Raw genomic sequence first — 115343 nt, 5'->3', positions numbered from 1 at the left:
TCCTCATCATTTGCTGCTCTTCATTAAAACGAAAGTTCATATATTCCGCCTCCATTTGCTATATATCCTTTAAATAATTTGGTAAGACCACTATGTTGTAACAAAGGGGGCATTTATTCGTAAACGTAGAATCCACGACCTGTTTTACGCCCTAACCATCCTGCATTCACATACTTACGTAATAATGGACATGGGCGATATTTACTATCTCCTAATCCTTCATGCAACACTTCCATAATGTATAAACACGTATCTAAACCGATAAAATCAGCGAGTGTCAAAGGCCCCATCGGATGGTTCATACCAAGCTTCATGACTTCATCAATTGCTTCTTTCGTCGCTACACCTTCATATAACGTATAAATTGCTTCGTTAATCATCGGTAGTAAAATGCGGTTTGATACAAAACCTGGGAAATCATTCACTTCAACTGGTACTTTCCCAATTTTTTTCGTAATATCTTCAATTGCTTCATATACCGCATCATCGGTAGCCAAACCACGAATAATCTCAACAAGCTTCATAACTGGAACTGGATTCATAAAGTGCATACCGATTACTTTTTCCGGACGCTTCGTTACCGCTGCAATTTCTGTAATTGGCAGAGATGACGTATTCGTCGCTAAAATTGCGTGTTCTGGAGCAATTTCATCTAGATTCGCAAAGATTTTCTTTTTAATATCCATTTTCTCAACAGCTGCTTCAATAATAAGATCCGCTTCTTTCACACAATCTAAATCAAGCGTTACTGTAAGACGATTTAATGTCGCTTCCTTCTCTTCTTCCTTCATGCGTCCTTTTTCTACTTGGCGCGCTAAGTTTTTCGTAATGATAGCCATTCCTCTATCTAATTGCTCTTGCTTTAAATCTTGTACCTTCACGTCATATCCTGCCATTGCACATACTTGTGCAATTCCTGATCCCATTTGCCCTGCACCAATTACAACAATGTTTTGTACACCCATTTTTTCTTCCCCCTTAATTGTTAATAAATTTTATACCCTCGAACTTTAATTAGTGGACTTCAATCATCACTGCGTCCCCTTGACCGCCACCGCTACAAATCGAAGCAATTCCAATTCCGCCGCCGCGCTGCTTAAGTGCATGGATTAGTGTAACGATAATGCGCGCTCCGCTTGCTCCAATTGGATGTCCCATCGCTACCGCGCCGCCATTTACATTCAATTTTTCCGGATCAATTCCTGCGATTTCTGTACTTGCAATTGCTACCGCTGCAAATGCTTCATTAATCTCGAATAAATCGATGTCTTCAATTTTCTTGCCTGTTTTTTCAAGCAATGCGTTAATTGCATAACCTGGCGTTCTTGGGAAATCTTTAGATTCCACTGCAATTGCTGTATGCGCCAAAATTGTCGCTAATGGCTTTCTTCCTTCTTGCTTCGCTCTGTCTTCGCTCATTAATACAAGTGCGGCACCACCATCATTTAGTCCCGGCGCATTACCAGCTGTCACCGTCGCTGTCTTATCAAATACAGGTTTTAACTTTGCTAACTTTTCAATCGTTGTATCTTCACGTGGCGCCTCATCCTTTGCAACGACAATAGGATCGCCTTTTCTTTGCGGAATCGTTACTGGCACGATTTCCTCTTCAAAACGCCCTTCTTTATGCGCTGAAACCGCACGCTGATGGCTACGATATGCCCATTCATCTTGCGCTTCGCGAGAAATTCCATCTTCTTTCGCAACTTCTCCGCCATAAACGCCCATGTGTGTACCTGAAAATGCACATGTTAAACCGTCAGCAACGTTTAAATCAACAACTTCGTTATTGCCCATTCTGTATCCCCATCTTGCTCCGCGTAAAATGTAAGGACTGTTACTCATCGACTCCATACCGCCAGCTACAATTAGTGATTGATCGCCAGTACGAATAATCTGATCCGCCAACGTAACCGCACGAAGCCCTGATGCACAAACTTTATTCACTGTTTCCGTCTGCACTTCCCATGGGATTCCAGCGGCCCTTGCAGCTTGGCGCGATGGAATTTGCCCCTGTCCACCTTGAATAACCGTTCCAAATATAACTTCTTCAACATCACTAGCCGCAACATTTGCTCTTTCAAGCGCTGCTTTAATTGCAATTCCTCCAAGTTCCGTCGCTTTTACATCTTTTAAAGATCCTCCAAATTTTCCAACTGGTGTTCTTGCAGCACTTAAAATAACTGTTTTACTCATGTTTCTTTCCCCCATTTCATTTTTTAACACTGAGCGCCCGCTCGGTATCCCTACGTTGAGAAGAGGTGCAATCATTGCACCTCTTTCTAAAGTTGTATACATTCTTACAAACTACATCGCTTCTTTTTTCTGTCCGATAACAGATCGTTCTAAAATCTCTGTCACATCAAGAGTTTGAACTTTCTCTTCTACCTCTTTCGCTTTCGTTCCATCACTGATCATCGTTAAGCAATATGGACAACCTGTACCGATAATGGATGGCTGTACAGCTAATGCTTGTTCTGTACGAGCAACGTTAATACGTGAACCTGTTGTTTCTTCCATCCACATTAAGCCACCACCTGCGCCACAGCACATTCCCGTTTCACGGTTACGTGCCATTTCTACAAGATTCACTCCAGGAATCGCTTTCAAAATGTCACGTGGCGCTTCATACACTTCGTTGTATCTTCCTAAATAACAGGAATCATGGTACGTAACTGTTTCTTCAATAGCGTGAACAGGCTTTAAGCGCCCTTCTTTCACCCACTGAGCTAACAATTCTGTATGATGATAGACTTCTGCTTGCAAGCCAAAGTCCGGATACTCATTTTTAAATGTGTTATAAGCATGAGGATCAATCGTAACGATTTTCTTCACTCCTGCCTTTTCAAATTCTTCGATATTCTTTGTCGCCATCTCTTGGAATACAAATTCATTTCCAAGGCGGCGTGGTGTATCTCCAGAATTCTTTTCTTTATTACCGAGAATTGCGAATGAAATGCCTGCTTCGTTCATTAACTTCGCAAACGATATCGCAATCTTCTGACTACGATTGTCGTATGATCCCATTGAACCAACCCAGAATAAATACTCGAATTCCTCCCCAGCTTTTGATTTTTCTTTTACAGTTGGAACTGTTACTTCGTCATCACCTTGGCGCCATGTTTCACGCTCTTTACGGTTCAGCCCCCACGGATTTCCTTGACGCTCGATATTTGTCATCGCGCGTTGTGCTTCCGCGTCCATTTTTCCTTCAGTCAAAACGAGATATCGACGTAAGTCAATAATTTTGTCAACATGCTCATTCATAACTGGGCATTGATCTTCACAGTTACGGCACGTTGTACATGCCCAGATCTCTTCTTCTGTAATAACATCTCCGATTAAACTCGGATCGTAAGCGAGCGTTGTAGACGCTGATTCTTGTTGCCCTTTTCCAGCCGCCATCATCGCTAACTGATTTCCTTGTGTATTATTGAAGGCAACTACTGGAACCCACGGTGCTTTTGATGTTACCGCAGCTCCTTTATCAGTTAAATGATCGCGAAGTTTTAAAATTAAGTCCATCGGTGATAACATTTTTCCTGTTCCTGTTGCCGGACACATATTTGTACAACGGCCACACTCTACACAAGCGTATAAGTCAATAAGTTGATTTTGTCTAAAGTTTTCAATTTTACCAACACCAAATGTTTCTTGCGTTTCATCTTCAAAATCAATCTTTTCAAGCTTCCCTGGGTTTGAAAGACGACCGAAGAATACATTAGCTGGTCCTGCAATTAAATGCGCATGTTTTGATTGTGGAACATACACTAAAAACGTTAACAAAATTAGTAAATGCACCCACCAAGAAAAATAGAACACTGAAATGGCTACGGTTTCATTTATCCCGCTAAAAACGTAAGCGATTGCAGAAGCAATTGGTTCACTCCATGAAAGCTCCTCGCCATGCCATATAAGTCCCATACCGTTACCAAGTAGCACAGAAATCATTAAACCACCGATAAAAATAAGAACAAGACCTGATTTGAAGTTACGTTTTAAACGAACAAGCTTTTCTACATAACGTCTATGAAAAGCCCAAAATACTGCAATTAAAATAACAAGTGTGACAATTTCCTGGAAGAATGTAAATGCAGGGTATAGTGGTCCAAGTGGAAGATGTGATCCTGGTGCGAGTCCTTTCCAAACGAAGTCAATTGCTCCAAATTGGACAAGAATAAATCCGTAAAAGAACATAACGTGAATGATGCCGCTTTTCTTATCTTTCAGCAGCTTTTTCTGACCGAAAACATTGACCTTAAGGAGATCCCAACGCTCTTTAAAACGACGGTCAAACTCAATTTTTTTTCCTAATTGTATGTAGGCCATTCTCGTCCGTATAAGATATACAAACAAATATCCTGCATAAGCAATAACAGCAATGGCAGCCAGCCAATTAATAATCAGTAAGCTATTCATTTTTATGCTACCCCTCTCTTTGTAAGCCCTCTTTCTTTTTGAATCTTCAAAAATATATAATTTTCTGAATTATATCCCCTATCCCCATTATATAATGAGTGAGCATTCAGTCAACAGTTTTTTGTTATAGAACAACACATTTTTTCATAAAGCTGTTTATTTCGGTGAAACTATAAAGTGAAACTTTAATCAGTAGGGGTGGTTCATCCCCCACTGATTATTAGTTGAACCCATCGGGCTTTTACGGGCAGTTGATTTCCTAACTAACTTCTACTTATCCAACATTTTTTGAGGTGAAAGGCTTACTGCCCGTTAAAGCAGGATAAAGTGAAACTTTAATTAGTACAACATCTATCCTCTAAAGAAATTTATAATAACAGCCGTGCTACCCGTATCATTTGTAACATACTGAAGGTGAAAAGAATGCGAAGGAGGGAATTCACTGATGCTCTACTTATCTCTTTTGTTAATATCCGTTGCTCTTTGGATTACAATTGACCTTTCATACGGGAGACTTCTTCATTTAAAACAGGTAAGCTCTCGCACTTTCCCTTTACGTCAAAGTGATTTTCACCTTTATACATATGGGAAAGATTTATATGACGCTTTATTTACTGATATAAAACAAGCACAGCACCACATTCATATTTTATTCTTCATTGTAAAAAACGATAAAATCAGTCGTGAATTTTTAAATTTGCTGATTGATAAGGCTCAGGAAGGAATTGAAGTACGACTTTTACTTGATCGATTTGGCAGCCATTCTTTATCAAACGAAGCTATTCGCTCCCTGCAAAAACATGGTGTATCTTTTTCATTTTGTCATAAGGTAAAATTTCCTCTTCCTTTCTTTTCTGCCAATCAAAGAAATCATAGAAAAATTACAGTGATTGATGGGAAAACCGGCTATATCGGGGGATTTAATATTGGCGAAGAGTATCTAGGGCATAATGAACACTTAGGATTATGGCGAGACTATCATTTACGTCTTACAGGAGAAGGGGTTCAAGATTTACAAAAGCAATTTTTGCATGATTGGTTTGATGATACGAAACAGAATTTATTGGATGCTTCTCTTTATTTTCCAAAACAACAACCAGGTACCATCTTGCATCAATTTATTCCGACTGATGGTGCTTATTTACAGCATACTTTTTTACATTTAATTAACGGAGCAAAAAAAGAAATCTGTATCGGTACGCCATATTTCATTCCTGGAAAAAAAATTATGAATGCCTTATTAAAAGCAACAGAAAGAGGGGTTCAAATCACAATTCTTGTTCCAGAAAAAGCTGATCACCCTCTCGTTCGGGAAGCAAAATTCCCGTACTGCCGAAAATTAATACAGGCTGGTTGCAATATTTATGCATTTCAACAAGGGTTTTTTCACGCCAAAATTATTATAGTGGACGATGATATTTGTGATATCGGAACGGCAAACTTTGATATGAGAAGTTTATATATTAACCATGAAATAAACTGCCTGTTATATAATAAACATTTCATTCAAACAGTAAAAAATAAATTTCATGAAGATCTAGAGAATGCATCCGTACTTTCATATAGCGATGTAAACCCGCCTTCTCTTATCAATAGAGGAAAGGAATGGATTGGAACAATATTTGCTTTCTTTTTATAGGAAAGACAATGAATAAAAGAGGTGTATCTCATATGATTATACGGTTTGGATATGTCTCACATGCAATGGCACTCTGGGACTGTTCTCCTGCCAAAACAATGACGTTTACAAGCTTTAAGAAACTTAGCAAGCAAGAACGAGAAGACAAACTGTACCATGTTATAAAGCAAAATTTAGAGCACACAATACGTATCCTTCATTACAATATAGCGCATGAAATCCCACTATATCGCCTATCGTCTTCCATCGTCCCACTTGCAACACATCCCGAAGTCGAGTTTGACTATATTGGGGTATTCACACCACTTTGGCGTAAAATAGGGGCTTTAATTAAAGAACACAATTTACGAATAAGTTTTCATCCAAATCAATTTACGCTATTTACAAGCGACAAGCCACATATTACTACTAACGCTATTACGGATATGACTTATCATTATAAAATATTGGATGCTATAGGCATTGCAGATTCTTCTTACATTAATATTCATGTAGGTGGAGCCTATGGAAATAAAGAAAAGGCAATTGAGCGCTTCCATGAAAACATAAAAAAACTTCCTACACATATAAAAAAACAAATGACTCTTGAAAATGATGATAAAACCTATACAACCGCTGAAACTTTATCCATTTGCCAAAAAGAAAATATTCCATTTGTATTTGATTATCATCATCATCATATGGCCAATCTTTGCGAGGAACCACTAGAAGAGTTGCTTCCTGCAATTTTTGAAACTTGGTCACATACAAATATCTCTCCTAAAGTTCACATTTCCTCCCCGAGATCGGAAAAAGAATTTAGGGCTCATGCTGAATATATCGATTTAGAGTTTATTAAGCCTTTCTTACACATTGCAAAAAAACACAATCATAATTTCGATATTATGATTGAAAGTAAACAAAAAGACTTAGCACTATTCCAATTAATAGATGAACTTTCTGCTATAAGAGGAATTAAAAGAATAAGTGGTGCAATGTTACAGTGGTAAATTGTAACTTTGCACCATTTTTTCAAAAAAGTAATTTTTATAGTAAAAAACATTCTGTTTTATATGCTATTATTTAAATTAGCATTTTCTCCCCGAGATTCAACTTTATTGAAACGGAGTCATAATATGATTAATCAAAAAAAGTATATACAATCTGTCATAATATACATATTTATATTTGCTCTTTGGATATTCCTTATACCAAATGAGTCGAATATAAAAGAAATCGGGATTCTTTTCTTATTCTGTTTCGCTGCACTTTTTTCTTGCTATTGCTTATGTAAAGCGATTAGAAAAATGACGCATGGTGATAAATTATTTTGGATTTTATTATTATGTACTTGTCTATGCGGGTTAGCTATGGAAATAACTTTATTTCTTCCTTCACTTTCTATTCATAAGCAAGTTATATTCTCATATAAAGCATTACCTTTTTTTATCATACAATATGTTTTACTCTTTGTTGGATTTGCTATAAAGTTTATAAAAATTTACTCTATTAAGGGTCTTGCTCAATTTTCATTCGATAGCATCTTTATTGTTATTATGAACATTTATTTCACTTTAACTTTTATCTTGGACCTTTCAAGCTTCCGTATGTTAACAAAGGAAACTTGGATTTTAATTGGCTATTTTATTGCACAATCATTAGTAATTTACGCCGTTATTAGTCTATATAGAAGAGAACAATATTCTTCTAGTAGAATCGCATTAATTATCGGTTTCACTATTATACTCGTATACGGTTACATTCATCTGTTTCAATTAAATTTTGGGATGAAAACTTCTCCTGAATTTAATTATTTAATACACACTGCTTCTATTTTATTAATTGGACTTTCTTCCATACTATATATCTTGGATAAACCAATGCAACATGAAACAAAAGCAAAATATTATCGATTCGATTATGTACGTTTTATACTACCTTATTTTAGTATAATTATTACTTTTTCCTTTATTATCATTCAACCTTGGGATGATAAATTTATGTTAATTGGTCTCGTATTATCACTTATTTTGTTATTCTTGCGGCAACTTTACATGTGGAAAGATAATCAAGCACTAATCCTTACATATGAACAGTTGACTACACAACTAGAGGATGAAGTTGAAGAAGGTGCATTTGCATTATCAAAAAGTGAACAACGCTATAAGTCTTTATTCGAAGATCATCCCGATGCCGTTTTCTCTTTAAATATGAATGGCATTTTTCAACAATCTAATAAGGCTTGCGAAAGCTTATTTACTGCCTATTATTGCCAAGTGGCAAGCTATTCTCTGGTACACTTCATTGATTCAAAAGACCACGAACTACTAAAGAAGGCTTTACAAATTACAAAGGAAGGTAGGCCACAAACGTTAGAAGTTCGGACAAAAGAACAAGAAGGCTATTATTATTATCTTCATATTACACTTATCCCTACTTTTATAAACAAAGAAGTGGTCGGAATGTTTGGGATAGCACGTGATATTACCACCTTATATGAAAAACAAAAACAAGTAGAACATTTAGCCTTTCACGATGCACTTACTGGATTACCAAATCGCCGAAAGTTCGAAAAAGATTTAAAAGCCATTTTAAATACAGCTCAAACTAACGCAAATGATGTCGCCGTCATATTCCTTGATTTAGATCGATTTAAAAAAATTAACGATAGACTTGGTCATGACGTCGGAGATTTATTATTAATTGAAGTAGCAAAAAGATTACGCGGTTGCTTGCGTTCAAAAGATATCGTCGCTCGTCAAGGTGGAGATGAGTTTACAATTCTATTACCAGAAATGTACTCAGAAAAAAGTGCAATTTTTATAGCTGAACAGATTTTAACTATTTTAAACAAACCATTCTTCATTCAAGGCGAAGAACTCTCTATTACACCAAGTATCGGAATTGCGATGTACCCTGATTATGGAACTGATGTAAATGAGTTAATGAAAAATGCTGATATGGCTATGTATCGTGCGAAAGCAAATGGAAAAAACAGATTTGTTTTCTTCTCAAAAGAAATGAGTATCGCTCAAAATGAAATTCAATTCTTAGAAGGTGAACTTTCAAAAGCATTACAACAAAATGAATTTTTCCTTGAATACCAGCCACAAGTAAGCACAAAAACAAAACAAATTATCGGTTTTGAAGCATTAATACGTTGGAAGCATCCAAAACTCGGTATCGTATCTCCTGCCCAATTTATCCCTCTAGCAGAGGAAACTGGTTTTATTATTGAACTTGGCAATTGGATTTTACGTACTGCCTGTTTAGAAGCAAAAAGATGGCATAATCAAGGTTTTTCTCACTTAAAAGTTGGTGTGAATTTATCTGTTGTTCAATTTAACCATGCAGATTTAATCCCAACTATTTCAAAGGTGTTGGAAGAGACAGAACTGAAACCAGAAGCACTAGATATTGAAATTACGGAAAGCATCGCAATTAATCAAAATCAATCTGTAGTTGCAAAACTAGAACAACTTCAAAATCTCGGTATTCAAATTTCAATCGACGACTTTGGTACTGGTTATAGTTCTTTAGCTTATTTAACAAAATATCCAATCAACACATTAAAAATCGCTCGAGAGTTTATTTGTGGAATTACAACTAGCCCTTTAGAAGAAGCAATTGTCTCTTCCATTATTACACTATCAAAAGAACTAAATTTAAAAGTGATTGCAGAAGGTGTAGAAACAGCAGAAGAATGGGAATTTTTACATAAACAAAATTGTGATCACATTCAAGGATTCTTTATTAGCAAACCTGTTTCTAGTAAAGACGTTTGGATGTTACTCCATAAAAAAACAACCGTCTAAGTAAGACGGTTGTTTTTTAGAACTCAAAAGGTACTTCATTAGCTAATTGTATCTCTTGATTATTATGAGAAATTATTTGGTTTTTCTCTAATGCTGTATCTCCTAATGAAATACCCCATGCCATCGCTAACGTTAGTAAACTACCAATAAGTAGTTTTTTCATATTCCATCACCCGCATTTTTTCTTTAAATATATCATGAAAAATTATCCAGACTTTATGCAATTATGCATATTTGTTCTTTATGTCTTTTTTATTTCTTCATTTTTTTTATAAGTGATTCTTTTAATTCATGGTTTCCTAATATATCAAAAAAGAAGCATGCTTTTTCGTAAGCATCTTCAATTTCTGCTCTATCACACCCAAGTTTTGCTAGGCATTCACCTTTTCGAAAGTATAACTGCCCAATCAATGTCATACTGTTAATTCGACACGATAGGTCAATGGCTTTATTTGCGTGACAAAGCGCTTCTTCGTATTGATTGTCTATGTATAATGCTTTTGCATGATTATGTCTCACCTTCACATCAAACTCTTTATTATCATGCAATGCCTCTAATTGTTTTAATATATTTTCAAACAAATCAATACCCTGCTTCAAATAGCCGTTTTCAGCATAAATGTTTGCAATTGCGTTTTCAATATAAAGGTTCTGATATACATCTATTCCTACCAGTTGTTGATTGAGCAATTTCTTTAATTCTAAAATGCAATATTCGTAATCGATTTTTTTCAATACGTAAGCAGCTACATAATATTGCCATTGAAGAAATTGCTGAAGCTCGGGATGATATTCTTCCTTTTTCAATTCATTGCATACTCTATTATAAATTTCTTTATATTTTTTTTGCTTACAAAGCAGAATAATTTGATCTTTTAACTGCTTATTCCTCTCAATATCAGAATAAATAAGTACCTCATAAAAATGAATGATGGGAACTTGTAATTTTGCTGCAATACCTTGCAATATATCCATACTTGGGTATACCGCGCCCGATTCAATTCGACTTACTTCCGATTGATGACATATGTTCTCGGATAACTGTTTTTGTGTTAATCCTCTCATCACCCTAATTTTCTTAATTTCACTTCCTAATTTTTCTGCGTGCATACTTACTCACCATCCCATTATAACAATCTAGTTTTTTAAGTTGTCATACCACTACAATAATGTGAATTCGACAATTTTTGATATGAAATAATGCATAATATATATATAATTCGGCAAATTTTTCATACAATTCATCTCACATACAATAATAGATTAGGAGTGTTATAGATGAATTATAGAAAACTTGCTAGTGCTTTCGTTACATTCGGTCTTCTTTGCCCTTTATCAACAGAAGCTATTCATGCTCAAGAGTTAGACAAAAGTGCAGTCAAAGTTGAAATTGCTCAGCCTGGTTTAACAATCGGGAAATTAACACAACCTCAAAATGATACGAAAGAAAATATTGCTAAAAAGTATTTAAAAGGTGAGGTAAATGGGGCGAAAGCTCAACAAGAACAAGTCACTACTGAAAAAAATGTAGATTTCCAACCTACAAATAAAGAAACTAAAGAAAATCAAACCGAAGTTCGCCTTGCACAAACATATAAAAACTATAAAGTATATGGCCAAGATCTCATTGTAAAAGTAGATAAAAATGGAGTGATCACAACTGTTAGTGGTAAAGTTGTTCAGAATTTAAATCAACAACCTAATCTTACTATAACAAATTTTTTGTCGAAAAATGAAGTAAAATCTAAATTACGCGATATAGTTCAAATTCCAAGTGATGCAGTTGAGACAGAATTCTCTAGCGAAACCGTTGTTTATAAGAAAAAAGATGGCTATTATACATTCGCAACTGTTATTACATTTACTTATGAAAACAATGAACAAATTATAAACGGCAATGCTATCGTTGATCTAAAAACTGGCGAAGTACTTTTCCAAGAAAAGTTCATTAAAAACAAAGAGAATAAGACTATAAATCAAGTAACATCACCTAGATTATCCCCTGCAAGTGAGCAAGGAACTGGGAAAAATGCACTTCAAGAAAACATCTCTTTCAATATTGCCAAAGGAACTGATGGGAAATTTTATTTAGCGGATTTATCACGCGGAAATGGTATTTATATTTATAATGCAAACTACGCCGATTCCCTCGGAGGATATAGTCAAGCTGGTTATCCAGGGACACTAATTTCAAGTAGCAATCCTAATTTTGCAGATAAAGAAGCCGCGGGCGCTATGAAGAATATGAGTGATATTTACGATTACTTTAAGAAAGAACATAATCTAAAAAGTTACGACAATAAAGATTCAAAAGTTGTTGCTAGTGTACACGGTTTTGATTCTACTGAAGTTAGTGATGGTGTAAAAGAAGACTATGTAAATGCATTTTGGCATCCCGCTTGGAACCAAATGGTATTTGGTGATGGTCTAGACGGAAAACTAACATCCGCTCTTGATGTAACAGCTCATGAATTTGGACATGCTGTATTTAGTGGCACGACGAAAAATAAAGTCGTGAGATATCCAAGCGCTGAAACATCTGCACTAAACGAGGGATTAGCGGATTTCTGGGGTACACAAATCGAATATTACGTAAAGAAAGATAAAGGAAACTGGATTATGGGCGATACATTAGGCGGCCTAACAATTCGTGATATCCCAAAGGAAATTGGTGACGGCGGTCATAAATTATATACAAATTTACAAGATTTCTATAACGATGGTAATAATCAAGAATCACACGTAAATTCTGGTATTATCAGTCACGTATTATATCAATTAGCTGAAGGTAAAACATATAACGGTGTTGCTGTTCAAAAGCAAGGAAATGAAAAAGTAAGTAAAGTTGTTATGCGTACATTGCAAAATTATGCAACTTCCGCTGAAGACTTTGAATCACTTCAATCTCATATTGTACAAGCTGCAAAAGATTTATATGGCACTGCCGTATCAAATGAATTTGCAAAGGCATTTGAAGCACACGGTTACAAACCGTTACAAAAAATAAATAAAGTAATAGCGGTACAATAATAAAAAAGAAGTTTACCAATCATAGGTAAACTTCTTTTCATATCCATCCCTTTTCTTCCGCAATTGTAATTGCTTCAATTCTATTTTTCGCATCAAGCTTCGCTAATACTTCAGAAATATAATTACGTACTGTACCCGGCGAAAGATAAAGTGCCTTCGCAATTTCGTTTGCCGTCTTTCCTTCTTTCGCAAGCAACAATACTTCCTTTTCGCGATCTGACAACGGATTTTGCTCCTGCCATAAGCCAAACATTAAATCTTGGGAGACCTCTCGTTTCCCCTTCATTACATTACGAATTGCTGCCGCTAAATCTTCACTTGGGCTATCCTTTAATAAATAGCCGTGCACACCAGCTTTCATTGCTCTTTCAAAATATCCCGGCCGTGCAAATGTTGTTAAAATCATTACTTTGCATGATGATTTTTCTTTCTTTAACGCTTCAGCAACATCTAATCCACTTTGAATCGGCATTTCAATATCCATGATACTTATATCCGGTTTTAACGATTCAATTAATTTTAGCGCCTCTTCCCCGTTTGCCGCTTGTCCAATTACTTCGATATCATCTTCTAGATCAAGCAGAGCCCCTAACGCACCACGAAGCATCCGCTGATCTTCTGCAATAATAATTCGGATCATGCCCTCACCTCATCTTTTCCTGTTCTAATAACAACTGGAACTTTTACTGTTAACAACGTCCCTGGATTGATTGTACCTAGTTCAACAAATCCATCAATAAGAGCAATTCGTTCTTTCATGCCGCGAATACCATTTCCATCATGATTTTGATCTGTTAAACCGATTCCGTTATCTTCTACTTTCAAAATCAGTTCACCTTGTGATTCTAATACAGAAACTGCGCACCGCGTCGCCTTACTATGTTTTACAACATTTGTAACAGCCTCACGTAAACACATCCCGACAATATTTTGTTCAATTGGTGATAACGAGCTCGATCTTGCTTCTTGCCTCACTTCTAATTCAATATTAGCTGCTTGTAAGATCGCTTTTATTTGCTCTAGCTCTTCTTCTACCGTAATCATACGCATATCAGAAATTAATTCTCTCAGCTGTTTTAAGGCTGTACGAGAAGTTTGTGTAATTTCCTTCGCTTCCGCACTTGCACGCTCTGGATTTTTCACAATTAACTTCTCTACAAGCTGGCTTTTTAAAGTAATAAGAGATAACGTATGCCCTAATGTGTCATGAAGATCTCTTGCAATCCGCTGCCGTTCTTCACGTTTTACTAAGTCTTTAATTTGCTCGTTCGCCTCATCTAATTGATTTCTTAACATCTTTTTCTGATTAAAATTACGCATACCAAATGGCGTAAGAAGCATTAAAATAAACATCGGAACGATATTTACTAAACTTGTAGTTGTTATTTGATTCATATTTACAAATAAAAATGCTCCAAGCATTATAACTAACGAGCATAACAGCACTCGAAATACTTTCTTATTTGGCGCAAATCCCATCGCACTTGCTGTGAAAAAGCCAAAAAATATCATAAAAGGATTATAAAATAAAGCAAATAAAAAGATGAGTATCATTTGAATGCATGCCCATAAAATAAACGTCTTCTGAACAAAATATAGCTGACGGTATGTGATAATAAAAAGTATCAACATACCGCTTCCTAGCACAAGCTTCCACCCTGATGCTTGTGCTAAATGGTAAATTGGAAATAATAAATACACAAGCCACATGTACGGAAAAAATCCCATATGTTTTGGAAAAATCTCAATCCTCTTCTTCTCTATCATTTATACCGCTTCCTGTCTTTTTCTTATATATATTGATACTACAACAAATATAAGGAAATAACCTCCTAATACCGCGATATTTTCCCATCCAATTGATTTTCCAGCTACAATATCCCACGCACCACTTCCAAAATGGTATGTTGGTGTCCATTCACCAATCGTTCTTAAGATTTTTGGGAATACTTCAATCGGCATCCATAACCCGCCAACTATAGCTAAACTCATATTTAAAATATTTGCTAAGCCAGCAGCTGCGTCCGCCTTCTTAATGGAACCTATTACTGTTCCTAACGCCAAAAATGGTGTTACCCCTAATAATAACCATAACCCCGCACCAATCCATTGCCCTACCGTTAACTCAACATGATTAATTAGTATCCCTGCAATAAAAATAACTAATATTGAAAAAGCATTTACTACTGTTTGAGCGATAATTTTTGCTGTTAAATATGCTCCCTCTGGAAGCGGTGTAATTTTTAAAAGATGTGTCCATCCTTGCCCTTTTTCCTGAGAAAGTCTCACACCGAAACTAAAGAGTGCAGTCCCTACAATACTGAAAGTTGCCATCGAAATTAAATAATGTGCTTTCCACGCATCTCCGTTTTGTGGTACTTGAACAACATTTGTAAAAATGTAGTAAAACATAACGGGCATTAATAATGAGAAAAAGATAAATAATTTATTGCGGAATGTACGTAAAATTTCTATTTTGCACTGCATCCATAACGCTCTCATGCGATTTCCTCCTTCTGATTTGCGACAAACTGTTCAAATGCCTCATCAAGGCTTCCACGTTCAACTGAAACATCTGTTACAGGTAAACTCCTTTGATAAATGGCTTTTAAAGTTGCATCCGTATCCTCCGTTGTTAAAATGAAGCGTCCTTCGTTTGACTTTACTTCTGTTACATTTGGTAATTCCTTTAGTAATTTTGTAGGAATGCTTTCCTTTGAGTAAAATGTAATTGTTTTTCTCGAAATCGTTGCTTTCATTTCGTCTGGTGTAACATCTGCGATAATCTTTCCGTTCGCAAATAATAAGATACGATTTGCTAAAGCATCTGCTTCTTCTAAATAATGCGTCGTTAAAATAATCGTTTTCCCTTCACTTGCTAACTTTCGAATCGTTTCCCAAAACGTTCTTCGAGACGTAATATCCATTCCGACTGTCGGCTCATCTAAAAATAACAAATCCGGATTTCCCGCAAGTGCAAGCGCAAAGTTTAACCTTCTTTTTTGCCCACCTGATAATTTCTCACATCTTTGCTTTCGCTCTGATTCTAAATTTGATAACTGCAGTAACGTCTCTTTCTCTATAGGATTCGTATAATAACTACGGAATAACTCAATTGCCTCTTCCACCGTAATACTATCAATGACACTTACTTCTTGCAGCATCGCACCGAGGCTATTACGAACATCTCTATGCTTTGGACTCTTTCCAAATATAGAGACCTTACCTTCCGTTGGTTCCTTTAACCCAAGCATCATCGACATCGTCGTTGTTTTCCCAGCACCATTCGGACCAAGCAACGCTACTATTTCCCCTTTATTTACATGAAATGAAACATTATTTACTGCGTTTTTATGTTTAAATGTTTTAGAAACATCATTTACTTCAATAATCTTTTCCATCTCTCCACCCCCGCTGTTTCTTATATTTACATTGTATTCCTTGGAAAACTTAGGAAACAGTATGATGCGTCATGACATCGATATGACAATTGTCATGTATTCTTTATGAGAGGAATCAACCCGCATACCGCAAGCGAGTAGCAGGACGAAAATAAACATGATACAATCGGATAAGATATATATTCGAGGAAGGACAGTGGTTTTCATGATTATTCGTAATGAACAAGATTTAGAAGGCTTACGAAAAATCGGCCGCATCGTTGCGCTTGCACGTGAAGAAATGAAAAAACAAGCGAAGCCAGGTATGACAACGAAAGAGCTTGATTTGATCGGTAAAAAAGTATTAGATGAGCATGGTGCTATTTCTGCACCTGAAAAAGAATATGATTTTCCAGGTGTAACTTGCATTAGTGTAAATGAAGAAGTTGCTCATGGTATTCCAGGAGATCGTGTATTAAAAGAAGGCGACTTAGTAAACGTCGATGTATCTGCTGCACTTGATGGCTATTATGCAGATACAGGCATTTCATTTGTTCTTGGAGAAGACGAGGCAAAAGAAAAACTTTGCCAAGCAGCGGTTGATGCATTTTGGGCAGCAATGAAAAAGGTTAGAGCTGGCTCAAAACAAAATCAAATTGGTCGTGCTGTTTCAAACTTCGCACATAAAAGTGGATACAATGTTATTCAAAACTTAACTGGTCACGGCATTGGTCTTAGCTTACATGAAGCACCAAATCACATTTTAAGTTACTATGACCCAATGGATAATGCACTTCTAAAAGACGGTCTTGTTATCGCTGTAGAACCTTTCATCTCTATGAAAGCTGATCATATTATTGAACGTGGTGACGACGGTTGGACATTCGTTACACCTGATAAAAGTCTTGTTGCACAATGTGAACATACCGTTGTCGTAACACGCGGTGAACCAATAATCTTAACAGAAATCTAATACCAAAAACGGCTGTTTTGTAGATTTATTCCACATAAAACAGCCGTTTTTTATTTTTGGGAAAATATGTGAACTAGTGTTGAACTCTTTATCATTTAAGTATATAATCTTTAGCGGAGGTTACTTAAGCTTATCTTTACTAAAAAGATATTGTAACTAAGGAGTAAAACACCTTCTTTCTTATTGTTTAAACAGGCTCAAAAATGACCGTAGTAACGTGTTAGTCGAATATTCTGTAATCCTTATATTTCTCTAACAATGTAAGAAACTATCACCTTTCAACTTCGGTCCACTAATCGCACGACTCTCTTTAGACAAAATAAATGACTATTTTCAAAGTACATATTGTCTTCATTCTGACCAAAACCAACCCTATCTAGATTTTTATTTCCACATAACTTTAAGGCAAAAATAAGCCTTCACAAAGGGATACACTACATTGGTTAGTATGTATCGTAAAACTTACCTTTATAACCATTCTTTTTTACTAGATATACATGAAAACTATCTCACATATAAAGGTCTGATATCATTATTTATATCAGTATTTTTTTCGACATTTTTTGTCGAATTGTGTATATTTCCATAGAACTGTGTAAATATACATTTTGTTTTACGTTAAATAATATTGCTTTGAACATAATTCTGTTTGTCTGAGAACGCGTATAGAAACGGAGGGATAACAAAAATAAATAGCTTATAACAAATACTTTTAATATTCCATTTGTTCATGTGGAATAAGTCCCCAATGGACAAATGAATGTTCAGAGGAGGAAAAATGAAAAAACTTTTTAATGTATGTTTAATTGTATTCGTACTATTTTCGCAACTTGCTAGTTTTCCATACAATCAAGTAAGAGCGGAAACCTTAACAGGAGATTCCTTATTTGACACTGTTGAAATGAAAGTGCGCCCATAAGGGCCTTGTAAACTCTGATTTAGTAAATCAGCGGGTGAAGTGAAACAAGATAACAACCCGACACCGGTAGCCTTATCCGTAATCGAAAGTGAGCGGGGAGTGTAGCATGGCTGCAACGGGATAAGTCACTCTAATGTCATGAGTGCGACTGAATTTCTAGGTGTACCGTGGTAAACAAGGTTGAATGCTAAACTGCGTGAAGGATAAATCAAGGGGTCTTATCGACGACCATATCGAAATAGACATTGAAACGATATGTCTCTAGTTCAGCTCATCTATTTTTTGTGGAGAGAGGTGTGTTTCACACTAGAGAACCAACTAAAGTACATTAGTAAAGATTGAAAGTCCCAACCGACATTACTACAAACTATTTACAAGGTACTAAATGGGGATTACCTAAGTGGAAGCGCCATTTATGGCTATAGAGGATGATTTCAAGGTAAAAACCAAGAAATGTGGCTCTTGAATATTCCATATGGTAACGGAGCCTTCGTAGTAGTCAGAGATAGGGAAAGCCTATCACACTAACGTATGACAAATTACGTTAGGTCATGGTTGTGAAATCAGGATGGCGAAGGAAGGTAGTCAATTAGTTCATGATGATAATAAACAGGAAGGAAGCGAGATGCTGATGAGAAATCCAGTTTATGTATTGAACACCTTGTCGAAGAATACTATTAAAGAAAACTATAAGTTCAAAAGATTATATAGAAATCTTTATAATCCAGAATTCTACTATAAAGGTTATCAAGAAATATATGCCAATCCAGGTAATATGACCAGAGGAACCATAAATAAAACTGTTGATGGCTTCTCAAAAAATAGAGTATCTAAAATCATCAACAACATTAAAAATGGTAACTATAAACCTACTCCTGTTAAGCGAGTATATATTGATAAAAAAGGGAGTAAGAAAAAACGTCCTCTTGGGGTACCGACATTTGACGATAAACTTGTCCAATTAGTAATAAAGTATATCTTAGAAGCAATTTATGAACCAAACTTCTCTGAGAACTCACATGGATTCAGGAAAAATAGGGGTTGTCATACAGCTTTGAAACAAATTAAAAAGAGTGGTAATGGAACTAAATGGTTTATTGAAGGTGATATTCAAGGTTTCTTTGACAATATCGACCACCATATCCTAATTAACCTACTAAGAAAACGTATCAATGACGAAACACTCATCGGATTAATATGGAAGTTCCTAAGAGCTGGGTACATGGAGGATTGGCAATTCCACAAAACATTCAGTGGAACACCACAAGGAGGGATTCTCAGTCCTCTTCTTGCCAACATATATCTAAACGAACTAGATATATACATGGAAAAATACGCTGAAAAGTTCGGAAAAGGTCAACCAAAAGACAGAGAAGTTGATAAAAGATATCAATACTTACACCTCAAAATAAAAAGAGGGCGTAAGAAAGCAGACTTACTAAGAGAACAAGGTAAACACAATGAAGCTCAGGAATTAATCGAGCAAGTCAACGAATGGGTTAAGGAAAGGGGACAACGTCCCTACTACAATCCAATGTCGGATAAATTTAAGTCACTAAAATATGTTAGATATGCTGATGACTTTATTGTAATGATAATCGGCAGTAAAGATGATGCCAAAGCCATTAAATCTGATATAGCTCAATTTCTCAATGAAGAATTAAAATTAACTTTATCAGAAGAAAAAACACTTATCACCCACTCTAGCAAGAAAGCAACATTTCTTGGGTACAACGTCAATATCACTAGAAACGAGTTATTTACCAAATACTCGGTGAAAGGTGCAAAAAGAAGACATCACAATCTAAAAGTAAGACTTGAAATCCCCCATGAAACATGGCGAAATAAATTACTTGCCCTGAATGTTTTAGAAATGAAGTATGTGAATGGGAAAGAAACTTGGAAACCAAAGCATAGACCGGAAATGGCACACCTAGATGATTTGGAAATACTACATAATTATGTATTACAGATCAGAGGGATGTACAACTACTACAAATATGCAGTTAATTCAACGGTACTCCAAAAATTCAGTTACGTTCTAGAATACAGCATGTATAAAACATTCGCCAATAAATATAAAAGCTCAATCGGAAAAATTAAGGGGAAATATTGCAAAAACGGTGTATTCATAGTCAATTACAAAGATAAAAAAGGCAAACAACACTCTCATTCTTTCTACAGGGAAGGATTTAGAACGGTTGATATAACTAAGATGAAAACACAAGAAAATAACATCGACAACTTGTTAGCCTCAAGAGTTCATATGTCAACAACTAGTCTTATGGATAGGTTGTCAGCCAACAAATGTGAACATTGTGGTAAAACCGATTCTAACTTAGTAATGCACCATGTCCGAAAAATGAAAGATGTTGAGAAAGGCAAAGCCAAATGGCAAAAATTAATGATTGCCCGTAGACGCAAAACATTAGCCGTATGTGAGGATTGCCATAATGAAATTCACTATGATATGAGAGTAGAACTTATAGCGAAAAACAGAAAAAAATAACTTTGACAAGCAATTGATGGAGAGCCGTATACTCTGAGAGGAGTACGTACGGTTCGGTGAGGGGTTTTGAGAAACCTATCATAGCAATATGACAAGGCGCTCGCTTCCTACTCTACGATGCGACGAATCATATTATTGACGAATCAAAAAATCCTAACAATTTAATAAAGATAGGATCAACCATTCAAGTAGAATACGCTTGGTCAATAAAGGATCAACAAGTTGCACACGCAAATGATACAGCAGTAGTTCAAATACCACTTGCATTAAAAGTATCTAAAGATTTGCAAGGGGATTTAGTAACAGATCAAAAAAATATTGGTCAATATTTTATAACAGCTAAAGATAATAAATTAAAATTAATATTTAATGATCAAGTAGAAAATTTGAAAGACGCTAAAGGAAAAATTAAAGTTGATACCGTGTTTAACCCAACTTTAAAACCTGGGGAAAAATCAGTTCAAATCGCTTTTCCTTTAGGAACAATGGTTCAGCCTATATCAGTTCCTGTTCAAGTAGAAAACTATAAAGAAGATGGCACCAAACAGGATACTAATAAACAAGCGCAAGATCCAGTAGCTAAACCTGTTACTGACAATCCGGAGCAAGATCCAGCAACTAAAACTGTTACTGATAATCCGGAACAAAACCCAGCAACTAAAACTGTTACCGATAATCCGGAACAAAACCCAGCAGCTAAAACTGCCACTGATAATCCGGAACAAAACCCAGCAGCTAAAATTGCTACTGACAATCCAGAACAAAAGCTATCAAGCGACCCTGCTGAGAATACAAATTCAGGTCCAAAGCAAATAACAACAAACATTTTAACCGGTGTAAAGTTGACGGATAAAGACGGAAAACCATTTATAGAGGATAACCGTCCAAGTACAGATTCCCCTGCCAATATTGAGTTTACATGGGAACTTTTAAAATCAATGAATGTGAAAAATGGAGATTACTATATTTTTGATCTTCCTAAACATTTTAAGATTTACAATACAATTAACAGTCCTTTATATGATAGTGAAAACCATCAAATTGGTAATTTTACTGTTACAAAAGATGGAAAAGTCACGATGACATTCAACGATTATGTTGAAGAGCATCCAGATGTTGCTGGTAACCTACAATTAAAGACAGAATTTAATAAAGCTGAAATTAAAGGTACAACAACACAAGAAATTCCTTTCCCGATTAAAGATAAGGATGTTTCTATTACAGTTGACTTTAAGCCTAATGTACAAACAGCTACGAATAAAAAGGGTTTACCTGATAGACCAATTAATACAAATGAAATTAATTGGAAAGTAGAGATGAACAAAACGAAAGACACCCTTAAAAACGCTGTTTTTAAAGATAACATTCCACAAGGTACAAGCTTAAATAAAGATTCTATTAAAGTTTATTATTTAGAAGTTGATGTTAATGGGAATGTAACGCGTGGTGCAGAAGCCGAGCCAACAGATTACAATATTATTTCATCAGATGGCTCAAAATTGGAGATTGCTTTCAAAGATTCTATCAATAAAGCATATCAAATCGAATATGCCACAAAAATTACTGATGAAAATATTAAAAGTTTCCGAAATAACGTTACGATAACGAGTGATAATCAAAAGCAACAAAACGCAAGCTCTACTGTAACGGTTTCTCGTGGTACACACTTAAATAAAACAAGTAAATATGATCCAAAGACGCAAACAATTGAGTGGACAATTACTTACAATGGTGATCAAAGAGAGATCAAAAAAGCAGATGCGATTTTAAAAGATATTTTTGACGATACACACGAACTAGATGCAAATTCTATTGTTGTAAAAAACGCTTCATATAATGAAAAAGGAACGCTTGTAACAGGAGACGCTGTTAATAATTACACTGTAAGTAACAAGAAGAATGGATTCGATTTACAGTTTAATGATGATATTAATAGTGCTTATGTGATTACCTATAAAACCAAGCCAACTAATAAAGTTATAGAAGATGGAAAAGTAAAAAATAAAGTTACAGCTGATAATGATTCAAGTAAAGAAAATGAAGTTAGCTTCAAGCAGCAAAATATTATTAAATCTAATAATAAAGCTGAAACAAATTATAAAGACAAAACAACAACTTGGACAATTATAGTAAATAATAACAACTATCCATTAAACAACGCGATTATTACGGACACCTTTGATCATGGTGGATTACAATTAAAAGATAAGAAACTAGAAATTAAAGACGGAAATTATACCCTTCAAGCTGGGACTGACTATGTTTTAGATGTAACAGATAAAGGCTTCAAAATTACTCTTATAGGTACGTATCAGTCTAATATGACAAAGACATTAGTCGTAAAATATACGACAGACTTTGATTATACAAAGCTAGAAAGTGGTAAAACTTCATTTAAAAATACAGGTAACCTTTCTTGGATAGATACGGATTCTAATCCACAATCAAATAAAGTTGAAGCTAATTTCGATCCTGATACTTTCACAAAGGCAAATGGTTATAAATACGGTTCTTATAACGCCCAAACGAAGGAAATTACTTGGATAATAGGCTTTAACTATAATAATGTTGAGATTAAAGATCCTTATGTTATAGACGTCATACAAGATAAACAAAAGTTAGTGCCTGGATCCATTGAAGTGCGCGATATGATTTTAAATGGAAATCCTGATAATGCACAACCTGGTAATGCTGTACCAACTGAGAAATATGAACTTGAAGAACCTACAGAGAACAATAAAAACACCCTAAAGGTTCATTTCAAACAATCAATTAATTCACCTTACTATATTATCTTTAAAACAAGCCTTGATGGTGAACTTATCCAAGGCACCTACAAAAACGAGGCAGATTTAAAAGATGGCTCTAAAATCGTAAACACCCTTACAGGTGACACTCAAGTAAATAAAGGTGGCAGCTTCGTTACTAAAAAAGCTGTGCAAGACGACAACTATATTAATTGGAGTATCGCAATTAACGAAAGCCAATCAACCATTGCAGATGCCGTTGTAACAGATGACCCAACCGAAAATCAGGTAATTGTGGAAGATTCATTCCACTTATATCCTACAACTGTTGATCCATATGGAAATTTAACAAAAGATACAGTAAACGAATTAAAAGAAGGAACAGACTATAAACTCAAAATAACAACAGACAATAATACCGGAAAACAACATTTCGAAATTGCCTTCTTGAAAAAAATTGATCGAGCTTATATTTTAGAATATCGCTCACTTATTAATGCAGACGATAAAGAAAAAGTAAGTAATAAAGCGAAAATCACAGGCAATAAGTTGACAGTTAAAAACACAGAAACTACTGAAACGATTGAAGTGAGAATGTCTTCTGGTTCAGGCGGAGGATCTGCTACTAAAGGCCGTGGAAACCTTGAAATTATAAAGGTAGATAACGACAATAAAAACGCACTATTAGCTGGGGCAGAATTTACTTTATACGATCGTACAGGTAAAACTGTTATCCGTAAAATTACAACAGACAAAGACGGTATCGCTAAATTTAATAATTTAAAACGCGATAAGTATTTATTAAAAGAAACAAAGGCTCCTGAAGGCTATGTAATTAGCTGGGATTTAAAACAAGGGAAAATTGTTGAACTTGGTACACAAGAGACTACAACATATAAACTTGCAAATAAGAAGTTTGTCGGTAAAGTAGTTTTAACAAAGTCTGATGACCTGAATAAAAACGTCACACTGCAAGGTGCCGTTTTCACACTACTTGATAAAGACCAAAAAATAATTTCAGAACACGAAAAATTAACAACAAATGATAAAGGACAAATTACTGTAGATAATTTAAAACCAGGAACATACTACTTAAAAGAAATAAAGGCTCCTGAGCATTATCAATTAGATGATCGACTTATTGAATTTACAATCGAGGAAGATCAAACAACAGTAATTAATAAAACGGCCCAAAACAGCTTAATTAGAGGCTCAGCTATCCTAACAAAAGTTGATAAAGAGGGTAATACTTTAGAAGGTGCTGTATTTAGTGTACGGGACCAAAATAACAAAAGAATTCCTGGTTATACCAAATTAACGACAAATGGTAACGGACAAATCGAAGCGAAAAATTTACTTCCTGGAGAGTACCAATTTGTTGAAGAGAAAGCACCTGAAAATTATGAAATAGATAAAAAACCGCTTAAATTTACAATTGATAAAAGCCAACAGAAAGCACTTACTGTTACCGCGACAAATCACCTCATTAAAGGTGGTGTCACTTTAACGAAAGTCGATGATGTCGATGGCACTGCCCTTGAAGGTGCTGTATTTAAAATTGTCGATGCGAATGACGAGAAACAAGTAATTCGTGAAAATATAAAAACAGGTTCAGATGGAAAAGTTACCGTTAAAGATCTAGAGCCTGGTGTTTATAAATTTATCGAAACAGAAGCTCCTAAGGATTATACGTTAAGTACAAACCCTATCGAGTTTACAATTGATAAAAGCCAACAAGCTCTTGCTACTGTTACGGCAAATAACAGCTTAAAAACGGGCGAAGTTGAATTATTAAAAGTTGATGAGTTTGGTGAGAAAAAACCACTTGAAGGTGCAGTATTCAAGCTTGTCGATACAAATAATAATGACGTTTCCCCTTACACTAACTTAACTACTGATAAAAACGGTAAAGTTAAAGTTAGTAACCTACGTCCTGGTACGTATAAATTTATTGAAATAGCTGCTCCTGAACATTACGTTTTACGAGCAGAACCTATTAAATTTACAATCGATAGAAGTCAGAAAGAAACTCTACTTGTGAAAGCTGAAAATGCTTTAAAACCAGGAGATGTTGAATTAACAAAAGTTGATGATATCGATGGTACAGCTCTTGAAGGTGCTGTATTTAAAATTGTTGATGCTAATGATGAAAAGAAAGTCATTCGCGAAAATGTAAAAACTGGTGCGGATGGTAAAGCTATCGCTACTGGCTTACGCCCTGGCGATTATAAATTTATCGAAGTAACAGCACCGAAGTATTACGACAAAAATACAAAACCAATTAAATTTACGATTACAGAAAGTCAAACAACTCAGGCTACTGTTACCGCTAAAAACAGCTTAACAAAAGGCGGTATTGAATTAACAAAAGTGAATGCTGCAGATGAAAAGGAAACACTTGAAGGTGCAGTATTTAAAATCGTTAATAGAGATACTAATGAAGATGTTCGTACGGACCTTGTTACGAATAGTAAAGGAATGCTAGTTGTAGATGACTTACGTCCTGGTAACTATGAACTTATCGAAACAAAGGCTCCAACTTATTACGATGTAAATGTAGAACCAATTGAATTTACAATCGAAAAAGGACAACAAAAACTCCTTCCACTTACATTTAAAAATAGTTTAACGAAAGGAAAAGTTAAACTTATTAAAGAAGATGATGTGGAAAGTAGTAAAGCTCTTGCCGGCGCTGTATTCACATTGCAAGACGCAACTGGCAAAGAAATTATGAAAGATTTAACAACAGATGATCACGGAGTATTAGTTATTCCTGATTTAGCACCAGGGGATTATCAATTTATCGAAACAAAAGCCCCTGAACATTATAAATTAGACAAAACACCTATTAAGTTCACAATTAAAAAAGGTAGTAAGGAAGATCTTCCTATCCCTGTTACTGTAAAAAATAGTTTACTTACAGGTGGCGTCACTTTAACAAAAGTTGATGATGTTGATGGCACTACTCTTGAAGGTGCAGAATTTATAATCGTTGACGCTCATGATACTAAAAAGGTAATTCGAAAAGGTTTAACGACTGATAAAAACGGTAAAATTACTGCTTCTGATTTACGTCCTGGAGACTATCAATTTATTGAAGTAAAAGCTCCAAAAGACTATACCTTAAGCAAAGACCCTATTCCGTTCACTATCGAAAAAAGTCAAAAAGAGAATATTACTGTTACCGCTACTAACGGTTTAAAGAAAGGTGCAGTAACATTAACAAAAATTGATGACATCGATCGTACGATGCTCGAAGGTGCAATCTTTAAGATTGTGGATATGAATGGTAAGGAAGTTCATACGAATCTTGTTACAGATAAAAACGGAAAAATTTCTGTTTCTGATTTACGCCCTGGAGACTATCAGTTCATTGAAACAAAAGCTCCTGAGCACTATGTATTAGATGAAACAACGATTCCATTTACAATTGAAAGAAGTCAAACGAAAGAGATCAATGTTACAGGCAAAAATGCTTTGAAAAAAGGTAGCGTTGAACTAACAAAGATTGACGATATTGATATAAATACAAAACTTTCTAACGCCGTATTTAATTTATTAGATGCAGACGGTGAGCTAGTTGAAGAAGGCTTAAAAACAAATGCTGAAGGTAAAATTGTTGTTGAAAATCTACGTCCTGGTACGTATCAATTCGTTGAAACAATTGCTCCTGAACATTACGATTTAGATAAAAAACCTATCGTATTTACAATTAAAAAGAGCCAAACTGAAACTCTTCATATCACTGCTACAAATGCTCTAACAAAGGGTGCAGTTAAACTTTCTAAAGTAGACGATATTGATGGCACTGTTCTTAAAGATGCAGTATTTAAAATTGTTAATATGAACGGTGATGTAGTTCATAAAGACCTTGTTACAAATGAACAAGGAATAATCGAAATTAACGACCTACGTCCTGGTGATTACCAATTCATCGAAACGAAAGCTCCTAAGCATTACGTTTTAGATGAAACACCAATCAAATTCACTATTGAAAAAGGACAGAAGAAAGTTATTTCTTTAACTGCTACAAATAGCTTAAAACAAGGTAGTATCGAATTACTTAAAGTTGATGATTTAAACACTCAAACAAAACTTGCCGATGCGGTATTTAATTTACTAGATCAAGATGGCAAAGTACTTAAAACAGATTTAAAAACAAACAGTGAAGGTAAAATCGTTATCGAAAATTTACGTCCTGGTACGTATCAATTCGTTGAAATAACGGCTCCTGAACACTATGATTTAGACAAAAAACCAATTATATTTACAATTGAAAAAAGCCAAAAAGATATTGCTACCGTTACTATGAAAAATAGTTTAACAAAAGGCGGCGTGGAACTTTCTAAAGTGGATGACGTCGATGGCACTACTCTTGAAGGCGCAGTATTTAAAATTGTGGATATGAATGGCACTGTAATTCGCAAAGATCTTGTTACGAATCAACAAGGTAAAATTAGCGTTTCTGACCTACGTCCTGGTGATTATCAATTCATCGAGACAACGGCTCCGAAACACTATGATTTAAACAAAGAGCCAATTCCATTCACAATCACAAAGAGCCAATTCCATTCACAATCACAAAGAGCCAAGCTGATCCTATCTCCGTTACAGCTACAAATAGCTTAACGAAAGGCACTGTGGAACTTTCTAAAGTAGATGATGTAGATGGTACTGCTCTTAAAGGTGCGATATTTAAAATTACTGATATGAATGGTAACGACATTGGCACTGAGCTTACAACAGATGTACATGGAAAAATTTCTGTTTCTGATTTACGTCCTGGGGACTATCAGTTTATTGAAACGAAAGCTCCTGAACACTATAAATTAGATAGTACACCTATTAAGTTTACAATTAAGAAAAGCCAAAAAGAAAAGCTCCAAGTTACTGCTACAAATAGCTTAACTGAGGGTGCTGTAGAATTAATAAAAGTGGATGATATAAATCCAGATACAAAACTTTCTGATGCAGTGTTTAACATCATCGATGCGAAAGGTAAAATTGTTCGCACTGATTTAACTACTGATAAAGATGGGAAGATTTCAGTTTCTGATTTACGTCCGGGAGATTATCAGTTCATTGAAACGAAAGCTCCAACTGGCTATGATTTAAACGTTAAACCAATTCCTTTCACAATTACGAAAGGACAATCTCAGGTTACCTCTGTTACAGCCTTAAATAGTTTAACAACAGGTTCAATTGAGTTAACTAAAGTTGATATTGATCACCATGGAACACTTGAAGGTGCCATTTTCAATATTTTAGACCAAGATGGAAAAGTCATCCGAGAAGGTTTAAAAACAGATCAACACGGAAAAGTAATCGTAAATGATTTGAAACCTGGTAATTATCAATTAGTAGAAACAAAGGCTCCTAAAGGCTATCAATTAGATGCATCACCAATAAACTTTACAATTGATAAAGCCCAAGCTAAGCCACTACAAATTACAGTTTCAAATAAAAAAATTGAATCTTCTTCAGGTGGAGATGACAAGCCAATTACTCCTCCAAATAAAGAAGATAACAAAGGCAATGAAACATCTGAGAAACACGAAAACGGAACTTCCGAAGAAACATCGAATAAAACAGATAACAAACAGCAAGATGATCGAAATACGGATAAGCACCTTCCAAATACAGGTCATAAAGAAGACCCTACACAAACAGTAGGTATTGTTCTTCTACTAGCTGGATTATTAAGTATTTTAGCTACAAAACGCAAAAAAAATTATTAATAATTTTTTCACATCCAATCAATCTCTCAATTGATTGGATGTTTTTTTATACAAAAAGGACGATACATAAAGTATCGTCCTTTTAACGGGGTGAGGCTGCCCAAAAGTACGGAAAACCTTTGAACAGCCTCTTATTTTCATATGGATGCCTTACATATATCACTGATAATAATTATGAAATGCGGAAACATAATTACCATCAACTGATTCAAACATGAGAAATGAAACCCTACAGTGGTTCCATTCCTCTACATAATCTAAAGTTTGGGTACACTAGATTCATGCAATGTAGGAGCTTTCAGAGTAGAAAGCGAACCTTCGTTTAAAATGATAGCATACATATCTCCCTCAAAAATATGCAAATATGCATATATCGTTTTTTTATTTATCAATGTCAGAATATTGAAAAATAAAAGGTGTGAAGGTAAAATAAAGTCATTATCCGTCTTCTTTTGTCAGTCAGAGAGAATAGAAGAATAGGAGAGGAAAAAATGAGAAAATTATTGAAACAAAAAATAGTAAGCTCTTTGCTTGCTGTATCACTTGCTGTTAGCTTAGCTCCAATTGGGCAAGCAAAAGCGGATTCCACGTCAGAGGTTACACAAACTCCATCTATTACAAAACAGATTGATCCAAACCGCGCGATTGAACATGTTCGTTTCTTATCTGAAACAATTGGTCCTCGCCCCGGTGGAACAAAATCCGAAGAATGGGCTTCTCGTTACATTGGTATGCAGCTTAAATCAATGGGCTATGACGTAGAATATCAACCATTTCAGGTGCCCGATCAATACGTTGGATTCATTGAATCACCCCTATCAACAAAACGTAATTGGCAAGCTGGTGCCGCTCCTAATGCACTAATTTCTACAGAAGCTGTTACAGCTCCCCTTATCTTTGTTCAAGGTGGGACAAAATTAGAAGATATTCCAAATGAAGTAAACGGTAAAATTGTTTTATTTGAAAGAGGAACGACAGTTACCGACTATAATAAACAAGTTGAAAATGCTGTTAGCAAAGGTGCAAAAGGTGTTCTTTTATACAGTTTAATTGGCGGACGCGGAAATTATGGACAAACCTTCAATCCCCACCTAATGAAAAAGCAATCTATCCCTGTCTTTGGTCTTGCTTATGCGCAAGGAAATGCATTTAAAGAAGAAATCGCTAAAAAGGGGACAACAATTCTTTCCCTAAAAGCGAGACATGAATCTAAATTAACATCTCTAAATGTTATCGCCAAAAAGAAACCAAAAAAGAGTACAGGTAATGAAAAAGCAGTCGTTGTAAGCTCGCACTATGATAGTGTTGTCGGAGCACCTGGCGCAAATGATAATGCTTCTGGAACTGGATTAGTATTAGAACTAGCTCGTGCTTTTCAAAATGTAGAAACTGATAAAGAAATTCGCTTTATTACCTTTGGTTCTGAAGAAACTGGATTACTTGGTTCGGATTATTACGTGAATAGTCTATCCCAAAAAGAACGCGACCGTATTTTAGGTGTCTTTAACGCCGACATGGTTGCAACAAATTATGATAAAGCAAAGAATTTATATGCTATGACATCTGATGGCTCTACAAACTTTGTAACAGACGCTGCCTTGCAAGCAGGTAAACAACTAAATAATAACCTCATCCTACAAGGTAAATTCGGTTCTAGTGATCATGTTCCATTTGCTGAAGCTGGTATTCCTGCTGCTCTATTCATTTGGATGGGTGTCGATAGTTGGAATCCATTAATCTATCATATTGAGAAGGTATACCATACACCTCAAGATAACGTATTAGAAAACATTTCACCTGAACGAATGAGAATGGCATTAGACGTTATCGGAACAGGAGTTTATAACTCGCTTCAAAAACCTGTTCCTCAAACTGAACAGAAAGCTGCTTAATCATTTAAAAGACCACTGATTTTATCGGTGGTCTTTTATTGAGAAAAAATATATATGCATAAAAGCATATTTTATCCTACCCATTATCGTATACAATATTAATTGTAACAAAACTGATTACAACTAATAAGGAGGCTTTTTCTATTATGAAAAAAATGATTTTAGCAGGTGCATTAACTTTAGCAGGAATTACTGGAGCTACTGCGTTTATTCCTGAAACAAAAGTCGCTGCTGCCGCTCAAGAACAAAGCTTTACAAAATTTTATTCTTTGCAAACTGGAGGTAGTTCTGAACAAGAACCTATTTTCCTTCAAAAAGGACAAGAACTAACAATTCATCCTAACAGCAAAACTCCTAGTTACAGTGTTTATGACTCAAATCATAACCTAATTGGACGTTATTCTGATGGTTACGGCCGAATTTTCACTGCAAAAACAGATGGAAATATGTATGTTCAATTTCATGCACCTTACGTTTACTATAGTCCTGTTAGTTTTTCTGTTACTTATACTATTCAATAAAAAAGAGGTCCTTTATAGGGCCCCTTTTATTTCTCTTGCCAATTCACTTTTACAAATCCATCTTTTACTGTTAATCCGCTTATATTCAATACATATTCTTCATTTGCTTTTAAAGTAACTGTAAAAGTACCTTTTTTCGATTCACAAATTTCCTTTAACTCTTTTATACCTTCTCCTTGTCTTTCATACACACTAAAACATAAGTTTCCTCGTTTTGCATCTGTCTCATAAGAAAATGTCACTTCTGTATCCTTTTCATACTGAAATTCAATATCCTTACTGGCAATATCCCATGATGAGAATTTTGCCTCATAACTTGTTTTCCCTTGCTTCTCATTTGCTAAATATATATCCCCGGCTCTCCATGCATCATCTAACGTTTGTGCAAAAGTAAAAGCACTAAGTAATACAAACATTGTGCTTGCCAATATCGCAACTAATGTTACTTTCTGTTTTTTAACAAAATTCACCTTACATTCTCCTTCAACCTTCTTTTTACTTCTTCTTACCATATATAATAAAAACCCAATAAAGAATGGCAATATAACTGCTAAAATACTCCATCCTTTGCTCATTTGATGTGCTTTAGCATCTGTATATACCCATGATGCAACACATATTAAAAGTGCTATAAAAGCTAAAAACATCGTCACTCCAGCTACTTCAAATAGTACAAACGGATTAGCGAACTCTTTCATGTAATCTATACTCCTTCTTTAAAAATGACTGTATTACAACATATATCGGAATGTATACATGCATCATAATCACAATGGCTATCAACATAGGAATTTTATAATCCAAATGTGTGACAAATTGTTCTATAACAATTGTTAACAAAACAATCCAAATGGTGTGAATACAAATCATCCATTTCCTCTCTAACTTCTGAGCCTTTCGCACGCCCTGCTTCGTGTTATTTATTAGCTCTTCGCTTGGAGTTATCTCTTCTGCTAAGCTACTCTTTACCTTCTGTTCAAATTTATCTTCTGTCATAAACGAACCCCTCCAAATGTTCTCGCATTTGCTTCTTCGCATAATTAAGGCGATATTTCACTGTACCAATCGGTATATTTAATATTTCGCTCATTTCTTTATAAGAGTATTGTTCATAATAGTAGAGTACGAGCACGGTTTTATATTTTTCATTCAATAGCTGTATAACTTCCCGTATCATTTCCGCTTCCACTTTTTGAATAAATTCTTCTGATATATTCACATCATCTGCGAAATCTATTTCTCCACCATCTTCTTTATGAAATAAATCTAAGACGCGATCTTTCCATCTTTTCTTCTTGCGGTAAAAGTCATAAAATGTACGAACGCAAATTGTAGTAATCCACTTTTTATAATTATCCACATAAAAAAGTTGGTGCCTTGATGAAAAAACCTTTATCCACGTCTCTTGAAAAATATCTTCCGCATCTTCTTTCGTTTTCGCTAACTTATAGCATAAGGAATATATTTGCTGCTTATATATATCAATTAATTCTTCTATCTTTTCTTCCATCATAAGCCTCCTGTCATTTATATAAGACGACGCAAATTCCCCTTTTGTTTGATAAATTTTTTTTATTATCTCCACATAAAAAGGCAATCACAACATCGTGTGATTGCCTTTTATTTAAAAACGAAAGTCCGCTTCCGCTTTTCTTTATGTCCAGCTCTGCCTCCTAGCCCCTTCTGTCTAAGAACCTTCCCCACGAGAAGATAAAATGCATCTTCTGTGGGAAAGAACCTTAGCCTTCGGGACTAAACAGTCGGCTCCGCTTTTCTTTATTGTCCAGTTCCAGCGGCTAGAATACTCGGTGGCTTCGCGCCTTCCTCCGAGGCAAAGTACACCTCTCTGTCAGGAGCTCCATCCCCCTCCTATTCTAAACGAGCCGCTTCCGCTTTTCTTCATTACATTTTTTCTGGTGCAGATACTCCTACGATTGCTAATGCATTTTGAAGTGTAGTGCGTACTGCTTTCATTAACTCATAACGAGCTTTACTTAATTCTAAGTTATCTTGGTTTAATACTTTTTCTGCATTGTAGAAGCTGTGTAATGTTGCTGCTAATTCAAATGCATAGTTTGTAATACGGTGTGGTAGACGTTTTTGTGCTGCATCCGCAACTACCGCTGGGAATTCACCAAGTTTTTTCAGTAACTCTACTTCTTTCTCAGAAGTAACAAGTTTATAGTTCACATCTCCATCTACAGCTAATCCTAATTCTTCGCCTTGACGAAGGATACTGCATACGCGAGCATGAGCATATTGTGCATAGTATACTGGGTTTTCATTAGATTTTGATACAGCTAAGTCCATATCGAAGTCTAAATGAGAATCACCGCTACGCATTGCGAAGAAGTAACGCATTGCGTCCACGCCTACTTCTTCCATAAGCTCACGAAGTGTAACTGCTTTACCCGTACGCTTACTCATCTTCATTTTTTCACCATTTTGGTATAGTTGTACCATTTGGATGATTTCTACTTCAAGCGTGTCTTTATCGTAACCAAGTGCTTGAATAGCAGCCTTCATACGAGGAATGTAACCGTGGTGGTCAGCACCCCAAATGTTGATTAACTTATCAAAACCACGCTCTAATTTATCACGGTGATACGCGATATCTGGCGTTAAGTATGTGTAAGAACCGTCGTTTTTAATTAATACACGATTTTTGTCATCGCCGTAAGTCATTGAACGGAACCAAGTTGCGCCGTCTTCTTCAAAGATCTCTTCACGCTCTTTTAATACAGCAAGAGCTTGATCGATTTTTCCGTTTTTGTATAGTGATGTTTCTGAGAACCATACATCAAATTTAACGCGGAAGCTTTCTAAGTCTTTTTGAAGTTTTGCTAATTCATATTTTAAACCGTACTCACGGTAGAATTCATAGCTTTCTTTTTCATCAGCTTTCGCATAACGATCGCCGAATTCTTCTGCTAAACGTTTACCAATTCCAATGATATCCGCACCATGGTAACCGTCTTCTGGCATTTCTTTATCTAAGCCTAAAGCTTGCATGTAACGAGCTTCAACAGAAAGAGCTAAGTTATGAATTTGGTTACCAGCATCATTAATGTAGTACTCACGAGATACATCGTAGCCTGCTTTTGCTAATAGGTTACATAAAGTGTCACCTACTGCCGCACCACGTGCATGTCCTAAGTGAAGGTCACCTGTTGGATTAGCAGATACGAACTCAACTTGTACTTTTTCACCTTTACCAGTATTCGTTTCACCGTAAGCTTCACCAGCGTTTACGATTGTTGGAATTAAATCTGTTAAGTAGCTATTATCCATATAGAAGTTAATAAAACCAGGACCAGCGATTTCGATTTTTTCAATAGAAGCTTTTGCTTTATCGAAGTTTGCAACTAGTTCTTCTGCAATCATACGAGGTGCTTTTTTCGCAACGCGTGCAAGTTGCATTGCCATATTTGTAGAGAAGTCACCATTTGTTTTATCTTTTGGAGATTCTAATACAACGTTTGGAATCTGTTCTTCTGTCGCTAATTCTGCCTTTAATACAGCAGCCTGAATTTCTTCTTTAATCAATCCTTTTACTTGTTCTAAGGAATTCATTATTTTGCCTCCTTCAAATTAATTGTAATAGTATATCTGCCAGCTTCTTGTTCACTTAGAAGCAATGCGTAAGTTAAGAAGAGTTGTCCTTTTTTCTTTTCATCCGACCATTTAAAAAGAACGTTATCAGTCTTTGTTTGCAATGCAAACGTACCAAGTTCACTCGTATACGTACCAGTTGTCCATTCACCTTTCACATGCGTCTGACGCATAGAAACAGCACCTGAACGCATAATGAGAACTTGTTCATCTTGAATTTTAATAATTGTTTTCACTTCGCCTTGTTCGTTCGGCTCCTGGAATGTTACATATGTACCTTGACCTTTTACATAGTATTGACCATTTGCTTCAAAAGCAACGGTTTCCTTCCTCGCCCCTTCACGGATTTCTGTTACGAAATGAACGTGTACCGGCAAGCCTGCAAGTTGTTTCTCCACGTCTTGCACACCTTTCAAATGTTATAGATATTAAATACTACTTATAATAAATCACTTTTCCTATCATATCAAAAAAAGACTCTGTCTGTCTGCTGAAAAATCAGGAAAACTCCATTTCAAAAAATAATTCACTTCTACTTTATTTCATACGATAAAATATTTTTTAAATCTAAATATTCTTTCAATTAAAGAGGTGAATATAGTGATACCAACAAAGTTAAAAAAGGGTGATGAAATACGAGTGATTTCACCATCGTGTAGTTTAAGTATTGTTTCAAATGAAAATAGAAAACTTGCTATAAAGAGATTAACCGACATGGGCTTTCAAGTTACATTCTCAAAATATGCCGATGAGATAGATCGATTTGCTTCCTCTTCTATTTCTTCCCGCATTCAAGACCTCCATAAAGCATTTGGAGACCCTAATGTAAAAGCTATTTTGACGACACTTGGCGGATACAACTCCAATGGTTTATTGAAACATCTCGATTATGATCTAATTCATAAAAACCCGAAATTTTTCTGTGGTTATTCAGATATTACTGCTTTAAATAATGCAATTTACGCAAAAACAGGTCTCGTTACATATTCAGGACCCCATTTCTCTTCCTTTGGAATGGAGAAAGGGCTCGAGTATACAACCGATTACTTTTTAAAGTGCTTAACTTCTAATGAGCCTATTGAAGTCCTGCCATCTGAAACATGGAGCGATGATTCTTGGTATATAGATCAGGAAAATCGAGAATTTATTAAAAATGAAGGATACGTTTCAATTCAGGAAGGAGAAGCTACGGGAGATATTATCGGTGGCAATATGAGCACATTTAACTTACTGCAAGGCACACCATATATGCCAAATTTAAAGGACAAAATTTTATTTATTGAAGAAGATAGTTTAACTGGAACATCTACTCTTAAAACTTTTGATCGTTATTTACATTCCCTTATGCAGCAGCAAGATTTTGAATACATAAAGGGAATCATTATAGGAAAGATGCAAAAAGGTGCAGAATGTACGATAGAAGACATTCAAGAAATGATTGCTTCAAAACCTGAACTTGCACATATTCCTATCATTGCAAACGCAAGTTTCGGGCATACAACCCCGATTTTCACTTTCCCAATTGGTGGACGTGCAAAAATTATTTCTAACAAGGAAAAAACATCTATCACTATTTTAACGCACTAAAAAGGAGCGAATGAGTCGCTCCTTTTATGGTTTTTCTATTTTTTCCAACGCTTTTTGTGGAATAGATTCTTTCGGGATTTCAGCCCATCCTTTTCCTTGCATACCTTTTGCATAAATTTTTATAAACGCCCCCGTATGCAATTCACGGTTCATCATTCTTTTAATGATCTGTAACTTTCCGTCTTCTGTATACCCTTTAAAAGTATACAAGTATTCTCCGTCTTTTTTCTCACCTTTATCTATAACCGCATAATAATCTTGTATTTCTTTATTTGAAAAGAAGTTGTCTACAAAAGCATGTACACCTTCTGTTTTTGTGTTCAAATAATACGCTGTTCCACCTAGAATAATGGCGAATATAGCTAAAACTTTAATTACCAATTTCATACATGAACCTCCTGTTTGCACTTCTTTCTCACTAGTATTATATCTATACTTGTATTATACGGAAAAGAGCATACTATACTCTATCTAAAAGTCTTACACTTTCCTTACATTATTGTAAGGGATTTTTTCTTACAGCAAGTTCCCAAGAAAAAATTTTTCCGTTTCATACACTTTTATATTATTATTGAATGATACGAATTTTTATTACAAAAATCAAAGGAGACAGTTTTCAAATGGCTATCTTGCAAGGTTTAGCACTATTACTTGTTGTACTTTGTCTATTTACACTTTTTAGTTACCGTGCGCCTTATGGAATGAAGGCGATGGGTGCTTTAGCTAATGCAGCAATCGCAAGTTTTCTTATTGAAGCATTTCACCGTTATATAGGTGGAGAAATGTTTCATAATGACTTTTTACAATCAGTAGGAGAAGCTTCCGGTAGTATGAGCGGTGTCGCAGCAGCGATTTTAGTCGCATTAGCAATCGGTGTTTCCCCCGTATACGCTGTTTTAATTGGTATTGCTACTAGTGGATTCGGTATTTTACCAGGATTTTTCGCTGGATACGTTTGTGCTTTCGTCGTGAAATTTCTCGAAAAGAAATTACCAGCTGGCGTGGAATTTTTAGCAATCCTATTTATCGCTGCACCAATCTCACGCGGAATGGCAATGCTTATGGATCCGCTTGTTAACGCAACACTCGGTAAAATCGGTTCTATGATTTCAGTTGCAACTACAGAAAGTCCTATCATTATGGGTATTATGCTTGGTGGATTAATAACAGTTATTTCTACCTCTCCACTAAGTTCTATGGCACTAACTGCAATGCTTGGATTAACAGGTTTACCAATGGCGATTGGTAGTCTTGCCGTTGCCGCCTCAGCCCCGATGAACTTTATTTTCTTTAAACGATTAAAAATTTGTTCAAAGAAAGATACAATTGCTGTAGCAATCGAGCCTTTAACACAAGCCGATATTGTCTCAGCAAATCCAATTCCTATCTATATGACAAATTTCGTTGGCGGTGCACTTGCCGGTATTATTACATCGCTATTCCAACTTGTTAATAATGCACCAGGAACAGCATCACCAATCCCAGGACTTCTTGTCCTATTCGGATTTAATGACGTTGTAAAAGTAACAATTGCTGCTATATTATGTGGAATCGTTACCACTATTGTCGGATACATCGGATCTATTGTGTTCCGTAAATATCCAATCCGCTCTGCTGATGAAATTCGCGGAGTTACTTCGGAAGAGAAGGTTGCATAAGAAAAAGAGCTATTCCCATCGTTTGAGAATAGCTTTTTTTTGTGTTGCGTAACGGTAAATGAAATTATATCGGCGGTTTTTTTAATATATCAGCGCAACTCGAATTATATCGGCGATTTTTTTAATATATCGGCGCAACTCGAATTATATCAGCGATTTTTTTAATATATCGACTTACCGACACATAACGACAAAATAAGAGCCCTCTAATCATATAGAGGGCTCTTACTTTATCTAGCTGCAGCGGCTAGAATGATCGGTGGCTTCGCTTCTTCCTTCGAGGCAAAAAGCGCCTCTACGTCTGAAACTCCATCCCCCTCACATTCTGAGCGAGCCGCTTCCGCTTTTATTTCACCCAACCGAGCAGCATTTCCCGCACGAATTTGCTTGCTGCGACTGGTGTTTGATCACTATGGTCGTAGACTGGAGCTACTTCTACTAAGTCTGCTCCAACTACATTTATATTTGAATTTGCAATTGCTACGATGGAATCTAATAATTCTTTAGATGTGATACCGCCAGCTTCTAATGTTCCTGTTCCTGGAGCGTGAGCTGGGTCTAATACATCAATGTCGATTGTGACATAGACTGGGCGGCCAGCAAGTTTCGGTAATACTTCTTTTAACGGTTCTAATACGTCAAATTTGTATAAGTTCATACCTACTTCTTTCGCCCATTCAAATTCTTCCTTCATTCCAGAACGAATTCCGAAAGAATATACGTTTTCCGGACCAATTAAATCACACACTTTACGAATTGGTGTAGAGTGGGATAAAGGCTCCCCTTCATACGATTCACGTAAATCAGTATGAGCATCCATGTGGATGATTGCTAAATCCGGATATTTTTTTGCCATTGCCTTAAAAATTGGCCAAGACACTAGGTGCTCACCGCCGAGACCTAGTGGAAACTTATCGGCATCTAAAAGTTTTGATACATACTCTTCAATCATGTCTAAGCTGCGTTGTGCATTTCCGAATGGTAATGGGATATCACCCGCATCAAAATATTTTACCTCTTCTAGTTCACGATCTAAATACGGGCTATATTCTTCAAGACCGATTGATACTTCACGAATACGTGCAGGGCCAAAACGAGATCCCGGACGGTAACTTACTGTCCAATCCATAGGCATCCCATAAATAACTACCTTTGACTCTTCAAAACTTGGATGACTTTTAATAAATACTTTACCTGAATAAGCTTCATCAAAACGCATATTCTTTTCCTCCTTATGTGGAACTTAAGGTATCCCAACCTTTCACTATTTCTCAAATTTGGAGCGAATTGCTCCTCTTTCTCGATTTACCGGGTCTTCTTTTTAACAACAAGAAGACGATTTTCTCTACAGAAGTGTAAGTAGCTAGCATGTTCAAGTCTTCTGGACAAACACCTTAAATGAGCTACTTACACTTTATTTGTTTGATACAATTCTCTTACTTAATTAAATCCCCAACAAATTTCGGTAATGCGAATGCTGCATTGTGTAATTCTTTTGTGTAGTATTTCGTTTCGATTTCGTGGAAACGCTCTTCACTTACTTCTAATGGATCATGTTTTTTAGATCCAATTGTGAACGTCCAAAGACCACTTGGGTAAGTTGGAATGTTTGCTGTGTACAAACGAGTAATTGGGAAGATCTCTTTTACGTCTTTAAACACAGTTGTAATTAGTTCTGGTGTAAACCAAGGGTTGTCCGTTTGTGCAACGAAAATACCATCTTCTTTTAACGCTTTTGAAATTCCAGCGTAGAAGCCTTTTGTAAATAGGTTTACTGCTGGTCCTACTGGCTCAGTAGAATCTACCATAATTACATCGTATTCATTTTCGCTTTCTGCGATATGTAGGAAACCGTCTCCTACTTTTACTTCTACACGCTCATTATCTAATGCGCCTGCAATTGATGGTAAGTATTGTTTAGAGTACTCAATTACTTTTCCATCGATTTCAACAAGAGTTGCTTTCTTTACACTTGGGTGTTTTAACACTTCACGAATAACACCACCATCACCGCCACCAACAACTAATACGTTTTCAGGGTTTGGATGTGTAAATAAAGGTACGTGTGCTACCATTTCGTGATAAACGAACTCATCTTTTTCTGTTGTCATAACCATGCCATCTAAAATAAGCATGTTTCCGAACTCTTCCGTTTCGACCATATCAAGTTTTTGGAATTCTGTTTGCTCCGTATGTAATGTGCGGTTAATACGCGCCGTAATCCCAAAATGTTTTGTTTGTTTTTCAGTGAACCATAGTTCCATCGTACAATCACGCCTTTCAATGCAAATTTATAATAGGGACATCATTAATGTCCCCTAACAAAAATAAAACAAAACATCCAAAATGTATAGTTAAAAGTACAAAAATACCGAAAGTATATTTTAGTCAGAGGGTTCTAACATATGTGCGGAAAGGGTTTGCACCGCAAAAGGAAAGAAAACCCTTTCTTAAGAAAGGGCTTTTGTCTCTATTTCTACTGGTTTACGAATTGGAATTAGGATCATAATACAACCAACTAACACAACAATTCCACCTACTAAAAACGGACTTTGTGGTGAAACAGTATGACCGATAATTCCTGATAAAATTGGAGCAATCGCACCACCTAACCAACGAACAAAGTTATAAACACCTGACGTAACAGATCTTTCATAAGGTGAAATATCCATTACATAACTTGTATATAATGCATTGTTTAAGCCAGATGCCAATCCTGATAAAACGATAAGAGTAATTTGTAACCACATAATTTTCACAAAGAATAGTGCAATTAAGAAAATCGCAAATACGAGTAAACTACCCTTTAATAATGTTTTTGGTTCATATTTCCCTTCTAGCTTATGTGCTAAAATTGCAGAACCGTAAGCTAACGCAAGCCCCCATCCGCAAAATACAAAGCCTAATTGAATAGCTGATAAATGCATAATAAGTGGTGAATATGCTAACACAACGAAAAATCCGTAGTAGTATAACATTCCTGAAATCGCACCTTGCATAAACGGTTTATACTTCACCAGGTTAAGTAATTCTCCTACCCCAGCAGCCTTACGCTTCACTTTTCGCTCCGGTTCTTTTACAAAAAAGAATACTAAAATAAATGCTAAGAAGATTAAAATACTCGTCGCAAAAAATGGGTAACGCCAAGAATGTCCACCTAATATCCCGCCTAATAACGGTCCGCCTGCCATCCCTAAACCGATAGCTGCTTCATACAATCCTACTGCTTCATGAACTTCTTTACTTAATGCAATCAATAATGTCATCGCCGTTGCGAAGAACATCGCATTTCCTAATCCCCATCCTGCGCGGAAAAGAGATAATTGAGCAATCGTTTGCGATATACCGCATATAAACGCAAATACAGTCACGATCGCAAGACCAATCGTCATCATTCGTTTATCACCAAATCTCGATGCGAATATTCCAGCTGGTAACATCATGATTGCCATCGTTAAAATATAAGCGGTAAATAACATTTCAACTTGCCAATGCGTTGCACCGATTTTCTCAGCAATAATTGGCAAAATTGGGTCAACTACCCCTATACCCGAAAAGGCAAGGAAGGTAGCCACCACTGTAATCAATCTCCCTAGTTTTTGTTTGCTCTCCATTTTGATTACTCTCCTTTTGTGTTCTCTAAAAATGTTACTGCACGATGTAAACTATCTTCTAGTTCTGCCTTTACACGTTGCATTTGCTCCATTTTTTCGTCTAGCGTTTCCACTTGTTTTTCAAGCATATCTTTAATTTCTTGAATCACTTCACGATCACGAGGGTTTTCGCTATTTCTTCTTTGCTCCATTCTTTCTTTTAACGATAAAAAATGCTGCATCTCTTGAAGCGTAATTCCTAACACTTCTTTCGCTTCCACAATTTTTTTAATTCTGGCGATATCCCCGTCTGTATACAGGCGAATGTTCCCCTCACTACGTTCAGGGGGATGAATTAAACCAATTTCCTCATAATAACGAAGTGTACGTTTTGTCAAACCAACTTGCTTTGTTACTTCATCAATTTTATACATGTTTATTCCTCCCTTCACTTGATTATTACATTTTACGTTAACGTTAACTTTTGTGCAACTGTTAGACTTTTGTAAATGTTTGTCATATTCAATTGTATTTTCCCTAAAGCAGTTTCATAATGAAAGAAAAGAGATAATAAGGAGAATTTCACATGAGTAAACCACTTATTTTCGCTCACCGCGGAGTAAAAGGAACACATCCCGAAAATACGATGATTGCCTTCCAAGAAGCAGAACGCATTGGCGCTCACGGAATTGAACTCGATGTCCACTTATCAAAAGATGGTGAACTTGTCGTAATTCACGATGAAACCGTCGATCGTACAACAAATGGCGTTGGACTTGTTTCGGAAAAAACGGTAGAGGAACTACAATCATTGGACGCTGGTAGCTATAAAGACCCTTCTTTCCATGAAGCAAAAATCCCAACGTTGCGTGAGGTTTTCATTTGGCTTTCCACAACGAACTTACAACTAAATATTGAATTAAAGACAGATGTTATTCATTACCCAAAGATTGAGGAAAAAGCTGTTGCACTTGTGCGTGAATATCATCTTTCTAATCAAATTGTATTTTCATCATTTAACCATGACTCTGTTTCATTATTAGCAGAAATTGCTCCTGAAATCCCAAGAGCAATTTTATATGATACACCACTTTCTGATCCAATTGCCGAAGCAAAACATAGAGAAGCAAATGGATTACATCCAAACTTCCAGTTATTAACGAAAGAATTTGTGCAGTTAGCACAAGAGCAAGGGTATGTTTTCCGTCCATATACAATTAATGAATACAAAGATTTACAAACTATGATTGATTATGGTGTAGATGTCATCATTACTGATTGGCCAGCACGTGCCTTTGAGCTCCTTTCTTAATGGAAGGGGCTTTTTTATTTTCGAAATTTCATTGTTTAAAATAAATGAAAACCCTCAATACTAATACAATAACGCTTGTATTAATGAGGGGCTGAAAAAAGATGGATCAAACTATGAATCCAAAACTTAAAAAATATAAACGTCTTTTCTTCACCGCAATGTTTTCTTGCGTCCTTTTCTTCGTTTTTTCTTTTTTTGTTATTATTATAGTTGCAAAAATTATGGGACCTCCTCCTGTTGCGGTCCCGCAAACAAGCGTCTTTTACGCAAATGATGACACTGTTATAGGACAAAGTAATGAAATGCAAAAACGTTACAATGTATCTCTTAATGAAATTTCACCTTATGTAAAAGAGGCGACACTATCTATTGAAGATCAACGATTCTACAAACATCATGGCTTTGATATGAAACGTATTGCTGGTGCCATTGTTGCCGATTTAAAAGCGATGGCAAAAGTCCAAGGTGCTAGTACGATTACACAACAGTATGCTCGTAACCTTTACTTAGATCATGATAAAACGTGGAAACGTAAACTATTAGAAGCAATGTACACAATTCGCCTTGAGGTGAATTATAATAAAAATCATATTTTAGAAGGATATTTAAATACAATTTATTACGGACATGGCGCTTATGGCATCGAAGCTGCATCCCGTCTATATTTCGATAAAACGGCAAAAGAGTTAACATTAGCAGAAGCTAGTATGCTCGCAGGTATCCCGAAAGGGCCAAGTGTCTATTCTCCCTTTTTGAAAGAGGATCGTGCGAAAGGACGACAAGCTCTCATATTAGATGAAATGGTAGAACAAGGATATATTACGAAGCAACAAGCAGCCTTAGCGAAGAAAGAGCCACTAACTTTTGCCTCATTAGATACGAAAAAAGTAGCAGAGGTCGCACCATATTTCCAAGATGCTGTACAAGCTTCGCTCCTTCGTGATGTTGGATTAGACGAACAAGCTTTACAACGGGGTGGCTTGCGAATTTATACAACGCTAGACCCTAAACTACAAGCTGTAGCAGAACAAGCTGTAAAAGATCACATACCTGACACAACAAACATACAAACTGCTCTCGTCTCTATGAATCCAAAGACAGGTGAAGTGGCTGCTCTTGTTGGTGGAACTGATTATACTACGAGTCAATTTAACAGGGCTACACAAGCCATTCGTCAGCCTGGTTCTACATTTAAGCCATTTCTATATTATGCGGCATTAGAACGAGGATTCACGCCTGCTACGCGCTTAAAAAGCGAATATACTGTATTCACTTTAGGTGACGGCGTTTCAAAGTATAAACCGAAGAACTATAAAGATTATTATGCAGATGATTTCGTAACAATGGCACAAGCTCTCGCAGTCTCTGATAACATTTATGCTGTGAAAACGAATTTGTTTTTAGGCGATGACGCGCTTGCAAAAACAGCGAAACAATTTGGAATTAAAAGTGCATTAAAAGATGTGCCTTCTCTAGCTCTTGGTACATCACCAGTAAAACCAATTGAAATGGTTAACGCTTATAGCATGTTCGCAAATGGTGGAAAAGAAGTAAAACCTACTTTCATTCGCCGCATTATGGATCATGAAGGAAATATATTATACGATGCTCATTTAGAGAGTAAACAAGTTCTCGACAAGAGCAAAGCGTTTGTAATGGAAGAAATGATGACTGGTATGTTTAATAAGAAACTAAGCAGCTATGCTGCTGTAACTGGTCAATCGATGTTATCCAAACTATCAAGAACATATGCCGGCAAATCTGGTTCTACTGAAACGGATAGTTGGATGATCGGATTTACTCCGCAAATCGTAACTGGTGTGTGGGTCGGATATGATCAACCTAAATCTATTTCAAACGTAGCAGAACAAGGATATGCGAAGAAAATATGGACTGATACGATGGAGAAAGGGTTAGAGGGACAACCAAAAAAAGAATTTAAACAACCAAGTGACGTCGTAGCGGTTAATATCAATCCAGAGAACGGTAAAATTGCTACAAAAAATTGTCCTATTTCTGTGAAAATGTATTTCGCTAAAGGTACCGAACCGACTGAATATTGTATGGATCACGTCGATGATAAAGAAGAATTTGAAAAAACGACTGAAGAAAAGAAAAAAACAAGTTGGTGGAAAAAATATCTTCCTTGGTAAAAAAATAGCTGACGGGCATCCGTCAGCTATTTTTATTCACTTAATAATGCACGGCGTAATTCTTCACTAGATTCGTTCCAAATCGCTTCATTATGTTCTTTCAAGAACGTACCAAGTACCTTTTTAGATGATTCATCCATATGGTCAACCATAATGTGACGCTTCAATGATTTATCCATTTTATTTACGTGCTCTGGAAGTGATTTATATCCGCGGCGAATCTCACGGTCAACTGTCATTTCACAAGCTGTTACACCTGCATAATACGCACCTGTCGCAGTTCTTTCAATTGTTACCCAAACAAGCCAAAATGGTTTTCCGTTTGGAACTTCATCTTTATTTGTTAAAAACTTAATACCTTTTTCTACTGTACTACGCGCGTGCATCGCACCAATATCAACGAATGCAGTTTTCTCTAGTACATCAACAAATACAGGTGAAATGTTTTCTAAGCTTAATGCCCCAACACCAAATCCACCATGTCCATCTGTTGAATCATTTTTCACGATATTAAAACCGATTTTTTTCTTTTTCTCTGTCATATGTAAAATCCTCCTCACTTAAAAATTATAAAAGGCCAAAAATAGGCGCAATAATGCTATCTAAAAATACAAATACATGCGGAATAACTACCTGGAAAATAGGTTGAATTGTGTAATTACTAAGCGGTGTAATAACGAGAATTAATAACGCAATTGCCCCGTATTTTTCATACTGTGTCATTTTCGCGCGAATATTTGCTGGCGCTAAATCTTCCACAACTCGATACCCATCAAGTGGCGGGATCGGTAATAAGTTAAATACAAGTAAAACGATATTCAGCATAATAAAAATCTGGAAAAATTGAGCTAACGTATCTGCTACTGCAGATGGAATTGAGTATAATACACCAAATTTTACTAAGCTATACCAAATAATTAAACCAATTGCGCTTAAAATTAAGTTACTAATCGGCCCTGCAATTGAAACTAATATACCTGCAAGACGCGGTCTTTTAAAGTTATATGGGTTAACAGGAACCGGTCTTGCCCAACCGAATCCAAGAATTAATACTGCAATCAAACCTATAGGATCTAAGTGTGCCATCGGTGATAACGTTAAACGGCCTTGTCTCTTTGCTGTATCGTCTCCAAATTTATATGCTACATATGCATGTGCAAATTCATGAACTGATAATGCGATAATAATGGCCATTGCTACCAAAGGAATTTGGTGCAACGGGTATCTAAATAACTGATCCATGCTTCATCTCCTCTTCCATATGTCAAAAAAAGAAATTATTTGTTTTTTCGATTGTTCTTCCCCATAATCCGCTATAATAAGAGTGTAACTTACATAAAAGGAGCGATTGTACATGCCATACGTAACAGTGAAAATGCTAGAAGGACGCACAGAAGAACAAAAGAAAGCTCTTGCTGAGAAAGTAACAGCAGCAGTAAGCGAAACAACTGGTGCTCCTGAAGAAAACATCGTTGTTTTCATCGAAGAAATGTCTAAAAACCATTATGCAGTTGGCGGAAAACGCTTAAGTGACAAATAATTTCAAGTTTTTTCATAAGAAGCAGCCATTAGCTGCTTCTTATTTCTTTCCTTCTAACAACTCAATAATTCTCTCTTTATATTTTCCTTTTCTTCCATCTTCATAGATTAAATCATGTGGATAGAATAGCTTTTGATCCGTTCTTTTCTTACCTGTAATCGCCTCAACAATGTCCGACTCACGTGAAAGCTCTCTAAGCTCTCCGTTTGGCATAAGAAGTAGGATTGGTAGACGCTCTTCTTCTTCTCCTGCACGATAAAAGTCATACGGTAAGTCTGATGTTGAATCAACTACTAAATAATACTCCGGATCAAGTCCAATCTTTTTAAATAAACTACTTAATTCCATCCAATTATCTAAACCGTGTTTATCTGTAAACTCTACATATTTAAATAGATTTCGATTCATAAAACGGCGGCATAAATCGCTTAAAATTGAATCTTCTTCTTCCTGCCATACTTGGAAGTAGTAATACATAACGTTCTCGTCTAACTTTAAATAATCCTCTACTGTTACTTCTTCTTCAAATAAAGAATAGAAATGAACAGGATGATTTTTAAATGTATAATACTTCTCGTGCAGTGATTTCGCACGGTGTAAAATCTTCGTTAAAATAACTTCTGCACTTCGCGTTACCGGGTGGAAATATACTTGCCAATACATTTGATAACGACTCATAATGTAATGCTCAACAGCATGCATACCACTATTTTTAATGACTACTTGATTCCCATACGGACGCATTACACGCAGTATACGTTCCATATCGAAGTTTCCGTACTTTACGCCTGTAAAATAAGCATCTCTTAATAAATAATCCATACGATCCGCATCAATTTGGCTCGAAATCATACTAATCGCTAATTTATTAGTAGATGTTTTTGCAATTACATCTGCTACCTTTTGCGGAAACTCCTTATCAACACGACTTAATACATCATTAATCTCCGTATCGCCTACGATAATCTTTTGCGTAAATTTCTCATGATCTAATGAAAATACTTTTTCAAACGAGTGAGAAAATGGGCCGTGACCGACATCATGAAGTAATGCCGCACATAAACATAACAATCTATCTTCAGCATTCCAATTTGGTCTGCCATCAAACACATCATCAATCATACGACGAATAATTTCGTATACACCTAACGAATGAGTAAAGCGACTATGCTCTGCACCGTGAAATGTAAAAAATGTCGTTCCAAGCTGCTTAATACGGCGCAAGCGTTGAAATTCTTTCGTTCCGATTAAATCCCAAATAACACGATCACGCACGTGCACATATTTATGTACTGGGTCTTTAAACACTTTTGTTTCGCTGAGTTTGTCGTTTAAATATACCACTTTCCGACATCCCCCTTTCTTTACTACATTCTTACTTTATATTATAAACGAAATGAGAAACAGAAAGAAATGAAAGACTGTATTAATTCCCTTTATAAAAAGAAAAAATCACCTTTACCGAAGTAAAAGTGATTTCCTTTATACATTATTTACCTAAAACGAATTCAGCAACTTCGTCTAAGATCATATCTTTCCCTAGTGGGAAGTAACCTTTGTTTAAGTCTTCATTTTTAATTGTAAATACGTGGTTATTTTTAACAGCGTTCATGTTTTTCCAAATTGATTCTTCTTGGAATTCTTTTAAGCGCTGAGAACCGTCACCAGTTGTAAATACGAATAAGTAATCTGGGTTGTAATCGATTAAAGCTTCTTTTTGTACTTGTACTAACGGTTTATCAGTTGGTGTACCTTTAACTGCTGGTAGTTTTAAATCATTAAAGATTACGCTACCGTAACCGTAATCACCATATACGCGGAAAGCATTTGGATATGCAGCCATTTTCATAAATGTTGCTTCACCAGTTTTAGCGACGATTTTGTCATGTAATTTGCTTGCTTTTTCATCATACTTTTTGAACCATTCTTTTGTTTCTTTTTCTTTACCGAAGATTTGACCTACTTCTTCGAATTTTGGACGCCATTGATCTAATGGAGTGTTTAACATAACTGTTGGTGCAATTTTAGATAATTGATCATAAATCTTTTCTTGACGATTATTTACAAGAATTAAATCTGGTTTTGCAACAGCTACTGCTTCAATGTTAATTTTATCGCCCCAAGCAGAACCAACTGGTTTAACGTCTTTTAGTTTCTTTTCAATATGTGCATCAATTTTTTCTTGAGATGTATTAGCAGTAATAACCGGTTTCATACCGAAAATTAATAATTCTTCTGTTGAACCACTAAGGTCAGCAATTTTCTTTGGGTTTGCAGGAATTTTAATTTCCCCTTTTGCATGTTTTACAGTGCGCTCTTCAGTCTTTGCATCTGCTTTCTTTTCTTCTTCTTTATTAGAACAAGCTGCAAATAGTACAGAAGTCACAACTAGTACCATTGCTAATAGTGCCATTTTAAAATTCTTCATGTTCCCACTCCTTCTAGCTGTATTTATCTTATAAGTTACAATGAACTATAAGAAACGAATATAACAATTAATTAATATATATTTATTAATTGTTGTTAATAACCCATTCTAACGGGCGTTCAACTTCCCATTCATATATAAGAAGCTCAACGTCCATTAGAAGCCCCCCTCTTTATGATATGATCCCCTTATAGTAGACAGTAAAAAGAAAGCACATTAATCTGTTTACTATGGAGGGGATTTTTCTATGGGCAAAATTAGAGTAACTTATGATATAGAATTTAAGAAAAAAGCAGTAAATTTATACTTGAAAGAAGGAATGGGATACAAAACGGTTGCTAAAGAATTAGGAATTGATCACTCGGTAGTAAGACGTTGGGTGAAACACTTTGAAGCTGAAGGTATCAAAGGACTAGAAGAAAAACGTGGTAAAACGAAAGGTCCAGGTATAGGTAGACCAAAAAACAATCCAGAAGATCCAGAAGCTAAAATGAAACGATTAGAAGCGGAGAATGCAATGTTAAAAAAGCTCTTAGGGATGTAAAAGGAGGAGTGGAATCTGTACCAAAAACGAGGAAGTTTGAAGCCATCAAAGGGCTATCAGAAAAAGGTTATGCAGTTACCATTCTATGTGATATCGCTGGAGTAACTAGAGGTGGGTACTACAAATGGATTAAGCGACAGTTGACGCCTTCTGAAAAACAATTGGAAGATACCGAAATAAAAAAGAAGATATTGGAGTGTCATAAAAAACTTAAAGGGATTTATGGATACAGGAGAGTACAAGTTTGGCTGAAAGCCACTTATAACCTTCATTTTAATCACAAACGTATACAAAGGTTGATGGGTGAACTAGGTATCAAAGCTATTATTAGGAGAAAACGACCTTATTACGGGAAGAAAGAAGCTTATGTGATTTCAGATAACCATCTGAACAGGGATTTTCAAGCTTCCAAACCAAACGAAAAATGGGTAACAGATATTACCTATTTGATTTTCAATGGACAGAGATTGTACTTATCCGCTATTAAAGACCTATACAACAATGAAATTGTTGCCTATGAAATTAGCCGTAGAAATGACCTAAAACTAGTACTAGACACACTTAAAAAAGCAAGAAAAAAACGAAACGTGAAAGGGATTCTCCTGCATAGTGATCAGGGGTTCCAGTACACATCTCGTCAATATAATCAACTACTCAAAAAATATCAGATGAAGGCTAGTATGTCCAGAAAGGGAAACTGTTGGGACAATGCTTGTATAGAAAGCTTCTTCAGTCACTTTAAGTCAGAGTGTTTTCATTTATACTCTTTCCGCACAGCTGATGAGGTTAAGTTTGCTGTGCGCAAATATATACACTTTTATAATCACCAAAGGTTCCAAAAGAAACTAAATAACCTGAGTCCATATAAATATAGAACTCAGGTTGCTTAGTTGTGTTTTTTGAATACTGTCTACTTGACAGGGGTCACTTCATTACGAGGGGGTTCTACTTATGCTTTTTTACGCAATTGATTACTAATCATCGCTAAATCATATGTTAAACAAATTGGCTTACAGTTTACTGGACATGGAACGATTTGAGCTTCAATCTCAAATACGTTACGAAGTGTTTCACTTGTCATAACTTCATCTGGCGTTCCTTGTTTCATTAACTTACCTGCTTTTAATGCAATCATATGATCAGAGAAACGAGAAGCGTGGTTTAAGTCATGGATAACCATAACAATCGTTCTACCTTCTTCTTCATTTAACTTTTTCAATAAGTTTAATACTTCTAATTGATGAGCCATATCTAAGTACGTTGTTGGTTCATCCAATACAAGTAATTCTGTTCCTTGTGCAAGAGCCATTGCAATCCAAACACGTTGACGTTGGCCACCTGATAGCGCTTCTGCTGGACGATTCGCAAATTCTTTCATTCCTGTCACTTCAAGTGCCCAGTTAATGTAGCGATAATCCTCTTCTTTCAACGTGCCAAACCCTTTTTGATGAGGGAATCTTCCATATGACACAAGCTCAAATACAGTAAGACCCGTTGGCACTTCTGCAGTTTGTGGTAAAATCGCCATTTTCTTTGCAATTTCTTTCGTTGGCTGTTTCTCAATTGCTTTTCCGTCAAGATAAACAGTACCTTGCTTTGCCTTCAAAATACGAGACGCCGTTTTTAATAATGTGGACTTCCCACAACCATTTGGTCCAATAATTGTTGTAATTTTCCCTTCCGGAATTTCAACTGTTAAACCATCAATAATTAAACCTTCATTATAGCCAACAGATACCGCATCCACCGCTAAAGTTGCCATACGAAAAGCCTCCCTTTATTTTGTCCTCATAAGTAAATAAATGAAATATGGTGCACCAATTACAGAAATAACAAGACCGACTGGTATTTCTGAAGTTGTTAATACACTTCTTGAAATTACGTCTGCGAATAAAAGTAAAAACGTTCCTATTAGCGCAGCGGTGGGCAACATAATTTGATGTTTACCACCAACAAGGCGCCTTGCTAAATGCGGGGCCATTAAACCGATAAAGCCAATTCCACCGGCAACAGCAACAGATGCACCTGCTAAACAAACTGCAATAAATAATAATTTACGTCTTTCTTTTTCTACGTTTACACCAAGGCCAACTGCTGTAGAATCGCCTAGGTTCATTACATTTAATATGTGTGCTTTACTTATAGCAAGCGGTAAGAAAATAACCATCCATGGAAGTACACTTAATACGAATTTCCAATCTGTACCCCATAGACTTCCCGCCAGCCAAATCGTAGCAAAACGAAAATCGTTAGATGTCATCTTCATAGAGAAAATTAAACTAACAGCTCCAAATCCAGCTGCAACGGCAATACCAACAAGTATTAATCGAGTCGATGAAACGCCGTCTTTCCATGCTAGTAAATAAATAATTACCGCTGCTAATATCGCTCCAACTAGTGCGAAGAATGGAAGAATGAATACAGATAAAAATGTACCAGTCCCTACTTTCCCGAAGAAGAAGTAGACGAATATAACAACTGTTAATCCCGCTCCAGCATTAATACCTATAATACCTGGATCAGCAAGCGGATTTCGTGATAAACCTTGCAAAATCGCACCTGACATAGCTAAAGCAGATCCGACTAGTATAGCAATTACCATACGCGGCATGCGGAATTCAAATAAAATAACAGACTGATCTTCAGCCCCTAGTCCAACCAATGACTTTAATACGTCCATTGGCGGGATTTTAAAAGTTCCTGTATTTAAACTAATAAGAAATATAGAAACGATTAGTCCTACTAAAATCGTTAATATAGAAATGTTCTTTTTTGTTAAGACACTCGTCCTCACATCTTTCCTCTCCCTTCATTACGTGCTAAGTAGAGGAAGAATGGAACCCCAATTAGCGCTGTAATTGCTCCAATTGGCGTTTCAAATGGCGGGTTAATAACGCGAGATAACATATCTGCACATTCAATTAACAGCCCGCCTAAGACCGCAGAACATGGAATAACCCATCTATAGTCCGAGCCTACAAGAAAACGAGTCATATGCGGAATTACAAGACCAACAAATCCAACTGATCCTGCCATGGAAACTGCGGAACCCGTTAAAACAAGAACAAGTACTGTTCCGATAAATTTAATTAATGTCGTATTTTGACCAAGTCCAATTGCAATTTCTTCACCGAAGCTCAAAATTGTAATATATCTCGACATCATAATTGCGATAAAAAGACAAACAAGGCCAATTGGCACTAACATATTAATACTTTGCCATTTCACTCCAGCAACTCCGCCTGCATTCCACATGCTTACCTCTTGGGCAAGATTGAAATACAATGCGATTCCAGATGAAATCGCCCCTAATAAAGCACTAATAGCTGCACCTGCTAAAGCTAATTTCACAGGTGTTAATCCACCTGGTGAAGAAGACCCAATTCCATATACAATGCTTGCACCAAACGCAGCTCCAATAAAAGATGCGATAACAAACATTAAATAAGGTGAATTAGGAAAAAATGCATACATAATTGCAATTCCAAATACAGCCCCATCTGTAATCCCCATTAACGATGGCGAAGCAAGTGGATTTCGCGTCATACCTTGCATAATTGCTCCTGATACCGCTAAAAAGGCACCTGCAACTACGCCCCCTATTGCTCTAGGCATGCGAAGCTCTTGAATTACATTATGATGTGTAATAGATCCATCAAACCGAAATACAGCTTGCCATACAGTCTTTAAACTAATATCTGCAGCCCCAAAAGAAATAGAAACTGCCATGCTTAAAGCTAACAAAACTGTACCCGCTACTAAAATAATAGAAGCGATAAGCGGTCTGCTCTTAATCTCTTTAACATTCTCTTCTTGCTGTTCTATACTGCTTGCGCTCGCTTCCATCCCTCAACCATCCTAACTAACAACATATATTTATTGAAATGAAATTTATTCTCAAATAGTAATAAAAAAATTAGGTGAATTGTTATTTTCCTGATAATGATTCTCAGAATCAGACACTTCTATTCTACCTATCGCTTTAAAAGACTGTCAACCATTATTTTGAAATATAAATTTATACAAATTGGAATTTTAATACAAAAGTTGTGTCTATCCTTTAGAAAACGTTCGTCCATACAAGAGTACTTTCGCAGAATAAATTATTCCTCTTATGGGCATAAAAAAGAAGAGTAATCTTTTCACTCTTCTTTTTCTTACTTATTTAACTTTGCTTCAATTTTTGCGATTAACTCATCTTCTGTTGGAGCCGCAACTGGACGGTTATTTACAAATGCGAATGATTTTTTACGACCAGGACCACAGTAAGACTGACATCCAACTTCAATCGTTGCACATGAATCTACTTTTTTTAACTTCGGAACTAACGTTTTAACGTTCGTTGCCTGACAGTCATCGCACACGCGAAACTCGTTTCCCATTATATAACACTTCCTCTATTTTAAACTTTTCTCAAGTACGTTTAAAAATAAACACTAAATGGTATTTTACCGCTCTTTGAAGCTCGTTGCAAGTTTCCCTACAAAGCCTATTCTCTACATAATGCTACATATTTATATGCTCTCCTACAGAAGCGCTCACCATTCATGGGAAAATTTTTACCTTTCATCGAAATCTACCATATTTTTAAAAGCTTTGTATAAAAGTTTATTTTTTTGCCCATTATAAAAATAGGAAGTTCATAAAAAGAAAGGGAGTTGAATCTATGAAAGTAAGACAAGATGCTTGGACAGATGAGGATGATTTATTACTTGCTGAAACGGTACTTCGTCATGTTAGAGAAGGAAGTACGCAATTAAATGCATTTGAGGAAGTAGGGGATCAGTTAAATCGTACATCTGCTGCTTGTGGTTTCCGCTGGAATGCTGTTGTTCGCTATAGCTATGAACAAGCTCTTCAACTAGCAAAAAAACATCGTAAAGATAAAATGCGTGCTGCAAGCGGTGAACAAGCGAAAAAACGTTTACTTTATACACCACCAGCTTCAGATTCGATAACTGATTATGAAGAATTAGTACAAGAAGAATCAATCGTACAATATAAAGAAGCTATTCCATATCAAGAATCTACTGCTCCTGCTGCAAGAAGCTCTATGACAATGCAAGATGTTATTTATTTTTTACAAACAGTCGGATCTTCAAATATAAAAGTGACAGCTCTTGAAAACGAGAATACGAGATTGAAACAAGAAATTAAAGCACAAATCCTTCGGAATGAGGAACTAGAAAAGAAACTAGAAAAATTAGAAAAGCAATCTCATACTGTACAAGAAGATTACGAAACACTTATGAACATTATGAACCGAGCTCGTAAATTGGCAGTCATGGATGACGAAGAACGTTCTCAAACATCTTTCCGAATGGACCGAAACGGTAATTTAGAAAAAATTGCAGAATAAAAAGGATGCATGTAATGCATCCTTTTTATTATTTCACCTCTAAGCTCCCCCTTTATATGTGAGAAAACTCCATCCTTCATTTTTTGCTATAATAGAGATTGTCATTTTAAAGATAAGGGGTTAGTTATATGAGCAATTCCCGTTCCATTTTATCTCAGCCAGAGTGGCGCATTGTAGATCAATCCAGTTTGGGACCAACATTCCATGCACTTCAGTCATTCGCAATGGATGACACATTATGCACAAGCATTGGAAATGGCAAGTCAGCCGCAACAATGCGTTCTTGGGTTCATCACAATACAATTGTCCTTGGCATTCAAGATTCACGCCTTCCGCATTTAGAAGAAGGTATTTCTTTTTTAAAACAAAACAACTTCAATGTTATTGTCCGTAATTCTGGCGGGCTTGCGGTCGTGCTTGATGAAGGTGTTTTAAACGTATCACTTTTATTCCAAGAAACAGAAAAAGGTATCGATATTGACCTTGGATACGATACAATGTGGCATTTGATTAAGGAGATGTTAAAGGATTACGACGTTACTATCGAGGCAAAAGAAATTGTCGGCTCTTACTGTCCTGGTAGTTATGACTTAAGTATTCGCGATCAAAAATTTGCTGGTATTTCACAACGTCGTATTCGCGGAGGTGTCGCTGTCCAAATCTATCTCTGCGCTACCGGAAGTGGCTCTGAGCGTGCCGCACTCGTTCGTGATTTCTACAACCTAGCAATTCAAGGGGAAGAAACACGCTTTACGTACCCTGAAATTGTACCAAGTACGATGGCCTCACTCTCAGAATTACTTGGTGAAACCATTACAGTACAAGATTTAATGATGCGTCTTTTAAAAACATTGCAGCAATTCGCTCCAAAGTTAACACCATCTCAATTAACAATAGATGAGATTCCTTTATATGAGATGAATTTACAACGTATTATTGATCGTAATAATAAAGCACTTGGTTTAGAAAAATAAAGACCGTCGCTATAATAGCGACGGTCTTTATTTCAATTCATTATAGAATTAAAGTGCTTGAGCTGCTGTAATTAATGCTAACTTGTACACTTCTTCTTCGTTACATCCACGAGATAGGTCATTTACAGGCATGTTTAAGCCTTGCAAGATTGGTCCTACTGCTTCGAAGTTACCTAAACGTTGAGCGATTTTGTAGCCGATATTACCAGCTTCTAAGCTTGGGAATACGAATACGTTAGCATCACCTTTAATTGTAGAACCTGGAGCTTTTTTCTCAGCTACAGATGGTACGAATGCAGCATCGAATTGGAATTCTCCATCTAAAGTTAACTCAGGAGCCATTTCTTTTGCAATGCGAGTTGCTTCTACAACTTTTTCTGTTTCTGGAGATTTCGCAGAACCTTTTGTAGAGAAGCTTAACATAGCAACGCGTGGATCAATGCCGAATAACTCAGCAGTTTTCGCACTTTCGATACCGATTTCAGCTAAATCTTGGCTGTTTGGTGCAATGTTAATTGCGCAATCAGCGAATACATATTTCTCTTCTTCACGTACCATGATGAATACGCCAGAAGTTTTTGTAACACCTGGTTTTGTTTTAATAATTTGAAGTGCTGGACGAACTGTATCAGCTGTAGAGTGAGCTGCACCACTTACTAGACCGTGTGCTTTGCCCATGTATACAAGCATTGTACCGAAGTAGTTTTCGTCTTTAAGGATTTTGCGAGCGTCTTCTTCAGTTGCTTTACCTTTACGGCGTTCAACGAAAGATGCTACCATCGCATCCATTTCTTCGTATGTAGCTGGGTCGTAAATATCAACGCCTGCTAATGTTAAATTCATGCTAGCAGCTTTTGCGCTAATTTCTTCTCTATTACCAACTAAGATTGGTTTTACTAACTCTTCTTTTGCTAAACGCTCTGCAGCGCCTAAAATTCTTTCATCAGTTCCTTCAGGAAGTACGATAGAAATGCCTTTTCCTTGAACTTTTTCTTTTACTGTTGTAAATAAGTTGCTCACGAATAAACCCTCCTACATATGTTAAAAAAACTCTATCTTTAAGAATACTGCTTTTCTTCTATATTTTAAACTTATAGCTCCCAAAAAATAGATAAAATAAAAATGATTATATTTTCATAAAATTCAGCCGTTAAATTCACCTTGCTTAAACACTTAAATGTGACAATTTTATGCGCCAAGGTTTTATATAGATGATTTTAAAACTATATATGCTATAGTTAACGTGTAAAACTATCATTAACTGAGGTGAATAGAATGAGTGAAGCAACAACAACGTTAGATGGCTGGTATTGTTTACATGATTTACGTTCTATTGATTGGGCTGCATGGAAAACATTATCTAGCGACGAACGCGGACAAGCAGTGTCTGAATTTTTAAATGTCGTTGAAAAATGGAACGAAGTAGCTACTGCGAAAAAAGGTAGTCACGCAATGTATACAGTTGTTGGCCAAAAAGCTGATATTATGCTTATGATTTTACGTCCAACAATGGAAGAGTTAAATGAAATTGAGACAGAATTGAATAAAACAACTTTAGCTGAATATATGGTTCCTGCATATTCTTACGTATCTGTTGTTGAATTAAGCAACTATCTTCCAGCTGATGAGGATCCATACCAAAACCCGCAAATTTTAGCTCGCTTATATCCTGAATTGCCGAAAGCAAATCATATTTGCTTCTATCCAATGGATAAGCGTCGCCAAGGTGATGACAACTGGTACATGCTTCCTATGGAAGAGCGTAAAAAAATGATGTACAGTCATAGTAAAATTGGCCGTCAATACGCAGGTAAAGTACGCCAAGTGATTTCAGGATCTGTTGGATTCGACGATTTCGAATGGGGCGTAACATTATTCGCTGACGATGTTCTTCAATTTAAAAAACTTATATATGAAATGCGCTTCGATGAAGTAAGTGCTCGTTATGGTGAATTTGGAACATTCTTCGTTGGAAACATTTTACCAGACGAAAAAGTAGAGAAATTTTTACACATATAAATGGTGAAAAGGAACGAAATTCGTTCCTTTTTTTATTCTTCTCTATATTTATCCTCAAAAATCTCCTTTTTTCTGCACTTTTGAAGAAAAACCGACATTTTTTCAAATTTATTGTAAAATTGTAACCTTTTTATATATAAAGATATGCTAAAATGATACGAGCTATATGCTAAATAACGATGCGAAGGTGATAATCTATATGAAAAAAATTTTGTCTATTTTACTATTGCTTGTATTGTCAATTTCTTCCTTAGGAGTAACAACATCCCATGCGGAAGAAAAAATACATATTGAGGCAGCCGCTGCACTTTTATTTGATGCAGATACTGGAAAAATACTTCACGAGCAAAATCCAGATGAATTGCTGGCTATTGCTAGTATGTCGAAATTAATTGTTGTTTACGCTGTTTTAGAAGCAATTAAAGAAGGAAAAATCACATGGGATACGAAAGTAAATATTTCTGATTACGCTTATGAAGTCTCTCGTAATAATGAATTCTCTAATGTACCGTTCGAAAAAGGACGTCAATATACTGTAAAAGAATTATATCATTCTATTGTTATATTCTCAGCAAATGGATCTAGTATCGCTTTAGCAGAACTTCTTGCAGGAAGTGAGAAAAACTTCTTAAATCTTGCAAATGAACATGCTAAAAAGCTAGGATTAAAGAAATATAAATTTGTAAACGCTACTGGCTTAAATAACGCTGACTTAAAAGGAAAACATCCTGAGGGTACTGATCCAAATGCAGAAAACTCTATGTCAGCTCGTGATATGGGTATGCTTTCAAAAGCAATGATTACAAAGTATCCAGAAATGCTAGAGGATACAAAACAAAGATTTAGAAACTTCCCAGACAATCACCCAAAACCAATTCGTATGGAAAACTGGAATTGGATGTTACCAGGAGCTTCTTTCGCTTATGAAGGTACCGATGGTTTAAAAACCGGAAGTTCTGATACAGCTGGATACGGATTTACTATTACTGCTAAACGTGGTGATGTACGTCTTATCTCGGTTATTATTAAAACAAAATCAATGGATGAACGTTTCACAGAATCTCGTGAATTAATCGAATATGGATTTAATAACTTTGAAAAACAAAAACTAAAAGTTAATAAGAACAATACAATCTCTGTAGTAAAAGGGAAAGAAGACCAAGTAACTGTTGCACCCGAAAAAGAAATAACAGTAATTGCGAAAAAAGGTAGCAAAGAACCTTATAAAATTGGGACTGAATTAGATAAATCTCTTGCTGAAGATGGACATTTAGTTGCTCCTATTAAGAAAGATGCCAAAGTAGGCTCAATTACTTTAGAATCAACTGATAAATATGGTTTCTTAGACGGTAGTAAAAGTATGAAAGTTACTGCAAAAACGACAGAGGAAGTTAAAAAAGCAAATTGGTTTGTGTTAACAATGCGCTCTATTGGTGATTTCTTCTCAAACTTATGGTCTAAAGTTTTTTAATAAAAAAGCTGGCTCACGCTAGCTTTTTTTATTTTCCACTCTCAATGTAAAACTTCGTTTGGTTGTCATATCTGAGCCCTTTTCCTCATACGTATGAACTAGTAATTGTTACACACTTCATCTAGAGATAAACCTCTTTCCAAAAGGTATTCCAAAAAGAGAGGTGACACATAATGGGTGTTATTGCTTATAACGAAGAAGATGTAAAGTTGTTGGCTAGACTGATGCGTGCTGAAGCCGAAGGAGAAGGGCAACAAGGAATGTTAATGGTCGGAAACGTTGGGGTAAATCGTGTCCGCGGAAATTGTTTAGATTTTAAAAGCATTCGTAATTTACGTCAAATGGTTTATCAAAACCCCGGCGGTTTTGAAGCAACGCAAAAAGGATACTTTTATCAACGGGCACGTGAACAAGATATTGCCCTAGCGAGACGGACCATTCAAGGGCAACGTTTTTGGCCTGCCAACTTTGCCTTATGGTTCTTTAGACCTGAAGGGGCATGTCCACCAACTTGGTATAACCAACAAAACTCTGGTCGCTTTAAAAAGCACTGCTTCTTCCAGCCATCTGCTGGAGACTGCCCTAGCGTATATTAAGGAATAAAAATGAGGAGGGATTTTTGAATGACACAGCAACAAAACCCCTATTATGGAACAGGTTTTTATCAACCATCTGGAACTTATGTACAACCGCAACAAATGACCGCTGGGCAACAGCAACAGCAACAACAAGCAATGCAGCAACAAGCTGCGCAAGCGCAATATGCAATTTCTCAAGGGATGTTACCTCTAGAACAATCATATATTGAAAATATCCTTCGTCTAAACAAAGGTAAGCAAGCTACAGTTGTAATGACTTATGAGCGTGGTAGTTCTCTTGGTACTCAATCTTATACAGGTATTATCGAGGCAGCTGGTCGTGATCATATTATCATTAGTGAGCCTGAATCCGGAAAGCGTTACTTATTACTAATGATTTACTTAGATTATGTAGAATTTCCAGAAAGAATTACGTATTTACCGGGTCAACAAGCAACTTATGCTCCAAGACCATAAAAAAGCTGGCAAATGCCAGCTTTTGTTTTTTATAATCCTTTTACAACTGCAGTCCCTACTAGAATCCACGCCACAATAAACGCTACACCACCAAGAGGTGTAATTGGACCAAAGAACTTAATGCCTGTCGTACTTAATGCATACAAACTACCTGAGAACATAATAATTCCAGCTACCATTAGCCAACCAGCAGTAGTTAAAAGTGATGATTGAACCTTATCCATCAATAAAGCAACTACGAATAGTCCACCTGCATGAAACATTTGATATGTAACGCCTGTTTTCCAAACTTCTAACATTTTTGCAGAAATTTTATTTTCTAAACCGTGTGCTCCAAAGGCCCCTAACGCAACAGATAGCCCCGCTGCAATACAACCTAGTAAAAAGAAAATTTTCATCTTAATTCCCCTTTTTTACCTTTATCATAAGCAATTTTTGCATATAAGCCAAACGATTTATCTTCTAAAAATCAAATAAAGAATTACCGTTTGCATCACTTTCTTTTATATATACTGGCTCCCCAGAAACAGGTGCAATTGGTTGCATAGTTGTTACTGGTTGTGATCCAATTACTTGCGATTGAATTTTCGGTTCTCTATATGTAGATGTTTCAACTTGTTCATCTAATAATAAGTCACATAAAGCACGCACAACTAATAAATGTTCTTTTGACTTTTGTCCTTCACTACTTTTTGCCTTCGCAATTTCATTCGCCATTTTATTTAAAATCTTGTCGCTAGATATTTGCATTCCTTATCACCTCGTACTTTGTAATTCTTTCTCGAATTGTACCAATTTTTCTACTGAACCAAATACTATTATCATATCACGTTCTTTCAATTTTTCCTGTCCTGCCGGATTATGTATAATATTACCATTTCTTGAAATCGCTAATATTGTTACATCAAACTGATTCCTTACATTACTCTCTAGTAACGATTTACCAACTAATATTGAATCTTTTCCAACTAGAATTTCTTCAATGACAAATGACTGTTCTACTCCATACAACACTGTATCAATATAATGAACGGTTAATGGATTTGCAATACCTTTTGCGATATGAATACCCGCCATACTAGATGGGTTAATAACCTTATTTGCACCAGCACGCCTTAATTTCTCTTCAGTTTCTGGCTTTTCAGATCTCGCCACAATTTTAATCGTATCGTTTAACCCTCTTGCTGTTAATGTAATAAATACATTTTCGGCATCATTTGCAACAATAGCAACTAAACCAGCTGCTTTTAAAATTCCGGCATTATGTAATACTTGATCTTCCGTTGCATCTCCATGTACAAATAAAAGCTTTTCCTGCTCCAATATACTTTCATCTTTATCAACAACGACAAATGGAATATTCTTTTCTTGCAATTCATGTACAACTTGAAGCCCCACTCTACCGCAACCACATACTATAATATGATTTTTCAACTGCGCTATTTGTTTATCCATCTTCTTCCTCCGTACTGCATGAAATAAATTCCCTTCAATAATCATAGCTGCCACTACCCCAATTGCATACGTAACAATACCTACGCCAACAGGAATAATAAGAAGCGCAAATACTTTCCCCGCTTGCGTTACAGGAACGGCATCTCCGTATCCAACAGTCAATACAGTAATCATTGTCATCCAAAATGCTTGAAACAAACTAATCTCTTCAATCGTCATAAATCCTATCGTTCCTAGAATTACAACAAAAGTCATACATATAACTGCTATCCATAATTGCTTACGTGCATTCATACTGTGTTTCAACTCTTTTCTCTACCTACAATCTTTGCCAGTGGAAATAAAATACGTATATACTAGATACGGAATCTATGAAAGAGGTTGATATAATGAAGACATTTCTTTCCGCCTTACAATGGGCACTATTTATTTTAGCTGGAAGCCTTATTGTACCAATTAGTGTCGCAACTAGTTATGGTCTTAATGGCGCTGAAGCCATCGCATTTGTACAAAGAACATTATTTGTTCTAGGTTTTGCTGGTCTCTTGCAAGCTATATTTGGGCATAAACTTCCTATTCAAGAAGGTCCTGCTGGCCTTTGGTGGGGAATTTTCTCCCTTTACGCAAGTTTAGGTGTCGTACTATTTGGATCAAATAATGAGACACTTAAAGTTCTTCAATATGCTTTCTTATTAAGTGGTATTATTTGTATTATTCTTAGCGTTTTTGGACTTATTGATAAACTCGTTCGCTATTTTACACCGACAGTCATTGGAACGTATTTATTTCTTCTTGTCGCGCAGCTTAGTGGCTCCTTCTTAAAGGGAATGTTTGGCCTTGATGGAAAACATACAGAAGTACAACCTAACGTATTTATTCTTTCACTCATTGTTATTTTACTATCCTTTTTCATCATGAAGCTACCTATTATTGGACAATATTCCGTTCTTTTCAGTATCGTATGCGGCTGGATATTATTCGCATGCTTCGGATTATCTAATCCAATAACACCAGTGACAGACATAATCCGTTTTCCATCCTTATTTGTTTTCGGAATGCCTCGTGTTGAATGGAACATGGTAATTACGGTCATTTTCGTTACGCTCTTACTTCTAACAAATATGTTAGCAAGTATTCGCGTTGTACAAAAGGTTGTCTCTAAATATGAAGAAAACGCTGCATCAGATCGTTTTAAACAAGCTGGCATTATAACAGGAATCAACCAATTGCTAGGCGGCCTATTTTCAGCTATTGGGCCTGTCGCTATTTCTGGATCAGCAGGTTTTATTGCAACGACTAATATTTATAAACGTCTCCCGTTTATATTAGGATCAAGCTTTATTATTGTCGTTAGTATATTTCCAAAGATTACTTCATTCTTTGCAGCAATCCCTGTTGCAGTTGGTTATGCCGCTATTTATCCTGTATTCGCAAGCATGATTGGCCTCGCCTTTCGAGAATACGAAACTGTCCAGGATAAAGAACGATTATTTAAAGTAGCCGGTCTTTCAATCTTTACAGGAGTCGGAGTTATGTTTGTTCCAGCAGGAGCATATTCCACACTTCCACCATTTCTAGCATCGTTTTTAAGTAATGGTCTCGTTCTTGGATCTGTAATGGCAATCTTGCTAGAAATACTATTTTCTCGTTCCACAGCAAAACAAATATCTTAAATTGGAAAACTTCCATTATTGCACTCTACCTTTAGAGTTGTTACGATAAAATCAAACTTTAATCATTGGGGTTTTATTCATCCCCAATGATTATTAACCAATATTATGAGCAACACACTCATAATAATTTATCTACTTCTTTTCAAAGAGGTTTGATGTCTTACTATTATTCCTCAATCTCTTCATGAACATGTATTTTGATTTCAATTAAAGAAAGGAATTTTCTATATGACTTATAAAATGATTGTTTTAGATTTAGATGATACTTTATTACGTGATGACCATACTATTTCACCTCGTACGAAAGAAGCGTTAATGACTGCACAAGAGCAAGGCGTAAAGGTTGTACTTGCTTCTGGACGTCCAACGTTCGGTATGCGCAATGTAGCGAAAGAACTTCGTTTAGAAGAATACGGCAGTTTCATTTTATCTTTTAATGGTGCAAAAATTATTAACTGTAAAACAAACGAAGAAATCTTTAGTAGTACACTATCTCCTGAAATCGTTCACAACCTATTTGAAATTAGTCAAACTGAAGATGTATGGATTCATACTTATATGGGCGATGATATCGTAACGGAAGAAAATAATCCTTATACTGAAATTGAGGGCGATATTACTGGTATGCCAATTGTTGTAGTAGATGACTTTAAAGCTGCAGTTAAAGAGCCCGTAGTAAAAGTATTAATGAATAAAGAAGCTGAACGCCTTGTTGAAGTTGAAAAGAAACTACAAAAACAGCTAGAAGGCCAATTAAGCGTGATGCGTTCGAAACCATTCTTCTTAGAATTTACTGAAGCTGGTGTTACAAAAGGAACGAGCTTAAACAAACTGATCCAAAAGCTTGGCATTAAGCGTGAAGAAGTTATCGCAATGGGCGATAGCTATAACGACCAAGCGATGATTGAATTTGCTGGTCTTGGCGTTGCAATGGGCAATGCACCTGATGATATTAAAGAAATTGCAAACTACGTAACAGATACAAATATGAACGATGGTGTTGCAAAAGTTGTAGAGAAATTCGTTTTAAAAACGGATGTACTTGTTTAATATTTTCATTCACAAAACCTATTTGAAGTCAAATACTTCAAATAGGTTTTTATTTAAATTCTCATGCTTTTGTGACTATATTTTGAACTTTGCACTATTCTCGTAGTGTAAACTTTCTTTTTGTATATAATGAAACAAAATAGACTATTTTATTTTGAAAAAGAATACAAATTTACTATATACAAGCATACGTTAAAGGAGGCTACTTTATGTTATCTACACCAATCGGACGATTAAGAGCAATTGGACTAGTTGAGGGTATTTCTTTCCTATTACTATTATTTGTAGCAATGCCATTGAAATATTTCGCAGGATTTGCAACAGCTGTTAAAATTACAGGCATGGCTCATGGTGTTCTATTTATTCTATTCATCTTTGCAGTAATTCAAGTAACAATCGTACACCGTAAATCAATTTTATGGGCACTTGGAGCATTTGTTTCATCAGTTATCCCATTTGGCACTTTTGTACTAGATGCAAAATTAAAGAACGAGCAACAATAATAATAAAAAGGTAGTTAACGACTGTTAACTACCTTTTCTATTTATAAATTTGGAATTTCCCAATCAATTTCTCTTTCGCCCATATTAGCTAAAATCGTATTTACTTTAGAATATGGCTTACTACCAAAGAAACCACGTCTTGCCGATAATGGGCTTGGATGTACAGATTCGATAATATGATGATTCGGATTCGTAATTAACTTCTTCTTCGCCTGCGCATGGCGCCCCCACAATATGAAAATAACTGGCTTTTCACGTTCATTCAACAGTTCAATTACACGATCTGTAAAGTGCTCCCATCCTTTTCCCTTATGAGAATTTGCTTCGCCTTGACGAACTGTTAATACGGTATTTAGTAATAATACTCCTTGTTCCGCCCATTTTACTAAATAACCGTTATTCGGGATTTCATAACCATATTCATCTCGAAGTTCTTTATACATATTTAACAATGACGGTGGTGTTTTAACACCAGGTTGCACAGAAAAGCTTAAACCATGCGCTTGATTCGGTCCATGATATGGATCTTGTCCTAAAATAACAACCTTTGTATTTTCATAACTTGTATACTGAAGAGCGTTAAAAATATCTTCTACCTTCGGATAAACAACATGCGTGCTGTATTCTTCTGTCAAAAAACTGGATAGAGTAAGATAATACTCTTTCTCGAATTCTGGTGCCAATAGTGGCTCCCAATCATTCTTTAAAACATTTTCCATACTGTCACTTCCTGTCTAATTAATTCACCATATCCTGTCTTGTAAATACTACGAACGAAATAACAAGAGAAACAACTGCCCAAACAGTTAAATTCATCAAAGAAAATCCCATCGATAAACCTTGTAATGCAGGTAATTTTCCTGATAAATAATCCGTTAATGATAAATTCACACTAAAAATATATTTGGCGCCTTCCCAAGATGTTGCGAACGAGCTTAAAATACCGCCTGCAATTAATGCAGCTAGCATAACGCCCATACCAGCTGGTGTATTACGAATTAAAACAGAGACCATAAATGATATAGTTCCGACAACGATAGCAACAAACCATGCTAGTCCATACGCCATTAAGATGTATTGCCACTGCGGAATAAGATGCACAAAGTTCGTATTTAGCGTTTCCTTATCAATAACAAATCCTGTTAAAACAGGTAAATTCCATCCCGAGTATCCAAATACAAGCCCTGATAATATGTAAGCAAACAAACCTACAAGAAACAGTATGAGCGAAATGAAAAATAACATCGTCACGTATTTACTAAGGAGTATTTTCCAACACCGAATTGGTCGCGTAAGTAACATCTTCATCGTCCCATCACTTCGTTCTCCTGAAACGATATCAATGGCTACAATCATTACAAGAAGCGGAATAAATAATGTAATTCCTTGTTCAATAAATGCTCTGACAAAAGTCGGTGCACCCGGTGCCATCGGATTAATATCATGATCTAAATAATATTGTTGTTGCTCAACTCTTACCTTTAACCAATCACGCCATTCTTCTGGCAACCTAGAATTGTTCAACCGGTTCTGAGAATCAACAATTTGCTGTTGCAATGAAACCTTCCAATCAGTTGTACCGAGTCTTTTTTGTGTCGTTTCTATTTCACGATACTGCGCATACACAAAAAGCGGGATCAAGATTGCTAAAATAAGCATGACAACAAAAATACGTTTCTTGCGGTAAATCTTTTCTGATTCATTTAAAACTAGATTCGCAAATTCACGCATGCTGCTCACCCCTTGTGAGTTCAATAAATAAATCTTCTAGCGTAAATACAAGCTCCTTAACGCTATGTACATCTATTTCATTTTCGACAAAGTGTTTATTCCAACTACTTATAGATGCAATATCCATGCGGCATAGTAATCGATCGCCTTCTACACTCACTTCCCTTACTTCTTTGGCCGCTTCTAGCATATCTTTCGCCTTAGAAATTGGTGTAACAATCCATTCTACACGATCACTTGCTGTTTTAATTAATTCTTCAACCTTGGCAACTGTTATCATTTTTCCTTTATGAATAATAGCAACGCGATCGCATATCATTTGCACTTCACTTAGCAAGTGACTTGAAATAAACACGCTCATATTTTCTTCTTTTACAAGCTTATGTATAAATTCCCTAAGTTCTCTAATCCCTGCTGGATCTAAACCATTCGTTGGCTCATCTAATATGAGCAATTTCGGATTCCCAAGGAGCGCCTGCGCAATTCCAAGGCGTTGTTTCATACCAAGTGAGTACGTTTTTACCTTGTCATGAATTCTTTCATCTAAATGAACCATTTCAGCAATTTCAATAATACGTTCATCTGATATATCACCTAACATACGAGCAAATTGCTTTAAATTTTCCCATCCCGTTAAATATGTATACAACTCTGGGTTTTCAACGATACTCCCAATTTGACGCATCGCTTCTCTGAAATTTTCCTTAATCGAATAACCACCAATAGAAATCGTACCTTCTGTCGCCTTAATCAATCCGACTAACATTCGAATGGTAGTCGTCTTTCCAGCACCATTTGGTCCTAAGAACCCGAACACTTCTCCTTGCTTTACATCAAAGGAAATATTCTCTACAAGAGTCTTCTTTCCAATTACCTTCTTCAAGTCTCGTACGGAAAGTATCGTCGTCATTTTACCCCTCCTTGTTCTAATTTTAATTTACTTACAACATTTTGAACTAAACGTTCTGCCATATACGTATAACCTACTTCGTTCGGATGAAAATGATCAGAGTATAATAAATCTTTCCCGCGGTTTTGGAATAAATCAAATGTCGGTGTAATATATACATTTTTATCGTTTAGCGCTAACTTCTCTAAAGATGCATTCCAGTCCACAACAATGTTTGAAGACCCTTTTAAATCTTCTACATCTTCAAAAGGATTGTATAAACCAAGCCAAAAAATCGGACTATCTGTATTTAATTTACGAATTTCTTCTATAATTTTCTTTGCTTCATTTTGAAACGTTTCTGTGTCAGGACGATACGTCTCTAAATCTATTTTCCCAAGCGATTCCCAGCCTGGGAACAAATCATTCCCACCAATCGTTAACACGATTACATCTGCTTGCTTAATTGAATATTGAGCGCCATTACTTTCAATTTGTTTTAATAAATCGGGCATTTTTGCACCACTAACTGCTAAATTTGTTAATGCAATTTTTTGCTTATAATCTTTTTGTAAATCCTCTTTCATTCGCCCAACATAGCCAATTCCTTCTTTATCACCAACGCCACGCGTTAATGAATCACCTAAACTAACGATTTGTAACGTTCCCGTTTTCTTTTTCTCTTTTGCCACTACATCGGTCTTTTTAATTAAATTTGAAGCTTTCGGATTTAATACATCATTTACACCTGAAACAAAGCCATATGCAAATAAACAGAAAGATGCAATTGTAATGAGTAGAATTACTTTTACTACTTTTGATCTCATATCAAAACCCCTTTTAGCCCTCATAGATTGTCCATAATTATACCAAACGCAATTTTGAAAAGCGATTTTCACACCTTATCTATTATGTTGTTTCCCTATGTACTAATTCTGGCAATAACTCTACGTGCTTTACATCTATTTTCTCATCATTAATCTTTTCATATAATAATTCGAATGCCTTCACACCAACATTTTTACTACAATACGAAATCGTCGTAATGCCTAAAATATCTGCCACATCTTGATCATCACAACCGATAATCGTAATATCTTCTGGAATACGAATCCCTTGTTTTTTCGCTTCCGTTACCATTCCCGCTGCAATATGGTTGCAAGATACAAGAAACGCTGTTGGTTTTACTGACATATGGGCCCATTCCCTAATTACATTACGCCCATCCTCCACCGTAAAACAGCCTTTAAACTTCCAGTCCTCTATCGGTGTTACAGCAATCGTTTGAAGCGCATCCTCATATGCTTGTTTTCTTCTCTGGCTATTAATGCTATTGCTTCTTCCAATGCAATACCCAATACTTGTATGGCCGGCATCTATTAAGCTCTTCATCCCGCGCGAAAACACTTTATAGTAATCAATATGCACACTCGAAATGAAATTCGAGTCTATTTCTTCACACATAACAATCGGACCAAATTTCGTATATTCTTCAAGCTTTTCCTTACTATTTGCCCTGGAACATATAATAACCCCATCAAGCTTTTTCATTTTTAACATATTCAAAATTTCTAATTCTCTTTCCTCACTATAATTCGTCTGACAAAGCATCATATTATAATTGTTTTTTGCTGTTTCCTTTGATATTCCCTCGATAATGGCGCTATAATATTGATCATTTACGTGCGGTAATAAAACGCCAATGACATTCGTTTTTCCTTTCACTAAATGAATTGCATTCACATTTTGCGTATAATTTAATTCTTCTATAATTGCTAAAATTTCTTTTCGTTTCTGTTCATTTACGTACGGATGATTATTTAGTACACGTGAAACAGTTGAAACAGATACTCCAGCAAGTTCAGCAATCTTTCTTATATTTGTCATCTCATTTTCCCCTTCTCACAAAAATTATCCCTTGACCTGGTAAGCTTTCCACAATATATCCTTTCCTAGCAAATACATTTTGAAAGGATATACAACTATGCTTCGATTCAAATTAGAATATATATTTTTCATTGGCGGTCTACTCACTCTCGCCATCGGTATTAATATGATGACGACAATTACTTCCTTTGGACTTAGCCCTTATGATTCCTTCTTTATTGCACTATATCAAAATTTCGGGATAAGTATCGGTTTTTGGATTTTCATGATTAATTTTGCTTTTACTCTTATCGTACTCTTTTGGAATAAAAAACAAATTACGATCGGTACCATTGTAACGATGGTTCTTATTTCGCTTTTTGTTGATTGGATTGGTTCCATTACAACTATTATGGATGCTATCCGCTCTCTTCCAAAATATATAACACTTATTTGTGGAAATCTATTCGTTGGAGCTGGGATTGGTCTTTACGTCTCTACAAACCTTTGCGCGGCGCCTCAAGAAGCTTTCGTTTTGACGGTTGCTGAGAAGAAAAAATGGACGTTTAGAAGAACAGAAATTTCATTAGCCTTTTTATTTTTAACGTTAAGCTTTTTATTAGATGGACCTATCTATTTTGGAACAATCATCTTATCCTTTACAACAGGCTGGATTATCCAAGCATTTATTCAAGTTGGTACGCAGATTTTAAATAAAAAAGAGCCTATTAAGCAAGCTGCTTAATAGGCTCTTTCTGTTTTATGGTAAGAGATACTACTTAGCATCCCCTTCAATTCGATAGTTCGCTTTCAAACAATCTATTTCTTCATACCCTTGCAACGTATGTAGAATATAATCATAATCAGCAAGAGACGCACGATGCGTTACAATTACAATTTCAGCCTTTCCTTTCTCTTCAAGCGGCATTTGAATAATTTTCTCAAAGCTAACTCCGCGCTCAGAGAACAATGAAGTAATTTTTGCAAATACACCAATTTCGTCTTTTACATGCAGTCTTAAAAACTTTTTCACGACAATTTCGTCTGGCTCTTTTAATACTTTTTGATATTGTGGGACTACAGCACTATTTCCTGTTACCCCTAATCTAATATTTTGCATTACAGCAACTAAATCCGAAACAACAGCTGTCGCTGTTGGTAAACTTCCTGCGCCTGGTCCATAAAACATCGTTTCCCCAACTGCTTCACCGTACACATACACAGCGTTATATTCATTTTGTACTGCCGCAAGAGGATGTGTATTTGGAAGTAAAGTTGGTTCAACTGTAACCTCCAATTTTTCACCATCTCGTTTTGCAAGACCGATTAATTTAATTGTATAACCTAAGCTCTTACTATATTCAATATCTTCCTCTGTAATAGAGGTAATCCCTTTTACTTTCACGTCTCCAAGCTCTACATTTGTAGAGAAACCGAGAGTAGCTAAAATCGTCATTTTTCTTGCTGCATCTAAACCTTCTACATCTGATGTTGGATCTGCTTCTGCAAATCCAAGTTGTTGGGCTTCTTTTAACACGTCGTTATATGCTCTCCCTTCGTCTGACATTTTCGTCAAAATAAAATTTGTCGTTCCATTTACAATTCCCATTACTTTCGTAATAAGATCTGAGGAAAGTCCTTCTACGATACTGCGTAAAATTGGAATTCCCCCTGCCACACTCGCCTCATAGAATAAATCAGCCTTATTATCTTTTGCTGTCGCTAATAATTCAGCTCCATGTAATGCCATTAAGTCTTTATTTGCAGTTACAACATGCTTTCCGCTTTTTAAAGCTTGTAAAATATATGATTTTGCATCATCAATGCCACCCATCACTTCAATGACAACATCAATATTTGGATTATCTAAAATTTCATTTGCATCTTGTGTTAATAGAGTAGAAGGTACCTCTACCTCTCTCTCTTTCTCAATGTTTTGCACTAATACTTTCGTTACCTTCACTGGACAACCTACTTGGTGTATGAGTCGTTCTTGATGATCCGTAATAATACGAACCACACCACTGCCAACTGTCCCAAGACCTAATAACCCAACTTGAATTTCTTTCATAGTACTGTCCACCCCTCAAAAATTGTGTTTAGATGAAATTATATGAGTAAAAAATCTGAAAAACAATGTATTTTGAACATTCGGAAAAATAAAGGTTAATCTTTACAAGGAAAACGTTGCCACGTGTTACACAATCCTTCTTTACAATATATAAGGGGTTTCTTGATACACGTAATAATTCAACCAATTAGAAAACAATAAATTACCATGACTCCTCCACCTAACAAGCGGCTTTTCATCTGGATTATTATGTTTAAAATAGTTTTTTGGCACATCAATATTTAATCCCTTGTCACGATCTCGTTCGTATTCTTGTTTTAACGTCTCACAACTATATTCGCTATGTCCAAGGGCAAACACTTGCTTTCCTTCTGGCCCAATAACAAGGTGAACACCTGCTTCTTCAGAGTTTGCTAACAATGTTAAGTCTTTCACTCCTCTAATATCATTCTCTCGTACTTCTGTATGACGAGAATGCGGAGCAAAAAACAATTCATCAAATCCTTGTAACAATTTCACATGTTGCTCGCAAACTTCATGTTCAAATACACCGAACATTTTTTCCTTAAGGGGATACTTTGGAACACCATAATGATAGTACAAGCCAGCCTGTGCTCCCCAGCAAATATGGAGCGTAGATGTTACATTCGTTTTTGAATACTCCATAATATGTTTAAGCTCTTCCCAATAATCTACCTCTTCAAAAGCAAGGGTCTCCACTGGCGCTCCTGTAATAATGAGCCCATCAAACTTTTCATTTTCAATATCACGAAACGTTTTATAAAAGCTTGTTAAATGTTCTTGCGTTACATTACGAGATAGATGTGATTCCATATGAAGCAAATGAACATCTAATTGTAACGGTGTGTTTCCAATTAAGCGAAGTAATTGTGCCTCTGTGTCTTGCTTCGTTGGCATTAAATTTAATATAGCAATTTTCAAAGCGCGTATATCTTGTGTTTCCGCTCGCTCCTTCGTCATTACAAAAATATTTTCTTTTTGTAACACTTTGCGAGCCGGTAAATCTTTATCAATTATGATCGGCATGTGTTTTGCCCCCAACTAGAGCTGCTTCCAAATCTGCAATAATATCAGAAACATCTTCTATACCAACTGATAAACGAATTAAATCAGATGTAACACCAGCTAAACGCTGATCTTCAGCATTTAATTGTCTATGCGTCGTACTAGCAGGATGTATAACGCAAGTTCGTGCATCAGCTACGTGTGTTACAAGAGTTGCTAGTTTTACATTTGCGATAAATTCTTTTGCTGCTTCTAATCCGCCTTTAATACCGAAAGTTAAAACACCACTAGCACCTTTTTTCAAGTACTGTTGTGCCAATGAGTAATTTTCATTACTATCTAAGCCCGGATAATTCACCCATTCAATACGTTCATGATTAGCAAGCCACTTAGCAACTGCAAGAGCATTTTCACTATGACGTTCCATTCGTAAATGCAATGTTTCTAAGCCAATATTGCTAATATATGCATTGAATGGGCTCATACAATTTCCATAATCTCTTAATAGCTGAACACGTGCTTTCACAATATACGCTGCTGCACCAAAGTTTTGAACGTAACTTACACCGTGATAACTTGGATCTGGTTCAACAAGTTCAGGATACTTTCCATTTGTCCAATCAAAGTTTCCACCGTCAATTACAATACCGCCTAAGGAGCTCGCATGCCCATCGATATACTTCGTCGTAGAATGAACAATAATATTTGCCCCATGTTCAAACGCCTGGCATAAATAAGGAGTTGCTAATGTATTATCAACGATAAAAGGTACCTCTAATTCTTTAGCAGCAGCTGAAAATTCTTTAAAATTTAAAACATTCATCGCTGGATTTCCTAACGATTCTGCATAGATAAGTTTCGTCTTGTCATTAGCAAGCGCCGTAATTTCATCTGCCGTTAAATTTGGATTAAAGAACGTAACATCAATGCCCAGTTTACGCAAACTCACTCCAAATAAATTAAACGTTCCCCCGTAAACCGTTGAAGAACAAAGTAAATGATCCCCACTACTACAAATATTTAAAACTGCGAGCATAATAGCTGCTTGCCCAGAAGCCGTTGCAACAGCTCCTACACCGCCTTCTAAATCTGATAACTTCTGCTCAAATGCGGCTAGAGTAGGGTTTCCAATACGTGTATAAATATATCCTTCTGCCTCTAAGTTAAATAGGGCTGCTAAATCATCTGAAGTATCGTATTTATATGTTGTACTTTGATAAAGTGGTAAAACACGTGGTTCACCATTTTTTGGCGTATAGCCACCTTGCACACAAATTGTTCCTTTTCCCCATGATTCTCCCATCTCTCATTCTCCTTTCTTTTATACAAAATAAAAAACTGCCCCTTTCCTGAAAACAAGAAAGGAGCAGTTTGAAAACACGCTCTAAAGGCTCTTTCTTATCTCTCAGGATTACTACCTGCAGGATTTGGCACAATTCCGTTATACGGCTGTTGCCAAGGTTTCATCGGGCCTGTCCCTCCACCTTTTCTTGATAAGACTATGCAATTACCGTTGATTTTATAGCAATAATTTCCTAATGTCAAACGGTTTTTCTGAATGTTCTAAAATAAATGTTAACAGTTTCATATAAAGCAACAAAAGAAATATATTCTAGTCTATTTCAAAAAAGACCTTTAAAAACCTCAAATCAGTCTATAAAATTAAATAAGTAATTTAACCTATAAATTCAAATTCCCCTAAAGTTAACCTATATGTTGAATAGGCCATCTCCTCAAAAAGATACTATATATATTCAATCCATTTTTCACTAGTATATTTCACTTTTTTACCTACTAAGATTTACATAACGGAGGTATAACATGACAAATAAAAAAGATATGCAGTACATACTTGCTCTATATGGCATTCTTCTAGGATCTATAGTAGGAGCTACAGTCTGGTTATTTTTAGTCACAATAAATATTGGAATCCACTTTATTTGGGGATACTTGCCTGAAGTTCTCTCTTTTCCCTCTTATTACACCCTTTGCGTAACAATAATTGGCGGGGTCCTTGTTGGTCTATCACAAAAACATTTCGGTACATACCCACGCCTTATGCCTGAAGTGATGGCTGAATATAAAAAAACTGGTCGAATCGAATATCGCTTTGTCCATCAGGCTACTTTAACAGCGATTATTGTTTTAATTTTCGGTGCTAGTCTTGGTCCAGAAGCCGCACTAGTTGGAATTATAGGCGGACTGTGCACATGGGTAGGGGATCGCTTTAAATTTGCCTTAAAGAGTATGAATGAGCTAACCGAGATCGGAATTGGAGCTACTTTAAGTGTCATTTTTAACGCACCATTATTCGGTTATTTAGCACCAAATGAAAATGAGGGGGAACAAATTGCTGCTTTTTCTAAAGGAAAAAAGGCGATTGTATACTTAGCTACTACTTTCGCAGGTTTTTCTGTTTATTTACTACTGAGTAAACTCGATAATCGTGGATCCTTTATTGTTGATTTCGGGGAAGGTGCACTTTCATTCAATGAATGGATCGCATTTCTTCCACTTGCTAGTATCGGTGCTATAGTTGGTTTCTTTTATTTCAAGTTAGAATTCACATTAGAGAAGTTAATTCACCCTTTTAGGGAATACAAACTGACACTCGGAATTATCGGTGGTATTTTATTAGGAATTGCGGGAACTTTTCTTCCGTACACATTATTTTCAGGTGAGCATCAATTAAAAGAATTAGTTGTTGAATGGAGCCATTTATCTTTTTGGATACTACTTCTTTCAGGGATTTTAAAGTTGTGCATTACTGCCGTTTGTTTGAACACAGGGTGGCGAGGTGGACATATCTTCCCAATTATATTTTCCGGGTCAAGTATCGGATACGCTGTAGCATCTATTCTTCCTATAGATCCAGTAGCATCTGTTGCCATCGTAACGACAGCAATTTCAAGCTATGCGTTACGAAAGCCAATAGCTATAACATTACTATTACTTATGTTTTTCCCGCTTAATTTACTATTGCCCATGCTTGGTGCAGCTGCTATCGGGAATGCCTTTCCGCTCCCAAAACATAACGAAAATAAAAATTAATAAAAATAGGCAGTGGGGATGAAAGCTCCACTGCCTATTTTTTTATTACACATGCTGCTTTAATAACGCTTCTAACTCCTCAAAATTATGCACTTCATATGTCGGTATAATCCCACTATCATTTAATTTCCTTTCTGGATTAAACCAACAAGTATCAATTCCCGCTACATATCCACCTTTCATATCAGCGCTTAATGAATCCCCAATAATCAGCCCTGCTTCAGGTGCAAAGTTAGGAATCCGTTCAAAAACATAATCAAAATACTCTTTCATCGGTTTTTGAAAACCTGTATCTTCCGAAACAAAAACATCTTTAAATAATGAATGTAAACCTGCATTACGCAAACGCTTATCTTGCGTCTTAGAAACACCATTTGTCACTATATACAATTCATACTCTCCTTGAATTTGATTTATAAATTCAAACGCACCTTGCATGAGTTGATTTCCTTCTTCTAAGTAGTTACGATAATTATTTTCCAATAATATTCCATCTACTTCTTCTCCATACTCTTTAAACAACAGAGAAAATCTTGTATTTACAACTTCATTGCGTGATAGTTCTCCTTTTTCAAAAGCATCCCAAAGACCTTTATTTATTTTTTTATAACGAGCCTCTATCTCGTCTGTTAAAGGGATTCCCTTCTCTTCAAAAAGCACCCGTAAAGCCACTTTTTCAGCCTTTTGGAAATCTAGTAATGTATCATCTACATCAAATAACAATGTTTTATATTTTTTCATAAATTCATCACACTCTCTTTTCTACAAAAACAAATTTACATAAATCGTATCATTCATTCTTGTAAAGATAATAGGAGATATCTCATACTATACATGGGGGTGAAAATATGAAAATCAGCAAAAATGAGGAAGAAATTTATCAATACATGCGAATCCATCAATTCCATACCCTATTTTCATTTCATGTCTTGCCATATGTAGAGCTGCATTCTTTTCAAACGAAAGAGATGATATGTAGCGAAGGAAATGCTCTCCCTTATCTCTATTACTTAATTTCTGGGAAAGCAAAAATATATATGAGTCATAAAAACGGGAAGGTTTCATTAATTAATTTTATTCAAGCACCATCTTTTATCGGGGAATTAGGATTAATAGGAGTAGAAAATATTACTAAGTCCGTTGAAGTACTAGAAGATTGTGTGTGTTTGGCACTTCCTCTTAAAGATTGTCAGCAACTTTTATTACAAGATGCAACGTTTTTACAGCACTTATGTAAATTTATTGGAGAAAAGACAATTACTCGCACTGAAAATCACGCAAAAAACTATAGTTATCCTTTTGAAAATCGATTAGCTGCTTTTATTTTATTAACAGAGCAAAATAATTGTTATATAGAAAAGCATACCGAGGCCTCGGAATATTTAAATGTCAGCTACCGTCATCTTTTATATGTATTAAATCAGTTTTGCCAACTAAATTATTTAAGAAAAGAAGGCTGAACATATTATATACAAGATCGAAATACATTAGAAAAACTTGCTGATGAACTAAAAATATAAAAAAACAGCATTAACGCTTACATGTTAATGCTGTTTTTTCGAGTGACGATTATACTTTTAATTAAAATTTACTTGCTACTTTAGCTGCTTCTTCAAGACCTGCAGCAATGATTTCTTCTGCTTTATCTGGGAATTGGTTATGCCCTTCAATAACTACTGTTTCCATGTTTGTTGCGCCGAAGAAGCCCATCATACTTGCTACATATTTAACAGCCATTTCTACCTCAGCTGCTGGACCTTCTGAATATACGCCGCCTCTTGCATTTAATAATGCAATCTTCTTATCTCCGATTAGGCCAACTGGACCCTCTGGCGTATATTTGAACGTTTTACCAGCACGGTTTAAATAATCAATATATGTGTGCAATACTGCTGGAATCGTTAAGTTCCATAATGGGAAGCCGAAAACAACTTTATCAGCTTCTAGGAATTGATTTAAATACTTATCAGCAACTGCTACTGCTTTTGCCTCTTCTTCTGTTAAATCAAATCCTTTACCTACCTTGAATGTACCATTAATCATATCTACGCCTACATATGGTAATTCTTCTTTATATAAATCAAGTTCTACTACTGTATCATTTGGGTGTGCTTCTTTATAGTTTGCTAAAAATGCCTCATATAATTTTACACTAACTGCTTGTTCCGCTGGACGGTTATTTGCTTTAACGAATAAAACTGTTGCCATTATTTATTCCTCCTAGTACTCACTCTTATGTTGTTATATGCTTTCAAAAAAGGTATCCCTTGTAATTGTTGTTTTGTTGCTTACAAACATATTTTATCTTTATATAATGACAATTTCGTCCTCACATAGACGTATTTTTCCATAAAAAAAGTCCACCTTCCAAAGGCGAACTTGGTCTTACGACTTTCGTCTTATACAATTCCATTTTTCACTGCATATAATGCCGCTTGCGTACGATCAGATAAATTCAACTTACTCAAAATGCTACTTACATGCGCCTTAACCGTCTTTTCTGTAATAACTAAAACAGATGCAACTTCCTTATTGCTCATCCCTTTCGCTAATAGCTGCAATACTTCATTTTCTCTCGCTGTTAGCACATCCACTTGAATAGAAGGTTCTTCTTCCTTTTCTTCTACAGGTAATGTTTGAGAGAGAAGAGCATTTGCTATATCCGGATGTAATTGAATATTACCTTTATATGCGCTTCGAATAGCCTCAACAAGCTGATCTGGTTCTACATCTTTTAAAATATACCCACTTGCTCCAGCCCTTAATGCAGGTAACACATGCGCCTGATCAGAAAAGCTAGTTAATACAATTACTTTCACATTTGGATACTCTTTTTTAATATATGCCGTCGCCTCAACACCATCCATTTCAGGCATGTATAAATCCATTAATATAACATCGGGAGTTGTTTCTCCTACTTTCACTAACGCTTCTTTCCCATTATTCGCTTCTCCAACTAACTCTAAATCTTCCTGTGTACTTAAGAAAAATGCTAATCCTTTTAAAACGACTGTATGATCATCAACTAACAATACTTTTATTTTCACAAACTTCCCTCATTTTCACATCATAATGGTACATTTACTTTTACGCTCGTTCGTTTATTACTACTTACAATTTTAATTGTTCCACCAACTAATTCTACTCTTTCACGCATCGTAGTCATACCTAGTGATTTCTTTTCTTTTATATTCTTTTCCACAAATCCCTTTCCTTGATCAACTATTTCTAATGATACATTTTTCTCATTCACTGTAAAATAAATCGTCGCTTCTTTTATACCTGCATGCTTACTTACATTGTTCAGTGCTTCTTGGCCTATGCGCCACAAAGCTTCTTCTACTACACGAGGTAAATCACGAACACCCGTAACTTGCTCCCTAATTTTCAGTCCCAAATTTTCACCGTACTGCTTTAGAGCTGGCAATAATCCTTTTTCTAATCCCGCCGGACGAAGCTGCCAAATTAATGTCCTCATTTCTTTCAAAGCTCCTTGCGCAAGTTCACGCATCTCATGCAAAGATTGATCTACCTTTTCATTTTTACCTTTTAAAACTGCCTCGGCGCCTTTTGTCATGAAGGTTAATGAAAATAATTTTTGCGAAACAGAATCATGTAAATCTCTTGCTAACCGATTTCTTTCTTCCATTCGCACAAGTTCACGGCGCTGCTCGTTTAACCTCAAATTCTCTATTATTAACGAAACATGGTTCGATAATGCTTGAATTACGTCTATTGTATTAGCATCAAACTCTCCATTATTCAGGCTAACACATAAAACACCAAATATATGGTTTTGAATATGTATTGGTGTAGCAATAACAGCTCGATTTAGATGTACATTATGTCCTATTTGATGTTTTATTAGAACTGGTTCATCTTGTTCTAACGCCCTCTTGGCCGCCTCTTTTATATCCTCTTTTAACTCTTCCTGAACGTAAGACGCTCGCAGAGATAATTCTTTTTCCTCCCTAATAAAAAGCGCTACTTGATTCCATTGAAATACTTCACCTACGTGATTTACCACTTTTTCAGGTAGTACATTAAACTTATGAATCGTTTTTAAGTCTTGAATGAAACGCTCTAATTTCACATAATAATGTGCTCTTCTCTTTTCATTTCCATATAATTTTGTTCGCTTTAAAGCCGTACCAATTTGGAAGGCAACCGATTGGAGTAATACTAATTCTTCTTCTGAAAAATGTGTTTTACCCGGACTTGCAACATTTAACAACCCAAATTTTTCTCCCCCAGCTTTTAAAGGAACCGTAGCATGATGAAGAATGCCCTCCGTATCCCCCCAATTATATTCAATTGCATTATTAATTCTTTTACATTCAATAATATTAACGGCTCTCTCTAATTTTCCATCTACAAAACCTCGTAAACACCAACATTCACCTTCGCACATCGGGCGTTTATTTTCATATGTAAGTGCCTCTGGTAATTGATAATCAATTAACTTCGTATACTTCCCATTTTCATCCGCAAGAAAAATCCATCCTGTCGTTAAACCTGTTACACTTAGTAATTTCTCTAGGACAGCTTGCAATACATGATATGTATCATTTGATGTATTTAATGTTTCTGCAATTTCCTTTAATATAACTAATTCATTTGTACGATTATCTCGAAACATACTCAGTCTCCTGCATACAAGATTTTAAATAGCTCTTAAAATAAATCATCTACTTTTCACTTTGTACTTATTCGTAACATTGATATAATGGTGAGAACATAGTTTTCATTATATCACTCGAGGGGGCTTTCATAATGACATTAAATAAAGCACTTACTATCGCTGGTTCTGACACAAGTGGCGGTGCTGGTATACAAGCAGATTTAAAAACATTCCAAGAACTGGGCGTATACGGAATGACATCTCTTACAACAATCGTAACGATGGATCCACATAACGGTTGGGCACATAACGTATTTCCAATCCCAGCTTCTACATTAAAACCACAATTAGAAACAACAATTGAAGGTGTTGGCGTAGACGCTTTAAAAACAGGTATGCTTGGATCAGTAGAAATTATTGAAATGGTTGCAGAAACAATCGAAAAGCACAATTTCAAAAATGTAGTAGTTGACCCTGTTATGGTATGTAAAGGTGCTGATGAAGCATTACATCCTGAAACGAATGATTGCTTACGTGACGTTCTTGTTCCAAAGGCATTAGTTGTAACACCAAACTTATTTGAAGCTTACCAATTAAGTGGCGTAAAGATTAATTCTCTTGAAGACATGAAAGAAGCAGCGAAAAAGATCCATGCTTTAGGTGCGAAATACGTCCTAATTAAAGGCGGTAGCAAACTTGGTACGGAAACTGCAATCGACGTCCTATATGATGGAGAAACATTCGACCTTCTAGAATCAGAAAAAATTGATACGACAAATACACACGGCGCAGGTTGCACATATTCTGCTGCAATTACAGCAGAACTTGCAAAAGGAAAACCTGTGAAAGAAGCAGTAAAAACTGCTAAAGAATTCATCACAGCTGCTATTCGTTACTCATTCAAAATTAACGAATACGTAGGTCCAACTCACCATGGTGCATATCGTAAATTTGTTGTATCAAAAGAACTTGTCTAATATATAAATAAAAAACACTCACAAAGTTCATACATTGCCTCTGTGAGTGTTTTTTATAAGCTTTATGTCTTCTGGTCATCTTATCTTTAAGATACAGAGCTGACCTTATTTCTACCATTTCGTTTCGAGTAGTATAACGCATCATCTGCCGCTTGAATAAATTGCTCCGGTGATTCTTCATATTCTGAAACCCCCACCGAAACTGTAATTTTTATTTTCGTTTCATCTAACAATTGAAATGAGTGACTTTCAACAGCTGTACGAATTTGCTCGCCCGTAAGAATTCCGTAAGCTAATCCCTTATTCGGTATCAAAAGTGCAAACTCCTCTCCACCCTTTCGAAAAGCCAAATCTGGAAATTGTGAAGTTTCTCGTAAAATACATCCTACTTGTTTTAGCACTTCGTCCCCTGCAGGATGCCCGTACGTATCATTTACATACTTAAAGTGGTCAATATCTATAAGTAGTAAACAAAACGAATCATTTTTCATGTTCTTATTACTAATATGACGATTCATCTCTAAATCAAACTGTCTTACGTTTCCTAAACCTGTCAATGCATCTATCGTTGCGTATTGTTTCATCTTTTGAAATAACTCATTGGATTGTAAAACATAATTTGCACTTATGAATGTTATGTAACCTGTAATAATACTAGAAATTAAATATAATCCCACTATGTGGATCTCTTTAATTAACCATATATATAACGCTGGGATTAGAATAGATAAAATATATGTGTGTAACCATACCCACTTTCCCCCTAAAGAAAGCTTCATGCGCGAAATAAAGATACTCCCTATTCCTATCGCAATGATTGTATAAAAAGCCACTTGAGAAGCTAATGAATAATCCATAAACAACAGCCTAGTTACTAAAATCATACCAATTGTTATGGTACTCGCTATCGGTCCTCCAATAATAACAGCTAGAATAACAGCTAAGTAGCGTAAATCCAATAGAATGGTACCAACACGAACACTGAAATACATTAATACTATACCTAGTATCCCAGTAAAAATGCCTACTACACATTTCTGCCCAAAAGAGAATCCTTCTTTTAACGGCTTATCCCTTAAAAGCTGACCTCCAATAAAAATAAAGGAAAGAATAATTGTTGTATTTACAAATAAGTCCCTTAACATAAAATAATCTCCCTACTTTTCCATCTATCCCCTTCCTCACCTTATTGTATACGAAATACCTTTAATTCCCAAATATTTTGTTTATTTTTGCTGTTCCACGTGAAACAGCAAAAAAATAAAAAGGGCGAAAACTCGCCCTTTTTCATTAACAACAGCGTGATATTTTTCCACCCTTTGCATTAAATCTTGCTTCTTGTGCCTCAGCAAAAAATTGCTTTTGACATACAACCTCTTCTTCAGGATGATGCTTTTTCATATGCTCCACATATACTTCATAACTTGGTACCCCAACGAGCAAACTAATAAAGCGTTTTCTTTCACCCCATACTTGCCACAACTTTTTAAGCATAGTTCCTCGACTCACTTTCATCTCTAGGAATATATGGTGCCTCTTTTAACGGCATTGGCTTATTTCTTAATACTTGGATCCAAATTCGAAGTGCTGAAATTAACACAGCGATTACAACTATCATAAAAATTCCGCAAAGCGCCGCATCGATATAATCATTGAAAATAATTTGCTTCATTTGAGCAACATTTTTTGCTGGCGCTAACACTTTTCCCTCATCTAATGCTCCCTGAAATACCTTTGCATGCGATAGAAATCCAATTTTAGGATTTTCATGAAATAGCTTTTGATATCCCGCCGTCATCGTTACAATCAGCAACCCGACAGTTGGAATAAGTGTTACCCAAACGTACGCCTTTTTTCCCATTTTGAACAAAATTGTCGTTCCAAGTAATAATGCAATACCTGCTAGCATTTGATTTGCAATACCGAAAAGTGGCCATAATGTATTAATTCCACCGAGCGGATCTATTACCCCTTGGTATAAGAAATATCCCCACCCTAATACACATAATGTTGTAGCGATTACATTCGCTAATGTAGAATCCGTTTTCCCAAATGGCTTATATACATGCCCTAAAATATCTTGAATCATAAATCGGCCGACACGCGTTCCGGCATCAATTGTTGTTAAAATGAATAGAGCTTCAAAGAGAATCGCAAAATGATACCAAAATGCCATCATGGCCGTTCCACCTATTACTTGTGAGAAAATATATGCCATACCTATCGCTAATGTTGGCGCACCACCTGTACGTGATAAAATTGTTTGCTCTCCAACATTTACAGCGAGATCTTTTAGTTCATTTGGTGTAATAGCAAATCCCCATGAGGAAATAACTTGAGCTGCCTGCGAAACATCTGTACCGATAAGTGCTGCGGGGCTATTAATTGCAAAATACGTTCCCGGTGTTAATACACAAGCCGCAATCATCGCCATCGCTGCTACAAACGACTCCATTAACATTGCTCCATAACCGATTGGCTGTGCGTGTCCCTCTTGCTCGATCATCTTCGGCGTCGTACCTGATGAAACGAGAGCATGGAATCCAGACACTGCACCACAAGCAATAGTAATAAATAAGAACGGGAATAAGTTTCCAGAAAACACAGGACCAGTTCCATCAATAAATTTCGAAACTGCTGGCATTTGTAAATCTGGTGCTACAATTAAGATACCGATTGCTAACCCTACAATTGTTCCGACTTTTAAAAATGTACTTAAATAATCACGTGGTGCTAAAAGCATCCAAACTGGTAATGCCGATGCGATAAATCCATATACAATAAGCATAATAGCAATTGTTTCACCACTAAATGTGAACATACTTGCAAGTGTTGGATTTTCTGCTACATACTGTCCTCCAACAAGAGATAAAATAAGTAGGATAATACCAATTACTGATCCTTCTCCAACACGACCAGGCCTAATATAGCGCATATAAACTCCCATTAAAATAGCGATAGGAATCGTTGCTGCTATCGTAAACATTCCCCAAGGACTTCCGATTAGTGCCTTTACTACGACTAACGCTAATACTGCTAATAAAATAATCATAATTCCTAAAATACCTATCATTGCAATTAGTCCTGTAACAGGTCCAATCTCATCCTTAATCATTTCTCCTAACGATTTACCATTACGTCTCATCGAAGCAAATAAAATGACAAAATCTTGGACAGCCCCCGCAACAACTACCCCAACAATAATCCAAATGGTTCCTGGTAAATATCCCATTTGTGCTGCTAAAATCGGTCCTACTAAAGGTCCCGCCCCAGCAATCGCTGCAAAGTGATGTCCAAACAATACCCACTTATTTGTTGGAACATAGTCTTTCCCATCGTTTAATGTATGGGCTGGTGTTTGCCGATTATCATCTAAATTAAAAACCTTTCTCGCTATAAATCTACTATAAAAGCGATAAGCAACTGCATATACACATACGGCAGCTACTAAGAGCCATACAGCATTAATGGTTTCACCTTGTGATAAAGCTACTACCCCAAAAGCACCTGCTCCTACTGCTGTAATAATGCCCCAAAGTAAGATCGATTTCAATGTCTTCACATACAATTCCCCCAATACTATTTCTTAGTGGAGATTGTACTAAATTTTCTGAATATTTAACTTGAATCCTCCCTATCATGAAGGATTTTCAGTTTATCATGTTAAAATACTCTCATTACCTACTATAATTCAATGTTATTTCGAAGGCGTTTTACATAATTACGACTGACTGGAATCGGTTGCTCATCATACCTATCTAAATACAAATTATACGTGCCATTATAATAAGGTTTCAGTTCTTTTACATATGACATATTAATTAAATAGCTTTTATGTACACGTAAAAAATCATATGCATTTAGCTTATTTTCTAATTCCTGAAGTGTATATGTTGAAATATACTGATTATTCGTTGTGTAAATTGAAACAGTTTTATTTTCTTTATTTTTACTTACATATACAATATCTTCTGGGAGAATATATCGTATACCCTCTTGACTTTCTATCGGTAGTTTTCGCAAATAACTCTTTGCTTTCTCACCTTGTTCTTTACCTATTTTATATAAAAGAAATTGTAAATCTTCTTCACGAAATGGTCGCAATAAATAATAAAATGCTTGGAAACGAAAAGCTGTAATAGATTCTTCTATGTTTTCACCTACAAAAATAAATTTTGTATAGCAATTTATTTCTCGTAATAAACTTGCATATTCAAAACCAGTACCATCTAGTAATTTGGAACTTAAAAAAACAAAGTCTGGTATATGTTTTTTCATCATAAATAAAGATTCTGTTCCTGTCTTTGCTTCAAAACATTCTACATTTCTCATATTTTCAGTGAAATTTTCAGCTAACTCTCTTCTCTCTTCTGCCTCTTCCATGATCAGTAAAATTTTCATTTCTTCAACCACCTAATTCTTTGTCCATATGTCCTGTTGTATACATTCGCTTTTATAAGAAATAATCCCTTTTTCTTACTATACCATTATTTATCTAAAAAAACAGAAAAAAGGAAACCACTTCGGTTTCCTCTCCCCTTTTATCCCGCACTAACTGCCTATAAAGAGCCGAGTAGTGTAGGATAATAAACGGTCAGGGATACGTTCAAATTTTCACTTTATACTAATTCTCGTTGCTTCGTTTCCTGTCCAAGTATTATTACAGCGAATACACCAATTAAAATTGATCCACAGAAAATCGTAAATATTAATGATAGTGAAGCTTCTGAAGCAACTAAATATCCCACTAATAGTGGCCCAAGAATACCACCAATACGACCAAATGCTGCTGCCATTCCTGCACCTGTACCACGAATAACCGTTGGATACTGCTCAGGTGTATAGGCGTATAATGCTCCCCAAGCACCTAAGTTAAAGAAGGATAGTAACATACCTGCCACGATTAATACTGTTAATGAATCCGCAACCCCAAACAAATAAGCACTGCAAGCTGTCCCAATTAAATACGTAACCAAAACAAATTTACGACCGAGACGTTCAATAAACCAAGCAGCGGTGAAATATCCTGGAAGTTGAGCTAATGTCATAATAAGTACGTATTGGAAACTTTTTATTAAACTAAATCCTTTTAGCACCATTACACTCGGTAACCAAAGGAACATTCCATAATAGGAAAAGACAACACAAAACCATAGAATCCATAGCATAATTGTTGCTTTACGATATTCCCCAGACCAAACTGATTTTATATTTTCAATAACAGATGGCCTTTTTTCAACTTTTTGGAACCTTGGGGAATCCGGTAAATTCCATCTTAAATATAAAGCATATAATGCTGGAACTGCACTCAATACCATCGCAACTTCCCAACCATATTTAGGAATAACAAAATACGAGATAAGAGCTGCAATTAGCCATCCACCTGCCCAAAAACTTTCTAATAACACAACAATTTTCCCACGTTCATGCGCTTCAACACTCTCTGATACTAGTGTAGAGGCAACCGGAAGCTCTCCGCCAAGCCCCATACCAATTAAAAAGCGTAAAACGAGAAACATCGCAAGTGTTGTTGTTAATGCAGTTAAACCACTACCGATAGAAAATAATAATAATGTAATAATAAAGACTGATTTTCGCCCTATTTTATCTGATAGTATCCCAAAAATAAGCGCTCCTACTGCCATACCGATTGAGTTAATACTGCCTATCCAGCCCATTTCTTGCGTACTTAATCCCCAATCCTTTTGCAAGGCTACCATTACAAATGAAAGCATTCCAACATCCATTGCATCAAATAGCCATCCAAGCCCAGCTATACCTAGTAGTTTGCGCTTCGAAATTTCTTTAACCTTGCCCACTAGAAGTCCTCCTCACACAGGTGTCTTTACACATCATTTTACATGTGTGAATTGTATAAGTAAAATACTTTTGTGTAAAAAATTCTCCTTCATCATTCCCAAAAAGTAAAACGTCTATCCCGATTGGTGAGAGCTAATAATCTGTGGGGATGCCTCACTGATTAAAGTTTCAATTTATTAAAAATGAACAAATAAAAAAAGCAGCGATATTTCGCTACTTTTTCGAACGCACTACTTCTTTTAAAAATTCCGCTAATACTAACTGACGACGCCAGCGTGTTGGATTACTGCATAATCTATAAAACCACTCTAAATGAATTGCTTGAATCCATTTTGGTGCACGTTTTACCTCTCCAGCCCATACGTCTAAACTTCCACCTACTCCAACAGCCATTTTCGTTTCTAAACGCTGCTTATTGTTTTGTATAAAGTTCTCTTGTCTCGGGAAACCAAGTGCAACAAGTAATAAATCTGGTTTTGCTTCTTGAATGCGAGAAATAATATTCTCTTCGTCTTCTTGTTTAAAATAACCATCTTGTATACCGGCGATGGATACAGCTGAATATGTCTTTGTTAAATGATCTGCTGCAGCTTGTACAACATGCGGCTTTGCACCTAATAAGAAAACAGATACCGGCTTACTATCTTCTGATAACTTCGCAAGTAAATTACACATTAAATCAAAACCTGCTACACGTTCTTTTAAAGGTGTACCAAGCATCCCGCTTGCCTTTACAACCCCAATACCATCAGGTGTAATTAAATCTGTATTCAATAATGTTTGATAGAACTTTTCATCCTTTTTTGCGCACATAACAATTTCAGGGTTTGCTGTTACTACCTGAAACGTATGAGTTCGCTCCGCTTCTAGTTGTTCTTTTAAATATTGGACCGTTTCATCCATTGTCATTGTAGAAAAAGGAACGCCTAGAATATCAACTGTTTGTACTGCCATAGTTAACTATCCTCTCTATCATTACAAGTTTTTCGCTATTAATTGCTTATATGTTTCCTTTGTATCTTCATATAGTTTTTGAAGTGAGAAGTTCATAGTAGCATGCTCATAAATATGTTTACCCATTGCTGCTAACTCTCCAGTTTTCCACTTATCATACGCTTCTTCTAAAGCTAATGCTAATGCCTTTCCATCACCTGTTGGCACAATCCATCCGTAAGTTTCATCTACGATTAATGGTTCAATTTCTCCAGCCCTAGTCACAATTGATGGTACGCGTTGATTTGCCGCTTCTAATAAAACTAGTGGGAACCCTTCACTATGGGAAGTTAATAAATTTACATGTGACGACGCAAATAATTGTTTTACATCTTGACGATGTCCTAAAAACTCTACTTTATCGTTAATCCCTTTTTCAGTAGCTAATGACTTTAGATTTTCTTCTAATGGGCCATCGCCAACTAATAATACTTTAATTTTCTCTAATTTTGTTTGTTGTAACGCATCGAATAAAACTTCATGTCCTTTGACAGGATGTAATCGTGCTACTTGGATTGCCGTAAATACATCTTCATCAATATTGAACATTTCTTTTTTATTATAGCCTTCTGCTTTTTCCTTATCGTATTCAATTCCATTATAAATAACATGCATCTTTTCATTTGAAATACCTAATGCTGCCAGGCTTTTTTTCAATCTATTTGTTACAACGAAAAATAAGTCTATATTTTTTAAGGCTTTCAAATTTAATTTCGTAAAAATCCAACCTTTTAAGCCCTGTTTAGTAAAGTCTTGAAATGGATCACTATGAATAGTCGTTACCCATTTTGCCTTTATTCTCTTTTTCATTAAAGAAACATAGAAATTAGCCCTAGGGCCATGTGTATGAACTACATCAAATTTTTCTTTATTAATAAATTCACTTATATTCTTTAAAATGGATAAATCATAGCGCGATTTTTGTGAAAACACATGGACTTTTATCCCTAACTCCCTTGCTTCCTTCGCAACAATTCCATCTTCAAATACTGCTAATTCTACTTCACCAGTTGGAAACTGATCGAGAAGTGAAATAATATGTGTTTTCCCTCCCCCATCTTCTGCTCCTGCATTCATATGCAATATTTTCATATTTTTTCCTCCTTTAAATCCTCGCTACGTTTCCATCTATTTTTATTTTACTGTACTAAAAAATAAAAGCTAACAAAAGTTAGCTTTTATTTTTATCATTCAATTTCTAGGTCTACTATTAGATAAGCTAACACCACTACAAAGTAAATCCCAACTCCTGGTGCTGTTAAAATATGTCCTGCAATATAAGCAATACCTAACGCTAACAATAAGCTTGCTGAAATCATTCCATATTTTATATTAAATATGTCCTTAAATCTCGTAGCAAATGCTAGTAGAATTCTTAGCCCGTAATAAATAAATGGAATCATTAGTAATACAAAGCCAATAATCCCGAAATCATAAAACCAATCATGGAAGTCCATTTCAATTAGTTTTGGATCTGGCTGCTTTTGTTCATTGTATTTAAAGTTACCTGCATAACCCATTCCTAATAACTTTTGTGACATTGGCGCTTCTTTAAAGAACTGCTTATGTCTTTCTTCATATACTTGACGTCCACTGAAAATAAGATTTTCTTGATTTTCTTTCTTTTGCTCTTTCTCAAGCTCTTTCTTAACTTCCTCTTCTATCTTCGCCTTTTCTTCTGGCTTTTCAACTTTATGATGATTTTCTTCTTTTGCTTTAAGTTCTTGCTCTTTTTTCAGCTTCTCTTTAATTTCTTTTTCTTTTTGACCTTGCTGTGCCACATTTTGCTCTGATAAATAATTATTGTGAATACCCATATTTTGTGCTAATGGCGTTTGTTTAAACGTTCCGACTACACCAGCTAATAGGACAATAGCAATTACTGCATTAAGTGCAAGGGATTTTTTGTTCGGATTTTTTCTATCAAATAATAATTGTAGTAAAATAATCCCGATTGCTGCCGCTAGCGTAGCACCAATTGAGCCCATTCCTACTTTTGTACCAACTTGAATTAGCGAATAAATCATTAAAAGTGATGGAATCCAATATAGAATGTGTTTCCAGCTCTTTGTTTTTTGGATAGAATATAGTACTACAATAGGGAAAATAATAGCTAAGATTGAACCTAGTTCATTCCCTGCATAGAACCAACCTCGAGAACCAACCTTCATCCATTCATAACTACCAAAGTCAGTAGATGTTGAAATAGAAATAACCATAATTGCGTTAATGATTAATGTAGAATATACAATACTATTTCGAACCTTATCACTAATATTAACTGTCTTTTTCAATGATTTTAAAGCTAAAATGTATGATCCCAGCATGATATATATATATAATGCTTTCGCAACGAATTTAACCTCTTCACTAAGTACAATAGGATCCTTAACTAGTTTGTTATTAATAAATCCTATACCTAAAACTCCGGCTAACAATATAAGATAAATTAAAAACTTTCTATTTTCCTTCTCTTTTGCCTGAATTAAAATGTAAATACCACCAACAGCCATAATAAGGAATCTTACTAAAATTCCAACGGTAGCATTTGACTTTAATAAAGTGATGCTAAGAGACGTTAATAAATCTAAAACAGGCTGTAAAATAATAAAAAAGAGCAAAAAATGCTCAAATCTAACCCTAGCTTGATTTGCTAACATTCCAAGACCTCCATACAAAATCTTAACATTATCTTTTAATCATAATTTTTTATCATTCAAACACACCTAGCAATTATAACATAACTCATATTCAAATCGAGAACTATTTTTCCAGCTAAAACTAGCCAGGACAAGTATTAATCAGTAATAGAAATTATCGTCCTTTAGCTATACTCCCCTATTTTTATAAAATCTATCTAACAACCATCCCCTTATTTTTGTCAGTATATAAATATTTTTTTATCATTTTATACAAATATAAATAACCTACCTATAATTGTAATGTTTTACCAAATAAACAACATCAAAAAATGTAAAATTAATCTTTTCATATCTTTTTCAAATTACTTTATGGCTATTTTCCAAACATTTTCAAACGCTTTCTTTATGAATTTTATCCGTTTTTCTACATGTAGCGAAAAGTAATTGTTATTTCCAATACTTTAGTGTATATTTTTTCTCTGGAACATCTTTAAGAGGAAGGGATTAAGGCCATGTTATTAATCGATATATTTACGTTTCTTGGCATTATCGCCGCTGCCATTTCTGGTACATTAGTTGGTTTAAAAAAAGATTTAGATTTATTTGGTGTCCTTTGTTTAGCTGTAGCTACTGCGCTCGGCGGCGGTATTATTCGTGATATCATGATTGGTAACCTGCCCCCTGTCGCATTTGTAAAACCCATTTACTTTTTCGTAAGTGTATTATCAGCATTATTTACTTGCATGTTTTTTGAGCGCATCAATAAACTTCAAGTCGTTATTATGCTTTCTGATGCTGTTGGCTTAGGTGTTTTTACAGCTATTGGTGCAAATGCGGCAATGTCACATCATGTTGACGCCTCATTTCTAGTTGTTTCAATGGGAGTCATTACAGGTATTGGAGGCGGTATTTTGCGTGACATTTGTGCTCAAGATATCCCTTACGTATTCCGAAAAGAGATTTACGCAATCGCTTCTATCTTAGGAGCAATTAGCTTCCTAATCACACACGCTATGGGGGCGCACGTGTTAGCTTTCTATGTTTGTTTATTAGTAACATTCATTATTCGTGTCGTCACTGTAATATATAATGTTCATTTCCCTGTTTTCTTTAAAACACATGCTAAAATTAATAAAGGCCATTAAGAGAATTCTAGATAGAATTCTCTTAATTTATATACTATTCAACGAACTAATATAGAGTAATTATATATAAGCATATATAATTACTCTATATTAGTTTTAAAATTGAAAACGTTTTATATACAGGGGGAAGAATGATGCTTGGGGTTTTCAAAAAAAATATTAATAAAACAAATGCCAGTATAATCGAATTAAGTAAGGACCAACAAATAACTTTTAATGTCCCTACTAATTCTGAATTAAAAATTCAAATGGATATGCTACATATTTCAAAAGAAGATTTACAAGTTGTAAAAGTACTACAGCCTTTTATTTATGCAGAAATTGATTGGATTACTGAAAAATTCTATGCCAACATTACAAAACAACCTAATTTAATTACTATTATTGAACGTTACAGCTCTATTCCAAAACTAAAACAAACTTTAAAAACACATATTAAAGAATTATTCAGCGGCAATATGCATGAAGATTTTATTGAACAGCGTGTTAGGATTGCCAAAAGGCATGTACAAATTGGTTTACATCGAAAATGGTATACTGCTGCTTATCAAGAATTGTTCCGCTCTATCATGAAGATTTTGCAAACAAAAATAACAACAATCGATGATTTTTCCTATTCTATAAATGTTATAAATAAATTATTTACTCTTGAACAAGAACTTGTTCTTGCAGCTTATGAATCTGAATATGAAAGAATGCAAAAAGAGCATGAGAAAGAAAAAGAACTAACTGCTATGACAATTACGCATATCGCAACAGAACTAGCTGCTGTATCTGAAAAAACAAGCTCTTCTATTCAAAAACTAACCGCCAAATCTGAAACTATTGTAGAGATTGCTAAAACAGGTACATCATTAGCTACAACATCTGAAGAAAAAGCCAATAAAGGGAAAGAACAATTAAACCAGCAAAACAAACGAATGGGATCTATTCAAATGAATATGGAAACGATTATTACAGATACTCATGAACTCCTTAATATTTCTAACAAAATTAATGAAATCATAGATATTGTTAAATCGATTGCGGAGCAAACCAATTTACTCGCACTAAATGCAGCTATCGAGTCTGCACGTGCTGGAGAATTTGGGAAGGGGTTTTCTGTTGTTGCTGGTGAAATTCGAAAATTATCAGAGCAAACGAAAGAATCTATATTTAACGTTACAAAGCTCGTTGAAAAAACAAATGAACAAATTACCCGTGTCTCGTCTTCCGTGAAACAAATTAGCTCTCTCGTATCGGAAGGAACGGATAGTATGTCAGCAACAGATCGATACTTCCAAGAAATTGTAAAAGATATGTCTAACTCAAAAGAACAGAATAAGAAAATTGAACACGAGCTACAAGCTATTTCACAAGTAATGAAAGGAATTCAAGATGATTCCTCACAAATGGCTCTAACAGCCGATAATTTACAACTAGAACTAAATCGATAAGATAAAGTGAAACTTTAATCAACGGAGGTTTTGTTCATCCCCCGTTGATTATCAGCCCTCACCAATCGGGCTTTTACGGGCAGCCCGCCCCCCACCTAACTTCTTTGCTTTCGCTGATTTTGAGGTGGGGGTCTTACTGCCTGGAAAATAGCGGGATCAAATTCAAGTCAGGCATACTTTTCATCTGCACTGACTACTAAATTTCATCTTCCATCAAAAAAAGAATCCAGAATGGATTCTTTTTATTTTCTGAAAAATATTTTTTGACAATACACATAACTCATATAAACACCAAAGCTCTGCAAAATGAACAATGACGGCATAATTACATTGTAATATGCCATATCTACTTGAAAGAGCTTTAACAATACGTAGCCACTAATTAAAAATAAGAACAACATATATCCCTCATTTTGTTGTTTCTTAATAAGGAAGTGTAATAGAGCTATAGTCATAAACAATGTTACGGCTATATATATCAGTTTTTCACATTTGAAAAGAATAGAATTTACCCCTTCATCTGAAAACTGATTTATCATCGGCTCTAAAAGTTTAAATCTTTCTCCCTCAATCTCTTTTAACTTTTGATCAATATGCTCTGTTACACTTTGATTTTTCGATATTTTTTCTTCATGTTGCGTCTTTCCAATTAAAACAGATTGAACATACGTCTCATTTGAAATCGTATATTGTGACAATCCCATTGCCTTAATTCCATAATTCACACTAAAATGGGCACTATAAAATAGAATAAGTATCCCTATCATTTTTAGTAACACCTTTTGTTTCGTTGCTGATTGAAATACTTCGATTAATAATACATATACCGTAATAAAAATAGGAAGAAATAATCCCATTGGGAAAACCATATTACTAAATGCAAATAAAATCGCTGAAAACACCCACATATAAGGATGATCTAATCCTTTATATAAAAGTATGTAACAAGCAAAATAAAATAAAAATATTGCAAGTGATTCAGGAGTTAATACGGAACTCATGAATATATTTGGAATATACAGAGCATAAAAGATAGAAGCAATACGACCGCATTCTTCTCCAAAAACCATTCCCGCAATACGATAAATAAATAATGCTGTTCCTGTGCAAAATAGCACATTAAATAGTTGTAAAGCGAATAATGAATCACCAAATATACGAATAATTACCGACTCATATATAATAAAAGGCAAATGGGTTACAGTCCCTATATTATTACCAATTGCAATCTGCTTTGCAGACTCATACATCACTTTCATATCACCAATTATTGGAGCATCTACAAATAACAGCATACTAACCCTCACAACTATAGATATACTTATAAGAAAAATAAGAAATTGTTTATCTGTAAAACGATATTGTAGAATTGATGCCACTAACAAAATAAGTATGACGAAAATTGCTAATATGATTGTTACACTTGTTGTACTTCCTCCAAAAAATTGCTTACTTGTCTCAAATGCTGCCCAACAACTATAAACAAAAAATGCGAGCATCGCACCGATTGTAATTTTATTGAAGAAAGATGAAAAATTTGTTTGTATATGATTCATATGTCCATTGCACCTCTATTTCCATTCATAACAAAACGATTCTATCATGAATGGGGACACGGCTGATAGGGAATTTCTATGACAAATACATAGTCATTACTTTTTACTTGCAATGTAAGCGAATCCTCTTTTACACTACATTTTAGATAAAATAAATTTTCTTTCAGTTACATGAATACAAATACAGAAGTTTAAATAATCCTCTTTTGGAATACACTTTACTTCATTAAATATCTAATATGAGTAATCTGCTTACACATATTATTCTGATTGAAAACAGACTATAGGGGCTGAATATATGGAAAAGAAATTCATGCGAGAATCTAAAGCAATTAAGACAACACGTGTTTTTCCTAACGATTTAAATAATCACCAAACACTTTTTGGAGGGAAATTATTAGCAGAAATTGATAGTATTGCTTCAATTGCGGCTGCAAGACATAGTCGTAAACATTGCGTAACAGCATCTATTGATTCAGTTGATTTTTTAACTCCAATTCACCAAGCTGATTCTGTTTGTTATGAAGCATTTGTATGTTATACAGGGAAATCTTCAATGGAAGTTTTCGTAAAAGTAATCGCAGAAAACTTATTAGCAGGCGAGCGTAGAATTGCTGCTACTTGCTTCATTACATTTGTGGCAATAAAAGATGGAAAACCTTCATCCGTACCACAAGTACTTCCTGAAACTGAAGAAGAACATTGGTTACACACAACCGGTTTAGAACGCGCGGAAAACCGAAAAAAGGGACGTTTAAAAAGTAAAGAGATGGCTGAAGTTTTAACTTTAAGTAAGCCATGGAATATATAATACGATACTCTCACTTCATACATGCACAGGTTTATTTCATCCTTGCATGTATTTTTTATTGTAAAAAATTCCACCTCTTATCTTTTATTTACTGTTTGTCTCCTAAAATAATCCACCAGTTTTTCCTTTATTTTGCTATACTATTAATGGTATATTAGATAAGGTTCGTTTAAAAATAACTATAATATAATTAAGTATATAAGGGATGGTGCGATAATGTCTATTGAGGTACCAATTTCAATACCAAAAACGTTAATTATTATTCCTGCGTATAACGAGGAAGAAGCAATTGCAGATACATTAACAAGATTATTAAAACTAAAACAGTATTTTACAGAATTAAGCATTTGCGTTATTAATGATGGATCACATGATAAAACAGCTCAAATCGTAAATGATTTTCCTGTTCACCTTGTGAACTTACCATATAACCTAGGTATTGGCTCAGCTGTACAAACTGGTTATAAATACGCTTATGAGAATGGATATGATATTGCGATTCAGTTCGATGCTGATGGGCAACATAATCCTGATGATTTGTACAAAATTATAAAACCTATTGCTGAAGACCAATGCGATATGGTGCTAGGTTCACGTTTTACAGAGAAAACAGCCTATAAAGGTAGTATTTCTAGAAGAATTGGTATTTTTTATTTTACTGCTCTACTGAAAGTACTAACAAAACAAACCTTTATGGATCCAACTTCTGGGTATCGTGCTATCAATAGAGAAGTAATTAAGATTTTTGCACATAATTATCCAAAAGATTATCCAGAACCAGAAGTCCTTATTCATTTAAAAAAGAAAAAATTACGCATTAATGAAATATCCGTAAATATGCAAGAGCGTCAAGGGGGACAATCTTCTATCACACCTCTTAAATCTGCATATTACATGATTAAAGTAAGCCTTGCTATATTGATGCAAAAAATTGTGAAAGGTTGATAATAAATGCCTATAATTACCTTTTCATTTATCTTCATTCTATTATTATTTTTATTAATTATTAATTCCATTCGTCGTGGAGCTTTAGAAACTAAATATGCTATTTTATGGATTTTTGTTTGTGTTGCAATGGCTATTTTAAGTTCTACTGAAAAAATTATAAATTGGATTGGCCAACTATTACACGTAGAATATCCTCCATCTGTTTTATTCTTATTTGGACTATTATTCTGTTTCATATTAATTTTTGACTTAACAAGAAAAATTTCTAAATTACATCATCAACTTGTAACGTTAACGCAAGATTATGCGTTATTAAAACAAAAATTAAAAGTAACGCAACCTGAAACCGATAAAGAATAGTTTTCCATTTAAATATGAACATATACAAAAAAACATCTTAATTTTTTAAAAAAATTAAGATGTTTTTTATTGCAAACTATTTTTTTCTAATTAATAATTTACTAATTTTCATAACAGTTGCCACGGTCCCAACTCCAATTATAATAAATAAGAATGGTATTAACGGTAATGCATATCGTTCATATGCAACATAAAAACATGTTAAAGCTGTTTGCAATAAAAGGATTGACCATAAAAATGTAGTCTCTCTCCACCTTTTTAAAAGGAAAATAAATGAAAGTACTGTACATATTAAAAACGTCGTCTTAATAAAATTATATATTTCATTCATATCCTTTGCAGAAACATTGAATACTTCAATATTATGCTCTATAGAATAATACGGTTTTTTCCAAAGAATTTCTGGCTTCAAAACTAAATAACTCTCTATCATAGATTCCTTATCAGTTTTCCACCATTCCTTCATTTTATCAATCGCTATTTTTTCTTCTAATTCCATAAATTCATGTGCTTCAAGATTAGGGTATTTTGCATGTAACTCTATTTCAAGTTCCCCCATATCCTTACCTTCTGGGTAACCTTTCCCTTGATACGTTCCAAGTAATAACGGATTCCCTGCCCCAGCAGTTAGTGGGATAAATTTATCAAATTGAATGTAATTGCGAGCCCACCATGGTCCAAGTACGATAAGTCCTATTCCTATGCTTATAATCGCTTGCTTCATCATAATACGGAATGGGTAGCGTTTCATTAAAAGATACCCAAATAGTAAGATTGGATATAAGGCAATTTGTACACGGAGGTACAGTGCTAAAAAGTAGAAAATTAATACAATCAGAAGATGTTTCGTTTTATGAGTATCAGCTAATTTTAAACTCCAATATACTAATCCTAATGAAAGGAATAGAAACGGTCCTTCTGTTAAAGTTAAATTTTCCATAACAATCTCTGGAGGATACACAGCTAATAAGAAAGCACCTATTAATCCTGCAGCAGAATTCAATAAATAAGTACCAATCTTATAAGTTAGCAAAATACTAAGTACCCCTAATAGGATAATAATTAATTTTGCTACAAAAAGACCTTCACTGCCATTTCCAAAAAAATAAAATACAACAGCTAATAAAGCTGGAAAACCCGGCATAATATGAATCGTTGGTTTATCTGGTTCATGATATGTTAACATCCCTGTTTCCAATAAAATATTTGCCGTTTTTTGATAACCTATATCATCGCTAGCTATAGATAGATCTGCACCATGTGTTTGTAAAGTTGCAAAACGAAGTGCAAAACCGACTATCATAATAATCCCTAAAAGGATTATATTAGATTTGCGAGTAAATCGCCCTAACATCTCATCTTCTCCCTTCAGATACATAATTTTCAAAATATATTTCTATATTTTTACAACACAATACGTTCTATAATAAATACTTTTTATACAAAGTACAACAATAGAAAGTTGATTTACAAAGTTTATATGCGTTAAACTTATACAGATGTTCTTGTAATCTTCTTCCTTCCAAAAGGCTTGTATATATGATGCAAGACATAAAAAACTTGAGGAGATAAAAATTCTATGATGGAACAAAAGCAACTTGTTTCTGTTGTCATACCCCTGTATAACACGGAAAAATATATTGAAGAAACGATGCAGTCAATACTAGATCAAACATATAAAAACATTGAAATTGTAATTGTAGATGATGGAAGTAAAGATCAATCACCTTCTATTGTGAAAAACCTTGCTGAAAAATACCCAGGGCAAGTAAAATACGTTCATCAAAAAAACCAAGGTGTTTCGGTAGCCCGTAATACAGGTATCGAAAATGCTAGCGGAGAATATATCGCTTTCCTTGATAGTGACGACTTATGGCATCCAACTAAAATTGAGAAACAAATCGAGAGTATGCATAAAAACAACATGGACGCGTGCTATTGTGGTTATATGAATTTCTACGAAGAAACAGGCGAGAAGGTTGAACATACAACAAACTTTATTAAAGGTGATATGGCAAAAGCATTCCTAACACATCAAGTTGTTGCTCAAACAAGTACTTGGATTTTCAAACGATCCATCGTAATGGATCATAACATTCGTTTTACACCAGGATGTAGTTGGGGAGAAGATTTAGAGTTTTTATTTAAACTTATGAGTTTGACAAATGTATGTTATGTCGATGAATACTTAACTTATTATAGAATCTTATCAGAAGGAAATCTTTCTTCTAAGTATAAAGATTATGAATTAAAAACAACAAAAGAGCTAGAAGTATTCAATCGTATGAAAGATTGGGTACATAATAAATCTCAAGACTTCATTACGAAAGACCCTCAGTCACTGATTGAGATTCTTGAGACTTATTTATTCCCTTATACAGTCATCAATAACGCTTGTATATATATTAAAGAAAACTCTCGATTAGATAAATCACAAGTTCAATTAATCAAAAAAGATATAAGGAAATATTGCCGTAAAATCTATTCAAAGAATGGAAAGCGTAGTAAAAAACTATATGCAATGCTTTGGTTTGTACGAATTAAATTTCTGTTTTCTTAAACTGAAAATATAACGATACTCTCTCTTTCTGTGAACAAATTAAATTTACAAATAGGACAAACTAACCGGGTCCTAAAGAATAGAAAGGTCTTTTCTCATGAAAACAAATAAAATTCTAAAAAACGCATCCTACCTCTTTGTAGGAAACATTACTGTCCGCTTTGTACTGGCTATTGCAACAATTTTCTTTGCAAGATATGTTTCTCCAAGTGATTACGGTATGTTTACAACTGCGTTAGCAGTTTCAGCTGTTATTTGTTACTTTACAGATGCAGGTTTAACACATACGTTTATGCGTGAAGGAACGAGAAGCGATGCTAATATTAGTGTGCTAATAAGTAGTTATTTACGTATTCGTTTAATATTAGCTATCGTAATTTCTGTACTTTTCGCTATTTTTGCCCAGTTCTTCTATCCCGATGCTTACTTACGTGCGATGGTATATTGGGTTGTCCTACCAACAATGTTCGGAGCAACCTTACAAGGTGTTGGTATGGCTTACTTCCAAGTAACAGAACGCATGCAATTTACAGCTATTATTTCTGTACTACAAGGTGTAACAGCTGCTGCTGCCCTATTACTAGGGATGTCTTTCCAATGGTCACTTATGATGGTTGCTGCCATGTACGGGGTATCTAGTCTTGTAACAGGTGTTATCGCCTTTATAATGACAATACGTTACACGAAAGTCCATAAGGGTTGGGATAAAGGCATTTTAGATCAACTACTTATTTTCACGATCAACGGAATCATTATTATGCTCTTACCACAATTGGGCCCTATTATATTAGAAAAGGTTTCAACATATAAGCAAGTTGGATTCTTTGGTGCTGCATCTAAAATACCTGCTGTACTATATCAAATACCTGGAGTAATTGCAGCTGCTTTTTATCCAAGACTTTTTGCTTTTGGTAATGAGAAAAATATTGAAGAACATAGAAAATTATCAAGTTTTGAATTAAAACTTATGTCTTTTTTAGGAATGGGAATTTCTATCCCCTTTATTGCTGATCCAAGTTTCTGGATTGTTAGTTTATTAGGAGAAAAATACGCTCCCGCTGGTGACGCTCTTGCTATTCTAGCGTTTATGGTTATTTTACAATCAATTAACTATCCACTAGCCGATAATTTAACAACGATTGGCCAGCAATGGAAACGTGCAACAACAATGACTATTGGATTAGTTGTTGCCATCATAGGTTATATTGTATTAGGTAGTAAATATGGAATGATGGGGGCAGCTGCCGCAGCCATCATTACCGAAATTACACTATTAATTGGATTTACCCTCTTTATTCGTAAAGGCATGCAATTATTAGTTAAAGGAATTATATTTAATTCCTTAGCCTTTATTATTAGTTACGGTATATACCGAATTGCATTAATCAACTTACCACCATTAGTTGCTTTAACTCTTACTGGTATACTATACGGTATAATCGGAATTGTAATTGATCCTCAAATACGTGGATTCGTTTTAGGATTTATAAAACAAAAGCTTATTCGCAAACATGCTTAAAAGCAAAAAGCTTTTCCTATTTAAAAATGGAAAAGCTTTTTGCTTTTTTATATACCATCATTTTTCTTCAGTAAAAAAATGCTATATATTCCAGCTCAAATTGACTTACTTTCTGAAAATGCCTTATACTAAATTACATGTAAACTATGAACTTCAACGCTTGTAAAAATATATATGCTTCAACAAAAATATATATTTTCTCATGTTAAAACTAAAGAACACACCTTTAAAAATTGGTGTGTTTTTATATGCTACCTAAAAACTAGTTGCTACATGTAACGACTTTCAAAGGAGGATTATCAATTTTTATGAGCATAAAGCCGAATAATAAATTCTTTTCCAAGAAAACAATAATAATTATGCCAATATTATTATTGTGCGCTTTTGCTTTTCATTATTTCTTTTTAACATCTAATCAAGCCTTTTCTGGTACAGGGGATGCGTTACGTCAATTTGGTTTTTTTACGTTTCTTCTACAACATGCCTTTAAAGATGGCAACCTTTTTTGGTCTTTTGATTATGGATTAGGTGGAGATTTATTTGGAGAGTTTAGTTATTATTACAGCACATCACCGTTTTTCTGGATTACACTGTTACTACCTAAACTAAGTCTTGAGCAAGTATATGACGTGAAATTATACATGAGTATTTTAAAAAACTTTTTAGCTATGGTATTCATATATGGTTCTTTACGTTACCATAATAAAACAGCATTCTCATCTTTTGTTGCTGCTATTATATATGGTGGTTGTATTACTTTCATCCGCCACTCTTTACTATGGGATTTCATGGCTGATGCCATTGTATTTTTACCATTAGTAATATGGGGACTTGATAAATATATTATTGAAAAGAAGCGCGGACTTTTCCTAATCGCTGCTACTTTAATGTTAGCATCAAACTTTTATTTTGCTTTTATCACAAGTATTTTCATATTTATTTATGCATTATTCCAATACTTTGCGACACAACAAAATAAAACGATTGTCTCTTTTCTAACTTATTATATTAGAATCGGTTTATTGTATGGATTATCACTCGGTTTAGCCGCCGTTTGCTTCCTCCCATCAGTTAATGCCGTATTTAGTGCTGATCGACTATCAAAAAAGTTTGAGATACCATTATTATTTGAAGATAAATTTTATAAAGATTTAATGGAAAATATTTTCTTCATGTATAATGCTGAAAATCATCAATTAGCTTTACCAGCTTTAATTTTATTCTTAATCGTATTTGGAATGTTTATACGTGATAAACTCGTTAAAAATAAAGTATTCTTTACGTTATTCATGTTCATTCTGTTTATGCTTCCATATACATATTCTGTGTTTAATGGTTTTTCAGCAATGCAATCTAGATGGTTCTATTTATTTGTATTTGTAATTGCCCAAACAATTGCATACATTCTAGATTGGATGATTATTCATAAGAAAGACTACAAATTACCTTATTTAATAAGTTTATTAGTGTCTATTGGATTATTCATTTATGCATTTTATAGAAAAGCAAATATAAATGTAACTGATAAACCTTTACAAGACGTTGATAACATTTTACTCGGAACTGTCGTTCTTTCTGTTATTACAGTATGTTTATGGCGTTATATTTCCAAACCTTTCATACAATTTTTAGTTGTATTGAATGTACTCGTTAGCACAATTTCTATGAATTATATGTATGCGAATAATATACTTAGCACCGTTTACGGACAGAGCCAGATTTCAACTGAAAAGTTACACGAACCAGGCTATGATAATAAAGAAGAAATTGCTGCAATTCGCTACATACAAGAAAATGATAAAGACTTTTATCGTATTCTTAATCCATATAGCGAATATAACACACCAATGCTACAAGGTTATCATGGCTTAAGTACGTATCAAAGCTTAGTTAATTATTATGTCCATGACTTTATGAAAAATAAATATGGTGTATTCCAAATGTACGATACACCTTCAATGTTTTATCAAGCTGATAGTCGACTACTACTTGAAAATATGCTAGGTGTAAAATATCGCGTATTAAGTGCTGATACAGATTCAAAGAATGTGCCTTATGGATATAAACTATTACAGCAAGTAGGACCGTATAATATTTACAAAAATGACTATGCTTTACCGTTAGGATATGTATATGATTCGGCTATAAGTGAGGAAGAATTTTCTAAATTAAACTTCGCTCAGCGTGATCAATTATTATTACATGCTGTTGTCGTTAATAATACAAAAGAATTTTCATTAAACCATTTTAATAAACAAGACCTTAAATCAAAGGCAGTATCTATTAAAACGGAAAAAGCAAAATTCGAAAACATAGAAAAACAAGAAAATAAACTAATTGTTCATGGCTTTGGAAATATGATTGTACCTATCAATTATCCTGATACACCTGGTGATCTACTGATAGAATTAAAATTAAAAAATGCAGGCACATTCAATGCAACTGTTAATGGAAAAACGATAGGAAAAGGGGACGATGCTGGTGCATACTCTTATCCGTTAGAAAGGTTTGTTTACAATTTGGGCAATGAGCGTCCAGAAAACCTAACTATCTCTATTGATATGGCAGGTGAGTATGAATTAGGTGACTTGCAAGCAAATATTGTAAACTATGAAAGTGTACAAAAAGAAACAAAAAAACTAACTGAAAATAGGCTTGAAAATATTTATTATAAGAACAATTATTTAAAAGGGGATATCAAATCAAATAAAGACGGGCTCTTATATTTATCTGTCCCATATAGTAAAGGCTGGACTATAAAAATTGATGGAAAAGAAACAGAATTTACGAAAGCGAATTCTGCCTTTATCGGTGTTCCCATTACAAAAGGTTCACATGTAATCGAAATGACTTACGTTACACCTTACTTCAAATTAGGTATGATTATATCAATCATCTCACTAATTATCTGTATAGCTTTACTAATTTTCAAAAATCCAAAAGCACGACGAAAATTTTCTTTTAAAAAGCAATAATGAGCAATCAATGAATCATGAATCTATCCAATTGGATAGATTCATATAAAAACGCATAACATTGTTTTAACCCACTACAAACAAGGAGTGTCAAAAATGACTCTTTCAATCGTTGTACCATGCTACAATGAAGAAAAGGTGCTTCGAGCCTTTTATTCAGAGACTTCTCTTGAAATTCATAAATTAACTACCGATTATGAATTTGTTTTTGTTAATGATGGTAGTAAAGATGATACTTTAAATATTTTACGTGATTTAGCTAGTTCAGATTCGTCAGTACACTACATATCATTTAGTCGAAACTTCGGAAAAGAAGCTGCAATGTTAGCTGGTTTAAAATATGCTACAGGCGATGCAATTGTTATTATGGATGCTGACTTACAACACCCTCCTACGTTAATAAAAGAACTGTTAGAAGGATATAACGACGGCTACGACCAAGTCATTGCAAAAAGAACAAGAACTGGTGATTCACCCGTTCGCTCTTTCGTCTCTCGTCTTTACTATAAAGTGATGAATAAATTTGTAGATATTGAATTAGTAGACGGTATTGGTGACTTTAGACTTTTAAGTCGAAGAGCAGTAGATTCTTTATTATCTTTAAGTGAATACAACCGATTTTCAAAAGGCTTATTTTCTTGGATCGGTTATAACGAATTAATCATTGAATATGAAAATGTATTACGTTCTGATGGAGAAAGTAAATGGACCTTCTCGAAATTATTAAATTACGGAATTGATGGTGTAATTTCATTTAATAATAAACCGTTACGTCTATCTATATATCTCGGATTACTAACAACCATTTTAGGACTTTTATACGTAATCACTACGTTCGTTCAAATCATCCTTGGTGGTGTGGAAGTTCCTGGTTACTTTACTCTCATTTCCGCTATACTATTTATTGGCGGTATTCAACTCATATTCCTAGGTGTTATTGGTGAATATATCGGTCGTATTTATTATGAAACAAAACGTAGACCGCATTTTATTGTAGCTGAAAAGAAAGTTAGTGAAGTTAAACAAAAGGCATAACCAAAAAGTTACTTCTGTAGGTAGAAGTAACTTTTTTATATACTAACATTTACAAACACTTCTTTTGAAAAAATATACATTTTGAAATGATGGCATTATATGAAAGAATTTAGTATCATGATTCAAGGTACTATTTCAAGTTGGACGGAGGATACTATGAGCTTATTAACAGTTGAAAAATTAGGACATACATTTGGTGATCGTACATTATTTAAAGATGTATCTATGCGATTATTAGCAGGTGAGCACGTTGGATTAGTTGGTGCAAACGGTGTTGGTAAATCAACATTCATGAATATCATTACTGGTCAGCTTATTCATGACCAAGGTCGTGTAGAATGGACACCGGGCACACATTACGGCTACTTAGATCAGCATACTGTTTTAACGCCTGGACGTACGATCCGTGACGTACTAGCGGATGCATTTTTACCGTTATTCGAAAAGGAAAAAGCTTTAAATGAAGTTACAGAAAAAATGGGAACTGCTACACCAGAAGAACTAGAAGAACTTCTTGAACAAATGGCAGAAATACAAGATGCACTTGAAGCAGGTGGTTTCTATTTACTAGATATGAAAATTGAAGAGGCTGCACGTGGTCTTGGAATTGATGCTATTGGTTTAGATCGTGATGTTTCAGCACTAAGTGGTGGACAACGTACAAAGGTATTGCTTGCAAAGCTATTACTTGAACAGCCAGAAGTATTATTGCTTGATGAACCTACTAACTATTTAGACGTTGAACATATTCATTGGTTAACAAATTATTTAAAAGAATACCCACATGCATTCTTATTAATTTCTCATGATACGGAATTTATGAACAAATGTGTTGATGTTATTTTCCATCTAGAATTCACAAAAATGACACGCTATACAGCGACATATGAAAAATTCCTAGAACTAGCAGAAATCAATAAAAATCAACATATAAACGCTTATGAAAAGCAGCGTGAGTTTATCAAAAAGCAAGAAGACTTCATTGCAAAGAACAAGGCTCGTTATTCAACAACAGGTCGTGCAAAGAGTCGTCAAAAACAACTTGATCGCATGGAGCTTATTGATCGTCCGGAAACAGCAATTAAACCGGAATTCTCATTTAAAGAAAGTCGCGCAAGTAGTCGCTTCGTCTTTGAAGGTGAAAATGTAGAAATCGGATATACACATCCGCTACTACCAAAGCTATCAATGACGATTGAACGTGGTGAAAAAATTGCTATTGTTGGATGTAACGGTGTTGGTAAATCAACGTTACTAAAAACAATCTTAGGTAAAATTAAACCTTTAAGCGGTAAAACAAGCCTTGGTGACTTCTTAGAGCCTGCATACTTTGAACAGGAAGTTAAAGCTGATAATATAACACCAATTGATGATGTATGGAATACATTCCCTGGTTTAGACCAGCATCAAATTCGTGCGATGTTAGCAAAATGCGGATTAAAAAATGAACATATTTCTCGCCCATTAAGTCAATTAAGTGGTGGAGAACAAGCAAAAGTTCGTTTATGTAAGCTAATGGGTGAGGAAAGTAACTGGCTACTATTTGATGAGCCGACAAACCATCTTGATGTTACAGCAAAAGCGGAACTTAAGAAGGCTATGAAAGCATATAAAGGAACAATCCTCCTTGTATGTCACGAACCGGACTTCTATGAAGATTGGATCACAAAAGTTTGGGATGTTGAAGAATGGTCTCAAAATAGTAAATAGTCTTTAAGAAAAAACTCCTTGTGTACACAAGGAGTTTTTTACTTGTTTCTATTAAGAATTTTTTATATTGTAGTATCCTATAAGGCGTAATCGAAATTCTTTTAATTCCGGATACGCCTCTAAATTTGCTAACATACCTCTAATTACCGGAATTCTTGGATTAAGCAATCGCATTTCCGCCTCTAAAACATCTAACGTTACTAACAACTCATCATCCTCTAATTGATCCGCTAAATTACGCTTAAATACAATAATTTCTTTTAAAAAATGCTCTTTAACTTGTTCCTTAATGAGCTCTGATTTACAAAGGAATTCTCCAAGCTTTTCTTCATGTAAAATAGGTTCTTCTGAAGATTCTACCAAACCATTTACTAAATGATCTACTCTTTTTAAAATAAAAGCAGCGACATACGATAAATCAATTTCTGGTGCTTGTAAAATAATTAATTCTAAATAACCACGGCATATGCCTTCTACTATAATTACTAAATCCAATAAATATGGCATAATCTTTTCACCATAAATGGACAATAAACTATTCCGATAAAATGCATGAGACTCTAACTTCATCCGCATCATAAATTCTTCCACTTCTTTATTAAACGGAATTGCATTTTCCCTTGCATGCATAATAATAAATTCTTTATGTTTTTGTATATCATTAAACTGACAGTGTAATTGTTTTGCAAATTTTTCACGTGGTAATAAAGACTCTTGTTCAATATCCAGCATTTTCTTTTGGATTTTGTCATAATAATATCGAAGTGTCGCTAATAAAAGCTCATCTTTTGATTTAAAATATAAGTAAAAAGCTCCCTTAGATATACCACTAGCTGTCACAATTTCCTGCACTGATGTCGCATTTACACCCTTAGTAGCAAATAACTTCATGGCCGATTCTATAATTAAACGCTCTTTTTCTTTCATATCTTCTCTCCTAAATTTAATCTCGCATCTGATTATAAATGTATTATACCATCTCTTTTTATTGACGTTTGACCGAACGGTCAGTTATATTATGTATTAGACTGACCAGTTGGTCAATATAATAAAAAGGGAGCGCAAACATGAACAAAATCATCAATTTCTCGTTAAAAAATAAGTTCGCAGTTTGGCTACTAACCATTATTGTTACTATTGCGGGGATCTACTCTGGACTCAATATGAAGCTGGAAACAATCCCTGATATTACAACACCGATTGTGACAGTAACTACGGTCTATCCTGGTGCTACACCAGAAGAAGTAGCTGATAAAGTTTCAAAGCCGATGGAAGAACAACTACAAAATTTAAGCGGTGTTAACGTTGTGAGCTCATCATCTTTTCAAAACGCATCTTCTATTCGAGTAGAATACGATTTTGATAAAAATATGGAAAAAGCAGAAACAGAAATTAAAGAAGCTCTTACGAATGTGAAGCTCCCAGATGGTGTTAAAGACCCTAAAGTTTCACGAGTAAACTTCAATGCTTTTCCTGTTATTTCGTTAAGCGTAGCAAGCAAGAATGAATCTTTAGCTACCTTAACTGAAAATGTAGAAAAGAATGTTGTACCAGGATTAAAAGGACTTGATGGTGTTGCATCTGTCCAAATTGCTGGCCAACAAGTAGATGAAGTACAGCTTGTCTTCAAGAAAGATAAAATGAAAGAACTAGGACTAAGTGAAGATACTGTAAAAAATGTGATTAAGGGATCGGATGTATCTTTACCACTTGGCTTATATACATTTAAAGACACGGAAAAATCAGTTGTTGTAGATGGCAATATTACAACGATTAAAGCATTAAAAGAACTTAAAATCCCAGCTATACCTTCCTCACCTAACGGTCAAGGTAGTCAAAATGCCGGCGCTGGTGCACAAACGCCGCAAATGAATCCAGCTGCTATGAACGGGATTCCAACAGTTACATTAGAAGAAATTGCTGACATTAAAGAAGTTGGGAAAGCAGAATCCATTTCTCGAACAAATGGAAAAGAAGCAATTGGAATTCAAATTGTGAAGGCCTCTGATGCAAATACAGTTGATGTTGTAAATGCAGTAAAAGATAAAGTAAAAGATCTTGAGAAAAAATATAAAGATTTAGAGATTATTTCAACATTCGACCAAGGTGCACCTATTGAAAAATCAGTTGAAACAATGCTAAGCAAAGCAATTTTCGGTGCTATCTTTGCGATCGTTATTATTATGCTGTTCCTGCGAAATATTCGAACAACGTTAATCTCTGTCGTTTCAATACCACTTTCTTTATTAATTGCTGTTTTAGTCATAAAGCAAATGGATATTACACTTAACATTATGACACTTGGAGCAATGACCGTTGCTATAGGCCGCGTTGTCGATGACTCAATTGTTGTTATTGAAAATATTTACCGACGTATGTCGTTATCAGAAGAGAAATTGCGCGGAAAAGATTTAATTCGTGAAGCTACGAAAGAAATGTTTATCCCAATTATGTCTTCTACCATCGTAACAATTGCTGTATTTTTACCACTTGGACTAGTAAAAGGTATGATTGGTGAAATGTTCTTACCATTCGCCTTAACTATCGTCTTCGCTTTATTAGCATCATTACTAGTAGCTGTTACAATCGTACCGATGCTAGCTCACTCTTTATTTAAGAAAGAGAGTATGAGGGAAAAAGAAGTACATCATGAAGAAAAACCAAGTAAATTAGCAAATGGGTATAAACGCATACTTGCATGGGCTTTAAATCACAAAATTATTACATCAAGTATCGCTGTCCTTCTATTGGTTGGTAGTCTTGCACTTGTACCAGTTATCGGTGTAAGTTTCTTACCTTCTGAAGAAGAAAAAATGATTATTGCAACATATAATCCTGAACCAGGTCAAACGTTAGAAGACGTTGAAAAAATTGCAACAAAAGCTGAGAAGCACTTCCAAGATAATAAAAACGTCAAAACAATTCAGTTCTCATTAGGTGGAGAGAATCCAATGAGTCCTGGTCAATCAAACCAAGCAATGTTCTTCGTGCAATATGATAACGACACGAAAAACTTTGAAAAAGAGAAAGAACAAGTCGTTAAAGATTTACAGAAGATGTCTGGCAAAGGCGAATGGAAAAACCAAGACTTCGGAGCAAGTGGCGGTAGTAACGAAATTAAACTATACGTTTACGGAGATAGCTCAGAAGACATTAAGCCTGTCGTAAAAGATATTCAAAATATCATGAAGAAAAATAAAGACTTAAAAGATATAGATTCTAGTATTGCAAAAACATATGCAGAGTACACTTTAGTCGCAGATCAAGAAAAGCTGAGTAAAATGGGCTTAACGGCTGCTCAAATTGGAATGGGACTTTCTAATCAACATGATCGCCCTGTTCTGACAACAATTAAAAAAGACGGTAAAGATATCAATGTATATGTAGAAGCTGAAAAACAAAATTATGAAACAATCGATGACTTAACAAATCGCAAAATTACAACACCACTTGGTAATGAAGTAGCTGTGAAAGATGTTATGACTGTAAAAGAAGGTGAAACATCGAATACAGTAACACACCGAGATGGACGTGTTTATGCAGAGGTTAGTGCCAAATTAACATCTGATGACGTTTCAAAAGCATCTGCTGCAGTACAAAAAGAAGTAGATAAAATGGATCTTCCTTCTGGTGTAGATGTTTCTATGGGCGGTGTTACTAAAGATATTCAAGAATCATTTAAGCAACTTGGCCTAGCGATGTTAGCTGCGATTGCCATTGTATACTTCGTTCTTGTCGTTACATTTGGTGGTGCCCTTGCACCATTCGCAATTTTATTCTCGCTACCATTTACAATTATTGGGGCTCTTGTTGCCTTATTAATCTCTGGTGAAACATTAAGTGTATCTGCAATGATTGGTGCGCTTATGTTAATCGGTATCGTTGTAACAAACGCAATCGTGCTTATCGACCGCGTTATTCATAAAGAAAATGAAGGACTATCAACACGTGAAGCTTTATTAGAAGCTGGTGCAACACGCCTTCGTCCAATTTTAATGACTGCAATTGCAACAATCGGTGCTCTTATCCCGCTTGCATTAGGATTTGAAGGTAGTGGCTTAATTTCTAAAGGGCTTGGTGTAACGGTAATTGGTGGATTAACAAGTTCAACGTTATTAACACTTCTTATTGTTCCAATCGTTTATGAAATATTAAGCAAATTTAAAAAGAAAAAAACAAAATAATAAAAAATAACCTCGCTAACTGCGAGGTTATTTTTTATTTCCAAACAAGATTAGGAAATCGCCATAGCCTTCTTTCTCTAATTCCTCTTTTGGAATAAATCGAAGAGCTGCGGAATTAATACAGTAACGAAGGCCATTTGGTCCTGGACCGTCTGGAAATACGTGCCCAAGATGTGAGTCTCCTTCTTTACTCCTCACTTCTGTACGTGTCATATTATGACTCACATCCATCTTTTCTTTCACACTTGCTGACATAACTGGTTTTGTAAAACTAGGTCATCCACATCCACTATCAAATTTGTCTAGAGAAGTAAATAGCGGCTCACCTGAAACGATGTCTACATAAAGACCTTCCTCTTTATGGTTCCAATACTCATTTCGAAATGGTGGTTCTGTACCATTTTCCTGCGTTACATAAAACTGCATCTCATTGAGTTTTTCTTTTAAATGAGCAGTATCCTTTGGCCAATGTTGCTTAATAAAAGCATCTCGTCCTGAGCCTTTACGATATAACTCATAGCGGAATGTGTTTTTCTTATGATATCCTTGGTGATATTCTTCAGCTGGATAAAATGTAGCTGCTGGTAGTATTTTTGTCGCAATTGGTTTTGAAAAGCGTCCACTCTGCTCAAGCCCTTCTTTTGAGGCCTCAGCTTTTTTATGTTGTTCTTCATTATGATAAAAAATCACCGTTTCATAAGACTGCCCGCGGTCGTGGAATTGCCCCCCAATATCGGTCGGATCAATTTGTCTCCAATATATATTTAATAACTCCTCATACGGCATTTTATTTGCATCAAATGTAATTTGTACTGCCTCATAATGTCCCGTCGTTTCAGAACATACTTCTTTATACGTTGGATTCTCTTTATGACCACCTGTATAGCCAGAAACAACCTTTATAATCCCTTCCATCTCTTCAAATGGCGAAACCATACACCAGAAGCACCCTCCAGCAAATGTAGCCAATTCTACCTTTTCATTTACAGCCATTACTTCACCCCTATTCTATATTCTCCTTACAGTATGGCATAAGAAACATAATGTTATAAAAGAAAAAGCATCGAACATCGATGCTTTTTCTCTACTTCACTTTATTTTTTCCAACATCCTTCTCCATTTCATCACTTGTCACGTCTAAAACATCTAGTAAGAAAATGAAGATTGGAATACCGATAATCAGTCCCCATACACCTAAGAAGTGCTCTGAGAAAATTAATACCATAAAAGTATAGAAAATCGGTAAATTTGTTTTTTGCGACATAAACTTCGGATTTAATACGTAACTTTCAAGCGCATGAATCACTGTTACGATAATCAAAATATAAACAACGTACATAATACCGCCAATATTATAAGCAATCATACAAAGTGGGAATAAAGAAATGATAACCCCGGCTACTGGAATTAATCCAAGCAAGAAAATCATTAATGCTAAACCTAATAATTGCGGAAATCCTAATATCCATAATGCGATAACTGAAAGAACACAGTTAACAACAGCAATTAAAAATTGCGCTTCGATTACCTTTCCAAATGAACGTGCAAATTTCTTTCCGAAGTACTCAATTTCAGTATAGAAAATTGCAAGCCTGCTTTCTTTAAACTTTGCAGTAAAACCGACAATACGAGATTTTTCTAATAAGAAAAACAAACTCAAAATTAAAGAAAGTAAAACTTGAAGGCCAAATTTACCAACATTCGTAATTGATTTATACAAAATGTCTACGCCTTGTCCTACATATTTAGAAAGCTCCATATGATTGACAGCATTAACTGCATACTTAATTAGTTCACTATCTGGTGGGTTTCTTAAAAATACATTGAATTGGTAAATCAATTGTGAAATTTGTATCGTTAATACTGGTAAATATTTAAATAGCGTAATGGCAATTCCACCAATTAACATTACATATAGAAACGCTATAATAATTTTTCGATTAATAGGCATGAAATGATCTAATTTGCGGGAAATAAACTTTTGGAATCGATCCATTAAATACGTGAGAATAAACGTAATTAATATTAAATTCAACATACTTTGCAGCCCGTATAACACGAGAGCAAGTATTACTAATACGAGTAACCTCTGGAATCCTTTACTTTGAAACAGGTTTTTTATTTGCATAATCGACGAATACTCTCTCCTGTCCTATAAACTAAAACGTTAATAAGTAGATTTCTCTCTTTTTTCTACTTTTAATTATTATTCATATTAAGATTTTTATAAACTCATTATATGCCTACCTTAACAGGTATATAGTAGCTTACTTCTTATTTTACAATACAATGACCTAATTCAAAACGTATTCTACATAGTATTAATGAAGATTTAAGGAAACTTACATTTTTTTAAATAGGTCTTACCACTACTGTAACATAAAAAGCAAGCTATCAGTAGAAATCTGTCCTACAAATAGCTTGCTTTTCTTATTTTTTAAGTAAGTTTTACTATCCAATGAATGGTATGAACATTGGGATGACAACTACTGTTACAACTCCAACTACCGTTACAGCAATACTTGCCATCGCTGCCTCTACCTCACCCATTTCAATTCCTACCGCAACTCCTAATGCATGACCCGCTGTTCCAAGTGCTAAACCTTTTGCAATCGGATGTTTCACTCTAAATGTTTTTAAGAATAATGCTCCTAATGCGTATACGATAACTGCGTTGAAAATAACTGCAAACGATGTAATTGCTGGAATACCACCAATACTTTCTGAAATTGGTAACGCAATTGCTGTTGTTGCTGCTTGTGGTAGCATTGAATTCATTACTGCTGTATCTAAACCGATTGCTTTTGCAACAATGAACACGACAATTACTGAGCAAATAGATCCAACCACGATAGCTGATAAAATTTGCCACCAATATTTTTTCAACTTATCAACTTGTTTATAGAGTGGGATAGCAAATGCAATTGTTGCTGGCTCTAAGAAGAAACTAATCATTTTTCCGCCAGTATTATATTCTTCAAAAGTAAAGTTACCTACCTTTAGAAAGACAATCCCTAATACCATCGCTACGAATAATGGTGTAAATAGGAAGAACCCTTTTGAATGCTTGAATAATAATGTTCCGATTCCGTATGCGATTAATGAAACGACGATTCCGAAATATGGAGTCATTGTGCTTGCCATGTTCATTACCTCCTAACAATATATAAATGCAATGGTTACGCAACCTTTCCGTGCTTGCGTCCTTTATTTACTACTTTCAATTCTTTTGTATCTTCTGTTTCTTTTTCATCTTTTCCTAAAATAAATTGTGCAAATAACCCTGTTACAGCAAGTAAAATAACTGTTGCTACAACAATTACAGTTAAAATTTGTACAAAGTATTGCCCCATTACACCAAGAGAATTAATAACTGAAATACCTGATGGGACGAATAAGAATCCAATAATACCTGTTAAAGCTGTTCCGAGTGATTCAACTTGCTCCAATTTAATAACTTTTAAACATAATAGACTAAATAAAATAACTAACCCGATTACCGATGAAGGCATTGGAATTGGTAAATGTGTTGCAATAATATTAGAAATTAACATAATAGCTGAGAATATGAATGCTTGTGATAAGAAACTATATACTTTTTTCGTACTCATTTTGGCCACCTCTTTCGATTTGGTACCTTTATTGTATAGGATACAAACGTATAAGTAAGCGTTTACATAACAGAACGTCAAATATACAGAATCAGTTACAAATATAAAAGGATGAAATACAAAAGCTGCTTCTTAAATACGAAGCAGCTTCTTGAGTTCTTTTGCATATGTACGGCTAACAGGTACTTTCGATCCTTCTTTCATGATTAAATTATAAGTAGAATTAAACCATGGCTGAATTTCAGTAATATGATTAATA

The 115343-nt window shown here is 35.2% G+C and carries 99 protein-coding genes, 3 pseudogenes and 1 riboswitch (2 of these 103 running past the window's edge); of the genes and pseudogenes, 42 read left to right on the top strand and 60 right to left on the bottom strand.

The window, feature by feature from the left end; genetic code table 11:
• The 4 genes from QCI79_RS14210 to QCI79_RS14195 form a co-directional block, all read right to left on the bottom strand.
• A protein-coding gene (locus QCI79_RS14210) for an acyl-CoA dehydrogenase (protein WP_001011179.1) crosses the window boundary here: on the bottom strand, positions 1–40 show its 5' end (the start). Its footprint begins 1091 nt before the window's first position; 40 of the gene's 1131 nt are visible here — the first part of the coding sequence; its start codon is at positions 38–40; its stop codon lies off the left edge, out of view.
• Positions 41–113: 73 nt separating this feature from the next.
• Positions 114–965 (bottom strand): 3-hydroxybutyryl-CoA dehydrogenase, encoded by an 852-nt coding sequence (locus QCI79_RS14205; protein ID WP_000538880.1) that lies wholly within the window; start codon positions 963–965, stop codon positions 114–116.
• Positions 966–1014: 49 nt separating this feature from the next.
• Entirely contained in the window at positions 1015–2298 is a 1284-nt protein-coding gene (locus QCI79_RS14200) for an acetyl-CoA C-acetyltransferase (protein WP_002101582.1), read from the bottom strand.
• Positions 2299–2307: 9 nt separating this feature from the next.
• Positions 2308–4419 carry a (Fe-S)-binding protein gene (locus tag QCI79_RS14195; protein ID WP_001086778.1) on the bottom strand — a complete coding sequence of 704 codons (2112 nt, stop codon included), beginning with the start codon at positions 4417–4419 and terminating at the stop codon, positions 2308–2310.
• Between the two features lie 445 nt (positions 4420–4864).
• Here QCI79_RS14195 and cls point away from each other — a divergent pair, with 445 nt between their 5' ends.
• The 3 genes from cls to QCI79_RS14180 all read left to right on the top strand — a co-directional run bounded on the left by cls (position 4865) and on the right by QCI79_RS14180 (position 9852).
• Positions 4865–6058 carry a cardiolipin synthase gene (gene cls, locus QCI79_RS14190; protein WP_021727733.1) on the top strand — a complete coding sequence of 398 codons (1194 nt, stop codon included), beginning with the start codon at positions 4865–4867 and terminating at the stop codon, positions 6056–6058.
• 32 nt (positions 6059–6090) lie between these two features.
• Positions 6091–7047 carry a UV DNA damage repair endonuclease UvsE gene (uvsE, locus tag QCI79_RS14185; protein WP_021727732.1) on the top strand — a complete coding sequence of 319 codons (957 nt, stop codon included), beginning with the start codon at positions 6091–6093 and terminating at the stop codon, positions 7045–7047.
• A gap of 126 nt (positions 7048–7173) precedes the next feature.
• Positions 7174–9852: a DUF4084 domain-containing protein gene (locus tag QCI79_RS14180; protein WP_000609931.1), complete on the top strand. Its 2679-nt coding sequence runs from the start codon at positions 7174–7176 to the stop codon at positions 9850–9852.
• 16 nt (positions 9853–9868) lie between these two features.
• Here the strand turns inward: QCI79_RS14180 and QCI79_RS14175 are convergent, their stop codons facing one another.
• Both QCI79_RS14175 and QCI79_RS14170 read right to left on the bottom strand, forming a co-directional pair.
• Positions 9869–10015, bottom strand: coding sequence for a quorum-sensing peptide PapR (locus QCI79_RS14175; protein ID WP_000734726.1), 147 nt, complete (start codon positions 10013–10015; stop codon positions 9869–9871).
• A gap of 89 nt (positions 10016–10104) precedes the next feature.
• A complete protein-coding gene (locus QCI79_RS14170) occupies positions 10105–10962 on the bottom strand; it encodes a helix-turn-helix domain-containing protein (protein ID WP_000542925.1) in 858 nt (285 codons plus the stop codon).
• 168 nt (positions 10963–11130) lie between these two features.
• Between QCI79_RS14170 and QCI79_RS14165 the strand changes: the two genes are divergently transcribed.
• Positions 11131–12882 carry a M4 family metallopeptidase gene (locus QCI79_RS14165; protein WP_001109508.1) on the top strand — a complete coding sequence of 584 codons (1752 nt, stop codon included), beginning with the start codon at positions 11131–11133 and terminating at the stop codon, positions 12880–12882.
• Positions 12883–12919: 37 nt separating this feature from the next.
• Here the strand turns inward: QCI79_RS14165 and QCI79_RS14160 are convergent, their stop codons facing one another.
• Genes QCI79_RS14160 through QCI79_RS14145 form a run of 4 tightly spaced genes read right to left on the bottom strand, consistent with a single transcriptional unit; the run spans position 12920 to position 16283 of the window.
• Positions 12920–13522 carry a response regulator transcription factor gene (locus QCI79_RS14160; protein ID WP_000619244.1) on the bottom strand — a complete coding sequence of 201 codons (603 nt, stop codon included), beginning with the start codon at positions 13520–13522 and terminating at the stop codon, positions 12920–12922.
• Entirely contained in the window at positions 13519–14649 is a 1131-nt protein-coding gene (locus QCI79_RS14155; RefSeq protein WP_000570624.1) for a sensor histidine kinase, read from the bottom strand. Before QCI79_RS14155 ends, QCI79_RS14160 begins: the two co-directional genes overlap by 4 nt.
• A complete protein-coding gene (locus QCI79_RS14150) occupies positions 14650–15384 on the bottom strand; it encodes an ABC transporter permease (RefSeq protein ID WP_001202427.1) in 735 nt (244 codons plus the stop codon).
• The gene (locus QCI79_RS14145; protein WP_000411114.1) at positions 15381–16283 is read right to left on the bottom strand and encodes an ABC transporter ATP-binding protein; all 903 of its coding nucleotides are present in this window, start codon (positions 16281–16283) and stop codon (positions 15381–15383) included. The genes QCI79_RS14150 and QCI79_RS14145 overlap by 4 nt, the downstream gene beginning before the upstream one ends.
• Before the next feature lie 157 nt (positions 16284–16440).
• Here QCI79_RS14145 and map point away from each other — a divergent pair, with 157 nt between their 5' ends.
• The 6 genes and pseudogenes from map to QCI79_RS14115 all read left to right on the top strand — a co-directional run bounded on the left by map (position 16441) and on the right by QCI79_RS14115 (position 31561).
• Positions 16441–17235: a type I methionyl aminopeptidase gene (gene map, locus QCI79_RS14140; protein WP_003313889.1), complete on the top strand. Its 795-nt coding sequence runs from the start codon at positions 16441–16443 to the stop codon at positions 17233–17235.
• Between the two features lie 778 nt (positions 17236–18013).
• Entirely contained in the window at positions 18014–18154 is a 141-nt protein-coding gene (locus tag QCI79_RS14135) for a hypothetical protein (RefSeq protein WP_021727731.1), read from the top strand.
• A gap of 631 nt (positions 18155–18785) precedes the next feature.
• On the top strand, positions 18786–20663 hold the full coding sequence (locus tag QCI79_RS14130) for a reverse transcriptase domain-containing protein (protein ID WP_031310562.1): 1878 nt from the start codon (positions 18786–18788) through the stop codon (positions 20661–20663).
• Between the two features lie 116 nt (positions 20664–20779).
• Positions 20780–29148: pseudogene (locus QCI79_RS14125) on the top strand (SpaA isopeptide-forming pilin-related protein); the annotation flags it as partial.
• 491 nt (positions 29149–29639) lie between these two features.
• Entirely contained in the window at positions 29640–31040 is a 1401-nt protein-coding gene (locus QCI79_RS14120; protein ID WP_001228770.1) for a M28 family metallopeptidase, read from the top strand.
• 146 nt (positions 31041–31186) lie between these two features.
• On the top strand, positions 31187–31561 hold the full coding sequence (locus tag QCI79_RS14115) for a hypothetical protein (protein ID WP_000738221.1): 375 nt from the start codon (positions 31187–31189) through the stop codon (positions 31559–31561).
• A 26-nt stretch (positions 31562–31587) separates the two neighbouring features.
• Here QCI79_RS14115 and QCI79_RS14110 read toward each other — a convergent pair whose 3' ends face one another.
• The 5 genes from QCI79_RS14110 to QCI79_RS14090 form a co-directional block, all read right to left on the bottom strand.
• Positions 31588–32259: a hypothetical protein gene (locus QCI79_RS14110; protein WP_000657191.1), complete on the bottom strand. Its 672-nt coding sequence runs from the start codon at positions 32257–32259 to the stop codon at positions 31588–31590.
• Positions 32243–32557, bottom strand: a complete 315-nt coding sequence (locus QCI79_RS14105; RefSeq protein ID WP_000133823.1) for a hypothetical protein — start codon at positions 32555–32557, stop codon at positions 32243–32245. Before QCI79_RS14105 ends, QCI79_RS14110 begins: the two co-directional genes overlap by 17 nt.
• Positions 32544–33071 carry an RNA polymerase sigma factor gene (locus QCI79_RS14100; RefSeq protein WP_000391478.1) on the bottom strand — a complete coding sequence of 176 codons (528 nt, stop codon included), beginning with the start codon at positions 33069–33071 and terminating at the stop codon, positions 32544–32546. The genes QCI79_RS14105 and QCI79_RS14100 overlap by 14 nt, the downstream gene beginning before the upstream one ends.
• A gap of 392 nt (positions 33072–33463) precedes the next feature.
• Entirely contained in the window at positions 33464–35134 is a 1671-nt protein-coding gene (argS, locus tag QCI79_RS14095; RefSeq protein ID WP_001086446.1) for an arginine--tRNA ligase, read from the bottom strand.
• On the bottom strand, positions 35134–35571 hold the full coding sequence (locus QCI79_RS14090) for a YwiB family protein (protein ID WP_000414867.1): 438 nt from the start codon (positions 35569–35571) through the stop codon (positions 35134–35136). Before QCI79_RS14090 ends, argS begins: the two co-directional genes overlap by 1 nt.
• Before the next feature lie 202 nt (positions 35572–35773).
• Here QCI79_RS14090 and QCI79_RS14085 point away from each other — a divergent pair, with 202 nt between their 5' ends.
• On the top strand, positions 35774–36760 hold the full coding sequence (locus tag QCI79_RS14085) for a S66 family peptidase (protein ID WP_000613236.1): 987 nt from the start codon (positions 35774–35776) through the stop codon (positions 36758–36760).
• 24 nt (positions 36761–36784) lie between these two features.
• Here the strand turns inward: QCI79_RS14085 and QCI79_RS14080 are convergent, their stop codons facing one another.
• Entirely contained in the window at positions 36785–37147 is a 363-nt protein-coding gene (locus QCI79_RS14080) for a YxeA family protein (protein WP_000779915.1), read from the bottom strand.
• Positions 37148–37380: 233 nt separating this feature from the next.
• On the opposite strand from QCI79_RS14080, the gene QCI79_RS14075 reads away from it, so the two are divergent.
• Positions 37381–38418, top strand: a complete 1038-nt coding sequence (locus QCI79_RS14075) for a PTS sugar transporter subunit IIC (protein WP_000996310.1) — start codon at positions 37381–37383, stop codon at positions 38416–38418.
• 346 nt (positions 38419–38764) lie between these two features.
• Here the strand turns inward: QCI79_RS14075 and speB are convergent, their stop codons facing one another.
• The 4 genes from speB to QCI79_RS14055 all read right to left on the bottom strand — a co-directional run bounded on the left by speB (position 38765) and on the right by QCI79_RS14055 (position 42445).
• Positions 38765–39637 carry an agmatinase gene (speB, locus tag QCI79_RS14070; RefSeq protein WP_001209831.1) on the bottom strand — a complete coding sequence of 291 codons (873 nt, stop codon included), beginning with the start codon at positions 39635–39637 and terminating at the stop codon, positions 38765–38767.
• A gap of 217 nt (positions 39638–39854) precedes the next feature.
• Positions 39855–40682 (bottom strand): polyamine aminopropyltransferase, encoded by an 828-nt coding sequence (speE, locus tag QCI79_RS14065; RefSeq protein WP_000424696.1) that lies wholly within the window; start codon positions 40680–40682, stop codon positions 39855–39857.
• Positions 40683–40868: 186 nt separating this feature from the next.
• Positions 40869–42032 carry an MFS transporter gene (locus tag QCI79_RS14060; protein ID WP_000444233.1) on the bottom strand — a complete coding sequence of 388 codons (1164 nt, stop codon included), beginning with the start codon at positions 42030–42032 and terminating at the stop codon, positions 40869–40871.
• 5 nt (positions 42033–42037) lie between these two features.
• Positions 42038–42445: a MerR family transcriptional regulator gene (locus QCI79_RS14055; RefSeq protein WP_000276578.1), complete on the bottom strand. Its 408-nt coding sequence runs from the start codon at positions 42443–42445 to the stop codon at positions 42038–42040.
• A 152-nt stretch (positions 42446–42597) separates the two neighbouring features.
• On the opposite strand from QCI79_RS14055, the gene QCI79_RS14050 reads away from it, so the two are divergent.
• Together QCI79_RS14050 and QCI79_RS14045 are read left to right on the top strand one after the other, a co-directional pair.
• The gene (locus QCI79_RS14050) at positions 42598–43323 is read left to right on the top strand and encodes a glycerophosphodiester phosphodiesterase (RefSeq protein WP_000042785.1); all 726 of its coding nucleotides are present in this window, start codon (positions 42598–42600) and stop codon (positions 43321–43323) included.
• A 101-nt stretch (positions 43324–43424) separates the two neighbouring features.
• Positions 43425–45476 (top strand): transglycosylase domain-containing protein, encoded by a 2052-nt coding sequence (locus QCI79_RS14045; RefSeq protein WP_000372967.1) that lies wholly within the window; start codon positions 43425–43427, stop codon positions 45474–45476.
• A gap of 32 nt (positions 45477–45508) precedes the next feature.
• Here QCI79_RS14045 and QCI79_RS14040 read toward each other — a convergent pair whose 3' ends face one another.
• Both QCI79_RS14040 and QCI79_RS14035 read right to left on the bottom strand, forming a co-directional pair.
• Positions 45509–46018, bottom strand: a complete 510-nt coding sequence (locus QCI79_RS14040; RefSeq protein WP_000136678.1) for a YwhD family protein — start codon at positions 46016–46018, stop codon at positions 45509–45511.
• A 25-nt stretch (positions 46019–46043) separates the two neighbouring features.
• A complete protein-coding gene (locus QCI79_RS14035; protein WP_000372455.1) occupies positions 46044–46718 on the bottom strand; it encodes a site-2 protease family protein in 675 nt (224 codons plus the stop codon).
• A gap of 112 nt (positions 46719–46830) precedes the next feature.
• Between QCI79_RS14035 and QCI79_RS14030 the strand changes: the two genes are divergently transcribed.
• The gene (locus QCI79_RS14030) at positions 46831–47016 is read left to right on the top strand and encodes a 2-hydroxymuconate tautomerase (protein ID WP_001147171.1); all 186 of its coding nucleotides are present in this window, start codon (positions 46831–46833) and stop codon (positions 47014–47016) included.
• A gap of 39 nt (positions 47017–47055) precedes the next feature.
• On the opposite strand, the gene QCI79_RS14025 is transcribed toward QCI79_RS14030, so the two are convergent.
• Positions 47056–48360 carry an HD domain-containing protein gene (locus QCI79_RS14025; protein ID WP_000262731.1) on the bottom strand — a complete coding sequence of 435 codons (1305 nt, stop codon included), beginning with the start codon at positions 48358–48360 and terminating at the stop codon, positions 47056–47058.
• A gap of 145 nt (positions 48361–48505) precedes the next feature.
• On the bottom strand, positions 48506–49444 hold the full coding sequence (locus tag QCI79_RS14020; protein ID WP_000787728.1) for an ABC transporter substrate-binding protein: 939 nt from the start codon (positions 49442–49444) through the stop codon (positions 48506–48508).
• Positions 49445–49691: 247 nt separating this feature from the next.
• Here QCI79_RS14020 and QCI79_RS14015 point away from each other — a divergent pair, with 247 nt between their 5' ends.
• A complete protein-coding gene (locus QCI79_RS14015) occupies positions 49692–49988 on the top strand; it encodes a transposase (RefSeq protein ID WP_000516529.1) in 297 nt (98 codons plus the stop codon).
• Positions 49989–49996: 8 nt separating this feature from the next.
• Positions 49997–50878, top strand: coding sequence for an IS3 family transposase (locus QCI79_RS14010; protein WP_000446736.1), 882 nt, complete (start codon positions 49997–49999; stop codon positions 50876–50878).
• 59 nt (positions 50879–50937) lie between these two features.
• On the opposite strand, the gene QCI79_RS14005 is transcribed toward QCI79_RS14010, so the two are convergent.
• The 4 genes from QCI79_RS14005 to QCI79_RS13990 all read right to left on the bottom strand — a co-directional run bounded on the left by QCI79_RS14005 (position 50938) and on the right by QCI79_RS13990 (position 54370).
• Entirely contained in the window at positions 50938–51750 is an 813-nt protein-coding gene (locus QCI79_RS14005) for an ABC transporter ATP-binding protein (protein ID WP_000212068.1), read from the bottom strand.
• Between the two features lie 15 nt (positions 51751–51765).
• The gene (locus tag QCI79_RS14000) at positions 51766–52782 is read right to left on the bottom strand and encodes a FecCD family ABC transporter permease (RefSeq protein ID WP_001260757.1); all 1017 of its coding nucleotides are present in this window, start codon (positions 52780–52782) and stop codon (positions 51766–51768) included.
• Positions 52779–53834, bottom strand: a complete 1056-nt coding sequence (locus tag QCI79_RS13995) for a FecCD family ABC transporter permease (protein ID WP_000388297.1) — start codon at positions 53832–53834, stop codon at positions 52779–52781. Before QCI79_RS13995 ends, QCI79_RS14000 begins: the two co-directional genes overlap by 4 nt.
• A gap of 311 nt (positions 53835–54145) precedes the next feature.
• Positions 54146–54370, bottom strand: coding sequence for a YuzB family protein (locus QCI79_RS13990; protein ID WP_000526078.1), 225 nt, complete (start codon positions 54368–54370; stop codon positions 54146–54148).
• Positions 54371–54654: 284 nt separating this feature from the next.
• Here QCI79_RS13990 and QCI79_RS13985 point away from each other — a divergent pair, with 284 nt between their 5' ends.
• Entirely contained in the window at positions 54655–55347 is a 693-nt protein-coding gene (locus QCI79_RS13985; protein ID WP_000868358.1) for an RsfA family transcriptional regulator, read from the top strand.
• A gap of 128 nt (positions 55348–55475) precedes the next feature.
• Positions 55476–56321: an octanoyl-[GcvH]:protein N-octanoyltransferase gene (lipL, locus tag QCI79_RS13980; RefSeq protein WP_000071948.1), complete on the top strand. Its 846-nt coding sequence runs from the start codon at positions 55476–55478 to the stop codon at positions 56319–56321.
• Positions 56322–56369: 48 nt separating this feature from the next.
• Here lipL and pta read toward each other — a convergent pair whose 3' ends face one another.
• Positions 56370–57341: a phosphate acetyltransferase gene (gene pta / locus QCI79_RS13975; protein ID WP_000067225.1), complete on the bottom strand. Its 972-nt coding sequence runs from the start codon at positions 57339–57341 to the stop codon at positions 56370–56372.
• A 255-nt stretch (positions 57342–57596) separates the two neighbouring features.
• Between pta and hemQ the strand changes: the two genes are divergently transcribed.
• The 4 genes from hemQ to gerQ all read left to right on the top strand — a co-directional run bounded on the left by hemQ (position 57597) and on the right by gerQ (position 60866).
• Positions 57597–58340 (top strand): hydrogen peroxide-dependent heme synthase, encoded by a 744-nt coding sequence (gene hemQ / locus QCI79_RS13970; protein WP_001287595.1) that lies wholly within the window; start codon positions 57597–57599, stop codon positions 58338–58340.
• Positions 58341–58539: 199 nt separating this feature from the next.
• A complete protein-coding gene (locus QCI79_RS13965; RefSeq protein WP_021727854.1) occupies positions 58540–59811 on the top strand; it encodes a serine hydrolase in 1272 nt (423 codons plus the stop codon).
• 173 nt (positions 59812–59984) lie between these two features.
• Entirely contained in the window at positions 59985–60407 is a 423-nt protein-coding gene (cwlJ, locus tag QCI79_RS13960) for a cell wall hydrolase CwlJ (protein ID WP_000538167.1), read from the top strand.
• A gap of 27 nt (positions 60408–60434) precedes the next feature.
• A complete protein-coding gene (gene gerQ, locus QCI79_RS13955) occupies positions 60435–60866 on the top strand; it encodes a spore coat protein GerQ (RefSeq protein WP_000193969.1) in 432 nt (143 codons plus the stop codon).
• A gap of 29 nt (positions 60867–60895) precedes the next feature.
• Here gerQ and QCI79_RS13950 read toward each other — a convergent pair whose 3' ends face one another.
• The 3 genes from QCI79_RS13950 to QCI79_RS13940 form a co-directional block, all read right to left on the bottom strand.
• The gene (locus QCI79_RS13950; RefSeq protein ID WP_000688315.1) at positions 60896–61264 is read right to left on the bottom strand and encodes a DUF423 domain-containing protein; all 369 of its coding nucleotides are present in this window, start codon (positions 61262–61264) and stop codon (positions 60896–60898) included.
• Between the two features lie 64 nt (positions 61265–61328).
• Entirely contained in the window at positions 61329–61616 is a 288-nt protein-coding gene (locus QCI79_RS13945) for a YwdI family protein (RefSeq protein ID WP_001167349.1), read from the bottom strand.
• A 6-nt stretch (positions 61617–61622) separates the two neighbouring features.
• Positions 61623–62615, bottom strand: coding sequence for a potassium channel family protein (locus QCI79_RS13940; protein WP_000993983.1), 993 nt, complete (start codon positions 62613–62615; stop codon positions 61623–61625).
• Between the two features lie 95 nt (positions 62616–62710).
• Between QCI79_RS13940 and QCI79_RS13935 the strand changes: the two genes are divergently transcribed.
• The 3 genes from QCI79_RS13935 to QCI79_RS13925 all read left to right on the top strand — a co-directional run bounded on the left by QCI79_RS13935 (position 62711) and on the right by QCI79_RS13925 (position 65547).
• A complete protein-coding gene (locus QCI79_RS13935) occupies positions 62711–63994 on the top strand; it encodes a purine/pyrimidine permease (protein ID WP_000847044.1) in 1284 nt (427 codons plus the stop codon).
• A gap of 228 nt (positions 63995–64222) precedes the next feature.
• Entirely contained in the window at positions 64223–65044 is an 822-nt protein-coding gene (locus QCI79_RS13930; RefSeq protein WP_000221395.1) for a Cof-type HAD-IIB family hydrolase, read from the top strand.
• Between the two features lie 209 nt (positions 65045–65253).
• The gene (locus tag QCI79_RS13925) at positions 65254–65547 is read left to right on the top strand and encodes a DUF3817 domain-containing protein (RefSeq protein ID WP_000953396.1); all 294 of its coding nucleotides are present in this window, start codon (positions 65254–65256) and stop codon (positions 65545–65547) included.
• 41 nt (positions 65548–65588) lie between these two features.
• Here the strand turns inward: QCI79_RS13925 and QCI79_RS13920 are convergent, their stop codons facing one another.
• Genes QCI79_RS13920 through QCI79_RS13900 form a run of 5 tightly spaced genes read right to left on the bottom strand, consistent with a single transcriptional unit; the run spans position 65589 to position 70054 of the window.
• Positions 65589–66266 carry a uracil-DNA glycosylase gene (locus tag QCI79_RS13920; RefSeq protein WP_000432520.1) on the bottom strand — a complete coding sequence of 226 codons (678 nt, stop codon included), beginning with the start codon at positions 66264–66266 and terminating at the stop codon, positions 65589–65591.
• A gap of 19 nt (positions 66267–66285) precedes the next feature.
• On the bottom strand, positions 66286–67278 hold the full coding sequence (locus tag QCI79_RS13915) for an ABC transporter permease subunit (RefSeq protein ID WP_021727853.1): 993 nt from the start codon (positions 67276–67278) through the stop codon (positions 66286–66288).
• The gene (locus tag QCI79_RS13910; RefSeq protein ID WP_000207721.1) at positions 67271–68188 is read right to left on the bottom strand and encodes an ABC transporter ATP-binding protein; all 918 of its coding nucleotides are present in this window, start codon (positions 68186–68188) and stop codon (positions 67271–67273) included. Before QCI79_RS13910 ends, QCI79_RS13915 begins: the two co-directional genes overlap by 8 nt.
• Positions 68185–69066 carry an SGNH/GDSL hydrolase family protein gene (locus QCI79_RS13905; protein ID WP_113623472.1) on the bottom strand — a complete coding sequence of 294 codons (882 nt, stop codon included), beginning with the start codon at positions 69064–69066 and terminating at the stop codon, positions 68185–68187. Before QCI79_RS13905 ends, QCI79_RS13910 begins: the two co-directional genes overlap by 4 nt.
• 10 nt (positions 69067–69076) lie before the next feature.
• Positions 69077–70054, bottom strand: a complete 978-nt coding sequence (locus QCI79_RS13900; protein WP_000181970.1) for a LacI family DNA-binding transcriptional regulator — start codon at positions 70052–70054, stop codon at positions 69077–69079.
• Between the two features lie 97 nt (positions 70055–70151).
• On the opposite strand from QCI79_RS13900, the gene QCI79_RS13895 reads away from it, so the two are divergent.
• Positions 70152–70778, top strand: coding sequence for a YczE/YyaS/YitT family protein (locus tag QCI79_RS13895; RefSeq protein WP_000943428.1), 627 nt, complete (start codon positions 70152–70154; stop codon positions 70776–70778).
• A gap of 30 nt (positions 70779–70808) precedes the next feature.
• On the opposite strand, the gene QCI79_RS13890 is transcribed toward QCI79_RS13895, so the two are convergent.
• The 3 genes from QCI79_RS13890 to QCI79_RS13880 form a co-directional block, all read right to left on the bottom strand.
• Complete coding sequence (locus QCI79_RS13890) at positions 70809–72104, bottom strand: homoserine dehydrogenase (RefSeq protein WP_000659109.1); 1296 nt, start codon at positions 72102–72104, stop codon at positions 70809–70811.
• Between the two features lie 141 nt (positions 72105–72245).
• The gene (gene metA, locus QCI79_RS13885) at positions 72246–73151 is read right to left on the bottom strand and encodes a homoserine O-acetyltransferase MetA (RefSeq protein WP_001121537.1); all 906 of its coding nucleotides are present in this window, start codon (positions 73149–73151) and stop codon (positions 72246–72248) included.
• Positions 73135–74433, bottom strand: coding sequence for a bifunctional O-acetylhomoserine aminocarboxypropyltransferase/cysteine synthase (locus QCI79_RS13880; RefSeq protein WP_000504780.1), 1299 nt, complete (start codon positions 74431–74433; stop codon positions 73135–73137). The genes metA and QCI79_RS13880 overlap by 17 nt, the downstream gene beginning before the upstream one ends.
• A 92-nt stretch (positions 74434–74525) precedes the next feature.
• A riboswitch (SAM riboswitch) is annotated at positions 74526–74630 on the bottom strand.
• A gap of 321 nt (positions 74631–74951) precedes the next feature.
• Between QCI79_RS13880 and QCI79_RS13875 the strand changes: the two genes are divergently transcribed.
• Positions 74952–76181 (top strand): chloride channel protein, encoded by a 1230-nt coding sequence (locus QCI79_RS13875; RefSeq protein WP_000182468.1) that lies wholly within the window; start codon positions 74952–74954, stop codon positions 76179–76181.
• 45 nt (positions 76182–76226) lie between these two features.
• Here the strand turns inward: QCI79_RS13875 and QCI79_RS13870 are convergent, their stop codons facing one another.
• A complete protein-coding gene (locus QCI79_RS13870) occupies positions 76227–76922 on the bottom strand; it encodes a YjjG family noncanonical pyrimidine nucleotidase (protein WP_000760192.1) in 696 nt (231 codons plus the stop codon).
• 107 nt (positions 76923–77029) lie between these two features.
• Here QCI79_RS13870 and QCI79_RS13865 point away from each other — a divergent pair, with 107 nt between their 5' ends.
• Entirely contained in the window at positions 77030–77641 is a 612-nt protein-coding gene (locus QCI79_RS13865; protein WP_021727852.1) for a transcriptional regulator YeiL, read from the top strand.
• 121 nt (positions 77642–77762) lie between these two features.
• Here QCI79_RS13865 and QCI79_RS13860 read toward each other — a convergent pair whose 3' ends face one another.
• The 3 genes from QCI79_RS13860 to QCI79_RS13850 all read right to left on the bottom strand — a co-directional run bounded on the left by QCI79_RS13860 (position 77763) and on the right by QCI79_RS13850 (position 80820).
• Positions 77763–78389 carry an FMN-dependent NADH-azoreductase gene (locus QCI79_RS13860; protein WP_000246735.1) on the bottom strand — a complete coding sequence of 209 codons (627 nt, stop codon included), beginning with the start codon at positions 78387–78389 and terminating at the stop codon, positions 77763–77765.
• A gap of 191 nt (positions 78390–78580) precedes the next feature.
• A complete protein-coding gene (locus tag QCI79_RS13855) occupies positions 78581–79228 on the bottom strand; it encodes a response regulator (protein WP_000695813.1) in 648 nt (215 codons plus the stop codon).
• A gap of 20 nt (positions 79229–79248) precedes the next feature.
• The gene (locus QCI79_RS13850; RefSeq protein WP_000488136.1) at positions 79249–80820 is read right to left on the bottom strand and encodes a GAF domain-containing sensor histidine kinase; all 1572 of its coding nucleotides are present in this window, start codon (positions 80818–80820) and stop codon (positions 79249–79251) included.
• 134 nt (positions 80821–80954) lie between these two features.
• Between QCI79_RS13850 and pdxK the strand changes: the two genes are divergently transcribed.
• The gene (gene pdxK, locus QCI79_RS13845) at positions 80955–81779 is read left to right on the top strand and encodes a pyridoxine/pyridoxal/pyridoxamine kinase (RefSeq protein ID WP_000174252.1); all 825 of its coding nucleotides are present in this window, start codon (positions 80955–80957) and stop codon (positions 81777–81779) included.
• Positions 81780–81865: 86 nt separating this feature from the next.
• Here the strand turns inward: pdxK and QCI79_RS13840 are convergent, their stop codons facing one another.
• The 8 genes from QCI79_RS13840 to QCI79_RS13805 form a co-directional block, all read right to left on the bottom strand.
• Positions 81866–82924 carry a GGDEF domain-containing protein gene (locus QCI79_RS13840; RefSeq protein ID WP_000942900.1) on the bottom strand — a complete coding sequence of 353 codons (1059 nt, stop codon included), beginning with the start codon at positions 82922–82924 and terminating at the stop codon, positions 81866–81868.
• Positions 82925–83069: 145 nt separating this feature from the next.
• A complete protein-coding gene (locus tag QCI79_RS13835; protein ID WP_000914504.1) occupies positions 83070–83273 on the bottom strand; it encodes a YbdD/YjiX family protein in 204 nt (67 codons plus the stop codon).
• The gene (cstA, locus tag QCI79_RS13830; protein ID WP_000854295.1) at positions 83266–85341 is read right to left on the bottom strand and encodes a carbon starvation protein CstA; all 2076 of its coding nucleotides are present in this window, start codon (positions 85339–85341) and stop codon (positions 83266–83268) included. Before cstA ends, QCI79_RS13835 begins: the two co-directional genes overlap by 8 nt.
• A gap of 122 nt (positions 85342–85463) precedes the next feature.
• The gene (locus QCI79_RS13825) at positions 85464–86180 is read right to left on the bottom strand and encodes a LytR/AlgR family response regulator transcription factor (RefSeq protein WP_000698256.1); all 717 of its coding nucleotides are present in this window, start codon (positions 86178–86180) and stop codon (positions 85464–85466) included.
• A gap of 218 nt (positions 86181–86398) precedes the next feature.
• Positions 86399–87598 (bottom strand): MFS transporter, encoded by a 1200-nt coding sequence (locus tag QCI79_RS13820; RefSeq protein WP_000521077.1) that lies wholly within the window; start codon positions 87596–87598, stop codon positions 86399–86401.
• Positions 87599–87812: 214 nt separating this feature from the next.
• Positions 87813–88553 (bottom strand): WecB/TagA/CpsF family glycosyltransferase, encoded by a 741-nt coding sequence (locus QCI79_RS13815; RefSeq protein ID WP_000290750.1) that lies wholly within the window; start codon positions 88551–88553, stop codon positions 87813–87815.
• Positions 88554–88574: 21 nt separating this feature from the next.
• On the bottom strand, positions 88575–89684 hold the full coding sequence (locus tag QCI79_RS13810) for a glycosyltransferase family 4 protein (protein WP_000697464.1): 1110 nt from the start codon (positions 89682–89684) through the stop codon (positions 88575–88577).
• Between the two features lie 95 nt (positions 89685–89779).
• Positions 89780–91252 carry an O-antigen ligase family protein gene (locus QCI79_RS13805; protein WP_000880749.1) on the bottom strand — a complete coding sequence of 491 codons (1473 nt, stop codon included), beginning with the start codon at positions 91250–91252 and terminating at the stop codon, positions 89780–89782.
• A gap of 494 nt (positions 91253–91746) precedes the next feature.
• Here QCI79_RS13805 and QCI79_RS13800 point away from each other — a divergent pair, with 494 nt between their 5' ends.
• The 3 genes and pseudogenes from QCI79_RS13800 (at position 91747) to QCI79_RS35010 (ending at position 93815) form a co-directional block, all read left to right on the top strand.
• Positions 91747–92379, top strand: coding sequence for a trimeric intracellular cation channel family protein (locus QCI79_RS13800; protein WP_000924369.1), 633 nt, complete (start codon positions 91747–91749; stop codon positions 92377–92379).
• Positions 92380–92510: 131 nt separating this feature from the next.
• Positions 92511–93059: pseudogene (locus QCI79_RS35015) on the top strand (protoglobin family protein); the annotation flags it as partial.
• Between the two features lie 15 nt (positions 93060–93074).
• Entirely contained in the window at positions 93075–93815 is a 741-nt protein-coding gene (locus tag QCI79_RS35010) for a methyl-accepting chemotaxis protein (RefSeq protein WP_370512974.1), read from the top strand.
• Positions 93816–94057: 242 nt separating this feature from the next.
• Here the strand turns inward: QCI79_RS35010 and QCI79_RS13790 are convergent, their stop codons facing one another.
• On the bottom strand, positions 94058–95371 hold the full coding sequence (locus QCI79_RS13790; protein WP_001015638.1) for an ArnT family glycosyltransferase: 1314 nt from the start codon (positions 95369–95371) through the stop codon (positions 94058–94060).
• A 298-nt stretch (positions 95372–95669) separates the two neighbouring features.
• Between QCI79_RS13790 and QCI79_RS13785 the strand changes: the two genes are divergently transcribed.
• The 3 genes from QCI79_RS13785 to QCI79_RS13775 all read left to right on the top strand — a co-directional run bounded on the left by QCI79_RS13785 (position 95670) and on the right by QCI79_RS13775 (position 97490).
• A complete protein-coding gene (locus QCI79_RS13785; protein ID WP_000412120.1) occupies positions 95670–96182 on the top strand; it encodes an acyl-CoA thioesterase in 513 nt (170 codons plus the stop codon).
• 216 nt (positions 96183–96398) lie between these two features.
• Complete coding sequence (locus QCI79_RS13780; RefSeq protein ID WP_021727851.1) at positions 96399–97127, top strand: glycosyltransferase family 2 protein; 729 nt, start codon at positions 96399–96401, stop codon at positions 97125–97127.
• A gap of 6 nt (positions 97128–97133) precedes the next feature.
• The gene (locus QCI79_RS13775; RefSeq protein ID WP_001121767.1) at positions 97134–97490 is read left to right on the top strand and encodes a DUF2304 domain-containing protein; all 357 of its coding nucleotides are present in this window, start codon (positions 97134–97136) and stop codon (positions 97488–97490) included.
• Between the two features lie 76 nt (positions 97491–97566).
• On the opposite strand, the gene QCI79_RS13770 is transcribed toward QCI79_RS13775, so the two are convergent.
• A complete protein-coding gene (locus tag QCI79_RS13770; RefSeq protein WP_000901470.1) occupies positions 97567–98844 on the bottom strand; it encodes a glycosyltransferase family 39 protein in 1278 nt (425 codons plus the stop codon).
• A 225-nt stretch (positions 98845–99069) separates the two neighbouring features.
• Between QCI79_RS13770 and QCI79_RS13765 the strand changes: the two genes are divergently transcribed.
• From QCI79_RS13765 to QCI79_RS13745, 5 genes are all read left to right on the top strand, one after another.
• The gene (locus QCI79_RS13765; RefSeq protein WP_000970520.1) at positions 99070–100050 is read left to right on the top strand and encodes a glycosyltransferase family 2 protein; all 981 of its coding nucleotides are present in this window, start codon (positions 99070–99072) and stop codon (positions 100048–100050) included.
• A 97-nt stretch (positions 100051–100147) separates the two neighbouring features.
• Positions 100148–101569 carry an oligosaccharide flippase family protein gene (locus tag QCI79_RS13760; protein ID WP_000856129.1) on the top strand — a complete coding sequence of 474 codons (1422 nt, stop codon included), beginning with the start codon at positions 100148–100150 and terminating at the stop codon, positions 101567–101569.
• A 308-nt stretch (positions 101570–101877) separates the two neighbouring features.
• The gene (locus QCI79_RS13755; RefSeq protein WP_000023702.1) at positions 101878–104544 is read left to right on the top strand and encodes a YfhO family protein; all 2667 of its coding nucleotides are present in this window, start codon (positions 101878–101880) and stop codon (positions 104542–104544) included.
• A 96-nt stretch (positions 104545–104640) separates the two neighbouring features.
• On the top strand, positions 104641–105579 hold the full coding sequence (locus QCI79_RS13750) for a glycosyltransferase family 2 protein (RefSeq protein WP_000175827.1): 939 nt from the start codon (positions 104641–104643) through the stop codon (positions 105577–105579).
• A gap of 156 nt (positions 105580–105735) precedes the next feature.
• On the top strand, positions 105736–107289 hold the full coding sequence (locus QCI79_RS13745; protein WP_000055410.1) for an ABC-F family ATP-binding cassette domain-containing protein: 1554 nt from the start codon (positions 105736–105738) through the stop codon (positions 107287–107289).
• 51 nt (positions 107290–107340) lie between these two features.
• Here the strand turns inward: QCI79_RS13745 and QCI79_RS13740 are convergent, their stop codons facing one another.
• Positions 107341–108216, bottom strand: a complete 876-nt coding sequence (locus QCI79_RS13740) for a TetR/AcrR family transcriptional regulator (protein WP_000659640.1) — start codon at positions 108214–108216, stop codon at positions 107341–107343.
• Between the two features lie 140 nt (positions 108217–108356).
• Here QCI79_RS13740 and QCI79_RS13735 point away from each other — a divergent pair, with 140 nt between their 5' ends.
• Positions 108357–111473, top strand: coding sequence for an efflux RND transporter permease subunit (locus QCI79_RS13735; RefSeq protein ID WP_001033505.1), 3117 nt, complete (start codon positions 108357–108359; stop codon positions 111471–111473).
• Positions 111474–111500: 27 nt separating this feature from the next.
• Here QCI79_RS13735 and msrB read toward each other — a convergent pair.
• From msrB to QCI79_RS13710, 5 genes and pseudogenes are all read right to left on the bottom strand, one after another.
• Positions 111501–112466: pseudogene (gene msrB, locus QCI79_RS13730) on the bottom strand (peptide-methionine (R)-S-oxide reductase MsrB).
• 91 nt (positions 112467–112557) lie between these two features.
• On the bottom strand, positions 112558–113601 hold the full coding sequence (locus QCI79_RS13725) for an AI-2E family transporter (RefSeq protein ID WP_001166008.1): 1044 nt from the start codon (positions 113599–113601) through the stop codon (positions 112558–112560).
• A gap of 323 nt (positions 113602–113924) precedes the next feature.
• Positions 113925–114617, bottom strand: a complete 693-nt coding sequence (gene lrgB / locus QCI79_RS13720) for an antiholin-like protein LrgB (RefSeq protein WP_000168868.1) — start codon at positions 114615–114617, stop codon at positions 113925–113927.
• Between the two features lie 35 nt (positions 114618–114652).
• Positions 114653–115084: an antiholin-like murein hydrolase modulator LrgA gene (gene lrgA, locus QCI79_RS13715; protein ID WP_000104901.1), complete on the bottom strand. Its 432-nt coding sequence runs from the start codon at positions 115082–115084 to the stop codon at positions 114653–114655.
• 132 nt (positions 115085–115216) lie between these two features.
• Positions 115217–115343, bottom strand: the 3' end of a protein-coding gene (locus QCI79_RS13710; RefSeq protein ID WP_000921841.1) for a LytR/AlgR family response regulator transcription factor. 614 nt of this gene lie beyond the right edge of the window; the window shows 127 of its 741 coding nt (coding positions 615–741); the start codon falls outside the window, past its right edge; its stop codon occupies positions 115217–115219.

This window comes from Bacillus cereus group sp. MG1 (genome assembly GCF_040460035.1).
In the GTDB taxonomy this organism is placed as follows: Bacteria; Bacillota; Bacilli; order Bacillales; family Bacillaceae_G; genus Bacillus_A; species Bacillus_A cereus.
The sequence above is the reverse complement of the archived record's forward strand: the minus strand, read 5'-3'. Positions and strand labels throughout refer to the sequence as shown.

What these genes read in the sequence shown, in the direction of transcription:
- QCI79_RS14205 (WP_000538880.1), bottom strand. Translation starts at nt 965, where the DNA reads ATGGGTGTACAAAACATTGTTGTAATTGGTGCAGGGCAAATGGGATCA.
- QCI79_RS14200 (WP_002101582.1), bottom strand. Translation starts at nt 2,298, where the DNA reads ATGTATACAACTTTAGAAAGAGGTGCAATGATTGCACCTCTTCTCAAC.
- QCI79_RS14195 (WP_001086778.1), bottom strand. Translation starts at nt 4,419, where the DNA reads ATGAATAGCTTACTGATTATTAATTGGCTGGCTGCCATTGCTGTTATT.
- cls (WP_021727733.1), top strand. Translation starts at nt 4,865, where the DNA reads ATGCTCTACTTATCTCTTTTGTTAATATCCGTTGCTCTTTGGATTACA.
- uvsE (WP_021727732.1), top strand. Translation starts at nt 6,091, where the DNA reads ATGATTATACGGTTTGGATATGTCTCACATGCAATGGCACTCTGGGAC.
- QCI79_RS14180 (WP_000609931.1), top strand. Translation starts at nt 7,174, where the DNA reads ATGATTAATCAAAAAAAGTATATACAATCTGTCATAATATACATATTT.
- QCI79_RS14175 (WP_000734726.1), bottom strand. Translation starts at nt 10,015, where the DNA reads ATGAAAAAACTACTTATTGGTAGTTTACTAACGTTAGCGATGGCATGG.
- QCI79_RS14170 (WP_000542925.1), bottom strand. Translation starts at nt 10,962, where the DNA reads ATGCACGCAGAAAAATTAGGAAGTGAAATTAAGAAAATTAGGGTGATG.
- QCI79_RS14165 (WP_001109508.1), top strand. Translation starts at nt 11,131, where the DNA reads ATGAATTATAGAAAACTTGCTAGTGCTTTCGTTACATTCGGTCTTCTT.
- QCI79_RS14160 (WP_000619244.1), bottom strand. Translation starts at nt 13,522, where the DNA reads ATGATCCGAATTATTATTGCAGAAGATCAGCGGATGCTTCGTGGTGCG.
- QCI79_RS14155 (WP_000570624.1), bottom strand. Translation starts at nt 14,649, where the DNA reads ATGATAGAGAAGAAGAGGATTGAGATTTTTCCAAAACATATGGGATTT.
- QCI79_RS14150 (WP_001202427.1), bottom strand. Translation starts at nt 15,384, where the DNA reads ATGAGAGCGTTATGGATGCAGTGCAAAATAGAAATTTTACGTACATTC.
- QCI79_RS14145 (WP_000411114.1), bottom strand. Translation starts at nt 16,283, where the DNA reads ATGGAAAAGATTATTGAAGTAAATGATGTTTCTAAAACATTTAAACAT.
- map (WP_003313889.1), top strand. Translation starts at nt 16,441, where the DNA reads ATGATACAATCGGATAAGATATATATTCGAGGAAGGACAGTGGTTTTC.
- QCI79_RS14135 (WP_021727731.1), top strand. Translation starts at nt 18,014, where the DNA reads ATGAAAAAACTTTTTAATGTATGTTTAATTGTATTCGTACTATTTTCG.
- QCI79_RS14130 (WP_031310562.1), top strand. Translation starts at nt 18,786, where the DNA reads ATGAGAAATCCAGTTTATGTATTGAACACCTTGTCGAAGAATACTATT.
- QCI79_RS14120 (WP_001228770.1), top strand. Translation starts at nt 29,640, where the DNA reads ATGAGAAAATTATTGAAACAAAAAATAGTAAGCTCTTTGCTTGCTGTA.
- QCI79_RS14115 (WP_000738221.1), top strand. Translation starts at nt 31,187, where the DNA reads ATGAAAAAAATGATTTTAGCAGGTGCATTAACTTTAGCAGGAATTACT.
- QCI79_RS14110 (WP_000657191.1), bottom strand. Translation starts at nt 32,259, where the DNA reads ATGAAAGAGTTCGCTAATCCGTTTGTACTATTTGAAGTAGCTGGAGTG.
- QCI79_RS14105 (WP_000133823.1), bottom strand. Translation starts at nt 32,557, where the DNA reads ATGACAGAAGATAAATTTGAACAGAAGGTAAAGAGTAGCTTAGCAGAA.
- QCI79_RS14100 (WP_000391478.1), bottom strand. Translation starts at nt 33,071, where the DNA reads ATGGAAGAAAAGATAGAAGAATTAATTGATATATATAAGCAGCAAATA.
- argS (WP_001086446.1), bottom strand. Translation starts at nt 35,134, where the DNA reads ATGAATTCCTTAGAACAAGTAAAAGGATTGATTAAAGAAGAAATTCAG.
- QCI79_RS14080 (WP_000779915.1), bottom strand. Translation starts at nt 37,147, where the DNA reads ATGAAATTGGTAATTAAAGTTTTAGCTATATTCGCCATTATTCTAGGT.
- QCI79_RS14075 (WP_000996310.1), top strand. Translation starts at nt 37,381, where the DNA reads ATGGCTATCTTGCAAGGTTTAGCACTATTACTTGTTGTACTTTGTCTA.
- speB (WP_001209831.1), bottom strand. Translation starts at nt 39,637, where the DNA reads ATGCGTTTTGATGAAGCTTATTCAGGTAAAGTATTTATTAAAAGTCAT.
- speE (WP_000424696.1), bottom strand. Translation starts at nt 40,682, where the DNA reads ATGGAACTATGGTTCACTGAAAAACAAACAAAACATTTTGGGATTACG.
- QCI79_RS14060 (WP_000444233.1), bottom strand. Translation starts at nt 42,032, where the DNA reads ATGGAGAGCAAACAAAAACTAGGGAGATTGATTACAGTGGTGGCTACC.
- QCI79_RS14055 (WP_000276578.1), bottom strand. Translation starts at nt 42,445, where the DNA reads ATGTATAAAATTGATGAAGTAACAAAGCAAGTTGGTTTGACAAAACGT.
- QCI79_RS14050 (WP_000042785.1), top strand. Translation starts at nt 42,598, where the DNA reads ATGAGTAAACCACTTATTTTCGCTCACCGCGGAGTAAAAGGAACACAT.
- QCI79_RS14045 (WP_000372967.1), top strand. Translation starts at nt 43,425, where the DNA reads ATGGATCAAACTATGAATCCAAAACTTAAAAAATATAAACGTCTTTTC.
- QCI79_RS14040 (WP_000136678.1), bottom strand. Translation starts at nt 46,018, where the DNA reads ATGACAGAGAAAAAGAAAAAAATCGGTTTTAATATCGTGAAAAATGAT.
- QCI79_RS14035 (WP_000372455.1), bottom strand. Translation starts at nt 46,718, where the DNA reads ATGGATCAGTTATTTAGATACCCGTTGCACCAAATTCCTTTGGTAGCA.
- QCI79_RS14030 (WP_001147171.1), top strand. Translation starts at nt 46,831, where the DNA reads ATGCCATACGTAACAGTGAAAATGCTAGAAGGACGCACAGAAGAACAA.
- QCI79_RS14020 (WP_000787728.1), bottom strand. Translation starts at nt 49,444, where the DNA reads ATGAAGAATTTTAAAATGGCACTATTAGCAATGGTACTAGTTGTGACT.
- QCI79_RS14015 (WP_000516529.1), top strand. Translation starts at nt 49,692, where the DNA reads ATGGGCAAAATTAGAGTAACTTATGATATAGAATTTAAGAAAAAAGCA.
- QCI79_RS14005 (WP_000212068.1), bottom strand. Translation starts at nt 51,750, where the DNA reads ATGGCAACTTTAGCGGTGGATGCGGTATCTGTTGGCTATAATGAAGGT.
- QCI79_RS13995 (WP_000388297.1), bottom strand. Translation starts at nt 53,834, where the DNA reads ATGGAAGCGAGCGCAAGCAGTATAGAACAGCAAGAAGAGAATGTTAAA.
- QCI79_RS13990 (WP_000526078.1), bottom strand. Translation starts at nt 54,370, where the DNA reads ATGGGAAACGAGTTTCGCGTGTGCGATGACTGTCAGGCAACGAACGTT.
- QCI79_RS13985 (WP_000868358.1), top strand. Translation starts at nt 54,655, where the DNA reads ATGAAAGTAAGACAAGATGCTTGGACAGATGAGGATGATTTATTACTT.
- lipL (WP_000071948.1), top strand. Translation starts at nt 55,476, where the DNA reads ATGAGCAATTCCCGTTCCATTTTATCTCAGCCAGAGTGGCGCATTGTA.
- hemQ (WP_001287595.1), top strand. Translation starts at nt 57,597, where the DNA reads ATGAGTGAAGCAACAACAACGTTAGATGGCTGGTATTGTTTACATGAT.
- QCI79_RS13965 (WP_021727854.1), top strand. Translation starts at nt 58,540, where the DNA reads ATGAAAAAAATTTTGTCTATTTTACTATTGCTTGTATTGTCAATTTCT.
- cwlJ (WP_000538167.1), top strand. Translation starts at nt 59,985, where the DNA reads ATGGGTGTTATTGCTTATAACGAAGAAGATGTAAAGTTGTTGGCTAGA.
- gerQ (WP_000193969.1), top strand. Translation starts at nt 60,435, where the DNA reads ATGACACAGCAACAAAACCCCTATTATGGAACAGGTTTTTATCAACCA.
- QCI79_RS13950 (WP_000688315.1), bottom strand. Translation starts at nt 61,264, where the DNA reads ATGAAAATTTTCTTTTTACTAGGTTGTATTGCAGCGGGGCTATCTGTT.
- QCI79_RS13945 (WP_001167349.1), bottom strand. Translation starts at nt 61,616, where the DNA reads ATGCAAATATCTAGCGACAAGATTTTAAATAAAATGGCGAATGAAATT.
- QCI79_RS13940 (WP_000993983.1), bottom strand. Translation starts at nt 62,615, where the DNA reads ATGAATGCACGTAAGCAATTATGGATAGCAGTTATATGTATGACTTTT.
- QCI79_RS13935 (WP_000847044.1), top strand. Translation starts at nt 62,711, where the DNA reads ATGAAGACATTTCTTTCCGCCTTACAATGGGCACTATTTATTTTAGCT.
- QCI79_RS13930 (WP_000221395.1), top strand. Translation starts at nt 64,223, where the DNA reads ATGACTTATAAAATGATTGTTTTAGATTTAGATGATACTTTATTACGT.
- QCI79_RS13925 (WP_000953396.1), top strand. Translation starts at nt 65,254, where the DNA reads ATGTTATCTACACCAATCGGACGATTAAGAGCAATTGGACTAGTTGAG.
- QCI79_RS13920 (WP_000432520.1), bottom strand. Translation starts at nt 66,266, where the DNA reads ATGGAAAATGTTTTAAAGAATGATTGGGAGCCACTATTGGCACCAGAA.
- QCI79_RS13915 (WP_021727853.1), bottom strand. Translation starts at nt 67,278, where the DNA reads ATGCGTGAATTTGCGAATCTAGTTTTAAATGAATCAGAAAAGATTTAC.
- QCI79_RS13910 (WP_000207721.1), bottom strand. Translation starts at nt 68,188, where the DNA reads ATGACGACGATACTTTCCGTACGAGACTTGAAGAAGGTAATTGGAAAG.
- QCI79_RS13900 (WP_000181970.1), bottom strand. Translation starts at nt 70,054, where the DNA reads ATGACAAATATAAGAAAGATTGCTGAACTTGCTGGAGTATCTGTTTCA.
- QCI79_RS13895 (WP_000943428.1), top strand. Translation starts at nt 70,152, where the DNA reads ATGCTTCGATTCAAATTAGAATATATATTTTTCATTGGCGGTCTACTC.
- QCI79_RS13890 (WP_000659109.1), bottom strand. Translation starts at nt 72,104, where the DNA reads ATGAAAGAAATTCAAGTTGGGTTATTAGGTCTTGGGACAGTTGGCAGT.
- metA (WP_001121537.1), bottom strand. Translation starts at nt 73,151, where the DNA reads ATGCCGATCATAATTGATAAAGATTTACCGGCTCGCAAAGTGTTACAA.
- QCI79_RS13880 (WP_000504780.1), bottom strand. Translation starts at nt 74,433, where the DNA reads ATGGGAGAATCATGGGGAAAAGGAACAATTTGTGTGCAAGGTGGCTAT.
- QCI79_RS13875 (WP_000182468.1), top strand. Translation starts at nt 74,952, where the DNA reads ATGACAAATAAAAAAGATATGCAGTACATACTTGCTCTATATGGCATT.
- QCI79_RS13870 (WP_000760192.1), bottom strand. Translation starts at nt 76,922, where the DNA reads ATGAAAAAATATAAAACATTGTTATTTGATGTAGATGATACATTACTA.
- QCI79_RS13865 (WP_021727852.1), top strand. Translation starts at nt 77,030, where the DNA reads ATGAAAATCAGCAAAAATGAGGAAGAAATTTATCAATACATGCGAATC.
- QCI79_RS13860 (WP_000246735.1), bottom strand. Translation starts at nt 78,389, where the DNA reads ATGGCAACAGTTTTATTCGTTAAAGCAAATAACCGTCCAGCGGAACAA.
- QCI79_RS13850 (WP_000488136.1), bottom strand. Translation starts at nt 80,820, where the DNA reads ATGTTTCGAGATAATCGTACAAATGAATTAGTTATATTAAAGGAAATT.
- pdxK (WP_000174252.1), top strand. Translation starts at nt 80,955, where the DNA reads ATGACATTAAATAAAGCACTTACTATCGCTGGTTCTGACACAAGTGGC.
- QCI79_RS13840 (WP_000942900.1), bottom strand. Translation starts at nt 82,924, where the DNA reads ATGTTAAGGGACTTATTTGTAAATACAACAATTATTCTTTCCTTTATT.
- QCI79_RS13835 (WP_000914504.1), bottom strand. Translation starts at nt 83,273, where the DNA reads ATGCTTAAAAAGTTGTGGCAAGTATGGGGTGAAAGAAAACGCTTTATT.
- QCI79_RS13825 (WP_000698256.1), bottom strand. Translation starts at nt 86,180, where the DNA reads ATGAAAATTTTACTGATCATGGAAGAGGCAGAAGAGAGAAGAGAGTTA.
- QCI79_RS13815 (WP_000290750.1), bottom strand. Translation starts at nt 88,553, where the DNA reads ATGGCAGTACAAACAGTTGATATTCTAGGCGTTCCTTTTTCTACAATG.
- QCI79_RS13810 (WP_000697464.1), bottom strand. Translation starts at nt 89,684, where the DNA reads ATGAAAATATTGCATATGAATGCAGGAGCAGAAGATGGGGGAGGGAAA.
- QCI79_RS13805 (WP_000880749.1), bottom strand. Translation starts at nt 91,252, where the DNA reads ATGTTAGCAAATCAAGCTAGGGTTAGATTTGAGCATTTTTTGCTCTTT.
- QCI79_RS13800 (WP_000924369.1), top strand. Translation starts at nt 91,747, where the DNA reads ATGTTATTAATCGATATATTTACGTTTCTTGGCATTATCGCCGCTGCC.
- QCI79_RS35010 (WP_370512974.1), top strand. Translation starts at nt 93,075, where the DNA reads ATGCAAAAAGAGCATGAGAAAGAAAAAGAACTAACTGCTATGACAATT.
- QCI79_RS13790 (WP_001015638.1), bottom strand. Translation starts at nt 95,371, where the DNA reads ATGAATCATATACAAACAAATTTTTCATCTTTCTTCAATAAAATTACA.
- QCI79_RS13785 (WP_000412120.1), top strand. Translation starts at nt 95,670, where the DNA reads ATGGAAAAGAAATTCATGCGAGAATCTAAAGCAATTAAGACAACACGT.
- QCI79_RS13780 (WP_021727851.1), top strand. Translation starts at nt 96,399, where the DNA reads ATGTCTATTGAGGTACCAATTTCAATACCAAAAACGTTAATTATTATT.
- QCI79_RS13775 (WP_001121767.1), top strand. Translation starts at nt 97,134, where the DNA reads ATGCCTATAATTACCTTTTCATTTATCTTCATTCTATTATTATTTTTA.
- QCI79_RS13770 (WP_000901470.1), bottom strand. Translation starts at nt 98,844, where the DNA reads ATGTTAGGGCGATTTACTCGCAAATCTAATATAATCCTTTTAGGGATT.
- QCI79_RS13765 (WP_000970520.1), top strand. Translation starts at nt 99,070, where the DNA reads ATGATGGAACAAAAGCAACTTGTTTCTGTTGTCATACCCCTGTATAAC.
- QCI79_RS13760 (WP_000856129.1), top strand. Translation starts at nt 100,148, where the DNA reads ATGAAAACAAATAAAATTCTAAAAAACGCATCCTACCTCTTTGTAGGA.
- QCI79_RS13755 (WP_000023702.1), top strand. Translation starts at nt 101,878, where the DNA reads ATGAGCATAAAGCCGAATAATAAATTCTTTTCCAAGAAAACAATAATA.
- QCI79_RS13750 (WP_000175827.1), top strand. Translation starts at nt 104,641, where the DNA reads ATGACTCTTTCAATCGTTGTACCATGCTACAATGAAGAAAAGGTGCTT.
- QCI79_RS13745 (WP_000055410.1), top strand. Translation starts at nt 105,736, where the DNA reads ATGAGCTTATTAACAGTTGAAAAATTAGGACATACATTTGGTGATCGT.
- QCI79_RS13740 (WP_000659640.1), bottom strand. Translation starts at nt 108,216, where the DNA reads ATGAAAGAAAAAGAGCGTTTAATTATAGAATCGGCCATGAAGTTATTT.
- QCI79_RS13735 (WP_001033505.1), top strand. Translation starts at nt 108,357, where the DNA reads ATGAACAAAATCATCAATTTCTCGTTAAAAAATAAGTTCGCAGTTTGG.
- QCI79_RS13725 (WP_001166008.1), bottom strand. Translation starts at nt 113,601, where the DNA reads ATGCAAATAAAAAACCTGTTTCAAAGTAAAGGATTCCAGAGGTTACTC.
- lrgB (WP_000168868.1), bottom strand. Translation starts at nt 114,617, where the DNA reads ATGGCAAGCACAATGACTCCATATTTCGGAATCGTCGTTTCATTAATC.
- lrgA (WP_000104901.1), bottom strand. Translation starts at nt 115,084, where the DNA reads ATGAGTACGAAAAAAGTATATAGTTTCTTATCACAAGCATTCATATTC.